We start from the raw sequence: 109,335 nt of genomic DNA, 5'->3' as shown, positions 1-109,335 counted from the left end.
TCCCCACCGGACCGGACGGCACACCGCTGCGCAACGGCCTGCAGGGGCCGGAGTACATGCGGCGCCAGCGGATCCGGGTCAAACGCGCCGGGGTCGTCGTCCTGGACCACAGCCCGGTCACCGAGCTGCTCACCGCCGACGACGGCGCGGTCGCGGGCGCTGCCGGGTACCGGCGGCAGGCCGGTCGGCCGTTCGAGGTGCGCGCGGGCGCGGTGGTCGTCGCCACGGGCGGGTGCGCGTTCCTGAGCAAGGCGTTCGGGTGCGACGTGAACACCGGCGACGGGGCGTTGCTCGCGGTGGAGGCCGGCGCCGAGCTGTCCGGCATGGAGTTCTCCAACGCCTACGGCATCGCCCCGGAGCACACGTCCGTCACGAAGACCGCGTTCTACAACTACGCCACCTTCTACCGCGCCGACGGCGAGGTGCTGGAGGGCGCGGGCAGCCAGCGCGGGCGATCGGTGATCGCGAGGACCCTGTTGTCGGAGAAGGTGTTCTGCAAGCTGGACCTGGCCGACGACGCGGCGCGCAGGGCGATGCGGCTGGCGCAGCCCAACTTCTTCCTCACGTTCGACCGGCTGGGCGTCGACCCGTTCACCGAGCCGTTCGCCGTGACGCTGCTGGCCGAGGGCACCGTGCGCGGCACCGGTGGCATCCGGATCGTCGACGACGGCTGCGCCACCACCGTTCCCGGTCTGTACGCCGCCGGTGACGCCGCCACGCGCGAGCTGATCTGCGGCGGGTTCACCGGCGGTGGCAGCCACAACGCCGCGTGGGCCATCTCGTCCGGCTCGTGGGCCGGCCGGTCCGCCGCCCGGTTCGCGCTCGCGCTCGGCCGCGGCACCCGGCGGGTCACCGCGGCCGGTGGCGCGGGCCTGCGCCCGACCGGCCGTTCCGCGGAGGTCGACGTCGAGGAGGTGGTCCGTGCGGTGCAGGCCGAGGTCCTGCCCTACGACAAGAACTACCTGCGCCACGGCGACGTGCTGCGGGCGGCGCTGGGAGAGCTCGACGAGACCTGGCGGTCGGTGCGGTCGGGCCTGCGGGCCGAGGGTGCCGCGGTCGTGCGGGCCCGGCAGGCGGCGGCGATGGTGGCGCACGCGCGGTGGATGTACACCTCCGCCCTGCTGCGGGAGGAGAGCCGCGGCATGGCCAGGCGGCTCGACCGCCCCGGCCTCGACCCCGCCCAGCACCACCGGATCACCTCCGGCGGCCTGGACGAGGTGTGGGCCCGCCCGCAGGAGGTGGCGGCGTGATCGAGCTGGTGTCGGCGGCGCAGTGCATCACCTGCGACAAGTGCATCGAGGTGTGCCCCACCAACGTGTTCGACCGGGGTGCGGACGGGCTGCCGGTGGTCAGCAGGCAGTCCGACTGCCAGACGTGCTTCCAGTGCGAGGCCAACTGCCCGGCGGACGCGCTGTTCGTGGCACCGCAGACCCACCCGCTGCCACCGGGGTCGCCCGCGCACGACGAGGACCACCTGCGCCGGACCGGGCTGCTCGGCAGCTACCGCAGGGAGATCGGGTGGGGCCGCGGCCGCACGCCGGGCGCGGCGCGCGCCGTCGGCCCCGCCCTGTCCCCCTCCGCCCCGCCGCTGATCTCGTGAGCGGCACCGCGTCGGTCGTGCTCGGCACGGTGCTGCGGTGCGGGCCGATCGCCCGCAGCACCATCGCCCGCACGTCCGGTCTGAGCCCGGCCGCGGTGACCCGTGCCTGCGCGGCCCTGACCGAGCTCGGGCTGCTCGCCGAGGTGCCGCAGGCCGTGCCGTACCGGGGCATCGGACGGCCGCACGTACCGGTCGACGTCGACACGAGCCGGCACGTCGTGGCCGGCGTCCACGTCGCGCACCTGTTCAGCACGATCACGCTGGTCGACCTGCGCGGCCGGGTGCTCGTGCGGCGGACGATCCCGCACACCGCGGCGGACGACCCGCACGAGGTGCTGACGACGGCCGCCGACGAGCTGCTGCGGCTGCACGCCGACCGGTTCCCCGGCCACATCCCGATCGGTCTCGGCGTGGCAGCGGGCGGCTGGGTCGACCCGACCGGCGGTGTGGTCGTCCGGCACGCCTCGCTGGGCTGGCGCGACGTCGAGGTCGCCGCGCTGCTCACCGCGAGGACCGGGTTGCCGGTGCGGGTCGACAGCCACGCCAGGGCGCTGGCACGGGCCGAGCAGCTCTTCGGTGCCGCCCGCGGCCGCGAGTCGTTGCTGCACCTGTTCGTCGGCAACGTCGTCGACGCGGCGATCGTGACCGCCGGCACCACCCACCGCGGGCCGCGGTCGGCCGCAGGGGACGTGGCGCACCTGGCGCTGGGCGACCCCGGCGTCCGGTGCGGGTGCGGCAAGCGCGGGTGCCTGGAGGCCACCGTGTCCGACCGCGCCTGGGCCGAGCGGGCCCGCCTGGCCGGGGTGGTGCGGCGGCCGTCGATCTTCGACCTGGTCGACGACGCCGTGGCCGGGTCACCCGCGGCGCGGGCGGACCTCGTCGAGCGGGCCCGCGTGGTCGGGAGGGCGGCGGCCGTGCTGTTCGACTTCCTCGACCCGGAGGTCCTGGTCGTCACCGAGATCGGCACGAACCGGCTGCCCGACTGCGCCGCCGCGCTGCGCGAGGAGGTCGCGGCCATGTCGCGCGCGTCCGCGGACGCGGTGCTGGCGAGCAGCTTCGGCGAGGACGTGCTGGCGGTCGCGGCGGGTGCCGTGCAGCTGGACGCCCTCTACGCCGACCCCTTGAACATCCGAAACCCAGTCTGGCAGGGAGTCTGAAGTTGTCCGCACGCGAACTCCACCTCAACGCGTTCTTGATGGGCGTCGGCCACCACGAGGCCGCCTGGCGGCACCCGCGCACCGACCCGCGGGCGCTGGGCGACGTCACGCACTTCCAGCACCTCGCGCGCACCGCCGAGCGCGGCACGTTCGACTCGGTGTTCCTCGCCGACGGCGTGCAGATCTGGGGCGACGTCACGCACACCGCCGCCGGTCACTTCGAACCGCTCACCCTGCTCACCGCGCTGGCGCAGGCGACCGACCACATCGGACTGATCGCCACCGCGTCCACCGGGTTCAGCGAGCCCTACAACCTCGCGCGGCTGTTCTCCTCGCTCGACCACATCAGCGGCGGCCGGGCCGGCTGGAACATCGTCACGACCGCCCAGGACCGATCGGCGCAGAACTTCAACCGCGAGGTCAACACCGAGCACGCCGAACGCTACGAGCGCGCAGCGGAGTTCCTGGACGTGACCACCGCCCTGTGGGACTCCTGGGAGGACGACGCGGTCGTCGCCGACCCCGGTTCCGGCGTCTACGCCGACGAGGCGAAGGTGCACGAGGTCGGCCACCGCGGTGCGCAGCCCGCAGGGGCGTCCGCTGCTGGTGCAGGCCGGGTCCAGCGAGGACGGCAGGGCGTTCGCGGCGGCCTGGGCGGAGGCGGTGTTCACCGCCCAGCAGACGCACGAGGACGCCACCGCGTTCTACGCCGACCTCAAGCGCCGGGTGGTCGCGGCCGGTCGACCGGCGGACGGCGTGAAGGTGCTGCCCGGCATCGTCCCCGTGCTCGGCGGCACCGAGGCCGAGGCGCGGCGCCTGGCCGCGGAGCTCGACGAGCTGATCATCCCCGAACGGGCGGTGCGGCAGCTGACCGACATGATCGGCGTCGACCTCACCGGCCACCCGCTCGACGCGCCGCTGCCCGCGTTGCCGCCGGTCAGCCGCATCAACGGGGCCAAGAGCCGGTTCGAGCTGGTCCGCGACCTGGCCGAGCGGGAACGGCTGACGCTGCGGCAGCTGCTCGGCCGGCTCGGCGGCGGCCGCGGCCACCAGGTCGTCGCGGGCACGCCCGAGCAGATCGCCGACCACGTCGAGCTGTGGTTCACCACGGGGGCCGCCGACGGGTTCAACGTGATGGCGCCCCTGCTGCCGTCGGGGCTGGAGGAGTTCGTCGACCACGTCGTGCCGCTGCTGCGGGCGCGCGGCCTGTTCCGCACCGAGTACACCGGCCGGACGCTGCGCGAGCACTACGGGCTGGCCAGGCCGGTCAGCCGGTACGCCGCCGGGACGGAGGTCGTCGCCGAGGTCGGGTGAGCGCCGACGGACGCGCGGCGGTCACGTTCGCCGTGCGTCCAGCCGGGCGCCGATGTCGGCGAGCCGTTGGTCCAGCGGCACCCGGTGGGCGGCGTCGAGGCGTTCGAGCACGGCGATCAGCGGTGGGCACCCGGCCAGGTCCCGGCTTCCCAGCTCCGCCGCGTCGACCACGTGGGGGAACCGGGCGAGCGCGGGGTGGTCCTTCGTCAGCCGTTCACCACCGGTCCTGGGCAGGAACGCCTGCGTCATCGGGTCGTCGAGCCGGTCGAGCACGACCAGCGTGTCCTCGCCGCGCCCCTCGGCGGTCAGGAGCTCCAGCTCCCGCGCCAGTCCCGGCGTGAGCTCCGCCGCCCACACGACCACCTGGGCGGTGACGGTGATCAGCGTCGACACGGTGTCGAACCACGTCTCGTGCGGCAGGTAGAGCCGGACCGGCGCGGTGAACTGGCCCCAGTCCTGGTGGTCCAGCTCCAGCTCACCGGCGGTCGTGCTGGCCACGAGGACGAGCGGCACGGAGGCGGCCAGCTCGGTCAGCGCGGGTGTGGCGCCGCCGCCGAGGCTGATCACCTGGACGTGGTCCGCCGGGTCGTCGGGGCCGGCCAGGAGCGTCGAGGTCCCGGAGCGTTCGGTGAGCTCGAAGTTGCGCAGCAGCAGGACGAACGGCTCTCCGGTGCACAACCAGCTCCGCACCGTGCCGACGGACCTGCGGTGCACGGCCCCGGCCTGGCGGACCAGCTCGCGCAGGTGGTTGCGCGGTGCGCCGGCCCGCAGCCAGGACGCGAACCCGCGCGGGGTGGACCGGCGCCGCCGGTCCCAGTACCGCTGGCGTTCGAGGTGGCCCAGCTCGAACTCGGGCTCGCCCACGTGGAACCGGTCGAGCACCCCGGCGGCGTGCCGTGCCCGGACACGCCACAGGTCCACGTCCTCCGACGCACCCGGCGGGTCGGCCGCGAACTCGGCCGCGATCAGGTCGAGCAGCCGGCGTGCGGGCTCCTCGTCCCCGAGCTGGAGCCGCAGCAGGGCCTCGTTGCCCAGTCCCTGCGCCCGCCACCCGCGCAGGCCGGGGTCGGCGCTGCCGCGGCACCGGGTGCCCAGCTCACGCCACAGGGCGGCGACCTCCTCGACCCCCGCCCGGCCGGACGTGACGTGCCGGCCGCTCAGGTGCGCGAGGGTGGACAACGCCCGGCACACCGCGTCCTCCACCTGGACGTCCCCGGCTGCGCGAACCCCGTCCACGACCTCGCGCAGCACCCCGATCGCCAGCGCGGCCGACTCCCGGTCGACCGCCCGCACCGCGCACGTGTCGGTCAGCGCCATGACCGTGCGCACCGCCGTGTCACCGGCGGGTGCACGTCCCACGTGCCGCGCCAGCCAGCCCAGCAACAGGAACGCGTCGGGGGCACGCCCCCGGTCGAAGAGCTCGACCGCCGTCTCGAACGTCAGGAACGCGAAGGTGTGCGGATCGCCGTGGGTCGACACGACGTCGAAGTACCAGCGCCGGAACTGCTCGTCACCGGCCCTCCCGGCGTCCCGCCGCAGCTCGTCCCAGCCGGCGAGCGTGTCCGCCACGACCCGTGGCACGGTGAACTCGTCCTCATCCACCGGCACTCCCGGCGCTCGCCAGGAACGCGGCGGTGGCACGGGGGTCGCGCAGCACGTGCAGCGTCGCGCCGGGCGCGTGCTCGTTGACCGCCTCCAGCAGCAACGGCCGGCTCCGGCGCCGCCAGAACCACAGCCACACCCAGAAGTCGGCCCGTTCGCGCGACCGCAGCAACGCCCGCCAGGCACAGCGCCAGAACGGGAAGTCGAGCAGCACCACCGTGTCGGCCCGCCGCAACCGCACGGCGAGCACGTCGTGCGGACCCAGGTCGCCGTCCATGACCCACCGGTCCGCCTCGGCGAGCTCGCCCTGCACGATCGCCCACAGGTCGTGCGTCATCGGTTCGAGCTTCGGACCCCAGAAGTGCTTGTCCAGCTCGACGACGGGCAGTCCAGTGGCCTTGCCCAGTGCGACCGCCAGCGTCGACTTCCCCGCTGCACCGCGGCCCAGGAGCACCACGCGTTCCATTGCCGCCATGTTGCCAGTGGATCACAGACGGGCCGTCAGCGTGCGAACTTCGCGACAGCCTCCGGGGTCACCGGGGTGAAGAAGTTGACGAGGTTGCCGTCGGGGTCGCGGAACAGCAGCGCGCGGTTGCCCCAGGGCATCGTGGTGGGCTCGGTGACGAACTCGTCCACGACCCCGGTCAGGTTCCGGTGCACGGCGTCCACGTCGTCGACCAGGAACTCGATGATGACGCTGCGGTTGTCGGCGGGCCGCGCGGAACCGGGCGCGAACAGCGGCACGGTGCGGGTGCTGCCGATCGCGAGGGTCGCGCGACCGGTCCTGATCTCGGCGAAGTCCTCGGTGGCCCAGTCGGCGCGGATGCCGGTGGCGCGTTCGTAGAACCCGGCGAGGCGGGCGACGTCGGCGGTGATGACGCGGATCGAGACGAGGTCCATGAGCTTTCTCCCTTTGTTCGTCGGTACCTGTGCCCGCACGCTAAAGCGGATACCGGGCAGAACCCGCCCGGTATTTCCTGGAGACTTGTGCCATGACCCGGCCCACCGCCCGAGTGCTCACGCTGCTGGAGCTCCTGCAGTCCGGCGGCGTGCGGACCGTGGCCGAGCTCGCCGACCGGCTCGGCGTCAACGAGCGCACTGTGCGGCGCTACGTCGACCACCTCCTCGACCTGGACGTCCCGGTCGAGTCGGTGCGCGGCCGCTACGGCGGCTACCGGCTGGCCCCCGGCTACCGCATGCCGCCGCTGATGCTGACCGACGACGAGGCCCTGGCCGTGCTGCTCGGCCTGGTCGCGGGCCGCCGGACGGGCCTGACGACGGCGGCGGGCACGGCCGGTGAGACGGCGGCCGTGAAGATCCGCCGAGTGCTCCCGGACCACCTCGGCCGCCGGCTCGACGCCGTGCTCGGCTCCCTCGCGTTCACCGCTCCCGGCGCGGAGGCCACCGTCCCGGAGGGCGCCGTGCTGCTGACCCTCGCGGACGCGGTGGCGCACCGGCGGCCGGTGTCGATCCGGTACACCGGCGCCGACGGGCGGCGCAGCGAGCGCACCCTGCACCCGTACGGGCTGGTCAACCACGCGGGCCGGTGGTACGTGCGGGCCGCGGACCCTGCGCTCGGTGAGGGCCGCACGTTCCGGCTGGACCGCATCGGCGGCGCGCGGACGTTGCCCGGCACGTTCGCCGTGCCCGAGGGGCTCGACGCGGCGGAGCAGGTGGTGACGGGACTCGCCACGGCACCGCACCGGTACGAGGTGGCGTTGCGGGTGCGGGGCGACGAGGAGCAGGTCCGCGCGCGGCTCCCGGCCGGGGTGGCGGTGGTGGAGCCGGAGCCGGACGGCGGGGAGTGGGTGCGGGTCGGGCTGCGGGTGGAACGGCTCGACTGGCTGCCCGGTGTGCTGGCGGCGCTGGACCTGCCGTTCGTTGTCGACCGGCCGGACGAGCTGCGCGGGCTGGTCGCGGAGTTGGCTGAGCGACTGGCGCGGTCGGCGCGGCGGCGGCCGGAGGATTAGCCGCGCGCGGTCGGCACGCCGGAAGCCGGAGCGCTGGTCGCGCCAACTCAACGACTGACGCGGTCGGCACGCTGGAAGCCGGAGCGCTGGTCGCGCCGGCTCAGTGAAACCGGACGCTCTGAGCCGTCCGCAGCACCTACTCTGTCCGCGTGCTCCTCACCAGCGCCCGTCTCACGCTCCGGCCGTTCCGCCCCGAGGACGCACCCGCCCTCGCCGCTTACCGGTCAGACCCGGACGTCGCCCGCTACCAGGGCTGGGACGCCCCGTTCCCGCTCGACGCCGCCACCCGCATGATCGCCGAGATGACCGACCCCGCCGCACCCGGCTGGTTCCAGTACGCCCTCGACCGCGACGGCACCGTCATCGGCGACGTCGGCGTGAACACGCACGACAACCTCATGCAGGCCGAGATCGGCTACACCCTCGCTCCCGCCCACCAGGGCCGCGGTTACGCCACCGAGGCCGTGCACCGGATGCTGGAGCACCTGTTCACCGACCGCGGCCTGCACCGCGTGTCCGCCGAGACCGACGCGCGCAACGAGCCGTCGGTGAAGGTGTTGCTGCGGCTGGGTTTCCGGCAGGAGGGCCACCGCGTCGAGCACACCTGGACCGGTGGCGAGTGGACGGACGACCTGCTGTTCGGGTTGCTGGCGCGCGACTTCCGGCCGTCCGGCACGACGCCCTGACGCGGGTGAGGCACCAGGGCGGCGCCGGGTGCCCGTCCGATCGGTGACCGAGCGGAACGAGCACCCGGCGGAGCGGTCAGGCCTCCCGGGACTGGTCCACGGCCACCGCGTCGAGCACCTCGTCGAACGACCCGTACAGCTGGTCCGGCACGGCGTGCAGCGCGTGGACCGTGTCCTCGTCGGCGTTGTTGCGCGAGGCGTGGTCGACCAGCTGGCCCTTGTCGGCCGGGTAGGTGGCGTCCGCCAGCACCGTGCGCAACCGGTCGACCGTGGTCGTGTCGCTCATCGCTCTCCTCCGCATCGGGGTGTGGTGGCCCCCGGCTACCCGTGACCGCCTGGGACTAACCCGCCGGGTGGAGGCCGTGCCCGAACGGGAACAGCGGGTCGTCGTACCCCGCCACGTCCTCCGGGTGCCGCCGGACCTGCTCCATCGACCGCGGCAGGTCGAACGGCAGCCGTCCCCGCGGCGGGATCGCGCCCGTCAGCGCGTCGGCCAGGGCCTCATCGGTGGAGCCGTAGCTGACGACCAGGGTGGAGGCGATCGGCAGCAGCGGGGTGAGCACCGCGGCGCGGTCCAGGGTCACGTCCACGACCAGCGGGCACGCGGCGGCGATGCGGGCCAGGCGTGCGGGCAGGCCCGGTGGGAACTCCAGCGAACCCTGGTGGAACCACGACTCCAGGAACAGGTCCGAGCGCGGGTCGAACGGCGCCATGAGCCGCACGAGCGCCAGGTCGGCCTCCTGCGGGGTGGCGACGACGGTGCCCAGGCGGGCGGCGGCCTCGGGTGAGACGTTCTCCACGTAGAGCTTCAGGCCGGGCCGCAGGGGCAGGGCCGCCGCCGAGGAACCGTTCTGCAACACGGTGACCGAACGGGCCTGCGCGGCGTGGCCCTCGTCGCGGAAGTCCTGCCGTCCCACCACCTCGGCCGCGCGGTCCTCGTCCACGAACGGGTCGTCGAAGAGGCCGAGCCGGAACTTCGCGGTGAGCAGGCGGCGGGCGGACTCGTCGATACGGGCCTGCGTCACGCGGCCCTGGGCCACCAGGTCGAGCAGCACGTCCACGCACTCCTCGCCGCCGAACTGGTCGGCGCCCGCGTGGAGGATCAGCTCCATCCTGCCGTGCGCGTCGAGGTGCTCGACGCCCCAGGCGCGGGCCGGGAGGACCTTGTCGCCGACGTGGTTGTCCATCACCAGCTCCCAGTCGGTGAGGACCACGCCGTCGAAGCCGAGGTCGCCGCGCAGCATGCCGGTGACCACCTGGCGGTTGTAGCCGAAGCCGACCGCCTCGATCGGCTCGCCGTCGACCTCCAGGCCCACCGGCATGCCGTAGTAGGGCATCACCGCCGCCGTGCCCGCCTCGACCACCGCGCGGAACGGGGCCAGGTGGTCGGCGAAGCGGCCACCGGGGTAGACCTGCTCGCGGCCGTACGGGAAGTGCGCGTCCTCGCCGTCCTTCTGCGGGCCGCCACCGGGGAAGTGCTTGCTGGTGCAGGCGACCGACCCGGCTCCCAGGGACGGCCCCTGGAAACCGCGCACGTACGCCACCGCGAGCTCGGCGGTCAGCGCCGAGGACTGGCCGAAAGTGCCGGCCTGCCGCGCCCAGCGGGGTTCGGTGGCGAGGTCGATCGCCGGGTGCAGGGCGCAGCGGATGCCCACCGCGACGTACTCCTGGCGGGCGATGTCCGCGAACCGCTCCACGAGCGCCGGGTCGCCGAGCGCGGCCAGGCCCAGCGACTCGGGCCACTGCGAGAACGCCTTGGCGGTGAAGGAGACGCCGGCGTTCTCCAGGAACGCGTGCCGCGGGTCGGTGGAGATGGTCACCGGGATGCCGTGCGGGGTGCTCTCCGCGATCAGCTGGAGGTTGTTGTGCCAGCGCGCGGCCATGCGCGCGTCGTGCAGCGCGTGAACGTTGAAGTGCGACAGGTGTTTCTGCGTGACCACGACGCTGGTGGGCGACTTGCTGATGGCGCCGGGCGCCTCCTTCACCGTGCCGTCCTCACCCGCCTCGATGACGGTGTGGAACAGCAGACCGGCCTTCTCCTCCAGCGACAGCCGCGCCAGCAGGTCCTCGACCCGGTCGGCCACGGGCAGGCGCGGGTCCTCGTAGGGGTCCATGACGCCGTTGCCGTTGAGGTCGCGGTACTCGACGCCGTCCTCGGATGTCAGCCGAACAGGCCGCATGTCAGAAACCTCCATCACATTCGGCTCGCGCCGAACTCCTCGACACCGATCACCGGGCGCAGCGCGCGTTCGACGGCAGGGGTCGAGAACGCGCGGCGGACCACGTCACGGCACAGGACGTTGCCGATGGCACCCATGACCATCGCCTGGTCCAGGGACAGGTAGCGCCGTGCGACGGTGCCCGACCGCACGGCGACGGCGTCGAAGAAACCGCCGCGGCCGTAGGCGCGCAGGTCCCGTTCGATGCCCAGCAGGTTGGTGTACGCCTCGTCGCGCTCGTGCATCATCGCCAGGAACGCCGCGTGCGGGGTGACCACGCCGTCGCCGTAGGACGGGGTGGGCGCGGTGGCCGGGCGGCACGTGCCGAAGCCGGCGTCGTAGTTCGTCATCTCCTGGTCGGAGAAGTAGCCGTTGGCGCCGTTGCCCGGTTCGTTGCCGGGTCCCATGCCGAGCGCGTCCACGCCGTACTCGCGGTAACCACCGGCCGGGTTGCTCGACGGGCTGAAGCCCCAGAAGCCGTACTTCGCCTCCAGCAGGCCGTGTTCGCGTTGCGCCCGCACGTGCAGCGCGTGGTTGCGGCCCCACGACCGCGGCGCCCACCTGGCCTCGGGCACGAACACGTCCGGCATCAGCTCCTCGAACATCGAGCCGCCCCAGCCGGGCACGATCCGCATGCCGCGGTAGGTGTAGGCGCCTTCGAAGACCTCGATGCCGTAGTAGGTGCGGTTCTCCCCCACCGGCTGCATCTCGTGCCACGACCAGTCGCACGACGCCGGGAACGTCCGCCACATCGCGAAGTACTGCTTCGCCGGCACCTGGCCGGTGATGATGCCGAGGTAGCTGGTGATCCGCGTTTCGGACACGGTGGTGTCGTAGTGGTGGGTGGTCAGCCACACGGGGTCGCCGCCGATGTGCGTGCCCTGGTACACGCCGCCGGGCCGGTCGTGGTCGAACGGGAAGAACCCGCCGTGGATCAGGCCGCCTGGCCGCACCGCGGGGTGCGCGGGGTCGTCACCGGGGTTGTAGAAGGAGTCCCAGCGCATCCGGGCGAAGATCCGGCGTGCGAGGCCCGCCGCCGCGCGGTCGGCCCCGGCCACCACGAGCAGGGCGGCGCCGAGCCAGCCGTTGTCGACGCTGGAGCAGAACGGGTGCACGACGGCGCCGGTGCCGGGCCAGGCGCGCAACGCCTCCCCGGTCTCCTCGTCGTACCAGTTGAAGTACATGCCGCTGGGGACGTGGTGCTCCATCCGGTCCAGGGTGGTGAGCGTGCGGACCAGCCGGGCGGACGCCTCGTCCTTCGAGATGAACCCGAGCTCCCTGGCCACGACGGTCGACCACAGGTAGCCGCCGATGTTGGTCGGCGAGGTGTAGCCGGACCGGTCTGCCGGGGCGAGCGACTCGGGGATGTTGTCGGCGGGCAGGCCGGTGCTCGCCGGGGTCATGGCGACCAGGCTGCGCCACGTGTCGCGGGCCCAGCCGCGAACGCGTTCCCGGTCGAACCCGCGGGCGGCGGACGCGGCCCCGGGCACCACGAGTGCCGCTGTCGTTCCCAGCAGGACGGTTCGGCGGGTGATCCTTGCAGTCATGTGAGACCTCGTCACTTGATGCCGGTGGTCGCGATGCCTTCGATGAAACGCCGCTGGAAGACCAGGAACACGGCCAGCACCGGCACGACGACGATGGTGGCCCCGGCCAGCAGCAGGCCGTACTGGATGGAGTTCTGGCCGGTCGAGTAGAGGGCGAGCGCGACCGGGAGCGTGTACTCGCTCTCCTGCTGCGCCACGACGAGCGGCCACAGGAAGTTGTTCCAGCTGCCCAGGAACGTGAGGATGCCGAGCGTGGCGAGCGCGGGCCCGCACAGCGGCAGCACGATCCTGGCGAAGATCCGCAGCTCGCCCGCACCGTCGACCCGGCCGGCGTCGAGCAGTTCGCTCGGCAGGCCGGCGATGAACTGGCGCATCAGGAAGACGCCGAACGGCGAGACGAGGAACGGCAGGATCAACGCGGGCAACGAGTTCGCCAGCCCGGCGTTGACGACCAGGACGTACAGCGGCACGAACGTGACCACGCCCGGGATCATCAGCGTCGCCATCACGACCAGGAACAGCGTCCGCCTGCCGCGGAACTCCAGCTTGGCGAGCGCGTAGCCGACCATCGAGCAGAACAGCAGGTTCCCGGCCGTCACGGCCACCGCGACGATCGTGGAGTTGAGGAAGTACGTGCCGAACTGCAGCCGGGAGAACAGCTGCGTGTAGTTGTCCAGCGACGCCGTGCCGGGCCACCACGTCGGCGGGTTCGCCCGGATCTCGCCCTCGCCCTTGAAGCTGCCCAGCACCATCCACGCGAACGGCGCGACGACGGCGGCGAACGCGACCGTCAGCGGGACGTAGAGCCACCAGCGGTTCCTCATGCTCAGCCCCTCTCCCGCAGCAGCCGGAACTGCAGGGCGGTGACGACGGCGATGACGACGAAGATCAGGTAGCTCATCGCGGAGGCGTAGCCGTAGTTGCCGAACCCGAACTGCCGGTAGGTGTACATCGACGCGGAGATCGTCGAGTTGAGCGGGCCGCCGTTGGTCATGACGTAGGGCTCCTCGAAGAACTGCAGGTAGCCGATCGCCGTGGTGACCGACACGAACAGGATCGTCGGGCGCAGCAGCGGCAGCGTGATGTGCCGGAACCGCTTGAGCGACCCCGCGCCGTCGATGGACGCCGCCTCGTGCAGCGACGCGGGCACCGCCTGCAACCCGGCCAGGAAGATGATCATCGCGGTGCCGAAGTTGCGCCACGCGGCCATCAGGATCAACGCGGGCATCGACCAGTCCGGGTCGCCGAGCCAGTTCGGCCCGTCGATCCCGAACCAGCCGAGCACGGTGTTGACCAGGCCGAACTCGTCCTGCAGCAGGAACCGCCACACCACCGCGACCGCGACGATCGAGGTGATCACCGGGGTGTAGAAGCCCAGCCGGAAGAACGCGCGGAACCGGGTGATGCCCTTGTCCAGCACCACGGCGGCCAGCAGCGCGATGCCCAGCGTGAGCGGCACGCCGACGAGCACGAAGTACGCGGTGTTCGCGGCGGCCGTGCGGAACAGCGGGTCCGCGAACGCCCGCACGTAGTTCTCGAGCCCGACGAACTCCACCGCGAACGGCGTGCGCAGGTCGCGGTTGCGGGTGTCGGTGAGGCTCATGAACAGCGACTGGAGCACCGGCCAGGCCGTGAACACGAGGAACAGCACGCAGAACGGGACGACCAGGCCCCACGCCGCCCGCTCGACCCCGCGGCGGCGGGCCGCGGCGGGCGAGCTCACCTGCCGGTGCCGATGGAGTCGGCCGCCGACTGGGCCGCCTTCAGCGCGCCGGCCGGGTCGGCACCGGAGCGGGCCACCTTCTCGACCTCGGTGTCGAGCGCGGTGATCACCTGCTCCCAGGTGGCGAAGGTGGGCGGCGACTGGGCGGTGTCGAGCTGCTTGCCGAACGTCGCGAGCTTGGTGTCGGCGGTGAGCGCCGGGTCCTGCCACGCGCTCTTCACCGACGGCAGGTCCGTGGACTGCCGGTACCACTTGACCTGCGTCTTGGCGTCGGCGAGCCAGCTCACGAACTTCCAGGCCGAGTCGCGGTTCTTCGTCTCCTTGAACACCACGAAGTTGGAGCCGCCGACGAAGCTCGACGAGGTCTTCTTGACCGGCATCGGCATGACGTCGTACTTGTCCTTGAAACCCTCACCGCCGAGCTTCTCGACCGCGGACATCATCCAGGGACCGGAGATGAACATCGGCACGCGGCCGCTGACGAAGTCGGGTTCGGTCGTGGGCTGCGCGGGTGCTTCCCCGTCCGCGATGCCCTCGGAGAAGTAGGAGCCGTAGTACTCCAGCGTCTCCTTCAGCTCCGGGCTGTCGAAGTTGTAGGCAGCACCGTCGTCCTTGGTCAGCTGCGCGCCGTTGGACCAGGCGAAGGGCAGCAGCGACTGCCACGAACCGGTTCCGCCCGCCTGCAGGCCGATCCCGAACTTGGCGCCCGCCTTGGCCTGCATGGCCTTGGCCATCTCCTTGAGGCCGGCCCAGTCCTTCGGCGGCGTCTCGAAGCCCGCGGTCTTGGCGAGGTCCTTGCGGTAGTAGACGAGCCGCGTCTCGACGTACCAGGGGATGCCGTAGGAGGTGCCGCCGACCTCGGTGGTGCGCTGCGCGCCGTCGAAGAACGCGCCCTTGTCGATCGACGACGGGGTCGGGTCGAGCGCGCCCATGCCCGCGAACTCCCCCATCCACGTCGAGCCGACCATGGCCGCGTCGGGCGCCTGGCCCGCGGTGATCGCCGAGGTGAACTTGTTGTGCGCGGCGTCCCACGGGATCGCGGTGACCTGGACGTCCACACCGGGGTTGGCCTTCTCGAACTCCTCCGCGAGGGCAGGCAGCTTCTCCCCCTCGGCGCCCATGGCCCAGACGGTGACGGTGCCCGTGGCGGGTCCCTGGGAGATGTCGCCTCCCTGCTGGCCACCGGCCCGGTCGTCACCGCGCCCGCACGCGGCGAGCACCAGCACCAGGGCGGACAGGCCCGCGAGCGACTTGGCGGTCTTGCGCACCATTGGTTTCCCGCTTCCTCTCTGAAGTGGACGGTGTGATCAGGGGCAGCCGCACGACGAGCGCACGACCAGCTGCGTCGGCAACGTCTGCGCGTTCTTCCGCACCGGCTCCCCGCTCACCAGGTCGTGCAGGCGGCTCGCGGCCAGCGCGCCGAGCGCGTGGACGGGCTGGCGGACGGTGGTGAGCCCCGGCCGCACGTACCGCGAGGTCATGACGTCGTCCCAGCCGACCACCGCGATGTCACCGGGCACGTCCTTCCCGGCGTCCTGCAACGTGGTCATGACGCTCAACGCGAGCTCGTCGTTGGCACACATCAGCGCGTCCACGTCGTGCTCGCCGCGCAGGAGGTCCCGCGCGAACGCGGCACCGTCGGCCTCGCGCAACCCGACCCCGACCGGCTCGGCGGCCGTGCGCCCGCGGTCTTCGTGGGCGGCCACGAACCCCGCGTACCGGTCGCGGATGTCGGGCCCGCTGTCCGGGTCGCCGACGAACAACGCCCGGTGCCGCCCGTGGTCGAGCACGTGCCCGGCCAGCTCCCGCGCGCTCTCCAGGTTCTCCGCCGCGACCGCCTCGACCCCGTCCAGCGGCTCACCGGCGATGACGACGACGGGTTTCCTGGCGTGCAGCAACCGCACCACGTCCCGCGAGATCGCCGCCGCCCCGAACACCGCGATGGCGTCGACCCTGGTGGCGAGCTGCCGCACCGCCGCGGCCAAGTCCGTCCGGCTGTCGGTGAGCACCAGCACGACCGACTGCGCGAGCTCGGCGGCCCGCGCCTCGAACCCCATCAGCAGCTCGGCGTAGTAGGGACCGGACAGCTCCGGCAGCACCAGCCCGTGCGCCTCGTGGTGCCGCACCGCCAGGCTCCGCGCCGCCCCGAGCGGCACGTACCCCAGCTCCTCGACGGCGGTGAGCACCTTCTGCCGGGTCGTCTCGGCCACGACGGTGGCCCCCTGCAACACCCGCGAGACGGTGGCGATGCTGACCCCGGCACGCTCGGCGACCGAGTAGATCGTCGCGCCCGCGGGCTTGGCCTCCTGGGAGGCGTGGTGCTGCTTCGCCATCGTGCTGCCTGCCACCTCGTCGTCGCTGACGGTTCTATGTAAGCGCTTACATGTCACTATTTGTGATGTAAGCGCTTACATAGGCTTGATGGGGCAAATATAGGCACGTGTTGCGGCGGGACACAAGACCGACGACTGCCGACCAGCTCGCCACGACACCAGAAAAGCGCTGCTCAGGCGCGTGTCGGAAAGTTTCGAGGATTGTCGGTCAGCTGCCCGCCGGGCCAAGGTGCGCGACCGATTGCTGTCCAGGACAGATCCGCCCCGCAACCTGGACAGTGTTCAGCCACTGGTGTTTGGATGATTACACACCGTGCTTACAACGTTGTATCCCGGCAGATTGGACCGAGACGTTGACCTCCAGGATCGTCGCCTCCGCCTTGGCCGCCCTGCTGCTCGGCAGCGTGCCCGCCGCGGCCTCGTCCACGGCCGCCGCGCCCGACTTCGCGACGGCGGAGGCCGGCAACCCCTTCGTGGACGGGTGGTACGCCGACCCCGACACCGCGTTCTACGAGAACAGGTACTGGGTCTTCCCCACCTCGTCGCGCCCCTACGACGAGCAGACCTACCTCGACGCCTTCTCCTCGACCGACCTGGTCACCTGGACCAAGCACCCGAACGTCCTGACCACCGCGTCCGTCTCCTGGGCCCGCCGCGCCGTCTGGGCACCGGCCCCCGTGCAACGCAACGGCAAGTACTACCTGTACTTCGGCGCCAACGACATCCAGTCCGACTCCGAGCTCGGCGGCATCGGCGTCGCGGTCGCCGACCGGCCGGAGGGCCCGTACCGGGACGCGATCGGCAAGCCGTTGATCGCGCAGTTCGTGAACGGCGCGCAACCCATCGACCAGGACGTCTTCATCGACACCGACGGCCAGGCATACCTGTACTACGGCGGCTGGGGTCACGCGAACGTCGTGAAGCTCAACGCGGACATGACGAGCCTCGGCACGTTCGCCGACGGCAGCACCTACAGGGAGATCACCCCGGCGAACTTCACCGAGGGGTCGCAGATGTTCAAGCGCGGCGGCAAGTACTACTTCATGTGGTCCGAGGACGGCTGGACCGGCCCGAACTACGCCGTGGCCTACGCGATCTCCGACTCCCCCACCGGCCCGTTCACCAAGGTCGGCCGCGTGCTTAGCCAGGACCCAGCGGTGGCACGGGGTTCCGGCCACAACGGCGTGATCAACGTGCCGGGCACCGACATCTGGTACATCACCTACCACCGCCGCCCGTTGAGCAAGTCCGGCGCCAACGACCGCCAGCTCGCCTACGACCGCATGACCTTCAACCCCGACGGCACCATCCAGCCGGTCACCATGCGGGTCAAGGACAACTTCGCCGACGACAACGCGATCGGCTGGACCACCCACGGCGGCACCTGGGCAGCCCGCGCCGGCCGCTACGAGGCCGGCTCGTCGTTCGGCGGGAAGTCGTTGCTGGACACCAACTTCACGAACTTCGTCCAGGACGTCGACGTCATCCCCCGCTCGGCCGCGGGTGACAGCGGCGTCGTGTTCCGCGTGACGCAGGCGGCCACCGGCACCGACAGCTACCGCGGCTACTACGCGGGGATCACCGGCAACGGCCGGGTCGTGCTGGGCAAGGCGGACAACAGCTGGACGCAGCTGGCGTCCGCGCCGGCGACCGTGCGGCCGAACGCGGCGCACCGGCTGCGGGTGGAGGCGGTCGGGTCGTCGATCAAGGTGTACGTCGGGGACCTGACGACGCCGAAGATCTCGGTGACCGACACGAGCTACGCCAGCGGGGCCAACGGGGTGCGCGTGTTCAACACGGGTGCGGCGTTCGACAACTTCGCGGTTGCGCACCGCTGAGCCACAGGTTGTTACCATCCGGATGTTGACGACATCCAGGAGTGGTGAATGGCGACTCGGCACCTGTACGTGGTGCGGCACGGCGCGGCGGACCCGTTCGGCGAGCTGACGGAGGTCGGGGAACGCCAGGCGCACCTGCTCGGTGAGCGCCTGGCGGAGTCGCCGATCACGGCGGTGTGGCACTCCCCTCTGCCCAGAGCCGTGCGCACCGCCCGGATCCTCGGCACGCACCTGCCGGGGGCGACGGTGGCCGAGGCACCGGAGCTGGTCGACCACGTGCCGCACGTGCCGGAGGACGTCCCACCGGCGTGGGCGGGGTTCTTCGACGGCTACGACGCCGCGGAGGCCGCGGCAGGCGCACGGTTGGCGGAGGCCTTGACCGCGCGGTTCGCCGGGCCGGCCGCTGCCGAGTCGCACGAGGTGCTGGTGACGCACGCCTACCAGGTGGCGTGGCTGGTGCGTGACGCCCTCGGGGCGCCGCCGGCCCGGTGGCTGGGGATGAGCTGCGGGAACGCGGCGTTGACGGTGGTCGAGCACCGGCACGGGAGTCCGCCGGCTTTGGTGGTCTACAACGACATGGGGCACCTGCCGGCAGAGCTGCGGTGGACGGGGTTCGGGCCGGGGCTGCGGCCGTGAGGTGAGGAGGCCGGATCGCCCGGCTGCGGCCGTGCGGTGAGGAGGCCGGGTCACCCGGCTGCGGCCGTGCGGTGAGGGAGCCGGGTCACCCGGCTGCGGCCGTGCGGTGAGGGAGCCGGGTCACCCGGCTGCGGCCGTGCGGTGAGGGAGCCGGGTCACCCGGTGGTGCCCTTATCGGCGCAGCACCGCCTGCGCGGCGACCAGCCGCTCGACCTCGCCGCCGCCCCCGGCTCCTCCGACGACCTCGTCCGCCCACCCGAGCAACCGCTCCAGGCGCGAATCCGCCTCTCCCGTCACCACTTCGGGCCGCCCGAGCACGACCTCACCACTCGTCCCGTCCAGCGTGACCACCACACCGGCGGCGAGGGTCAGCTCCCCTGCCCCGACAACGGCCGGCTTCCCCATCGACCGCGCCACCACCGCCGCATGACTCGCCGGCCCACCGCGCGCAGTCACCACGCCGGCCGCCACGGCCAGCCCGCGGATGTCGTCCGGTGATGTCTCCGGCCGCACCAGCACGACGGGACCAGCCGCGGCCGAACGCACCGCGTCGTCGGAGGTCAGCGCCACCCGCCCGGTCGCGACCCCGGGACACACGCCCACGCCTCGCGCCACCACCTCCGTTCCCGCGGCGATCCGCGGCACGCGCACGTGCCGCAGGTGCGAGGGCGACACCCGCAGCAGGGCCTCGGCGCGGGTGATCAGGCCTTCGTCGGCGAGGTCGGTGGCGGTGCGAACGGCGGCGGCCCCGGTGAACCGTCCCGGCCGCACCTGCAGCAGCCACAGCTGGCCGGACTCGAAGGTGAACTCGACGTAGCAGGCGTCGCGGTGGTGCCGCTCGATTCGGTGCAGCGCGTCGTGGAGGTCTTGCCGCACAGGGGGTTCCAGCGCGGTCAGCGGCAGGGTCAGTGACCGGCCGGAGACGACGGCCTCGCCGTGGTGTCCGAAGAGGACCTCGCCGAACGGCGTGCGCGCGCCGGTGCTCGGGTCGCGGCTGAAGGCGACGCCGGCGCCGCTGTGGTCGTCGCGGGTGCCGAACACCATCTGCTGCACCACGACGGCCGTGCCGAGGTCGTGCGGGATGCCGTGCAACGTGCGGTAGGTGCGGGCACGGGGTGTGTTCCACGAGGCGAACACGGACTCGACCGCGTCGTCCAGGGAGGTCGGGTCCACGTCGAGGATCGTGTCCATCATGCCGGGCATCGACACCGCAGCGCCGGAGCGGACCGAGACCGCGGACATCCCCACCACGGCCGCCGCGAGCTCGGCACCGAGTCCGGGTGGAAGCCTGCCGTCGCGCAGGAACGCGCGGCACGCGTCCGTGGTCACGACGACCGCGGCGGGGACGGGCAGGCCGAGGCGGTGCAGCAGGGCCAGGCCGTGCGCCTTGCCGCCCACCACCTCCGGCGGCTCGTGCAGGTCCGCGGAGACCGTCCTCACCCAGCCCATCGCTGGATCCCCATGGTCGCGAGGAGGTCCTCGTGCAGTTCGGCCCACACGGTGTGGAACGAGTCGATCGTGTCGGTGAGGTGGTCCCGCTCGCCCGCTTCCGCGCGGGCCAGGGCGGTGCCGAGGCGGGTCTCGTAGCGGCCGAACCGGGGCAGCGCGGCGGCCAGAGCGGCGATCACGACGAGCGCGCGGTCGTGGAAGTCGCGGAACAGGCCCACGACGCGGTCGTCGTAGGCAGCGTCCGTGTGGTCGTTGATGGTCGTGGCGCCGTCGACCGGGCGGATCTGCCACGCCGTGCAGAGGTCGAGCAGCTCGGGGTTGAGGACGAGGAACTCCTCGAACGCGGCCTTCAGCTCGGTACGGGTGTCGGCCCCGTCCAGCTCGGCGGCGGTCTGCTCGGCGTCGGCGGCCTTGCCGTCCCCCGTCAGCGACCAGCCGCCGAAGTCGCGGTGGTGGGTGACGAGGCCGGCAACGGCGAGGTCGATCAGGTCGGACTCCACTTCGGACGGTGACAGCCCGGTGAACGCGGCCACCCGCGTCACGTTCGTGGCACCGGTGCAGCGCAGGGCGTGCAGCACCAACGGGTTCACGACGTCGCCTCCCGCCTGCGCGCACCGGCCGCGTGACTGGCGCCCAGCCCCTGAGCGCGGGCCACGACCACGCCGTCGCGCACCCGGACCGCCGCCTCCGTGTCGTCGCCGGCGTTCCCGAGCCCGAGCGCGGACGGCACCGCCGCGTCCTCGTCGAGCACCAGCCGTACGTGCCGCCACACGTCGGGCGCGAACACCCGCCGCAGGCAGCCGACGAGGTCGGTGAGCCGCAGCCGCACGAGGCGGCCGGTCTCTTCCTGGTCGCCGGTCACCACGACCAGCACGACCTGTTCGCCGGGCCGCACCGACCGCAGCGCCTCCTCAGCCGCGCCGAGCCGGCCGGCGCCGAGCACCGCGACCAGGCCGTCGGTCAGGTCGACCGGGCCTCCGCCGATCAGGTCGACTAGACCCTCCGGCGCGGTCCAGGCGTCGGCGCAGGTCCGCGCCGGGGCGACGTAGGGCAGGTGCGGTGGCGCCCAGGTGTCCGCGAGGTCGACCTGCGCCAGGTGCCGGCACGCGTGCGCCACGTCGAACGGGTCGCCGAAGCCCGGCGCCGACTCGGCCCGGTGCGCCGCGCCGTCGAGCAACGTCAGCACCACCTGCGCCAGCCGCACCTGTCGCGCGGGACCACCGCGTTCCAGCGCCGTCGCCAGCAGGACCGCCTCCAGCGCCGCGACCTGGGCGAGCACCGGTCCGTGCCGGTCGTCGAGCACACCGTCCAGCGACCTGAGCTGCATCCGCCCGCCCGCGGCCGAGTCGCCCACCAGCGGCAACCGCTCCAGCCACACCCGCGCGAACACGCCCAGCGCGTCGACCGCCGACGACGGCGACACCTCGGCCGGCATCCCGCCCGCGGCACCGGCCAGCTCGATCAGCACGGCGAGGTACAGCGCGCGCTTGCCGGGGAAGTTGGAGTACACCGCGCCACGGGTCAGCTCCGCCCGCTCCGCGATGCGGTCCACCTTGGCCCCGGCGTAGCCGTGCTCGGTGAACTCCTCCTTCGCCGCCGCCAGCACGGACGCCCGCGTGCGCGCCTGTTGCTGTGCCCTCGTCAGCCGCACCATCGGCCACTCCCCGCTACGGTTCAGATGTTGTGAACATCCAGATTACCGCAACGTCCGAATCAGTTCAGGACCGCCGCCCCGGCGGCACATGCTTGAGGGTGGGTCCCGCCGTGGCGCCGCCCGCGACACGAATGGCGGAGCACAATTCATGATCGTCGGCACGCGCACGGGTCCTGATCAAGAACCACACGCGCCGGAGTTTTCGAAAAGAGTTTCGAAACTTCGCCGATTCACGCGTCGGCACAGCGAGTCGGAAGCACTCGCACAAGAGTGAATCCCATGTAGTCGAACATGTCGTTCACCTGGTCGTTCGACAACGATTCGACACGGGTCTTGACAGCTTCAACGGTCCTCCCCGGACCGCACCAAGGCCTGTGAGCAGCGCGAACGCGACCCTTGATCCGTCGAACGGATTCGGTTAATACTGCTCGCAGTTCGGCGTCGGGCGGGGTGGTTTTGGCGCAATCCGCATCGCCCGCACCGGACAGATCAGCAACTGAACCCATTCCACCCGCGAAGCTGCGGGTGCAAACTCAGAAAGCGCCGAATATGACGCTGACAGCGAAGTCAGTCGCACGGGTGACCCTCGTGTCCAGCCTTGTCGCCGCCACCGTCGGTGCCGCGATCATCGCGGCGTCGCCCGCCAGTGGGGCCGCGTCCACACTGGCCGCGGCGGCCCAGCAGAGCGGCCGGTACTTCGGCACCGCGGTGGCCGCGAACAAGCTCGGCGACTCGACCTACGTGGGGATTCTGAACCGCGAGTTCGACATGGTCACCGCCGAGAACGAGATGAAGATGGACGCGACCGAGCCGAACCAGAACCAGTTCAGCTACGGCAACGCGGACCGGATCGTCAACCAGGCCCGCAACCAGGGCAAGCGGGTGCGCGGGCACGCGCTGGCCTGGCACATGCAGCAGCCCGGCTGGATGCAGAACATGTCCGGCACCGCCCTGCGCAACGCGATGCTCAACCACGTCACGCAGGTTGCCACCTACTACCGGGGCAAGATCTACGCCTGGGACGTGGTGAACGAGGCGTTCGCCGACGGCAACAGCGGCGGGCGTCGCGACTCGAACCTCCAGCGCACCGGCAACGACTGGATCGAGGCCGCGTTCCGCGCGGCCCGTGCGGCGGACCCGAACGCGAAGCTCTGCTACAACGACTACAACACCGACAACTGGTCGCACGCCAAGACCCAGGGCGTCTACCGGATGGTGCAGGACTTCAAGTCCCGCGGCGTCCCGATCGACTGCGTCGGCTTCCAGGCGCACTTCAACAGCGGCAACCCGGTTCCGTCGAACTACCACACCACGCTGCAGAACTTCGCGGCGCTGGGCGTGGACGTCCAGATCACCGAACTGGACATCGAGGGCTCCGGCAGCTCGCAGGCCCAGCAGTACCAGGGTGTCACGCAGGCCTGTCTCTCCGTGGCCCGCTGCACCGGCATCACGGTGTGGGGCATCCGCGACACCGACTCGTGGCGCGCCTCGGGCACCCCGTTGCTGTTCGACGGCAGCGGCAACAAGAAGGCCGCGTACAACTCGGTCCTCAGCGTCCTGAACAGCGGCACGGGCGGCACCGACCCCACGACCACCACCACGACGACGACCACGACGTCCAACCCCGGCGGCGGGGGCTGCACGGCGACGTACTCCGAGGGTGAGAAGTGGGGCGACCGCTTCAACGGCAACGTCACGGTGTCGGGCACTGACAACTGGATCGTGACGGTGACCGTGAGCTCGCCACAGCGGATCATCGCCACCTGGAACACCAGTGCCTCGTGGGACTCCGCGAACGTGATGACCGCGCGCCCCAACGGCAGCGGCAACACGTTCGGCTTCACCATCATGCACGGCGGCAACTGGAACTGGCCCAGCATCTCCTGCCGGGTCGCCTGATCACACCAGCGGAGGGCCCCGGTGACCACCGGGGCCCTTCCCCGTCCGCGCTACGCCACTCCGCCGCCACCCGGACTGGACGGAGCAAAGCCATGCACTCCACCGATTCCCGCACGTTCAGAGCAGCCGCGGCCATGGCCGCCGCGGTGCTCGTCACGACAACGGCCGCCGTGGCCGGGTCGCAGTCCGCGGCAGCCGCCGCCGGGTGCAGGGCCGACTACAGGGTCGGGTCCCAATGGCAGGGAGGCTTCACCGCCGAGGTCGTCGTCACGAACCTCGGTGACGCGGTCACCGGCTGGCGGCTCGCGTGGACGTTCCCCGGTGACGAGCGGATCACGCAGTCGTGGAACGGGTCGCACACCCAGTCCGGCGCGAACGTGACCGCCGTCAACGCGGCCTGGAACGGTGGCATCGCCACCGGCGCGACCGTCTCGCTCGGGTTCAACGCCACCGCCAGTGCGCGCGCGGCGACCCCGGCGGTGTTCACCCTCAACGGCACCGCGTGCACCGGCACCACCGACCCCACCACGACGACCACCACGACCACGACCACGACGAGCACGGACCCCCAGCCGGGTCGGCCCGCGATCGAGAACAACTTCCCCGTCACCCGCGAGGGCGCGTACGGCGACAACCGCTTCACGGTGTTCCGCCCGGCGAACCCGCAGGCGGCCGACCGGCCACTGCCCGTGCTGGCGTTCGGCAACGGCGCCTGCGCGCACACGAACAACAGCGAGGTCACCCGCATCCTGACGTTCGTCGCGTCGAAGGGCTTCGTGGTCGTGGACACCGGCTCGGTCGACGGCTCGCCCAACGGCGTGCCGAGCGGGTCGCCGATCCCCTCCCTGCTGACGGACGCGATCACCTGGGCCGAACGGGAGCAGAACCGCTCCGGCGCCGCCCTGCGCCAGCGCCTCGACCTGACCAGGGTCGCCACCGCGGGCCACTCGTGCGGCGGGCTGGAGGCACTGGTCGCCGCGCAGGACCGCCGGGTGTCCGCCGTGATCGCGTTGAACAGCGGTTTCTTCGCCGACGGCGCCTTCGGCTACCCGCGCTCCGAGCTCGGCAAGCTGCACACGCCGGCGCTGTTCATGGACGGCGGCTCCTCCGACATCGCCTACGCCAACAACCAGGCCAACTACGACCTGGCCACGGTGCCGTCCGTGCTGGCGCGGCACCCGCAGGCCGGGCACGTCGGGTTCATCACCGGCAGCCAGCTGACCGACGGCATGACGACGGTCGTGCAGTTCCTCGACATGGTGCTCAACGGCAACCAGACCGCCCGCAACTACGTCCTCAGCCCGTCCGGCCTGGCCGCCAAGGCGCCGTGGGTGGTGGTCAAGAAGAACTTCTGACCCGGTTCCAGACCCCGGCAGTTCCAGACCCCGGCAGGGCGGGGGCCGCCGCAACGCCGTGACGGCGCAGGGGCGCAGGGCGCACCCGCACGGCGTTGCGGCGTCGGGCTGCGCGGGTCACCGGCCGGTTCCGGGCACTGCCACGAGGTGCTGCCGCGGACATCCGCGGCAGCCACCCGTGGCCCTACCGGTCACCTGACCGTCAGCCCACCCGCTTCAGCACCACCAGCGACCGCGCCGCCAGGACGAGCTGGCCGGTCGCGGGGATCGGCTTCTCCCGCTCGCCGACCTCACCGGTCGCGGTGTCCACCACGACCACCCACTCCGGGCCGTAGGTGGGCTCGGGCAGCGTCACCTCGATGTCCTCGTGGTGGGCGTTGAACCCGATGAGGAACGAGTCGTCGACCACCCTCATCCCGCTCTGGTCGAGGTCGGGGATGCCTTCGCCGTTGAGGAAGACGACGATGCACTTGCCGAAGTCGTCCTCCCAGTTCTGCTCGGTCATCTCCTCACCGGAGGGGGTGAACCACGCGATGTCGCGCAGCTCCTCGCCCTTGCGGATCGGCCGGCCGACGAAGAACCGCTTGCGCCGGAACACCGGGTGGGCCTTGCGGAACGCGGTCAGCGCCGAGGTGAAGTCGACCAGCTCGGCGTTCGCGTCGGCCAACGTCCAGTCCACCCACGAGATGGCGTTGTCCTGGCAGTAGACGTTGTTGTTGCCGTCCTGCGTGCGGCCGAACTCGTCGCCGTGCAGGATCATCGGCACGCCCTGCGACAACAGCAGCGTCGCCATCATGTTCCGCCGCTGCCGGGCGCGCAGCGTGAGGACGCCCTCGTCGTCGGTCGGTCCTTCGGCGCCGCAGTTCCACGAGCGGTTGTGGCTCTCGCCGTCGTTGTTGTCCTCGCCGTTGGCGTCGTTGTGCTTCTCGTTGTACGACACCAGGTCGTTGAGGGTGAAGCCGTCGTGGGCGGTGACGAAGTTGATCGACGCGTAGGGCCGGCGGCCGTCGTTCTGGTAGAGGTCGGAGGAGCCGGTGATGCGCGAGGCGAACTCGCCCAGCGTCGCCGGCTCACCGCGCCAGAAGTCCCGGACGGTGTCGCGGAACTTGCCGTTCCACTCCGTCCACAGCGGCGGGAAGTTGCCCACCTGGTACCCACCGGGACCGACGTCCCACGGCTCGGCGATCAGCTTGACCTGCGACACCACCGGGTCCTGCTGCACGACCTCGAAGAACGTCGCCAGCCGGTCCACGTCGTAGAACTCCCGCGCCAGCGTCGCCGCCAGGTCGAACCGGAAGCCGTCGACGTGCATCTCGGTGACCCAGTACCGCAGCGAGTCCATGATCAGCTGCAACGTGTGCGGCGTCCGCACGTTCAGCGAGTTGCCGGTGCCCGTGTAGTCCATGTAGTACTGCGGGTCGTCCTCGACGAGCCGGTAGTACGCCTCGTTGTCGATGCCCTTCATCGACAGGGTCGGCCCGAGGTGGTTGCCCTCGGCGGTGTGGTTGTAGACCACGTCGAGGATGACCTCGATGCCCGCCTGGTGCAGGGTGCGGACCATGCCCTTGAACTCCTGCACCTGGTCGCCGGAGCCGGCGAGGGAGGCGTAGGCGTCGTGCGGCGCGAAGAAGCCGATCGTGTTGTAACCCCAGTAGTTGGTGAGGCCCTTGTCGGCGAGGGTGTGGTCGCTGATGAACTGGTGCACCGGCATCAGCTCGACCGCGGTCACACCCAGCCTGGTCAGGTGGTCGATCATCACCGGGTGCGCGAGACCCGCGTACGTTCCGCGCATCCGCTCCGGGATCTCCGGGTGGTCGATCGTGAGGCCGCGGACGTGCGCCTCGTACACGACGCTCTCGTTGTAGGGCGTCCTCGGCAGCCGGTCCTCCGCCCAGTCGAAGAACGGGTTGACCACCACGGACTTCGGCACGAACGGCGCCGAGTCGTCGTCGTTGCGCTCGTCCGGCGCGCCGAACCGGTAGCTGTAGAGGGACTCGTCCCACCGCAGCCCGTCGCTGATCGCCTTCGCGTACGGGTCGATGAGCAGCTTGGTGGGGTTGCAGCGAAGGCCCCGCTCCGGGTCGTACGGCCCGTGCACGCGGTACCCGTACCGCTGTCCCGGTCCGACGCCGTGCAGGTAACCGTGGTGGACGAAACCGCTCACCTCGGGCAGGTGAACCCGCGTCTCGGTGCCGTCGTCGTCGAACAGGCAGAGCTCGACGCGGTCTGCCACCTCCGAGAACAACGCGAAGTTGGTACCGACGCCGTCATAGGTGGCGCCGAGCGGGTAGGACGTTCCAGGCCAGGCTTTCACGCGCGAGGTATGCCCAGGATCACCCGATCTAACTCTTTCGAGTGCAGGTTGTGCTCGCGATCACCGGGTAACCGGCTCTCATGGCAACACATGATCTGGGCGCGGGCGACGACCAGGCGTCCTACACGCCCCCGCACGACACCGGCTCACCCGACTCGGTCGAAACCGATCCCGCGGCCCTGAACAGCGCGGAGGACCTCGACGAGGACCGCCTCAAGCTGGACCCGCTCGAAGCGGGGATGGACCCGCCGGAGCGGTGGACGGCCGCCGACAAGTACGGCACGACGCCGTACGAGCAGGCCCACCCGCGTCCGCTGGACGACCGGCTGGCAGAGGAACAGCCCGACGTGCCGGTCGTGCCGAGCGAGCTGGACGAGGAGTCGCAGACCGAGGCCGCGGGGCGGGGCCAGCTCGCCGACGAGCCCGGTGGCTCGGTGGCGAGCACGGCACGGACGCCCGACGAGCCGATCTGATCCCGCAGCGGCCGCGCCCGCCGGACGCAACCGTCCGGCGGGCGCCGTTCTGCGCCGAAGCCCGCGTCACCGGTTGAGACGTCCGAACAGGACCTCGACGACGCCGCTCGGCTACCCGGTCACCCCGGCGATCAGCTGCGCCGTCATCCCCCCGCGGTGGAACAGGAACGCGTGGGCACCGGGTACCACCACCGCCCGCCCGTCCGGTGCCGCGGCGGCGAGCCGTTCGACCCAGTGCACCGGCGACAACGCGTCGTGCTCACCGCGCACCACCAGCACCGGGCAACCCACCCGCGCGACGACCTCTTCCGGCCGGTCCCGCTGGGCCGAGCGGACGAAGCGCGCGATCTCCACCGGACCGGCGCGCAGGTAGTCGGGCACCGTCCCGCGCACCACCGAGGGCGGCTCGTGCGGCAGGGTGCGCAGGAACCCGCTGACCAGGCCGCCCAGGCCGCGTTGTTCCGGTGGGAAGGTGGGGCCGAGCAGCACCAGCGACCGCACCAGCTCCGGCCGGGCCGCCGCGGCGTGCAGTGCGGCCTGGGCACCGGTGGAGTGCCCTGCCAGCACCACCGGAGCCGCGACCACCTCCTCGACCCAGTCGCACACCGCCCGCGCGACCGCGCCGATCCCGGCCGGGCACACCCGCGCCGCGCGGTGGCCGAAGCCCGGCACGTCGAGCAGGTGCGCCCTGGTGAAGGCACCGCAGCCGGCGAGGGTGTCGGCTAGGTAGCCGAGTGCGCCGAGGCCGGGCACCAGCACGACGTCGGGCCGGTCGCCGACGCGGTGCCCCGCCGTCAGGCTGCGGAACTCCCGGTCCCCGACCCGGTCCCACCGTTCCCGCACGTGCCGCGGGCGGTCCGGCATGGCTGGCTCCCTCCGCCGTGGTCCACACCGGAACTACCGCTCCCCCGATCGGCGAAACGTGACGCACGGCGGAGATCCGCGTGATTGGACGTCCGGTGCGCGGGAACACCTGCGGTTCCGACGTTCGATCATCGTGAGGTGACCGCCCATGGCAGCAGACCAGTACACCCGGCAGGACCCGAGGGAGCAGTACCCGCGTCCCGGCCGGCAGGAGGGCCAGGAGCAGGAGCACCCCGGCACCGGCAGCCGGATGGGTCCAGAGCCCGACCACGGCGAGCACACCTACCGGGGCAGCGACCGGCTGCGCGACACCAAGGCCGTGATCACCGGCGGCGACTCCGGCATCGGCCGCGCCACCGCGATCGCGTTCGCCCGCGAGGGTGCTGACGTGCTGCTCTGCTACCTGGAGGAGGAGCAGGCCGACGCCGAGCGCACCGCCGAGCTCGTGCGCGAAGCTGGCCGGCAGGCCGTGCTGGTCCCCGGTGACCTGCGCACCGAGGAGGCGTGCCGGGAGGTCGCCCGGCGCGCGGAGGAGGAGTTCGGGCGGATCGACGTCCTGGTCAACAACGCGGCCTACCAGATGGCGCAGGACGAGGGGCTGCTCGGCATCAGCAGCGACCAGTTCGACCGCGTGTTCAAGACGAACGTCTACGCGATGTTCTGGCTGACCAAGGCCGCCGTGCCGCTGATGCGACCGGGTGCGGCGATCATCAACACGTCGTCGATCCAGGCGTTCCAGCCCTCGCCCGAGCTGATGGACTACGCCGCCACCAAGGGCGCGATCGTCAACTTCACCAAGGCGCTCTCCGCCGACCTGGTCGACAAGGGCATCCGGGTCAACTCCGTGGCCCCCGGTCCGGTGTGGACACCGCTGATCCCCGCGACCATGCCGGCCGAGAAGGTCGACGACTTCGGCGCGCAGACACCGCTGGGCCGGGCCGCGCAACCGGCCGAGCTGGCACCGGTCTACGTCTTCTTCGCCTCGCAGGAGTCCAGCTACATCACCGGCGAGGTCCTCGGCGTCACCGGTGGCCAGCTGCTCACCTGACGAGGTGACAACGCGCTGTTTGCCCGCGACCCCGCCGGGTAACCGTGCCGCGTGCGCACCACCGACCGCATCCGCACCACGAGCCTGCCGGCGGTGCCACGCCGGCGGGCTGCGGGCGGGCAACCGCCGGGCTCCCCACCTCCCCCGGACGCGCACGCGACTGACCTCGGGCACGTCCGGAGACGCCGCACGACCCACCACGGCGAGGGAGGAACGACCGCATGCGCATCAGCCGCAAGCCCACGGGTGCCAAGTTCTTCGAGCTGTTCACCGAGATCGGCGCGAACATCGGCAGGAGCGTGGAGCTGCTGGGCGAGTTCGTGCGGGCGCCCGCCGACCGGCGGCAGGAGCTGGCGGAGCGCATGCACGCGCTGGAGAACGCCGGTGACGACGCCACGCACGCGATCATCGAGCACCTGGACCGGTCGTTCGTCACGCCGTTCGACCGGGAGGACATCTACCGGCTCGCGGCCAGGCTGGACGACGTCGTCGACCACATGGACGCCGCGGTCGACCTGGCGACCCTCTACCGCGTGGGTGAGCTGCCCGACGGCGTGAACGCGCAGGTGGACCTGCTGTGCCGGGCCGCCCAGCTGACCGCGGCGGCCATGCCCCGGCTGGCAGAGCCGCAGGAGCTGACCGCCTACTGGGTGGACGTGAACCAGGTCGAGAACGAGGCCGACCAGGTCTACCGGCGGCTGTTGTCGGAGCTGTTCAACGGGCAGCGCGACGCCCTGGAGGTCATGAAGCTCAAGGAGGTCGTGGACGAGCTGGAGGCAGCGGCCGACGCGTTCGAGCACGTGGCGAACGCCGTGCACTCGATCGCGGTCAAGGAGGCCTGATGCTCACCGCGGGCCTGGTGCTCGTGGTGGTGCTGGCACTGGCCTTCGACTTCACCAACGGCTTCCACGACGCCGCCAACGCCATCGCCACCGCGGTCTCCACCCGTGCGCTCACCCTGCGCGCCGCACTCGCGCTCGCGGCGGTGATGAACCTGGTCGGCGCGCTGCTGGGCACCGGCGTCGCGGTCACCATCGCCTCCGGTCTCATCGACACCCCGGTCGGCGACGACGCGCTGCACGTGGTCACCGCCGCCCTGGTCGGCGCCATCGCCTGGAACCTGGTCACCTGGTACTTCGGGCTGCCGTCGTCCTCGTCGCACGCGCTGGTGGGCGGCCTGGTCGGTGCCGCGCTGGCCTCCGCGACCACGGTGCACTGGGCGGGCGTGGTGGAGAAGGTCGTGATCCCGATGGTGGTCTCGCCCGTCGTCGGCCTGCTGCTCGGCTACCTGGTGATGACGGTGATCATGTGGGCGTTCCGCAACGCGAACGCGCACCGCGCGGGCCGGCTGATGCGCCGCGCCCAGGTGTTCTCCGCGGCGAGCCTCGCGCTGGGCCACGGCCTGCAGGACGCCCAGAAGAGCATGGGCGTGATCGTCCTGGCGCTGGTCGTCAGCGGCAACCAGGCCGGCTACTCGGTGCCGTTCTGGGTGATCGGGGCCTGCGCGCTGGCCCTGTCGGCCGGGACGTACGCCGGTGGTCTGCGGATCATGCGCACCCTCGGGCGGCGCATCTTCCACCTCACGCCGCCGCACGGCTTCGCCGCCGAGCTGTCCGCCTCCTCGGTGCTGTACCTGACCGCGTTCGTCTTCCACGCCCCGATCTCCACCACGCACGTCATCACCTCGGCGGTGATGGGCGTCGGCGCCACCACCCGCCGGTCCGCGGTGCGCTGGTCGGTGGCGGCGGACATCGCGAAGGGCTGGGTGCTGACGCTGCCCGCGTCCGCTACCGTCGCCGCCGGTGCCTACGGGCTCGTGGCGCTGCTCTGAGCTCCTGCCCGCGGCGGCGGCGGAGCGCTCGAAAGTTCTTCGAAGTTTTTTCGTTATTGCCGGGCGCCGGGGACATCTCCTGGTCAGAGGACCCTGGACCGGCAAGTGAGGTGGGCATGGCGGTGGCCGAGGAACCCGGCGTCGCGACGGTGGTGGCCGCACGCGACGGCGACCAGCGCGCGCTGGACGACCTGGTGAGCGGATACCTGCCCCTCGTCTACAACATCGTGGGGCACGCGCTCGGCGGTCACGCCGACACCGACGACGTGGTCCAGGAGACCATGCTGCGCGCGGTGCACGGGCTGTCCTCGCTGCGCGACCCGGCCGGGTTCCGGTCGTGGCTCGTCGTGATCGCGATGAACCAGATCCGGCTGCGGCACCGCGAAAACCAGCGGGTCCCGGTCACCGGACCGGTCCTGGAGGACGTCGCCGACCCCGGCGCTGACTTCGTCGACCTCACGATCATGCGGTTGCAGCTGTCCGGGCAGCGGCGCGAGGTCGTCGCGGCCACCCGCTGGCTCAGCGCCGACGAACGCGAACTGCTGTCGCTGTGGTGGCTGGAGGCGGCCGGCCGGCTGACCCGCACCGAGGTCGCCGACGCGCTGGAGCTGACGCCGCAGCACACCGCCGTGCGGGTGCAGCGGGTCAAGGCGCAGCTCGACGCCGCGCGGATCGTCGTGCGGACGCTGGAGCGCACGCCGCGCTGCCCCGAGCTGGCCGAGGTCGTCGCCGACTGGGACGGTGACCCCAGCCCGTTGTGGCGCAAGCGGATCGTCCGGCACAGCCGCGGCTGCCCCCGGTGTGAGCGGTGCGGGTACGACCTGGCCGCGGTCGAGGGACTGATCGCCCGGCTGCCGCTGGTGCCGCTGCCCGCCGCGTTCGGGTTCGGGCTCGACCAGTCGGCGCTCGTCGGGACGCAGGTGAGCATCTCCCCCGTCACCACGGCGCCCGCCGCCACCACGACGTCCACGGCGGCGACCGGCAAGTTCGGGGTGTTCCTGCAGGGCGCGCTGGTCAAACCGATCGCCGCCGCGGCGGCCGCCGTGCTGGCCGCGGGCATCGTGGTCGCCGTGCTGCCCTCGAAGGAGGAACCGGTCACCCGCGCGGTGTCCGCGACCACCTCCCAGAGCGCGCCCACGACCACACCGCCGGCCATCACCACCACTCCGTCACCAGCGCCGTCCACGGCGCCGCCGTCCTCGACGACGGTGGCCGCACCGCCCGTGCCCGCCGCGGCGCCGAAACCCGTTGCGGCGTCGGCGAAGAAGGGCGTCAGCACGTGGAACTTCTCCGGCGTCGGCAAGGCGCTCACCGACGTGCGCGCCGGGTGGTACTACAACTGGGCCGTGCACCCGGACGGCATCGCCACGCCGCCGAACGTCGAGTTCGTGCCGATGATCTGGGGCGCGAAGTTCACCGACGACGCCACGATCGCCCGCGCGAAGGCCAACGGGAAGGTGCTGCTCGGGTTCAACGAGCCGGACTTCCCCGATCAGGCCAACATGACGCCGGAGCAGGCGCTCGACCTGTGGCCGAAGCTCGCCGCCACCGGGTTGCGGCTCGGCAGCCCCGCCGTCGCGCACAGCGGTGACAAGCCGGGCGGCTGGCTCGACCGGTTCATGACCGGTGCGGCCCAGCGCGGCCTGCGGGTCGACTTCATCACCGTGCACTGGTACGGGTCGGACTTCAGCGCGGCGGCCGTGCAGCACCTGAAGAACTACCTCGACGCGGTGCACGCGCGGTACGGCAAACCGGTGTGGCTCACCGAGTACTCGCTCATCGACTTCTCCGGCGGCACACCCCGCTACCCGACCCAGGCGCAGCTCGCGGCGTTCGCCCGCGGTTCCAGCGCGATGATGGAGGGCCTGCCGCACGTCGAGCGGTACGCGTGGTTCGCGCTGCCCGCCGACAAGCCCGGCACCGGCCTCTACGCCCCCGGCGGCACCCCGAACCAGGCCGGCGAGGCCTACCGCGACGCGGGCTGAGCTCCCGCTCGCGTCCGTTCGTCCCGTTCCACCCCTGTGTCAGTCCACCCTGCCCGAAAGGACTTCCGATGACCCACGCCCCCACCCCGTCACGGCTGCGGAGGCGCGTCCTGATCGCGGTCCTCGCCGTGGCCGGTGTCGCGGCGTCCGCGGTGACCGCGAACGCGATGTTCTTCTCACCGCCCAAGCCACCGCCGGCCGCGGTCGCGCCGACCACGACCACGACGCCCGCCGCGCAGACCCGCACCGCGAAGGCCGTTCCCGGGACTCCCGCTCCCGCTTCCGCACCGGCGACCACCCCGGCCACCACTCCGCCCACCACCGAGGCCGTCGCTCCCCTGCCGCCGCAGGCGCCGATCCCGCCGAACGCGGTGCGCGTGGCGGAGTTCGTGGCCGAGTGCCCGTTCACCCACCGGCTGCCGGACGACCCGATCGTCTTCCCGAACCTGCCCGGTGTCTCGCACATGCACAGCTTCTTCGGCAACGTCTCCACCAACGCCCGCTCGGACGTGACGAGCCTGGGCGGCGCGACGAGCACGTGCAGCCCCAAGACCGACCTGTCGTCGTACTGGGTGCCCACCCTGCTGGTCGACGGCCAGCCCGTCGAGCCGACCGGCACCACGTTCTACTACCTCGGCGAGGGCGTGCGCGACGACGTGATCGCCCGCACCCAGCCGTTGCCGCGGGGCCTGCGGATCGTCGCGGGCAACGCCAAGGCCACCGCGCCGGACGGCAGCACGCGGTCGCGCTGGTCGTGCCTGCACGCCGGCCATGTCGGCGCCTCGAAGGACTTCGTGAACTGCCCGGCCGGCACGATGATCGAGTCCTACCTGGACTTCCCGCAGTGCTGGAACGGCAAGGACCTCGACTCCGCCGACCACAAGAGCCACATGTCCTACCCGGTCGCGGGCGACTGCCCGGCCACACACCCCGTGCCCGTGCCGAAGCTGCGCCAGGTGCTGCGCTACCCGGCCAACGGCGACCCGGCGCGGTTCAGGCTGTCGTCCGGTCCCGGCTACACGATGCACGGCGACTTCTTCAACGTGTGGCCCGAGGCCGAGATGGCGCAGCGCGTGCGCGACTGCATCAACCGGATCGTCAAGTGCGGACCGGACGGCCGCCCGTAGTGCGGGTCCTGCACGTCGCGGTGGTCCTGCTGGCGGCGGTCCTGCCGACGGGGTGTGGTGCGGTGGCCGAGGCACCACCGGCCGCTGTCCCGTCGCCTGCCGTCTCGTCGCCTGCCGTCTCGTCGCCAGCCGGGCCGACCGCGACGGACCTGGCGTTCGTGGACCTCGTGATCCCGCAGAACGAGTCGGCGCTGGCCGCCTTGGCGCTGGTCGCCGGCCGTCCCGGCTCCGCGCTGCGTCCGGTGGCCGAGCAGCTCGGTGCCGGTTATCGAGCTGAGCTGGTCCAGGCCAGGGAGGTGCTCGCGCGGGCGGGCCGGTCGGAGTCCGGTGAGCACGCGGGCCACGACATGCCCGGCATGATCACGCCCGCCGAGCTGGCCGCGGCCGGCGGCGCGCGGGACGCCGACTTCGACGGGCAGCTGCGGACGTTGCTGCGCACCCAGTGCGAGGAGGCGCGGACCGTCGCCCGTGCGGAGCTGTCGGCCGGGACGAGCAGGCAGGCACTCGACCTGGGTGCGCGGATCGAGCGCAGCAGGGCGGAGTTCCTGGTGCTGCTGGGGTCGTGACCGGCTCACCGCGACGGTCATCGGGGCGGTGGTCGAGAATCGTCGCGTGTCTCCTGCGAACGACCTCGACCTCCCCCGGCTGCTGGCCACCGGCAGCACCGGCCCCGCACCCACCGAACTGGTGGTCCCGGCCCTGCTGCTGCGCGCCCCCACCGCGACGTGGTCGGAGCTCGTCCACATCTACGTGCCGCACGGCCCGACGGTCGCGTTCAGCGGCCGTGACCTCCGTTCACCCGGCATCGCGAAGGCCACCGAGGTGGCCCGTGCGGCGGGGTTCGCGACGGTGGTGCGCTCGCCGGGCGGGCGGATGGTCGCCTACGACGCCGGTGCCGTCGTGATCGACCACCTCGACCGCACCACCGGAATCCGGCACGCCGGCAGCGCCACGTTCGCCGCCAACGCCGAGAGCCACGTGCGGGTGCTGCGCGGGCTCGGTGACGTCGACGCCCGCGTCGGCGAGGTCGACGGCGAGTACTGCCCCGGCGAGTACAGCATCAACGTGGCGGGCACCGCCAAGGTCGTGGGCTCGGCCCAGCGGGTCACCGCGACCGGGTCGCTGTTCAGCACCGTCGTCCAGGTCGCCGTGTCGGACGAGGTCCGCGCCGTGCTCACCGCGGTGTCGCAGGCGCTGGGCTACGGACTGCGGGAGAGCTCGATCGCCGGGCTGGCCGACTACGCGCCGGGGCTGTCCTCGGCGGAGGTCGCGGCGGCGTTCGCGGCGGACTACCGCGACCGGCTCGGGTTGGCCGACGGGCAGGTCCCCGCCGCGGTCGCCGCCCACGCGGCCGGGGTGGTGCCGGAGGGAGCGGGACCGTTCCACGTGGACGACTGGACCCGCGCGCACCCGGTGCCCAGCACCTGACGCCCGATGCCGGTATCCGGGACCGATCCGCTCCGGCAACCCCGCCGCTGCCGTCAGCAGCAGCACGGCGAAGCTCAGCGCGTAGCCGTTGACCGTCCACTCCAGCTCGGTGACCGACGCGCCGAGGTCCGTTCTGACCGCCGTCAGCGCGGTCGTCACGAGCACCCACGTGCGGGTGGCCGCTGTCCTTCCCCCTCTGGCTCCGGCCGGTGTCACCCGACGCCGGCACTTCGGGGGTGTGGACCCGTGGAGGCGGTGAAAGGAATCGGAAGGGTTCAGCCCAGTGCGGTGCCCTGCGGTTGCGGGCACTGGCCGCCAGGCGTGGTCAGCAGCTCGAAGTGCCACATCTCGTTGGCGAACGCCTGGCAGAGCCCGTGGTCCGCGCCGTGCTGGACCAACCAGTCCGCGGCGGCGGTCGGCCCGATGTCGATGGCGTGCCCGGTCACGTGCTTCGACTTCTCCGGCGGGTGCACGAGCTTGCGGGCCTCCTCCGCGCTGCGGTACCGCGCGGTGGCCTCGTCCAGCAGCCGCTGCTGGTACCGCTTGCTGCGCCAGCCCGACGTCACCTTCAGCTCCACCCCGCGCGCCGCGGCGTCCACGGCCGCCGCCCGCACCGCCGCGAGCAGTGCGGGGTCGAGGTTGGCGATGGCGGGGTGGTCGTCGTCCTGCAACGAGATGCTCTCGTTCTCCGGGATGCTGCCGTCACCGTCCACCCGGGAGCTGCCACCTCCCGAGTGGACGGTGCCGGCCTCCGGCGGTGTCGCACAGGCCGTCACCACGAGCACGAGCACCACCGCGCAGGCGGTGCGAAGTCCGTTGCCGCCCGCGTGTCCCCGCATCACCACTGGTTCATCTCCTCGTCGTCGCGCGCCGGGTGTGTCCGACGTGCTCGACGATGCCGCGCCGATGTGATCGGCCGTCGCGCGGAATGTGCTCGTTCTGCAACGACCTGTCGACGGGGTGCCCGTGAGGACCGCTCGTCCGGGAACAGCGGACCGCGCCGGGTGGCCGGTCAGGTCACGCAGTTGCCGCGTTCCAGCTCCTTCGCGCGCCGGGCCACCTCACCCGACCACGCGAGCTGCGGCCGGCGAACCGCCGCTGCTGTACCACCGGCTCGTCCGGTCTCACTCGACGTCGTCACCGCCGAGGCCCATGCCCTTGTTCCCGCGACCGTCCTCGTCTGGTACGTCCTCGGGGGTGTCGCTCGGCGGCCGCCGCGACACCTCGGCCTCCGTCTCGGTCAGGGGTGTGCCGCTCGCTTCCTCCGCAGCGCCCCGCTGCACCGTCTCCTCGTCCCGGTCCGGTCCGGTCACGGCACTCTCCTCCTGGAGGTCGGCTTCCGTCCGTGCGGCATACCCGCCAGCGGCGTGGTGAACCGGCGAACGCGGTGCGGATCGCGCGAACGCAGATCCGCACCGCGCTACCGGACCCGCGCGGTTGCTGGCTGTTGAACAACACTGCCGAACACAGCCCGACCACACGCGCGGTGCCGCCGCGTCCGGCGCACCGGGCCCGGCGGACCGGGAGTTCCCTGCCGGGTCCGGTGCTACGCCTGGTTCCACAGAGGACTGGGGGTTTTCGTGATCACGATTTGGCAGCGCTCTCGCGGTCGGCCACGGCGGTGCTGCGCGGCTGCGGCCCGGTGTTCCGCGACGCCCATGCCCCCGTGCTCCGCCGCACGCGTGTGGGCAGCGGCTGCCCGCTCGTGCGCACGCGCGGAGCTGATCAGACTCTCCCGCAACCGCTGTCGTGCCTGCGCCGCGTGCAGGCGCGCCTCGGCCGGCGCGGCCATGGCCGTGCTGACGTCACCCGAGCTCGACGCCCTGCCGGCCCGCGTCTTGAGCCGGGCCCGGCGCGACTCCAGCGCACGGATGCGCCGTTCCACTCCGTGCACCCGTACCGCACCCGTGTACCGGCGGCCGTTCCGGGTAACCACCCGCATGGCCACCGACACCGCAGGCCCGCCGGGTGAGGGCCACCTCGGACTCCCCGCCGAGCGCGAACCGGACCTGGCTGCGCACCTGACCAGGATCGCCCGTGCGCTCCAGCAGCAGCACGGCGAGCAGGAGACGATGGACGCGATCGTCCACGCCGCGGCCGGGACCATTCCGGGTGCCGAGCACGCGGGCATCATGACCGTGCTCGGCCGCAGGGAGATCCGGACCGTCGCCACGACCGGTGACCTGCCGTGCGAGGTCGACCAGGCGCAGCTCGCGTCCGGTGAGGGTCCCTGCCTGACCGCCCTGTACGACGAGAAGATCGTCTCCGTCCCCGACGTCGCCGGTGACGACCGGTGGCCCGTGTTCACCGGGAAGGCCGCGGACCTGGAGGTCGGCAGCATGCTGTCGTTCCAGCTGTTCGTGCAGGACGAGGACCTCGGCGCGCTCAACCTGTACTCCGCGCGGACGGGTGCGTTCGACGACGAGTCGTGGCACGTCGGCAGCCTGTTCGCCGGGCACGCTGCGATCGCGCTCGCCTCCGCCCAGGAACGCAGCCAGCTGAGCGCGGCGGTGGCGACCCGCGACCTGATCGGCCAGGCCAAGGGCATCCTGATGGAACGCCACCAGATCACCGCCGACCAGGCGTTCGCGGTGCTCACCCGCGCGAGCCAGCACACCAACCTCAAGCTGCGCGACATCGCCGAGCAGCTCACCAGGACCCGCCGCCTGCCCACCTGACTTGATCCAGGTCGCACACCACCCCGGGCAAGATGACGGGGTGAGTGCCCCGCGTCGAGGCCGGCCCACCGGTCCCACCGGACCGGTCATCGGCCGTGCGCTGCAGCTGCTCGACGCGTTCGACGCCGAGCATCGCGAGCTGACGTTGAGCGACCTCGCGCGGCGGGCCGGGTTGCCGTTGTCGACCGCGCACCGGCTGATGCAGGAGCTGTGCGCGTGGGGTGCCGCCGAGCGGGGTGCGGACGGGCTCTACCGGATCGGGCTGCGGCTGTGGGAGCTCGGCTCGCTCGCGCCGCGCGGTCCGGGGTTGCGGGAGACCGCGTTGCCGTTCCTGGAGGACCTGTCCCAGGTCACGAGGGAGAACGTGCAGCTCGCCGTCCGGGAGGGCACCGAGGTCGTGTTCGTCGAGCGGATCGCGGGGTCGGTCGCCGTGCCGGTGCTGACCCGCGTGGGCGACCGGTTCGCGCTCACCGCCACCGGTGTCGGCCTGGTGCTGCTCGCGCACGCGCCGGTCGAGGTGCAGGAGGACGTGCTGAGCGGTCCGATCGACCGCTACACCGCCAGGACCGTCACCGATCCGGCCCAGCTGCGGCGGATGCTCGCCGCCGTCCGGTCGAACGGCTTCTCGGTCAGCGACCGGCAGGTGACCATGGACGCCCTCTCGGTCGGCGCGCCGGTCCACGATGAGCACGGCGAGGTCGTCGCCGCCGTGTCGCTGGTGGTGCGGCACGGCACCATGACGCCGCACGCGCTGGCGCCGCTCGTGCGCACCAGCGCTCAGGCGATCTCCCGAGCGCTCTGCGGCTAACGGCGTCAGGGCTTCCATTTTCCGGAAACGGCGCTTCGCCGCGTGCGGTGGTCTCCGCCACGCTGTGCTCTCCCACCACGGAGCAACACCGGCGAAGGAGCCCGAATGACCGGCTTTCCGCGCGACCAGTGGTACGTCGCCGCGTACGGGTCCGAGATCGAGCACGACCTGTTCAGCCGCACCGTCTGCGGTGAGCCGATCCTGTTCTGGCGCACCCGTGGCGGTGCGGTGACGGCGATGCCGGACCGGTGCGTGCACCGGCGGTTCCCGCTGTCGCAGGCGCCGTCGCGGCTCGTCGACGACCAGGTGGTGTGCGGCTACCACGGGTTCACCTACGACGCGGGCGGCCGGTGCGTCGCCGTGCCGGGGCAGACCCGCATCCCGCGCACGGCCCGGCTGCTGCCCTACCCCGTGGTGGAGCAGGACTCGTTCGTGTGGGTGTTCATCGGCGACCCGGAGAAGGCCGACGCGGCGCGCATCCCGCGGGCGCCGTGGCTCGTCGCGCCGGACTACACGACGGTGTGCGGCATGGAGCCGTTGCAGGCCAGGTACTCGCTGCTCGTGGACAACCTGCTGGACCTCTCGCACGAGACCTACCTGCACGGCGGTTACATCGGCACACCGGAGGTCGCGTCCACCCCGATCACGACCGAGGTCGACGAGGACGCGGGCATCATCTACGTCTCGCGGCACATGGACGACGCGGAGTGCCCGCCGTTCTACTCGAAGTCGACGGGCCTGGAGGGCCGGATCGCGCGCTGGCAGGACATCGAGTACACGCCGCCGTGCCTGTACAAGCTGCACAGCCGCATCGCGCCGGTCGGGTCCACGCCGAACCCCGACGGCACCGACCCGGACGCGTTCCACGTCGAGGTCGTGTACGCGATCACGCCGGAGACCGAGACCTCGACGCACGACTTCTGGGCCGTGGCACGGGACTTCGCGCTCGGCGACGAGGAGGTCTCGGCGTTCCTCGCGGAGAGCAACCGCACCGTCGTGCTGCAGGACGTCGTGGCGCTGAACGTGCTGGAGCAGGTCATCGCGTCCGAACCGGAGGGCTACCAGGAGCTGTCGATCAACATCGACACCGGCGGGCTGGCCGCGCGGCGGATGCTCGGGCGCCTGTGCGAGCCGGCGTGAACGCGCTCACCGGCGAGCGGGTCAACCGCGTCCACTGGGTGCCCGGCACCGACCGGCTCCGCGCGACCTGCCACTGCGCGGCGGAACGCGAGTTCGAGGGCCCGGTCGAGCTGTGGGACTGGCTGCTCGCCCACCCTGCGGGGCACACGCCGTGAAACTGCTGCTGGAACGCAAGGAACCGGTCGCCGACGGGGTGGTGCTGCTGACGTTGCGGCACCCCGCGGGTGACCCGCTGCCGCGGTGGACGCCGGGCGCGCACGTCGACCTGGTGCTCGCCGACGGGGTGGTGCACCAGTACTCGCTGTGCGGCGACCCGGCCGACACCGCGGTCCTCCAGGTGGCCGTCCTGCTCGAACCGGGCGGCCGCGGCGGCTCGCGGCACGTGCACGAGGTGCTCACCGCCGGGCAGGAGGTCGAGGTGCACGGGCCGCGCAACCACTTCGAGCTCGTCGAGGCGAAGCGGCACCTGTTCATCGCGGGCGGCATCGGCATCACGCCGATCCTGCCGATGATCGCCGCGGTGACGGCGGCGGGAGGTGACTGGCGGCTCGTCTACGGCGGCCGGACGCGGTCCTCCATGGCGTTCCGCGCGCAGCTGGAGCACCTGCCCGCGGTGGAGCTGCGCCCCGAGGACGAGCACGGCCTGCTGGACCTGGCCGCGCTGCTGGGCGAACCCGAGGAGGGCACGGCCGTGTACTGCTGCGGCCCGGAAGGCCTGCTGGCCGCGGTCGAGCAGCACTGCGCGCGGTGGCCGGAGGGCACCCTCCACGTCGAACGGTTCGCGCCGAAGCCCGGCGCCGGCGAGGGACCGCGGCAGGACTTCGAGGTCGAGCTGGCGCAGACCGGGACCACGGTGCGGGTGCCGGCGGGACAGTCCGTGCTCGACGCCGTCGAACGGGCCGGGGTGTCCGTGCTGTCGTCCTGCCGGGAGGGCACCTGCGGCACGTGCGAGACGGGCGTGCTCGACGGCGTGCCGGACCACCGGGACTCCGTCCTCACCGCGGCCGAACAGGACTGCGGCGACGTGATGATGATCTGCGTGTCCCGGTCCCGCTCACCGCGGCTGGTGCTGGACCTCTGACCGGCGGCGCGGCTCAGGCCGGTGGTGCCAGCACGACGGCCGAGTTGTGCCCGCCCATGCCCAGCGACGACTTGATCGTGATGCCGTCCGCGACCGGTGTGGGCCCGTTGAGCAGCCGCGGGTGTCCCGGTGCGACGACCGGTGGCGCGGGGACGACCCCGCGGTCGTAGGCCATGGCCGTCACCGCGACCTCCACGGCGGACGCGGCGCCCTGGCAGTGGCCGGTCAGCGGCTTCACCGAGTAGATGCCGGTGTCCGGTCCGAACAGCTGTTCCAGCACGGCGGCCTCGGCGGCGTCGCACTGGGCCGTGCCGGGACCGTGGGCGTTGAGGTAGCGCACGTCGGCGGCGCTCACGCCGGCGTTGTCGAGCGCGTCGGTGAAGCAGGTGGTGATCTGGTCGAGCCGCGGGTCGATCGAGGTCACGTGGTAGGCGTCGTGCGACATCGCGCCGCCGAGCGTCATCGCGTACGGGTTGGACGCGCGGCGCGACAGGACGAACGCCACGGACGCCTCGCCCATCACGAAGCCGCGGCTGCCCTGCTGGAACGGCCGGCACGCGTCGAGCGGCTCGGCGTCCACGATGGCCACTCCCAGGCGGACGAAGTGGGCCACGTTCTCCGGGGTGAGGGACAGGTCCGTCGCCACGAACACGACGTCGTCGACGATTCCGGCGTCCAGCCAGGCCTTGGCGGTGATGAGCCCGGCGTTGCCGGACGCGCACATCGCCGAGACGTTCATGGCCGGACCGTGGAAACCGTATTCCTGCATGAACATCGACATCGGGGTGGACGGCATCAACGCCAGGTAGTCGTGCACCGGCAGATCGCCTCCGCGCGTGACGTAGAACTCGCGCCACAGGTCGACCTCGCCGAGCACGACGGCGTGCAGCAGACCGACCCGGCGGCCCGGCTGCCAGCCGCGCGCACCGGCGTCCTCGACCGCCTCCCTGGCCGCGGCCCGCATGGCCTGGGTGAACCGGCTCGGTCCGTCGGCCGGGTCGCCGCCCTCGCCCACGCACGCCGCCCAGACGGTGTCGCCGGGGAAACGGGCCAGCTCAGGCACCACGACGGCGGCCGGTCTCCCGCTCACCAGACCGTCCCAGAGCGACTGGCGGCCCCAGCCGTACGCGCTGACGACGCCGATTCCGCAGACACCCACACCACGCGCGACCATATCCCGCTCCCCCACACCGAGGGCCGACACCTCACACCAGCATAAACGGGTCGGTCGGCTCGCGAACACATCAATCGGCAGTCTACAATGGACTGTTGACGGGACCCCTGGCCGCCCGTCGCTCCCGGCGACCGGATATAACGGCTCACCGTGTTCACGCCAGACGGGTGCGGCTCTGGCACGGTGTGTAGTAGGACTTCACGATGGCCACGCCACCGCGAGTCCGGGGGACGATCGGATCTGGGAGCGACGACGTGAGCGGCCTGACCGGCGACGCCGAGTTCGACCACGAGCTGCTGGCCGACCTCGCGCTCTCGGTCGGTGCCGCCGTGGCGTGGTGGCTGGACCTGGGCACCGACCGGTTCGGCTGGACGGCGGGCCTCGACTCGGTGCTCGGCCTGCCCGGTGCGGACGCCGACGCCGTGCGCGCCCGGCTGACCGAGCTCGTCGCGCCGCTGACCGTGGCGGCGCGGGCGGCCTCGGCGTGGCAGGAGTTCGAGCTGGAGCAGCCGCTGGAGACCCCCGGCGGCCGGCGCTGGCTGCTGTTCCACGCCCGCGTCTCGGCCCGCGGTGGTGAGCGGGCGCTGGTCGGCGTCGCCGCGGACGTGACCCGGCGGCACGCCCAGCAGCAGGAGCTGGCCGACCTCGCCGACCGCTACCGGCTGCTGGTGGACCTGTCGCCGGACGCGATCGTGGTGCACGAGGCCGGTGTGCTCGTGTACGCGAACCCGACAGCGGTCCGGTTCGTGCGGGCGCAGTCCGAGGGCGACCTGCTCGGGCGGCCGATCACCGACTTCGTCCACCCGGACTCGCAGTCCGACATGCTGCGGCGGATCGAGAAGCTGACCGTGCCGGGCGCGACCAGCGACCCCGCGGACGCCGTGCTGCTGCGGCGCGGCGGCGGCACCCTGGACGTCGAGTCGGTGTCGGTGCGCACGACCTGGGAGGGCCGGCCGGCGTTCCAGGTGATCATGCGGGACGTCACCGAGCAGAAGGCGGCCGCCGCGGCGCTGACCTACCAGGCCGCGCTCGTCGCGCACGTCAGCGACGCGTTGATCGCCACCACCGCGGACGGCGTCGTGACCAGCTGGAACCCCAGCGCCGAGCACGTCTACGGGCACCGCGCGGCCGACGCGATCGGGCAGCCCATCGGCGCCGTGGTCGGCGCCGCGCTGTACCCGGCCGCCGTGCTGGAGGCGGGTGGCGTGGTCCAAGCGGAGCACCACCGCTCCGACGGCGAGGCGCTGGCGGTGCGGGTGTCCGTGGCGCGGATGGCCGACGGCTACGTGCTGATCTGCGCTGACGAGACCGCGCGCCGCCGGGCCGAGCGCCACTTCACGGCCGTGGTCGCCGCGATCGAGGAGGGCGTGTTGGTGGTCGGCCCGACCGGCCTGGTCGAGTCGGTCAACCCGGCGGCCGAACGGATTCTCGGCGTGCGCGCGCAGGACGCCATCGGTCAGGCGGCGTCGCTGACCGAGCTGCACGACGAGGCGGGCCGTCCGGTGCCGGTGGACCAGTTCCCGTCCGCGATCACCAGGGCGACGGGCCGCTCGCAGCACGGCCGCATCCTGCGCGCGCTGCGGCCGGACGGCACCCGCGTCTGGCTGTCGCTGAGCGCCCGCGCGCTCAACCAGGACGGCCGGCTGCCGTCGGCGACGGTCGTGTCGTTCACCGACATCACCGAGCGCCGCCTGATGGACAGCAGGCTGGAGCACGAGGCGACGCACGACGCGCTGACCGGCCTGTGCAACCGCACGGTGACGATCAACCGGCTCAGCCCGGCCGCGCGGGCGCACCGCTCGGGGCTCACCGCGGTGCTGTTCATCGACCTGGACAAGTTCAAGGTCATCAACGACTCGCTGGGCCACAGCGCAGGCGACGAGGTGCTGCGGGTCGTCGGCACGCGGCTGAGCCGCAGCTCCCGCCGGGGTGACGTGGTGGGCAGGCTCGGCGGCGACGAGTTCACCGTCATCGCCTACGGCGTGACCGGCCCCGAGGAGGCGCACGCACTGGCCGGCCACGTGCGCGCCGAGCTCAACCGGCCGATCACCGTGCAGGGCCGGCAGCTGCACGTCGACGCGAGCGTGGGCATCGTGCTGGCCGACCCGAGCGACGCCCGCGACGGCGCCGACCTGCTGCGCGACGCCGACCTCGCCATGTACCGGGCGAAGACCGACGGCCGCGGCCGCATCGCGTTCTTCGACGTGGAGCTGCGCGACCGCATCCAGCGCCGGCTGCAGCTGGAGCAGGACCTGCGCCGCGCGCCGCTGAGCGACCAGCTGTGGCTCGCCTACCAGCCGATCATCGACGTCGCCACGGGCCGCCGCACGGCCGTGGAGGGCCTGCTGCGCTGGACGCACCCCCGCTACGGCCTCATCTCCCCCGGCGAGTTCATCACGCTCGCCGAGGAGAGCGACCTGATCAACATCATCGGCGCGCACATGCTGCACACCGCGACCCGCGAGCTCGCCGTGCTGGCCCCGCACCTGCAGCTGACCGTGAACCTGTCGGCCCGCCAGCTCGACGACCCGTGGCTCGTCTCGGCCATCCGGCACGCCACCCACGAGGCGGGCCTGCCCCCGGAGTCGCTCTGCCTGGAGATCACCGAGAGCGCCCTGATGCGCGATCCCGCACTGGCCGCCCGCACCCTGTCGGCGCTGCGCGACCTGGGCGTGCGGCTCGCGATCGACGACTTCGGCACCGGCTACTCCTCGCTCGCCCAGCTGCTCACCCTGCCGCTGGACACGCTCAAGATCGACCGGTCGTTCACGTCGGGCCTGGGCCGGTCCGCGGAGGCCGAGGCGATCGTCACGAGCATCATCGCCATGGCCCACGCGGTCGACCTGAGCGTCATCGCGGAAGGGGTGGAGCAGGCCGAGCAGCTCGACGTGCTGCGGGAGCTGGGCTGCGACCAGGCGCAGGGGTTCCTGCTGGGCCGGCCGGTGCCGCTGGCCGACCTGTGAGCCGCGGCCGGAGCCGTCCGGCCGCGACCCGCCCCGCAGCGGCTACCCGAGCCGCCACTGCTGGTTCGGCTGTCCCGAGCACGACCACAGCACCAGCAGCGTCCCGTTGGCCGTGGCCCGTCCGGAGGCGTCCAGGCACAGGTTCGACGCCGCGTTGGTGATGGTCCCGTCGGCGTTGACGTTCCACTGCTGGTTCGCGCCGCCGGAGCAGTCCCAGGTCACGACCTTCGTGCCGTTGGTGGTGCCCCAGCCGTAGGCGTCGAGGCACTTGGAGCCGTACCCGACCAGCTGCTTGCCCGCGGTGTACGTCCAGCCCTGGTTGGCGCCGCCGTGGCAGTCCCACAGCTGTGCCTGGGCGCCGTTCGCCGTACTGGACCCCGGCACGTCCGCGCACCGGCCCGAGGGCACGCCCACCAGCCGCTTGCCCGCGGCCACGGGGTCGCCGATGGCGCCCGGCACGGCCCGCAGCGCGGCGTACCAGGTGGCGGCCATCTTGTCGTAGCCGGTCGCGGTCGGGTGGACGCCGTCGATCAGGTCGCCGGTGGTGAGGGCGGCGTGCATGTCCACGAGGTGCACCTTCTTGCCCGCGTTCACCTTGCTCTGCACCATGCCGGGGATCGTGGCGTTGAACGAGCGCGCCGCCGCCTCCTGCGACTGGTTGGCCAGCGGGATGATCGTCGCGACGAACACGTCGGCGTTCGGCACGGTCGCGGTGATCCGGTCGACCAGCGCCGACAGGCGGCCGGGTGCGCCGGCGACGTTGTAGTTCTGGAGCACGTCGTTGGTGCCGATGTGCAGCAGCACGGTGCGCGGGGTCGTGTTGCGCAGCCAGCCGGTGATGTTCGCGTCGATCTGGTCGATGCGCCAGCCGGGGTGCCCCTGGTGGTCGTGGTCGCCCAGCGAGGCGGGGCCGTTGAACTGCGAGCCGACGAAGTCCACCCGGTACCCACCGCCGCCGAACCGCTGCCAGAGCCCGATCCGGTAGCCGCCGGGCACCTGGGTGCCCTCGGTGATCGAGTCGCCCAGCGGCATCACCCGCGTGCCGCCGTTGGACTCGGCGACCGCCGGTGTGGCGGGCAGCAGCGCGGCGGCGACCACCGCGGCAGCCGCCCAGACGGCCTGCCAGGACTTCCTCGGCATCGCGTTCTCCCCTCGCAGCACAACGTTAAGTGAGCGTTAACATTGCAGAGCCGCGCCGGGTCACGTCAAGAACGCGGGCCTGTCACCATCGAATCGATTCGACATCCTCGACGCGGCGCTGTGAGCGCTCACATCATCCGGCGACCCGGTACCGGCCCAGCACCATCTGGGCCAGCTCGTCGGCGACCTCGTCCAGCGTCGCGTCGACCCACCCGACGACCCAGTCGTGCATGAGCCCGTTGACGGCGCCGATGATGGCCGCGGCCGTGGTGCGGTGGTTGCCGGGCGGGATCTCGCCGCGCGCGACGGCCTCCCCCGCCAGCCGGTCGATCAGCTCCACCCACAGCGCGCGCCGTTCGAGCCGCTGGCGGTCCATCCGCGGGCTGACGCCGACCACCTCGACGTAGGCGATGCGGGCGTGCCGCAGGTCGGCGCACGCGCCCTTCACGTAGGCGCGCACGGCCAGCGGCAGGAACTCGGCCGTGCTCAGGTGCAGCAACCGCGGGAGGGCCTCGGCGACCGCGCCCGCCGCCACGTCGTTGACGTGCAGGTGCAGGTCGGCGAGCAGGTCCTCCAGGGTGCGGAACTCCTCGTAGAACTGGCGGCTGGACAGCCCCGCCGCCTTGCACAGGTCACCGAGCCGGGTGCCCCGGTAACCGGGCCCCGCGCCGAACATCTCCAGACCGGCCTGCCGGAACCGCTCGCGCCGCTCTTCCCGTCGCTGCGCCGCGTCCTTGCCGCCGTAGCGCCCCTCCGCCGGGGTGATCCTGCCTGCCACGGCACCTCCGTCGACTGGCCCGCGGCGGTTGCGCCCCGCGGGTCTTGTGGTCGGCGTCACTCCGACCCTACTATCCAGTAGCAAGATCTGAACTCGGCCGATTTCAGATCTTCCCACGGGGTGAGTTCCCCTCCGAGACCCTGCGAACCTCGTCCCGGCCGCGGAGCCCGCCCGCGTTCCCGCCCCTCCCGGGGCACCGACTTCACTCGGAGAAGCGATGACCGCCAGTTCCGACCCTGCACGGAAAGCCCTTTCCGGGAGCGCTCTCACGCGCCGCGTCACCCGCGTCGCCGCCGCGGTGACCGTTCTCGCCGCCTGCGTCACCACGCCGGCCGCCGCCGCGGGCGCTGCACCCGACCTGCGCGAGGTGATGTTCGTCGGCAACAACTGGGACGGCACCGCCGACGTCGTCAAGTCCACCGGCGACTTCGCGAGGATCGGTCGCCTCAACGTGATCCCCGACAAGACCCAGCGGCTCACCGAGATCTACCTCAACCCGATCAAGCTCGCGTTCTTCCTCGGCATCCGGCAGGGACCGGGCGAGGGCCACGACCAGTTCGTGGACGACATGTACGCCACGCCCGACGGCACGGCCATGGTCGTCTCCCGCCCGAGCTTCGCCGACGTCGTCTCGATCGAGCTCGCCACCGGCCGGGTCAGGTGGCGGTTCCCGGTGTCGGGCTTCCGCTCCGACCACATGGCCGTCTCCCCCGACGGCACCAGGGTCGCGGTGTCGGCGTCGACCTCCAACACCGTGCACGTGCTGGACATCGACACCGGCCGCCAGCTCGGCTCGTTCCGCACCGGCGACAAGCCGCACGAGAACGTCTTCACCAACGGTGGCCGCTACCTCTGGAACATGTCGATCGGCGAGGTCAACAACGACTTCGACGCCCCGGACCAGGACTGGCTGAAGGGCGACCGGCACATCACCGTGGTCGACACGACCACGTTCCAGACCGTCAAGACGATCGACATGCGCGCCCGGCTCGACGCGTTCGGCCGCGGCGACCTGTCGAACTCGGTGCGGCCCGCGGTGTTCAGCCCGGACCAGCAGAAGCTGTACTTCCAGGTGTCGTTCTTCAACGGCTTCGTGGAGTACGACGTGGCCACCGACCGGGTCACCCGCGTGAAGACGCTGCCGAAGAACCCGAACACGAGCGACGACCGCAAGACGTTCGTCAACGACTCGCGCCACCACGGCCTGTCCATGAGCCCCGACGGCAGCAAGCTCTGCGTCGCCGGGACGATGGACGACTACGCCGCGGTGGTCGACCGCGCGACGCTCGACCAGGGCCCGCTCGTCACCGCCGCCAAGCCCTACTGGGCCACGGTCAGCGGGGACGGCCGCGCGTGCGTGATCTCCGAGAGCGGCTCCGACCAGATCACCGCGATCGACTTCGCCTCCGGGCAGAAGATCGTCTCGGTGCCGGTCGGCGACCACCCGCAGCGCGTCCGCATCGCCCGCATCACCGCCGGGTGGACGGGTCCGACCCGCTGACGACGCGGCCGGGACGCGCGTTCCGGTCCGGCGTGCTGCTCGCCGCCTTCAGTTGGGCGAGCAGCGCCAGCGCGGCCTGCGACGACGACCCGGCCGGTGCGGTGGCGACCACGAGGTTCGGCCCGCTGCCGTTGCCCAGCGTCTGCTGGGTGGCGGTGAGCGGGCGGTGCAGCGGGTCGCGCCGCGGGACTGGCGCTCGCGCCTGTCCCCCGCGCTCACCGAGGTGCCGCGGATCACCGGCAGGCCCGGTGCGCCGGTGATCTCGCTGCACGGTCTGGGCGACCTGTTCGTGCCGTTCTCGATGGAGCAGGACTACCGCGCGGACGTCGCCCGCAACGGCCAGTCGCGGTGGCTGGTGCAGCGGGCGATCCGGACCGTGGACCACTGCGAGTTCTCGCCGGCCGAGGTCGGCACGGCGTGGGACGACCTCGTGGCGTGGGCAGGCCGGGGCACGCGACCGGCCGGTGACGCGGTGGGTGACCGCGGCACCGTCGCCGCCGCCGCGTTCGGCTGCCGGTTCACCGACCGCGCCGCCCACACCGGTCCCGGCACCCGCCGGTTGTTCCCGGCCTGCACCTGACCGCTCTCACCACCCGTCCAGCGAGGTGTAGAGCATCCCGCCCGCGATGGCCGTGAACACCCCGGCCATTGCGAGCTCGCCCACGAGTCCCCAGCCGCCGGGCCAGCCGTACGCCAGTGCGTGGGTCGTCGCGGACACGGGCACGAAGCTCAGGAAGTTCCAGGCGAACGTGCGGAACGCCAGCATGAACAGTCCGTCCCACCACCCGAGGAACAACCCCCACAGCAGCACACCCAGGCCGAGGAAGCCCAGGTGCAGCCACCAGCGCAGGGTCGAGCCGGACGCGGGCAGGAACCAGGTCGCCGCGCCCGTCACCTGCACGCCGACCACCTCGCCGCGCCACAGCCGCAGCTCGGCCGCGTCGCCCTCGCGGGCCTTGGAGTAGAAGTCGGACGGCACGTCGCGGGCCCGCCGGGAACCGTCGGCCCGCTGCCAGGTGACCTCGAAGTGGGTGGTGGTCGTGGTGGTCGAGTGACCGTTGGCGTCGGTTTGGGTCGACGTCGTGGTGTAAGTGCGCCGGTCGGCGATCGAACCCCGCTCGGTCTCAAAGCACCCGCCCGCGCCCTGTTCGCACGCCGCGACGTCGCGGAACTCGCGCGTCTGCCGGTAGGGCTCCGCACCACCGATGAGCGCCACGACCAGGACGCCCAGACCACACGCCGTGACGAGCCACCGGACCGGGGAGCGGCCGGGCAACGAGACCTGCGGCCGGCTGCGGCTCCACCAACGCACCTTCACGGCATTCGATGGTAGTGCGACCGGCGGTGCCGGCGAATGGACAATTCAGTGACAGAAAAGGGTTTCCGCCACTGGTCCACTTCCGTCAGCGCAACTCCTGCCGCGCCCACTCGGCGAAACTCGTGAGCGGCAGCCCCAGCTCCCGGGCGAACTCGGGACGGCCCACCATCGGGGTCTCGTTCAACCGGTCGTGACCGGCCCCCATCTCCGGCATCCCGGCGGCGAACGCCTGCTCCTGCGTCAGGTCCGGCGCGGCCAGCTCCCGGCCGAGCACCTCCGAGAGGACCGCGGCGATCTCGGTCATCGACAGGTGGTCGCTCGCGAGCTCCAGCTCCACCCGGTCGAACCGCTGCGGGTCCGCGACGGCCGCGGTCACCGCCGTGCCGATGTCCCGCACGGCGACCAGCGACAGCCGGGTCGCGGGCTTGACCATGCTGACCAGGCCGCCCTCGACGCCGCGCGGGAACAGGAACGCCGACGACGGCAGGAAGTTCTCCATGAAGAAGCCGGGCTTGAGCAGCGTCCAGCGCTCGAACCCGGCCGCGCGCAACCGGTCCTGGACGGCGGCCTTGGTGGTCATCGCCGCGGCCCTGATCGGGTAGCGCTCGTCGACGACCTCCCGGTCCGCACCGTCCACCGTGGTCTGGATGAACTGCCGGACGCCCTGCTCCCGTGCGACCTCCATCAGGGTGACCGCCTGCGCGAGCTCGCCCGCGAAGTCGAACCCCTGCTCGGTCAGCGCGGCCATCTGCACGGAGAACACCGCGCGGACGCCCTTGGCGGCACGGGACAGCGACTCGCGGTCGTCCAGGTCGCCGGCCACGAGCTCGACCCCCAGTGCCTTGGCGCGATCGGCGTCCGGGTCGCGGACGAGCGCGCGCACCGGAACACCCGCCGCGGTCAACGCACGGACGGCGGCGCCGCCCTGCTTGCCGGTGGCTCCTGTCACCAGAACTGGTGCGGACATGACACTCCTCAACAGCGAGAACGTAAACGGCGGGGTCCGCCGTTTATCGCTCGGCTACGATATGGCGGCCCCCGCCGTTTACGCAAGCACGAGGTTCCCATGGTCGAGAACCAGCGCGCCGACGCCCGGCGCAACCACGAGCGGATCCTCGCCGTGGCCGAGCGAGAGGTCGCCGCCCACGGCGCGAGCGCGTCGCTGGAGCAGATCGCCCGCGTCGCCGGCGTCGGTTCGGCGACCGTGCGCCGCCACTTCCCCACCCGCCAGGCGCTGCTGGAAGCCGTGTCGTGGCACCGGGTCCAGGCACTGTGCGACCGCGCCCGCGAGCTGACGGGGACCGGTGACAGCAGGGACGCGCTGCTCGCGTGGCTGACCGAGGTGGTGGCGTACTGCGTCACCGCACGCGGACTCGCCACGGCACTGGCCTACGAGGGCGACCCGGTGCACGGCAACTCGTGCGCGGGAGCCCTGGAGGAGGCGGCGGAACCGTTGCTGCGCAAGGCGATCGAGGACGGCGCGGTTGCGCGGGACGTCACGGTCGTCGAGCTGGTGACGTTGGTCGTGGGGATCGCGATGGCCACCGAGGGGCACCAGGACCCGGCCGCCGCGGCGCACCGGTTGTTCGCGCTCGCCGTGGCGGGGATCGGCCCCTCCCGCTGAGCGGGGGTGGTCCCAGCAGGTGAGCGTTCACCCGGAACGATCGGGAGGCGAGGTAGCGTCCGTCGCTGTGCCCCCGGTACCGCCATCGGGGTGCGTTCGCCGAGCAGTGAGGAGACGAGCCGTGCGCCGTCGTATGCGTGGCACCGCCGTTGCCGCGATCGCGTTGACCAGCCTGATGGTGGTGAGCGCCTGCGCGAAGGACTCCGGGGGCGGCGGCACCGCGTCGACGTCCACCGGCGCGGCCTGCGAGCTCGCCACCCCGCCCACCGCACCCCCCGCGGCGAGCACCAGCGCGAAGAACAGCGAGAAGGTCGACGGCAGCGCGCTCAAGATCGGCCTGGCCTACGACATCGGCGGCCGCGGCGACGCGTCGTTCAACGACCTCGCCGCCCTCGGCTTCGACCAGGCGATCAAGGACCTCGGGGTGAAGAAGGAGAACACCCGCGAGCTCTCCGCCGCGCCCAACGAGGACGAGACCGCCAAGCAGACCCGCCTGCGCCAGCTCGCGAGCGAGGGCTTCAACCCGATCGTCGGCGTCGGCTTCGCCTACACCGAGTCGCTGAAGGTCGTGGCCCCGGAGTTCCCGAACGTCCGCTTCGGCCTGGTCGACTCGGCCGTCGAGGGCGCCCCCAACGTCACGCCGCTCGTGTTCGCCGAGCAGGAGGGCGCGTTCCTGGCCGGCGTCGTGGCCGCGTACCAGAGCAAGAACTGCCACGTGGGCTTCGTCGGCGGTGTCGACATCCCGCTGATCCAGAAGTTCGAGGCCGGCTACGCCCAGGGCGCGCGCACCGCGGCCCCGAAGGTCAAGCTGGACAAGAAGTACATCACCCCGGCCGGCGACTTCACCGGCTTCCAGGACCCGCCGAAGGGCCAGGAGGTCGCGAAGGGCCTGATCGACAAGGGCGCCGACGTCCTGTACCCCGCCGCGGGCGCCTCCGGCATCGGTGTCTTCGCCGCGGTGAAGCAGGCGGGTGTCCTCGCCGTCGGCTGCGACGCCGACCAGTACAACCAGCCCGCGCTGGCCGCCAACCGGGACGTGATCGTCGCGTCCAGCCTCAAGCGCGTGGACGTGGCGGTGTACGACTTCTACCGCGCCGCCGCGAAGAACGACCTCGCGTCGCTGCCGAAGGTCTTCGACCTCAAGGTCGACGGCATGGGCTACGCGACGTCGGGCGGGAAGGTCGACGAGAAGCTCAAGGGCGTCCTGGAGGCGTACAAGGCGCAGATCGTCGAGGGCAAGATCAAGGTGGCGCAGCAGCCCTGACCGCGGCGCACCCGTTCCCGGGGCACACGTCACCTGACCGGTGCCCCGATGGGAGGGTGCCCGATGGGCACTTCGGCGGCGATCAGGTGATCCCCGAGTCGCCGCCGGAGTGGAATCGCATTCCCGGTCAGATGTTTTCCACCCGACCCGCTGAGCTGTTGGGGCGGACGTCCCGCGCACGCGGGTGACGGGGAGTGCCCTGCCGCGCCGGTCTCCCTAGCGTCTGCGGTCTGTTCCCGGACCGGGAACATCCCACCGCAGAAGGGATCCGCCCGTGCGAAGACGATTGCCGGCAACGCTGCTCGCGGCCGTGCTCGCCGGAAGCGCGCTCACCGCCACCACCGCGGTCGCCCAGCCGCTCGCCTCCACCCTCACGAAGACCGTCCAGGGCGTGTCCGACCCCGCGGCGCACGGCGACACCGCGACCTGGGTCGTGTCCTACGCCGGCGGTGCGGACGGTGCCGCCACCATCACCGACCCGATCGGAGCCGGCCAGGCCCTCGTGCCCGGTTCGCTGCGCGTTCCCCCCGGCTGGACCGGCACCGAGGGCAACCCGGTCACCGCCACGAACCCGAACGTGCGCAACGGTGGCACCGCTCTCTCCAGCCTGCTCACGCCACCGGTGCAGGCGAGCGCCAACGCCACCGGCGGCGACGGTTTCACGCCGATCCTGCACCGCACGCCGGACGGACGGCTGCAGTCGTGGAACGTCTACCACCACCTGGCGCCCGCCAACCCGAAGCTCGTGTGCACCGACCTCACCACCAACTCGCCCTGCCCCGGCGGTCCGTGGCCGCGGCCGCTCAACACGGCGCCCGGCCCGTTCGGCACGGGTGCGACCGGTGACATCGGCAGCCCGCTGGAACCGCAGTACGTCCGCGACGAGGCGAACCCGGCGCGGGTCTACTACTCGGCCACGACCGCGACCTCGATCGGCGTCGGCTGCCTCGACCTCGCGGCACCCGGCAACTGCGGGTACTGGCCGCTCGCGGCGCGGTCCGCACAGGTCTTCGAGATGGCCGGGCTCGTGCAGGTCGGCGGGAACCTCTACGGCGTCGCGACGTCCGGTCAGGTGGTGTGCTGGACGGTCGCCACGCAGAGCGCGTGCGCCGGTCAGCCCTACGCGCCGGTCGTGCCGCCGAGCAACAGCGGCGGCTACTACCTGGGCGCGCTGACCGTCGCCGCGGGCAAGGTGTTCGCGTCGTCGTCACAGCCCGCAGGCACCGTTCCCGTGCTCGGCTGCTTCGACCCCGCCACCACCACCGCGTGCACGGGCTGGGCGACCGCGAAACCGGTCGGTTCCTCCGGCAACTACACCTACAACGCCTACACCGCTTACAGCTCAACGGGTGCGGAGGTCGGCGCGTGTTCCAGCACGACCGGGGTGAACACCACGGTCTGCTACGCCGTCGACGGGTCGCCGCTGGCCGCTCCGGCCGGTCCGACCGGGCTGGAGAACGGCGTGATCGTGTTCAACCCGGAGGTGATCCGCACCGGCAACCGGGTGCGCAGCTACCTCGGCATCTGGCGCGGCCCGTACCTCGGCGCGACGGTCTGCCACGACTGGAGCACCGGCACGTCGTGCGCCGGGATGCTGGCGCGCATCCCGCACCCGACGGTCAACGGCGGTGACACGAGGGACTACGGGTACGCCTACGACACCCCCACCGGCTGCCTGATCGGGCTGGGCGACGCGGGTGTGCTGTTCTCGATGGATCCTGACACGGGGGCGTCGCCCTGCGTTCGCAGCGGCGCCTCCGTGTCGCTCACCCCGGCGCAGTTCTACTGCGACGGCAAAGCGCACCCGGTCGCGTACACCAGGGCACGCCTGGCGGGCGTGACCCCGGCGAACGTGAACTTCGCGGCGTCCAGCGCGAAGGTCGTCGACCAGGACGGCAACCCGGTCGCCACACCGGGTTTCGCACCGGACGGCACCGTGGACCTGAGCGGCGTGACGGCCACGTCGGTCACGGTCACGGCCTCGCTCGTGCTGAACAACGCGGCGGACTTCGGTGGCGGCAACCAGCCGGCGCTGGTCGTGGAGTTCACCGGTGACGCACCGCAGGTGTGCTTCCGCACCACGATCGCCGCGGAGTGCACCGTCACGTCGGTCGCCAACACGGCCGGCGGCACCGACGCGACCGGCTCGTTCTCGTCCAACACCGTGACCCGGCAGATCGCGCCCGGCCCGGCGTGCCTGCCGAACGTGGTGGTGAACAAGGAGATCTGCGGTTCGCACACGCTGGCGCACTGCACGGCGGGCGGTTCGGGACCGTGGCTGAAGGAGGCACCCGTGGGCGTGCTCGGGCTGTTGAACGCGACGGCCTACTGGCGCATCACCGTGACCAACGACGGCCCGATCCCGATCACGGACGCGTACGTGGTGGACGACGTGGAACCGTCCTGCCAGACCGGACCGTTCACGTTGCAGCCGGGTCAGTCGAAGCAGGTCCACTGCTCGACGTACGCGCTGCTGTCGCTGTTCCCCTTGACCAACAAGGCGAAGGCGAAGTACACGCCGGTGAACGGCACGCGGCTGTACAGCGACTGGTCCTCGGCGAAGGCCTGCTCGCTGCTCTGCCTGCTGAGCTGAGGTGGCCGCGGATCGCGGTGCCGAACACCTCCCCGGCTGACGTCCGGGTGCCGGAAATGCCTGTGAGGCAGGCATTTCCGGCACCACCCGTTCACCGGGCTACGACTGCGCCACCGCCGAGAAGACGATCGAGTGCCACCCGGTGGCACCGTCGGGGACCGGGGCGGCGCGGTCGTTGGTCTGCGTGTACCCGGTGCGGTCGGTGGCCCGGCATTCGACGGTGTGGCCGCCCTCCGGCAGGTCGAGCTCGATCCGCCACATCCGCCACGTGTCGATGTTGACCTCGGTGGCGAGGGTCGCCTGCTGCCACGGTCCCCCGTCGACGCGGACCTCGACCTTGTCGATGCCGGTGTGCTGGGCCCAGGCCACCCCCGCCGCGACGAACCGGCCGGGCGGGACCCGTTCGAACGGCTTGGGACGGTCCACCCGCGACATCGGCTTCACCGGCGCCTTCTTGGCCCACCCGCGTTGCGCCCAGTACGGGTCGAACGCGTCGAACGTCGTGAGCTCGGCGTCGACCAGCCACTTCGTCGCGGAGACGTACCCGTAGAGACCGGGCACGACCATCCGGACGGGGAACCCGCGCTCGACCGGCAGCGGTTCGCCGTTCATCCCGATCGCCAGCAACGCACCGCTGCCCGGCGCCATGATCGACGCGACCGGCGTGCCGCAGGTCCAGCCGTCCACGCTGCGGGTCGCCAGCTGGTCAGCGCCGGGCCGGACCCCCGCCTCGCGCAACAGGTCCGGCAGTGACACACCGATGAAGTTCGACGTCGAGATGTACGGGCCGCCGACCTCGTTCGAGACGCACACCAGGGTGATCGTCTTCTCGACCAGCGGGCGGCGCAGCAGGTCGTCGTAGGTGAGGACCATCTCGTTGTCCACCATGCCGTGCAGGCGCAGCCGCCAGTCCTCCGCGCGCAGCTTCGGCACGGTGAGAGCGGTGTCCACGCGGTAGAACTCGTCGTTGGGCGTGATGAACGTCGGCGTGCCCTCGCGGGCGAAGTCGGCGTTGAACGGGATCTCCGGCGCCTTCACCCCCGGCTGCAACCGGATCGCGCGCCGCGACGACTCCACGTCGACCCGCCCGATGAGGAACTGCCCTGCGGACGCGGCGATGCCCGCGCCCACCGCCACACCGGCCGTGGAGAGCAGGAACCGGCGCCGGTCCGGCGTGGCCGCGGGCTGCGCGGGAGCCGGGTCCGGGGTGCTCGCAGGCGTCGCGTCCGGTGCCCCCGTCCCAGCAGCGGACGTCGCCCCCGCCCCGGCCGCACGCGAGTACAGCCAGCGGAACGCCACCGCCCCGACGACGAGGCTGATCACCGGCGCGAGCACGGACAGCGGTGTCGTCGTCGGCCGGGCCACCACGGCGGCGAGGCCCAGCAGGCCGAGCAGCACGGCGATCCCCACGCCGGGCCACGGGCTGCGCCGCGACAGCAGGCCCGCCACCACGCCGATGACGGCCAGGACGACCGCCATGCCGGCCAGCAGCACCAGCTTGTCGTTCTCGCCGAACGTGCGGATGGCGAAGTCCTTGACCGGGTGCGGCGTCAGGTCGATGGCGGTGTTGCCGACCGCGAGGAACGGCGAGGCCAGCGGGTTCACGAGCGCGGCCACGAGGTGTCCGGCGGCCAGCGCCGCCACCACGGAGACCAGTCCGATCAGGACGGTTCGGGTTGCCTTCACACGGGTGGTTCGCAGCGGGCAGCCGTGCGGCTTGGTCTGTCACCCGATGGGCCCCGTGCGCCCCGCCCCGCGGTGGGCGAGGCGGGGCGCACGGGCGCGGCGCCGTCCCGAACCGGCTGAACCGCATCTGGCGGATCCGCGCACCCGACGTCCGCACGACGGGCCCGCCGCGGTTCGCCTCCGGGGCCCGTGTCAGCACATCGTGTGACCGGCTGTTGACACTCCGGTAATCTGGGAGCGCTCCCAGACCTGCGAGAGGAGTCTTCATGCGAAGGGCCGTTCGTTCTTTCGCCGCTGCCGCCCTGCTGGTCGCAAGCACGGTCGTTGCGACAGCGGGACCGGCACAGGCCGATGTGACGATCTGCGACCAATACGGGTCGACCACCATCCAGGGCCGTTACGTGGTCCAGAACAACCGGTGGGGCACGTCCGCGCAGCAGTGCATCAACGTCACGTCGTCCGGTTTCCAGATCACCTCCCAGCAAGGCTCCAGCCCGACCAACGGGGCGCCGGTGTCGTACCCGTCGGTGTTCCTCGGGTGCCACTACACCAACTGCTCCCCCGGTTCGACGCTGCCGATGCAGGTCAGCCGCATCCGCAGTGCCACGTCGTCGATCGACTACCGGTTCGCCGGCGGCACGTACAACGCCTCGTACGACATCTGGCTCGACCCCACGCCGAAGACCAACGGCGTGAACCAGATGGAGATCATGATCTGGTTCAACCGCCAGGGCTCGATCCAGCCCATCGGCAGCGCCGTCGGCACGACGAACATCGGCGGCCGGAGCTGGCAGGTGTGGCGCGGCAGCAACGGGTCGAACAACGTGATCTCGTACGTCGCCCCGTCGGCGATCAGCTCGTGGTCGTTCAACGTCATGGACTTCATCAACGACGTGCGCAACCGCGGTGCGATCACCAGCTCCTGGTACCTGACCAGCATCCAGGCCGGGTTCGAACCGTGGAACGGCGGTGTCGGCCTCGCGGTCGGCAACTTCTCCGCCTCGGTCAGCGGCTGAGCCGGCCACCGCTGCGCGCGGCGGCTACTCGCAGCCGACCGCGCGCAGCGCGGCCAGCACCAGCGCACGGGTGGCGGTGACGACCTCGGCCACGCCGACCTGCTCGCGCGGGCCGTGGGCGAGGCGCACGTCGCCCGGCCCGTACTGCAGCGTCGGGATGCCCGCCGCGGCGTAGAGCCGCAGGTCGCTGCCGTACGGGGCACCGCGTTCCGCGGGGCGGGCGCTGCCGGTCACGTCCGCGTGCGCGGCGCCCACCAGGGCGGCCAGCGGGTGGCCCGCCGCCAACCGGCCGCTGGCGAACTGACCGCCGGGCCACGTGACGGTGGCCGGGTGGGAGCGCAGCCACGGGTCCGCGGCGCAGGCCTCCGCCACGCACTGCTCCAGCTCGGCGCGCGCCAGCGCCGGGTCCTCGCCGAGGCGGACGCCCAGCCGCCCCTCCGCCACCAGCAGGTCGGGCACGCTGCTCGCCCAGTCGCCCGCCCGCACCGTGCCGACGGACAACGGGTACGGGACCGGGTACTCGGCCATCAGCGGGTCGGCGTCCTCGTTGCGCCGGGCCTCCAGCCGCGCCAGCGCGTGGTGGATCGGCAGGTAGGCGTCGATGGCGCTCATCCCGGCGTAACGGGTGCTGCCGTGCGTGGCCTTGCCCGGTACCTCGACGCGGAACGTGAGCGCACCGGCGTTCGCGGTCATCAGCACGCCGCCGGTCGGTTCGGTGATGACGCAGGCGTCGCCGGTGTGGCCGCGCCGCAACGTGCCGAACGCCCCGAGCCCGCCGTCCTCCTCGCTGACGACGAAGTGCGCAGCCAGCGTTCCCCGCAGCCGCGCCCCCGACGACCGGATCGCCGCCAGCGCGGCGAGGACCACGACGAGACCGGCCTTCATGTCGCACGCACCGCGCCCGTGCACCACGTCGCCCGCGACGCGCGGCTGGAACGGGTCGCCCTCCCACTGGGCCAGGTCGCCGGGAGGGACGACGTCGACATGGCCCTGCAGCACGAGCGTCGGCCCGTCCCCGCACGGCCGGGTGGTGGCGGCGAGGCCCCACGCCTCGTCGCGCGGGGCCTCGCCGCCGGGGAACAGCGGGTCGGATCTCAGCTCCGCCAGGTCCATCGACCACAGGTCGACGTCGAGGTCCAGGTGTTCCAGCCGGCGCGCCAGCAGGTGCTGCAGCTCGGACTCCGCCGCGCTGCCGGTGATGCTCGGCACCGCGAGCAGCTCCACCAGCGTCCGGCCGATCGCCGTCTCGTCCACGGCGGCCAGTGCGGCCGCTTCCACGTTGCTCAGGTTCACGAGCCGTGACAGTAGGTTCGATCTTGGCGCGCAAACAATCGTCATCTTCGCCGAACTGGCCCCGGTTCTTTGCAATCTTCCGGCCCCGTTGCCGGATCATTGCGCAATGGACACCATCGACGAGGCGATCATCCGCTGCGTGGTGCGCAACGCCCGCGCCACCTACGCCCAGATCGGCAAGGAGGCGGGCCTGTCCCCGTCCGCCGCGAAGCGCCGCCTCGACCGGCTGGTGGACTCCGGTGCCATCCGCGGCTTCACCGCGCTCGTCGACCCGCAGGCCCTGGCCTGGCACACCGAGGCGTACGTCGAGGTGTACTGCACCGGCAACCCGACCCCGGCCGAGCTGCTGCGCGCGCTGGACGGCATCCCCGAGGTCGTCGAGGCCTGCACGGTCTCCGGCGCGGCGGACGCGCTCCTCTACCTGCTGGCGCGGGACATCCCGCACCTGGAGCAGGCCATCCAGCGGGTGCGCGCCACCGCTCCGGTGGACCGGACGGAGAGCACGATCGTGCTCTCCAGGCTGCTCAGCCGGCCGCGGTTGTGACTCCGTCCCGCGGCCGGCCGGCAGTGCTGACCCGATCAGCCAACGGGTTTCGCGGCATCGCGGTCGGCGGCGTCGACGTCGACCAGAGCCAGCAGCTCCTGCACGTCACCGTCGCGGAAGACCCGGCGCTGCCGGTCCGCACCGCACCCCCGCTCCTCCAGCAGCCGCAGACCCCGTTGCACGACGGGCAGGTCACCGTTCGCCTCGAAGATCGGCGTCAGGTCCCGCACCAGCGCGGCGAGCTGGTCGCGCACCGGAACCAGCTCGCCGGACAGCACGTCCGTCGTGCTGCCGTCGTAACCGTCCTTGGCCGCGCGCCAGCACGCCTGCTGCAACGTCTCCAGCGGCACCGGTTCGGCGGTCACCCCGCGGCCGACGTCCACCACGGCCCTGGCCACCAGCGCGCGGACGAGCGCCGCGAACAGTGCCGCGTCGTCCACGCTCACGGCGACGTCGGCGACGCGCACCTCGACCGTCGGCAGGTCGGTGGCGGGGCGGACGTCCCAGTAGACCATCGCCCGGTCCAGTGCCGTGCCCGCCTCGATCACCGCCTCGCACGCGTCCTCGTAGTCCTGCAACGCGGGGAAGAACGGCGGCGGGCCGGAGACCGGCCACCGCGACCACACGGTGGTGCGCCAGCTCGCGAACCCGGTGTCCTCGCCGCCGGAGAACGGCGAGTTCGCGGTGAGCGCGGCCAGCACCGGCAGGTAGGGCCGCACGTGGTTGCACACCTGCACGGCGGTTTCCTTGTCCGGCACGGCGACGTGCACGTGGCAGCCGCAGATCAGCTGCTGCTCGGCCAGCACCCCGAACTGCTCGGCGATCCGGAGGTAGCGCGCGCTGTCGGTGATCTCTCCCGTGCCGTCACCCAGCGGTGGCGCGCCGACGGACACGGCCCGGCACCCGGCCGCCCGTGCGGCGGCGGCGACCTTGCGGCGTGTCTCCAGCAGCTCGTCGCGCGCTTGTTCCACGTCGCGGCAGACAGAGGTGTTGATCTCGACCTGCGCGCCGGTCAGCTCGTGCTCCAGCTCCAGGCCGTGCTGCTCGCGTGCGATCGCGACGACCTCTTCTGCCCGGTTCACCGGCACACCGGTCTCCGGGTCGACGAGCAGGAACTCCTCCTCCACACCGACTGTCGGACTCCACATCCGCTCCGATGGCGGCTTCTCCACTGGCTCACCCGTCCCGCGCTCGTGAAACGGCCGCGCGGCAGACCCGCAGCGACCAGCGGCCGAATACCCTCCCGGGCCATCGCGAAAACCGCCGGATGACCCCCGTTCGGTGCAACCGGTCACGCCAAGTCAGCCCGCCATCCCCTCCCCTGCTGCTGACAGCATCTGCAAGTACCGCCAACCCATGATCAAATCGCCGCTGACCACCACCAACCGGTTCGCCGTCCGCTGAACCAGTCCTGAGGCAGCCGGGCGGGCGGAGGGCGAACCTGGCTAGTGAGGGGTGCCGCCCAACGCGCCGGTTACGGCTTGCACGAGCAGTTGCGGGCGTGAACCAGCCGCCACGAGGTCCGGTGCGTCGTCGGGCAGCCGGTTCACCTCGTGCACCAGCGCCAGGAACACCTGCCGGCACCAGTCGGCACCGGTGGCGGTGATGTCGCCTGCCGCGCGCAGCCGGGCGAAGACCTGTTCGAGGCCAGCCGCGACCTCCGGGCTCAGGCCGTCCCGGCAGCCGTCCGACTGGCCCATCAGCTCCATCGCGAACCGGTGGCTCACCTTGAGCTCGAAGAGGATCTCGGTGAGCCGCAGGAACACCACGAGCGGCGCGGCGGTGTCCATCCTGGACTGGTCGAGCGCGCTGAGGTAGCGCTGGTTGAGCTGGTCGGTCAGCGCGTCGAGCAACACCTGGCGGGAGGCGAACCGGCGGTGGACGGTGGCGCGCGTGAGCCCCGCGGCCTCACCGATGCGTTCCAGCGACGCCGCCGGGTCGGCGGCCAGGACCTCCGCGGCCGCCGCGAGGATCCGCGCGGTGTTGTTCTCCGCGTCGGCCCGCAGTCGTCGCGCCCCCGTGGACGTGCTCATGTGCCTGCCCCTCTCGTCACCGCAAACGATACGACACTGTCGCAGTTGTTGCGCTAAGTGCGACAGGTGTGTATCACTTGAAAGGGATCACCACAGAGAGGACCCACGTCATGGACCTGCAGCTCGAAGGCAAGCGCGTGCTCGTCACCGGCGCGAGCAAGGGCATCGGGCTCGCCGTCGTGCGCGCCTTCATCGCCGAAGGGGCGTCCGTCGTGGCAACGGCCCGGCGCGAGACCCCGGACCTCGCCGCCACCGGCGCCGTGTTCGTCCCCGCCGACCTGTCCACCCCGGACGGCCCTGTCCGGCTCGTCGAGGCCGTGCTCGCCCGCGACCCGCGGCTCGACGTGCTCGTCAACAACGCCGGCGGCGGCGACCGGGCGGAGGGCATGTTCGAGGACCCGTTCAGCGGCGACGACGACGCCTGGGCGACTGTGTTCGCGTTGAACCTCAACGCGGCCGTGCGCGCGACGCGGGCCGCACTGCCCGCACTCGCGAAGTCGCGCGGCGCGGTCGTGAACATCAGCTCCAGCAGCGCCCGCGACCCGCACACCGCACCGCTGCCCTACGCCGCGGCCAAGGCGGCGCTCAACGCGTTCACCCGCGGTCTGGCCGAGGCAACGGGCCGGATGGGCGTGCGGATCAACGCCGTGACGCCCGGCGCCACCCGCACCGACCTGCTGGTCGGCGACGACGGGTACGCGGCCGGGATCGCCGAGCACCTCGGCGTCGAGCGCGACGCGTTCTTCCAGGGCCTGCCCGAACAGCTGGGCATGGTCACCGGCGACCTGATCGACCCGAGCGAGATCGCCCGCGCGGTCGTGCTGCTGTCGTCGCCGACCATGCCGAGCGCCGTCGGGTCGAACTGGGCCGTCCACGGCGGGCAGCTGAAGACCGCCTGACACCCGCCCCGGCCAGTTGCCTTTCTAGAAAGCTATATTGAAAGGCAACTAGTCGAGGAGGACATGTGGAGACGGACCTGGTGGGCGGGGTGGTGGCGTGGTGGCAGCGCCACGCCCCGGAGCTGCCGGCGCAGACGATCGAGCTCACCAAGCGGGTGGCACGGCTGCACGCGCTCACGGACCGCGTCACGGTCGCCGTGCTGAGCCGGTTCGACCTGAGCCGGGCCGAGTACGACGTGCTCGGCACGCTCCTGACGGCGGACCGCCCGACGCTGAAGCCGTCGGAGCTGTCGGCACGGCTGCTGCTCACGACCGGCGGGCTGAGCAACGTGCTGCGGTCGCTGGAACGGCGCGGGCTCACCGTTCCGGCCTCGGACGCGACAGACGGCCGCAGCAAGCGCATCGCGTTGACCCGGCAGGGCACCGAACTGGCCGAGGAGGTCGTCCGCGCGGTCGTCGCCGCCCAGCACGAGCTGGTCGGCAAGGCGGACCCCGCGGACGTGCGGGCCGCCGTGGCCGCGCTCACGGCCCTGCTCGCGGCGACGGAGGCGTGACATGTCCCGGTTCACGATCACCAACGTCCACCCGTTCACCGCGGCGCACACCTTCGGCCCGCTCGGTTCGGTGACCGTCGACAACGGCGTGATCACCGGAAGCACCGGTGGTGGCGAGCTCGTCGACGGACGGGGCGGCTACCTGCTGCCCGGCCTGATCGACACGCACGTCCACATCGGACACGCCGACGAGCTCACCACCGCGCTGCACTGGGGCGTCACCACCGCGCTCGACATGGGGTCGAAGCTGTGGGACGACCTGAGGTCGTTGCGCGACACCGAGTCCGACACCCGAGCCGACGTCCGCGGCGTCTCCCACCCGGCGTGCGCCGTGCGCGGCACCGCCGTGCGCAAGATGGGTTTCCCGGCCTCCACCGCGGTGCGGGGTCCCTTCGACGCCGCCCGCTGGGTGGCTGAACGCCTGCGGCAGGACCCGGACTACCTGAAGGTCGTGCTGGAGGAGCGGCTGCTGCCGTTCCAGCCAAGGCCGCTCAGCCAGGACACCGTCACCGCCCTCGTCGCGGAGGCCCACCGCGCCGGGAAGAAGGTGGTCGTCCACGCCGCCTCACCGCAGGCCTACGCCACCGCGCTCGCCGCCGGGGCCGACGTCATCACGCACGCCCCCGTCAGCGCCGCGCTCCCCGCCGACCTGGCCGGCCGGATCGCCGCCGCGGGAACGGCCGTGTCCCCCACGATGGTCATGATGCGAACGGCTCTGGAGAACCTCTGCGTGCCGTTCAAGCCGAAGTCGCTGCACTTCGGCCAGACCGTCGCCTCGACCACCGCCCTGCACACCGCCGGGGTGCCGATCGTCCTCGGCACGGACGCGAACGCCGACCCGAGCTCGCCCGCCAGGGTCGCCCACGGCAGCGCGGTCCACGAGGAGCTCGCCCTGCTGGTGTCCGCCGGGCTCACCCCGGCCGACGCGCTCGCGGCCGCGACCTCCCGGGCCGCGACCACGTTCGGCCTGCACGACCGCGGGGTCATCGCCGCGGGCAAACGCGCGGACCTCCTGCTGGTCGCCCGCGATCCCACGCGGGACATCAGCGCCACCCGCGAGATCGCCGGGGTGTGGAAGCGCGGGGTCGCCGTACCGCGCTGACCCCTACTCCCGCCCCTCCTGCGCGCGGCGCTCCCGGAAGGCGATCATGTTCATCCGGTTGCCGCACCGCACGCTGCAGAACCGCTTGAGCCCGTTGCGCGACAGGTCGAGCAGCAGACCGGCGCAGTCGTCGGCCGCGCAGATCCGCAGCCGGTCCACCTCGTCCATCCGGATCACGTCGATGAGGGCGAGCGCGGCCTCCACGCGGATCCGTTCCGCGAGCGGCGAGCCGGGTTCGGTGGCGTGCATGTGCCAGTCCTGCGTGTCGTGCCGCACGAGGTGAGGCAGCGCCTTGGCGTCGCGCAGCATCTTGTTGACGACCTCGACGGCGTCGTCACGGCTGAGCGTCCACGCGTGCCGCAGCTGCGCCCGCGCCTCCTGCACCTCCCGCAGCTCGGCCTCGTCGCGGTCGATGCGGCCGGTGAACCCGACGCGGGTCACCAGCTCCGAGAGCTGCTCGACCGTGGCCAGTTCGTCGGCACCGCTGCGGGACGCCGACGGGTCGGTGTTGCACAGGTCCACGACGAAGGCGAGCGACACCTCCGTGTCAGGGGCAAAACGCAAATTGACTCCTTACCCGAAGCGGCTTAGCGTCAGGGGCATCGGCCAGGTTAGGCCATGACAACGCTCGGAAGCCGGGAGGCGCGCATGGGAGTCCCGTCGAAGTCCACGGGTCTGATCGCGGCAGCGGTCTCGTTCCTCTCCTTCGGCACCTCCGGGGCGTTCGTCAAACCGCTGCTGGACAACGGCTGGTCGCCGACCGCGGCGGTCACGGCCCGCGCGCTCACCGCCGGGCTGGTGCTGCTGCCGTTCGTGCTGCTCTCGCTGCGCGGCCGGTGGTCGTCGCTGGTGCGCGCCCGGTGGTCCGTGGTGGGCATGGGCGTGCTCGGCGTGGCGGTCACGCAGGTGCTGTACTTCGCGGCGATCCAGCGCATCCCGGTGGCGACGGCGCTGCTGATCGAGTTCCTCGCGCCGATCATCCTCGTCGGGTTCACCTGGGCGGCCAGCCGCCGCACACCCGCACCCGTCGTCCTCGTCGGCTCGGTGCTCGCCGTCGGCGGCCTGGTGCTCGTGATCGGGCCCGGCGCACTCCAGGCGGTGGACCCGGTCGGCGTCGCCGCTGCTTTCGGCGCGGCCATCGGCTGCTCGGTGTACTTCGTGATCGCCGCACGCCCCAACGAGGGGCTGCCGCCGGTCGCACTGGCCGGTGCGGGCCTGCTGCTCGCCGTGCCGGTGCTGGCACTGGTCGGCGCCACCGGTCTGCTGCCGTTCACGGCGACGTTCGGCGACCTGCCGCTGTTCGGCACGAGCACGCCGTGGTGGGCGCCGCTGCTCGTCGTCGCGGTCGTCGGCACCGCACTGGCCTACGCGAGCGGCATCACGGCGTCCGGCATCCTCGGCTCGCGGCTGGCGTCGTTCATCGCGCTGCTGGAGGTCGTGTCGGCGTCGGTGTTCGCCTGGCTGCTGCTCGGCCAGGGCCTGTCCCCGCTGCAGCTCGCCGGTGGCGCGCTGATCCTCGCCGGGATCGCTGCGGTCCGCGCGGAACGGGAGCGGGTGGAGCCGGTCGCGGTGCCCGCGGTCGGTGCCGCGACCCCCTAGAACGGCGGATCGGTGCGCAGGCGGCCGTGCACGTGCATGTCGTGCCAGCCGTCCGCGTGCCGGGCGGCTCCGCGTTCCGTTCCCTCGACGGCGAACCCCAGCTTCGCGGCCACCCGGCACGACGCGGAGTTGGCCGTCGAGTGCTGCAGCACCAGCCGGTGCAGGCCGAGCACGTCGAACGACCACCGCGCCACCGCCCGCGTCGCGCGCACCGCGACCCCGGCACCGCGCGCTTCGGGCACCACCCAGTACGACAGGTGCGCCGACGCGACACCCAGCGAGATCATGCGCAAGCCGACCTGCCCGACCGGTCGGTCGTCGGCCCGGCCGGCCACCGCCCAGCTGCCGTCGGTCTCGGCCTCCCACCGCCGCGCCCACTCCCCGACCCACGCGCGGGCCTCGGCGAGCCCGTCCATCCGCCGCACGTGCCACCGCTGGACGTCCGGGCAGTCGAACGCCCTCTTCACGACGTCGGCGTCAGCGGCCAGCCACGGGCGCAGCACCAGGCCGTCGTCGACGTCGAGGTGCCGTTGAGCGAGGGCGCGCAGGGAGCCCGCGGACCGGGCGGGACCGACCAGGGAAGGCACGCGGCCATCCTCGCACCGACGCACCGGCGCAGCAGCCCGATCCGGCCCGGCGGATTCACGACCGCCCACTTCCGCGAATTGGACAGGAATCGGCCAGTGAATTGACGAAATCAGCACCGGAACCGGCAGATTGCGGCAATTTCCGACGGTCCGGTTGACCTCGCTGTTCGGCACCCGGTACCGATGGGACGACAGCTCAGCGAAACCGAGTCGGGAGAACCGTGAGAAGAATTCAACGAATAGTCGCAGCGGTGCTGCTGGTCGGGGGAACCCTCGCCGGAACCGCCGCACCAGCCGCAGCGGGCGGTGGCGTCGACATCAACGGGTGGTGCGTGACCACCTTCCAGAACCCGTGGCACGCGGAACTCGTCCATTTCCACGTGTTCGGCTGGGCCTGCCAGTACGGCCAGGACCCGGGCGGCCGTCAATCCGTCGACATGAACGCGGCGTGCCGCCGCACTTACGGGTCGAACAGCACGGCGGGCTACACGAGCTACAACAACCCGTATTCCTGGTACTGCACGTGACGCGCCGGTCCGGTGGCGCGGAACACGCCACCGGACCGCCGGGATCACCGCCAGCCGAGCTCCGGCGCCACGTGCAGCAGGATGTTCTCCACCACGTGCGCGCTGTAGTCCACGCCCAGCTGGTTCGGCACGGTCAGCAGCAGCGTGTCGGCCTCGGCGATGGCCTCGTCCTCGGCCAGCTGCTTCGCGAGCACGTCCGGCTCGGCGGCGTACGAGCGGCCGAAGATGGCCTTGTTCGGGCCGTCGATGAAGCCGATCTGGTCGCGGCTCTCGCCGTCGTCACCGAAGTACATGTGGTCGAGGTCGGTGGTGAGCGCGAAGATGCTGCGCGACACCGAGACGCGGGGTTCGCGGTCCCAGCCGGCCTCGGTCCACGCCTTGCGGAACGCGCGGATCTGGTCGGCCTGCTGCACGTGGAACGGTGCGCCGCCCTCGTCGAACTTCAGGGTCGAGCTCATCAGGTTCATGCCCTGCTCGGCCGCCCACACCGCGGTGCCGTTCGAGCCGGCGCCCCACCAGATGCGGTCGCGCAGGCCCGGCGAGTGCGGTTCCAGGCGCAGCAGGCCGGGCGGGTTCGGGAACATCGGGCGCGGGTTGGGGCGTGCGAAGCCCTCGCCCTCCAGCACCTTGAGGAACACCTCGGCGTGCTTGCGGGCCATGTCGGCCTCGGTCTCGCCCTCGGCGGGCTGGTAGCCGAAGTACCGCCAGCCGTCCACGACCTGCTCGGGCGATCCGCGGGAGATGCCGAGCTGCAGCCTGCCGCCGGAGATCAGGTCGGCGGCGCCCGCGTCCTCCACCATGTACATGGGGTTCTCGTAGCGCATGTCGATCACGCCGGTGCCGATCTCGATGCGCTCGGTCTTGGCGCCGATCGCCGCGAGCAGCGGGAACGGCGACGCGAGCTGCTGCGCGAAGTGGTGCACGCGGAAGTAGGCGCCGTCGGCACCCAGCTCCTCGGCCGCCACCGCGAGGTCGATCGACTGCAGCAGCGTGTCCGCCGCGGACCTCGTCTGCGAGTGCGGGCTGTCCGACCAGTGCCCGAACGACAGAAAACCGATCTTCTTCATGTCCTGCCCAACACTTCCGTCCGGTAGCCGGTGCACGGCGGGCTTCCGCCTGTGCCACGGGAACGTGCACCGGCGCGCGGGCATTCCCCGTGCGGCGCGATGGTGCCCGATCTCACCGCCGCACCGGCAGCGGGACCGTGTCGCCGCGGGGCACCACCCGCACGTCCAGGCCGGTGCCGCGCCGGGCGATCTCCGCGGTGAAGTCGGACAGCGGCGACTTCATCACCCCGTACTCCTCGTAGTGCACGGGGACGGTGGTGCGCGGCGAGAGCAGCTCCACCAGGTCGGCGCCCTGCTCGCCGTCCATGGTGAGCAGCACGCCGAGGACCTTGGTGCCGCCCAGGTGCACGACCGCCAGGTCGATGTCGGCGAAGCGGTCGCGGATCTGCCGCAGTGACGGGTGCACGAGCGTGTCGCCGCTGAGGTACACGCGGAACGGCCGCCCACCGGCCTCCTGGTACTCCAGCATGGTGCCCATGACCGGCGGCAGCAGGTGGCCCACCGCTCCCAGCGCGTGCCGGCCGGGCAACGAGGTGATGGTCAGCCGCGCCGTGCCGCGGGTCAGCGTCGTCGTCTCCCACGTGCGCAACGGCTGCGCCTCGCGAAAACCTCGCCGTGCCAGGCGTTTCGCCGCGTGCGGTGTGGTGAGCACCGGCAGGTCGCGGGCCAGCTCCCGGCTCGCCACCCGGTCGAAGTGGTCGCCGTGCAGGTGCGACAGCACCACGGCGTCCAGCTCGGGCAGGTCGGCGATCTCGACGGCCGGATCGGTGAGCCGGCGCGACACCACGCCCTGCCCGATGTGCGTCCACTGTCCCTTGTGGAGGAAGTTGGGGTCGGTCAGCAGCGTGAACGGCCCCAGCCGCAGCACCGTCGTGGCGTTGCCGATGAAGTGCAGCGAGCCGGTCACCGGTCAGCCCCGGTCCGGGTCGTCGCTCACCGAGTAGTCGGAGAGACCGACGTTCCCGGTCGGGTTCGGCTCCGGGTGCGCCGACCCGGAGCCGCTGCGGCCCGGCACGGTCTCCGCCTCGTCCACCACGTCCGCCCCCGCCTCCTGCAACGAGGTCCGGCTGGCGTTGTCGTAGTCCTGCTCCGCGTTGTCACGCCGTTCAGTGGTCATACCGCTCGGCTACCCGGTCCCGGCGCGGATGAACGTGCGTCAGGGGCTGTGCCGGATCGCCACCAGCGCGATGTCGTCGGTCGCCGGCTGGTCACCGACCATCGTCGCCATCACCTGGATGCACAGCTCTTCCGGCTCCAGCGGTGTCACGACGCCGCGCAGCCGCTCCAGACCGTCGTCGAGGTCCTGGTCGCGCCGCTCGACGAGCCCGTCGGTGTAGAGCACGACCAGCGACCCCGGCGCCAGCTCCACCTCGGCGGCGCGGCGGCCGGAGCTGCCCAGGTCGAAGCCGACCGGCGGTCCCACCGGGACGTCGGCGAAGCAGGCCTCCGCACCCGGCTGCGCGATCACCGGGGGCAGGTGGCCGGCCACGGCGAGGCTCATGTGGTGCGTCGCCGTGTCGATGACGGCGTAGGCGACGGTGGCCATGGTCTCGTGCTCGAAGTGGCTCGCCTTCCGGTCGAGCTTGGCCAGCACGACCGCGGGATCGGCGTACTCCAGCGCGTAGGCGCGCAACGCGCTGCGCAACCGTCCCATCACGACGGCCGCCTTCAGGCCGTTGCCGACGACGTCGCCGATCACCACGCCCATCCGCCCGCCGGGCAGGTCGAACACGTCGTACCAGTCGCCGCCGACGCCGCTCTCCGCGCCCGGGACGTACCGTGCGGCCAGCTCCCAGCCCTCGGTGCTCGGCAGCCGAGCCGGGAGAAGGCTTTCCTGCAGCAGTGTCGCGGCGGCGCGTTCGGACCGGAAGCGGTTCACGTAGACGGCCACGGCGAGGCGGTCGGCGATCAGCTGCAGGGCGTCGACCTCCTCCTCCGAGAAGGTGTCGGCGGTGGTGCGGCCGACGTGCACGACGCCGGTCAGCTCGCCCTCGGCGATCATCGCGACGCCGAGCATGACCTGCAGGCCGTGCTCCCACAGCAGCGGGTTGACCACAGTGGACGGGTCGACGTGCTCGATCTGCAGCGGCAGCCGGGACTGGGCGACGCGACCGGCGAAACCCCTGCCGACCGCAACGCGCGCGCCCTGGAAGACCTCCTCGTCCAGACCGGAGCTCGCCCGCGCCACCAGCTGGGTGCCGCTGCGGTCCACGAGCAGCACGGTGGTGGTGTCGGCCGAGAGCAGCTCGCGGGTGCGGTCCAGCAGGACGTGCAGGACCTTGTCGAGGTCGAGCTCCTTGAGCGCTCCGTCGGTGATGGCGTCGAGGACGCGCATCCGCAACGACGTCCTGTCCTCCGCCATCCCACCTCCGTCTCGCAGTGCGACGGACAGTTTCCCACGTCTGGCGGAGTCGTGCGGCGAGCCGACCCGGTCTGATCATCGCAAACCGGTTCAAAATCAACTACCACCAGGTTTAGCCGCTGATCACACTCTCCTTCGCAGCACGTGCAAGCGCTCCCGCCAACCGGCGCGTCCTGGTCTGCACCGCGGGGCTGAGGTCGTGGTGCGCGGTGAGGACGACCTCGGTGGCGCCGGCTTCGACGTAGCGGCGCAGCCCCTCTGCGACGGTGTCCTCGTCGCCGAGCAGTGCCAGCTCCTCCGGTCGTTCGGTGCCGTTCAGCTCGAGAACGCGGCGGTAGGAGGCGAACTGCGGGTAGAACGACAGGCCGTCGGCCATGGTGCGGAGGTCCCGCCGGTCGGTGGTGACGGCGGCGGGGACGAGCGCCACGACGCGGGGAGCCGGCCTGCCCGCCGCTGCCGCGGCGGCGGTGACGGCGGGCACGATGTGCTCGGCGAGCACCTTGGGCCCCGCGAGGTACGGCACGGTCCCGTCGGCCAGCTCGCCGGTGACGCGCAGGGCCTGCGGTGCCATGGCGGCCACGAGCAACGGGGTCCGCGTCGCACCGGGGACGTGGGTCGGCAGCAGCGACCGCGCGGTGAGCAGCTCGCCCTCGTGCTGGGTGGGTTCGCCGCGCAGCAACGGGCCGAGTGCGGTCAGGAACTCGCGCAGCCGGGTCACCGGCCGTTCCCACGGCAACCCGAACGCCTGCTCGACGATCGGCGGCGCGCCCAGTGCGACCGCGAGGTGGAAGCGGCCGCGGGTGGCCGCCTGCGCGGTCTGGGCCTGGCTGCCCACCAGCAGCGGGTGCCGTGCGAACACCGGCACCGCGGAGACCCCGACGTCGATGCCCGGCACCTGCACGCCCACCAGCCCGGCCAGGCCGATGGCGTCGTAGTCGAGCCGCTGCCCCAGCCACACCGAGTCGGCGCCGAACCCGGCGGCCTCACGAGCCTCGTCCACGGCGGCCGCCACCAGGTCGTCCCCGCCCGTACCGGCCAACGTGACCCCGTACCGCAACGCTTGTGAAGTGATCGACATGCACCCATGTCACCCCCGGCGGCGGCCCGTGGCGCGCGATGCCCGTCAACCCGACCGGCGATGCCTGCGGGGCATCACCCTGGCCAGCAGCTTCCCGGTTCCGGGGCAGTGCTCCCTCGTCACGGCGAGGAACGCGGCCAGCGGCGGTGACCCGTCGGTGGAGCGGAACGCCATGGTGAGGTCGGGCAGCCGCAGCACCGGGTCGACCTCCACGACGACGGTCTCCGGCCGGGCCAGGCGCCGCGCGCTCGACGGCAGCAGCCCCACCCCCAGCCCGCAGGCGGCCAGGCCGATGACGGTGTGCACGTCCCGCGTCGCGGTGACCCCGCAGGAGGCGCCGAGCAGCGGTGCCAGCACCCGCGCCGCGGCGGGTTCGTCGGCGGCCGACGACGCGATGAGCGGCTGACCGCGCAGCTGCTCTGCGGAGACGGCGGGCAGCCCGGCGAACGGGTGGCCCCGGTGGCACACCAGCACGAGGTGGTCGCCGGCGACCGGCACGGAGGTCAGCAGCTCGGCGCCGTCCCCGGCCGGCGCACCGCGGCAGAACGCCAGGTCGACCTCACCCGCGCGCAACGCAGCCGCGCCCTGCGCCGTCGACAGCTCACGGCACTCCAGGCCCACTCCGGGGTGCACCGACCGGAACCGCGCCAGCAGCGAGGGCAGCAGCTCGACCAGCGCCTCCCCCACGAACCCGAGCCGCAGCGACCCGGTCTGGCCGCGGGCAGCCCGCCGCGCCTCGGTCGCCCCGGCCTCGACCTGCTCCAGCACCTGCCGGGCGTGCACGACGTAGACCTCGCCCGCGGCGGTCGGCACCACGCCGCGGGCGGTCCGTTCGAACAAAGCCGTGCCGAGCTCGCGTTCGACCGCGCCCACCTGCCGCGACAGCGAGGGCTGGGTCATCCCGAGCGCGTGCGCCGCGCGCCGGAAGTGGCGGTGCTCGGCGACCGCCACGACGTACCGCAGTTGTCGCAACTCCACACCGTCCAGCCAACCACCTCGATGCCCACGGGGCATCGGCTACGGGTAGTAGCCCTCCACCGGCACCTTCGCCTCGTCGTAGAGGTGCGGGCCGTCGTTCGGCACGGCGGCGAACCCGCCCGTCGTCTTCAGCCCGTTGAGCTGCTCTGTGGACAGCGCGAACACGACGTTCCCGATGCCCGAGCGGGCCAGCGCCCCCGCGCACATCCCGCACGGCTCGCAGGAGGTGTACATCGTGGTCCCGGCCGCCGTGTCCGCGTCGAGCGACCGCGCGGCCCACCTGGCCAGCTTGAGCTCGGGGTGCGCGGTGATGTCGTCGTCGGTCAGGCAGGTGTTGCGCTCCTCGGCGAGCACCGACCCGTCCGGGCCGACCAGCAGCGACCCGAACGGCGGGTTGCCGCCCGCCCGTGCCTCGGCCGCCAGTGCGAGCGCCCGCCGCAGATGCTCCTCGTTCACCGGAACTCCTTCCGTACCGCTGCCAGTGCGTGCCACGCGGCCTCGGGCCGCCGCGTCTCCTCGGGGTCGCCGATGAACGGGTCGAGGACCACCGCGTGCGCGCCGTCGGCCCGCAGCCTTTCCAGGTCCGCGACGACCTGCTCGACGGTGCCCTCCCCCAGCCGCCGTTCCGCCGGCGGGTCGTCGGTCAGCCGGAGCAGGACCCGCGGCGCCAGACCGGGCACCGGCCGGTCCTGCTCGGCAGCCGTCTTCTTCAACCGCGCCAACGACTCCTGCCACCCGTCCGGTGTCTGCCGCAGCGGGTGCCACGCGTCACCGAGCCGGACCACGCGGCGCAACGCCCCGTCGCTGTGCCCGCCCACCCAGATCGGGATGTGCCCCGCGCGGTAGCCGTCGTCCTCCCACGCCGTGCGCACGGCCGTGATCAGCTCGTCGGTGAGCTCGCCCCTGCGCCCGAACTCGACGCCCAGCGCCGCGAACTCCTGGCGCGCCCAGCCGATCCCGACGCCGAGCACGAGCCGCCCGCCGCTGAGGTCGGCGAGGTTCGCCGCCATCCGCGCGACCAGCAGCGGGTGCCGGTAGGGCGCGATGAGCACGGTCGTGCCGAGGGTGATCCGCTCGGTCACCCCGGCGAGCCAGGACAGGGTGGTGAACGGCTCGTAGAACGGCGCCGGGTACTGCTCGGCCACGTCCGGCGTCACCGCCACGTGGTCGGACACCATGAGCAGGTCGAAGCCCAGGCCCTCCACCGTCCGCGCCCAGTCGCGCAGCACGGCCGGGCTGGTGCCGGGGCCGAAGTTGGGGACGTTCACGCCGATCAACACGTGATCAAGGCTAGGCCGTCGGACCGAGTCCGCTGAAGGGGATCTTCACGGCATCTGCGCGGTCCGGCCGTGGATTTCCCGCTACATTCGCCGGATGACCGAGACGCTCGACGCGACCGACTGGGCGATCCTCGCCGAGCTGCAGCGCGACGGCCGCGTGCCGATCACCGAGCTCGGGCGCCGCGTCAGCCTCAGCGCCTCGGCCACGACCGAACGCGTGAAGCGGCTGGAGGGCGCCGGGGTCATCACCGGCTACCGGGCCACCGTCGACCTCGCCAGCACGGGCTACGGCGTGCTGGCCGTGGTGCGCCTGAAGTACCCCGGCAACCGGCACCAGCCGCTGCACCGGTTCCTCGCCGAGCGGCCGGAGGTGCTGGAGTGCCTGCGCACCACCGGCGAGGACTGCTACACCCTCAAGGTCGCCGCCACGTCGATGCCGCACCTGGAGCGGGTGGTCGACGAGCTGATGGCGTTCGGCAGCACCACCACCAGCATCGTCTACAGCCAGACCATGACCTACCGCGGTGTGAGCGCGCCACCCGCGGTGCCGTGACGAGTCCCGTTGCGGCACAACGGGAGCGGTCGGGTGTCAGAAGTGGTCGGTGCTCGTCAGCTCATGCTCGAAGGCGTCGGCGCGGGCGACCAGGAGGGTCAGCGGCCGGCCGAACTCCTCCTGCACGCTGAGGTGCTCCAGCGGGATCGTGTGCTTGAGCAGCGCCACCCCGTCCACCACGGCCGCGCCGCCGACGTCCACCCCGCCGGCCAGCTCGAGCAGCCGCCGCAGGTCGATCTCGTCCGCGCGGCCGACGGCGGAGGAGATCTCCAGCCACTGCGCGCCGTCGAGGTCGGGCAGGTGGTGCACCGTGACCTGCTGGGACCGGCCGTCCTCGGTGTCGAGGCGGAACCGCAGCCACGCGTCCTGCTCCTCCAGCACCTCGTAGCGCAGCCGCACGTAGCTGACGACCTCGGCCCACGACGTCATGTCCCCGAACCCCTCACACCTCGCTGATCCACCGACCGCCACCGTAGTGCCCGCGGAGGGCGGTCGTTGCGGATATGCGCGGATCTTCATCCCGCATGTCGCCGCGGCCGGGCCGCCGGTCCGGTGTTCGTGGATCATCGGTGGTGTACCCGTGCCGGGAAAGGGGTGGAAGGTGACCGAGTCCGTCCTCCAGCTGCTGCGCGACCGCAAGCGGCAAGGGAGCACACCGGGCAACCGCGCGGACGACGCACGCCTCGTGCTGCTGATCGAGGGCGGGAGCTCGCGCGGCGCGTACTCGAGCGGCATGACCGTCGCGATCGAACAGCTCGGGCTGCTGCCGGCGTTCGACGCGGTCTACGGCAGCTCGGCGGGCTCGTTGAACGGTGCGTGGCTGTTGTGCGGGCGTGCCGACAGCAGCAAACACGCCTGGTGGGACCCCGCGGTCATGCGGACGACCATCAACCCGATGCGCGCGCTGCGCCGGTTGCCCGTCGTGGACACCCAGCACCTCGTGCACACCATCTACACCCAGGTCGTGCCGATGGGCTTCCAGGACATCCTGGACAACCCCGTCGAGTTCCACCCGATGACCACCGACGCCCTCACCGGCGAGTCCACCGACCTGCACGAGCGGATCCACGACGTGCCGAGCCTGCAGGCCGCGCTGCGGGCCTCGACCGCGATGCCGCTGCTGGCCGGCCCGCCGGTGGTGATCGACGGCCGTCCGTACGTCGACGCCGGCATGAGCGAGATGGTCCCGGTGCGCACCGCGCTGGCCCAGAAGGCCACGCACCTGGTCGTCCTGCGCACGGTCCGCTCCGACGAGGTGCCGATGCCGCCGACCCGCAGCGAACGGCTGGTGCTGCGGCGCTGGTTCGCCCGCCACGCACCGGGTGTCGTCGAGACCTTCCTGCGCCGCAAGGACGACCGGCTCGTCGAGGAGGCCGTGCTCGCCTCCCACCCCGCGTGCCTGCAGATCCGCCCGCCGCTCGGCAGCCTGCGCGTCGGCCGCACCGAACGCCGCCCCGCCGTGCTCCGCGCCGTCGTCGACATCGGCACCCGTGCCGCGGCCGACGCACTGGCAGCGAGCGTCCTGGAGTCGCACTGACGCAGCGTCGCCGACCTGGCACGGCACGCAGCACTTCTGCGGACGGGAGTGCGCTCGGTGACCGGCCGATGGCCCTCTGTCCGCAGTGGACATTCGTTGCCCATGTGACACCGGAGGTTTCCTTGCACATATAGGTGAAGAATGTTTGCATTCGGCCCATGGACATGGGGACCTCCACTCTGATCACCGCGTACCTCGTCGCGTGCGTCGGCTCCGCACTCGGTCTCCTGTCCGCCGAACGCGCACGGACGGCGACCGGAGCGTCACGCAACGGGTGGCTGGCGATCGCCGCGGTGTCCATCGGCGGGCTCGGGATCTGGGGCATGCACTTCACCGCGATGCTCGGCACCTGGATGGGCGCGAAGGTCGCCTACGACATCCCCATCACCCTGGCGAGCATGGTGGTCGCCATCGTGGTCGTCGCCCTCGGCCTGCTCGTGGTCCGCCGCGGCGACAACACCCGGCTCTGGCCGTTCCTGGCGGGCGGCCTGATCACCGGCCTCGGCGTGGCCGGCATGCACTACACCGGCATGGCGGGCATCGTGATCGGCGCCGACGTCACCTACCACCCCGGCCTGGTGGTGCTCTCCGTCGTGATCGCCGTCGTGGCCGCGACAGCCGCCCTCTGGGCCACCGCCAACGTCCGCGGCTGGCTCGCCGTCGCCGGCGCCGCGCTGGTGATGGGCGTGGCGGTCACCGGCATGCACTACACCGGCATGCACGTCATGCTCACCCCGAACGCCCCGCTGGTCGTCGACAACTCGCCGGAGCTGATCACATCCCTGATCATCGGCGGTGCCGGTGTCAGCGTGGTCATCATCTTCCTGCTGGCCCTCACGTCCTCCGGTGACGAGGGCGGCGAGGACGCCGAGCTGCTCGACCGCGTGATGCGGCGCAACGAGTCGCACCAGTTCGGGCGCACCGACTCCGTGTCCTGACGTTCTTGCACGCCAAAAGGCGCGCACCTCGTGTTGAGTGCGCGCCCCTTGGTTCTCGCGGCTTCGTCAGTCCTTCTTGAAGGCGTCCTTGACCTTCTCCGCCGCCTGGCCGAGGTTGCCCTTCGCCTGGTCGACCTTGCCCTCGGTCTCCAGGCCGGGGTCGTCGGTCACGTCGCCGACGCCTTCCTTGACCTTGCCCTTGAGCTCGTCGGCCTTGTGGTCGATCTTGTCGTCGGTGCCCATGTGGTCCTCCCCGACAGCTGGGTTCCCTGCGTTGTCGTGACACCGGGGTGCCCACTGGGACGAACCTCAACCATCGCGGTGGTCACTCGGTCGCACTCCCAGCACCCGCTTGAACGCCACGCTCAACGCGAACGCGTCCGAATACCCCACCTTCCGCGCAACGGCACCCACGGTCTCCCCACCGCCCCGCAACAGGTCCGCCGCCAACGTGATCCGCCACCGCGTGAGGTAGCCCATCGGCGGCTCCCCGACGGAGGCGCTGAACCGCCGCGCGAACGCCGCCCGCGACACGCCCAGCTCCGCCGCCAGCGCCGCCACGGTCCACGACCGGGCCGGCGTGGCGTGCATCAACCGCAGCGCGTCGCCCACCACCGGCTCGTCCAGAGCACGGCACCACGCGGGAGGGTTCGCGGCCGGGTCGGCGAACCAGGTGCGCAGGGCGGACACGAGCAGCAGGTCCAGCATTCGGTCGAGCACCAGGTGATGGCCGGGGCGTCCGTCGGCGATCTCGGCGGCCATCGCCTCCGCGACAGCCGGCGGCGATCCGAAGGGCACCACGAGAACCGGCGGCAACGCGTGCAGCAGGCGTTCGCTCAGCTGACCCCGGCGTTCGAACGCGCCGCTGAGCAGCACGGCGGCGCTGTTGTCAGGGGTTCCGCAGGTGGCCGGTTCCGGGCCAGGTGGGCAGTAGTCGGCGGCGGTCACGTCGTGCGTCGGCGTGGCGGACGGTGTGGAGGCGACGGTGTGGGGCACGTCGCCGCGGACCAGGGCCACGGCGCCCGGTTCGAGCAGCACCGCGTCGGCGCCGTCGGGCACGATCCACGCCTCACCGCGCAGCACGACGGCCAGCGTCAGCGGGGCGCCGCTCGACATCCGCAGCGCCCACGGCGGGGTCAGGGCCGCCTGCCGGAACACAGCGCCACGCGCTCGCACGTCCGCCAGCAGCTGCGAGACGACATCCACGAGCCCCACCGTAGACGATCGAACATCCAGAAGAGTGCCAGAGCCATGGATCGTCTCACCGGACCGAGGTTGGCTGAGCCCATGACTGATCAAGTTCTCGTCACCGGTGCGACCGGCAAGACGGGCAGGCGCGTGGTGCGGCGGTTGCGGGCCCAGGGGATGCGGGTCCGCGCGGCGTCACGGCGCGGGGAGCACGTGTTCGACTGGACCGACCAGCAGACGTGGGACGCGGCGTTCGACGGGGTGAGCGCCGTCTACGTCGTGCAGGTCGACGGGACCAGGCTCGTGCGCCCGTTCGTGCGACGGGCGCAGGAGCTCGGTGTGCGCAGGGTCGTGCTGGCGTCCGGTCGCGGCATCGACGACCCGGACTACGCGACGGACAGCGGCGGGGTCCTCGACGGGTTGCTGGACAGCGAGGACGCGGTGCGCACCAGCGGTCTGGAGTGGACGATCACCCGGCCGGGCTGGTTCGCGCAGAACTTCAGCGAGGGGTTCTTCTCGGCCGCGGTCGAGGCCGGTGAGCTGCGGCTGCCCGCAGGTGAGGGTGCGGCGAGCTTCGTCGACGCCGAGGACATCGCCGCCGTGGTCGGCGCCGCGCTCACCGAGGACGGGCACGACGGGCAGGTCTACGAGCTGTCCGGGCCCGCGGTCGTGACGCTCGCCGAGGCGGTGGCCACGATCTCCGCTCACGCCGGTCGCGAGATCCGTTACGTGCCGTTGGACGTCGACGACCACATCGCCGAGCTCACCGCGCAGGGCTTCGCACCCGAGGACGCGCGGGCGTTCGCGGACATGGTCGAGCCGCTGCGCAACGGCACCGACGCGTACCTCTCCGACGGCGTGCAGCGGGCGCTCGGGCGGCCTGCGCGGACCTTCGCGGAGTTCGCCGCCGCGACCGAGTGGTGAGCGACGGCTGCGACACCGCAGGACCCTACGGCGGCAGGTAGCGGGCTGACGCCGGTCAGACGCGGGTGCCGGTGGCCGGAGGCTCGTCCCGGACCCGCTCCGGTGCGCTGCGCGGTGTCCACCGCAGGTGCACGGTGCGCTCCGGCGGGTCCGCCCGCAGCAGCGACAGCCGCGGGCGGACCGCGTCGGTGCGCGCCGACGGTGGTTTCCGGCTGCCGGCCTGGAACTGCACCGGCCAGTCGACGCGGTGGTCCTGCTCTGCGGCCGCGTGCAGCGTCCAGTGCGGGTCGTACAGGTGGGTGCGGCCGAGTGCGCACAGGTCGGCGCGACCGGCCAGCAGGATGGAGTTCACGTCGTCGTGGGACGCGATGGCGCCGACGGCGATGACGGCCGTGCCGGTGGCGGCGGCGGCCTCGTGGCGGATCCGGTCGGCGAGCGGGGTCTGGTAGGAGCGGCCGTACGCCGGGCGTTCGTCCGCGGTGACCTGGCCGGAGGAGACGTCGATCGCGTCCGCGCCGTGGGCGATGAAGGCGCGGGCGATCTCGACGGCGTCGTGTTCGGTGATGCCGCCGTCGGCCCAGTCGGTGGCGGAGATGCGCACGATCATCGGGCGCCCGGCCGGCCACACCGCGCGGACGGCGTCGAAGACCTCCAGCGGGTACCGCAACCGGTTCGCGAGCGAGCCGCCGTAGGCGTCGGTGCGCCGGTTCGCGAGCGGCGACAGGAACGACGACAGCAGGTAGCCGTGCGCGCAGTGCAGTTCGAGCAGGTCGAAACCCGCTTCGGCACCGCGCAGGGCGGCCTCGGTGAACGACTGGGTGAGCTCGTCCAGGTCGGCGCGGGTGAGCTCGCGCGGAACGGGTGAGGCGGGACCGTACGGCAGCGGCGAGGGCCCGACCGTCTCCCAGCCGCCCTCCGGCAACGGGTCGTCCATGCCCTCCCACATCAGCCGGGTCGAGCCCTTGCGGCCGGAATGGCCGAGCTGCAACCCGATGCGCGCGGTGCTGCGCGAGTGCACGAACGACACGATGCGCGCCCACGAGTCGCGTTGCTCGTCATTCCACAGACCGGTGCAGCCCGGCGTGATGCGGCCCTGCGGCGACACGCACACCATCTCGGTCATCACCAGGCCAGCGCCGCCCATCGCCTTGGAGCCCAGGTGCACGAGGTGGAAGTCGCCGGGCACGCCGTCGACAGCCGAGTACATGTCCATCGGTGAGACGACGACCCGGTTCTTCAGCTCCAGCCCGCCCAGCCGGAACGGCTGGAACATCGCCGGCGCGGTGGCCGGGAGGCCCTGGGCGGCGGCGAACGCGGCGTCCACGCGGTCGGCGAACTCCGGGTCGCGGGTGCGGAGGTTGTCGTGGGTGATGCGGCGCGAGCGGGTCAGCAGGTTGAAGCAGAACCGGGTCGGCTCCTGGCCGGTGTACATGCCGATGTTCTCGAACCACTCCAGCGACGCCTGCGCGGCGCGTTGGGTGGACTCCACGACGGGACGGCGTTCGGCCTCGTACGCGGCCAGCGCGGTCCCGACGTCCGGGTGCTCGTGCAGACAGGCGGCCAGCGCGAGGGAGTCCTCCATCGCGAGCTTGGTGCCGGAGCCGATCGAGAAGTGGGCGGTGTGCGCGGCGTCGCCGACGAGGACGAGGTTGCCGTCGTGCCAGCGCTCGTTGCGCACGGTCGCGAAGCTGAGCCACTTGGAGTTGTTGGCGAACACCTCGTGGCCGCCCAGCTCCTCGGCGAACAGCTCGCGGATCCGGTCGACGGCGCGGTCGTCGGACGCACCCGGCGCGAACTGCTCGCCGGTGTCGAACCCGGCGCGGCGCCAGACGTCCTCGTGCATCTCGACGATGAACGTGGAACCGCTGTCGGAGTAGGGATAGCCGTGCACCTGCATGGTGCCCCACTCGGTGTCCCTGATGAAGAACTGGAACGCCTCGAAGACGCGGTCGGTGCCGAGCCACATGTACCTGTTGCGCCGGTGGTCCACAGTGGAGCCGAAGACGTCCCCGGCGGTCTGGCGCACCAGCGAGTTCACCCCGTCCGCGCCGACGACCAGGTCGTGGTCCGCGCGCAGGAGCCGGACGTCGGGCGCGGGCGCCGAGAAGTGCACGGCCACCCCCAGGTCGTGGCACCGCCGCTGGAGCAGGCCGAGCAGCTCCTTGCGGCTCATCGCCGCGAACCCCTGACCTCCCACCGTGTGGCTCTCGCCCCGGTAGTGGATGTCGATGTCCGTCCAGCGCGCGAACCGGCTGGCCATCGCGCCGGCGAACTCCGGGTCGGCGTTCTCGATCCCGCCGAGCGTCTCGTCGGAGAACACCACGCCGAAGCCGAACGTGACGCCGGCCGCGTCGCGTTCCCACACGGTGACGTCGTGGGCGGGGTCGAGCTGCTTCATCAGCGCGGCGAAGTACAGCCCGCCGGGCCCACCACCGATGACAGCGATCCTCACGCCGGCACCTCCTGCTCGACGATCCTGCGGAGCGCGAACCGCTGGAGCTTGCCGCTCGCGTTGCGGGGCAACGAGGTGCGGAACCGGACCTCGCGCGGGTACTTGTACGGCGCGATCGTCCGCTTGACGTGGTCCTGGATCTCACGGGCCTTCGCCGCACCGGCCTCGACGCCCTCGCGCAGCACCACGAACGCACACACGATCGAGCCGCGTTCCTCGTCGGGCTTGGCGACGACGGCGGACTCCAGCACGTCCGGGTGGGTGTCGATGGCCTCCTCCACCTCGGGGCCGCCGATGTTGTAGCCGGAGGAGACGATCATGTGGTCGCTGCGGGCGTGGTAGTGGAAGTAGCCGTCCTCGTCGCGGTGGAAGACGTCGCCGGTGACGTTCCAGCCATCCACCACGTAGTCCTCCTGCCGCGGGTCGTCGAGGTAACGGCAGCCGACCGGGCCGATGACGCCCAGCCGGCCGGGTTCGCCGGGGCCGAGCTCCTCGCCGTCGAGTCCCAGGACGGTGGCGCGGTAGCCGGGCACGGGTCTGCCGGTGGAACCGGGGCGGATGTCGTCCCCGGCCGCGGAGATGAAGATGTGCAACAGCTCCGTGGCGCCGATGCCGTCGATCACGCGCAGCCCCAGCCGGTCCTGAAGCCGCTGCCAGGTCTCCAGCGGGATGTGCTCACCGGCCGACACCGCCACCCGCAGGCCCGCGAGCTTCTGCTCGGCGCCGTCGCGCAGGATCGCCTTGTACGCGGTCGGTGCCGTCGCGAGCACCGTGACGCCGTGCTCCGCGACGAGGTCCGCGACCTGCGGCGGTGTCGCGGTCTCGGTCAGCAGGGCGCAGGCACCGGCGCGCAACGGGAACACGACGAGCATGCCCAGGCCGAAGGTGAACGCGAACGGCGCCGTGCACGCCACGAGGTCGTCCGGCACCAGCCGCAGCACGTGCCGGCCGAAGGTGTTGTCGATGGAGAGCACGTCGCGGTGGAAGTGCGCGGTGATCTTGGGTGAGCCGGTGCTGCCCGAGGTCGGCGCCAGCAGGGCCACGTCGTCGGCGGCGGTGTCCACGGCGGTGAACTCCCCCGGCTTGCGCTCGGCGCGGGCCGCGAGGTCGTCGTGGGTCACCACGGTCAGCCCCGGCAGGGCCCGCACGTCCGCGGCGAACCGGGGATCGGTCAGCGCGATCGACGGACGCGTCCGCTCGACGACCGGCGTGAGCTCACGGGTGCGCAACGCGGCCATGGTGGTGACCACGACACCGCCCGCCTTGAGCACCCCGAGCCACGCGGCCACCGTCCACGGGTTGTTCGGCGACCGCAGCAGGACCCGTTGCCCGGCAACGAGGTCCAGGTCGTCGACGAGCACGTGGGCGACCTGGTTCGCACGGGTCCGCAGCTCGCCGTAGGACCACACCTCGCCCGCCGGGGTGCGCAGCGCCGGGCGGCCGGGCCCGAACCGCGCGGCGGCGACGTCGACCAGCTCCGCGGCGGCGTTGAGCCGGTCGGGGTAGGCCAGCTCGGGCGTCGTGAACTCGATGGTCGGCCACAGCGCCGGCGGCGGGAGGTGATCGCGGGCGAAGGTGTCCATGGCGGGTCCTTCCGGCGGCGGCGGGGTCAAGCGGCGCGGATCATGCCCTCCTGGGCGACGGTGGCGAGGTGCCTGCGGTCGCGGGTGAAGAAGCGGCCGGAGCCCAGGCCGCGGCCGTCGTCGGCGGCGACGGCCTCCTGGACGTAGAGCAGCCAGTCGTCGACCGGGCCGGTGCGGTGGAACCACATGGCGTGGTCGAGGCTCGCGGTGACCAGTCCCGGCCGGGCCCACGGCAGGTCGAGCACCCGCAGGACGGGCTCCAGGATGGTGTAGTCGCACATGTAGGCCAGTGCGGCGACATCGCGCTGGGCGTCGGTGAGCCCCTCGACCGGGCGCAGCGGGTCGAACGGCTTGAGCCACACGGCCTGGTGCGGCACCCGGTCGCCCTCGACGGCGAGGTAGACGGGGCCGGGCACGTGCCGCATGTCGAAGCTGCGGCCGACCGACCAGTAGTGCTTCGACTCCTCGGTCATGGTGCCGCCGGCGCGGTCCGCGAGGTAGGCCGCCGAGCTGGGCAGCTCCTCGGGGCCGGGCAGGTCGTCGGTGAGCCCGGCCGTGAACGTGCCGCCCGTCTCCCCCGCGGCGAAGTTCGCGAGGCACGCGTAGAGCGGCTTGCCGTTCTGGTAGCCGCGGACCTGCCGGGTGCTGTAGCCCCGGCCGTCGCGCAGCAGCTCCACCTCGTAGCGCACCTCGGCACCGATGTCGGCCGGGCGCAGGAAGTAGCTGTGCATCGAGTGCAGCACCTTGCCGTCGGTCACCGACCGCACGGCCGCGGCCACCGCCGCCGCCACCAGGTCGCCGCCGTAGGCCTTGGGCCACGGGCAGGGCTGCGTGACGGCGGTGAACGCCAGGTCGAAGTGCTCCGGCTCGGCCCGCTCCAGCGTGATCGCCGAGGTGAAGAACGCGGAGGTGCCCGCGGTCATCGGGTCAGCCAGTCGCGCAGGTCCTCGTCGGGCACGTCGTCGAGGTTGACGACGATGTTCTCCGGGGTCCGCGTCGTCATCCACGTCAGCGGGGTGTTGCGGGAGAGGTTGCACTCGATGTGCGGCATGAACGGCGGCACGAAGACCCAGTCGCCCTCCTCCATGTCGACGTAGTCCTCGAACCTGTCGCCGAAGTAGATCCGCGCCCGGCCCGACAGCACGTACCCGCCGGTCTCGGCCTCGCCGTGGTGGTGGGTGACCGAGCGGTAGCCAGGCTCGTTGGTGACCTTGCCGAACCACAGCCGGGTGGCCGGGGTGTGCTGGATGCTCACGCCGGAGATGCGGATCGCGCCGCCGGAGTTCGCGGTGTCCGGGTTCTCGCTGCCGCCCCGCGTCACCACCGGCGCGACCAGGCCGCTGGGCAGTCGGTACGTCGAGTTGTCGCCTTCGAGCTGGTACCTGCTCAGGTCGGGCTCCATATATCGCATTCTTCACCGCCGTCAGATATTGTCAATACGCATGAGGCCTCTAGCGGTGAACCCCGCCAAGCTCCCCCGGCCGAGCGGCTACTCCCACGGAACCCTGGCGGGCACGACGCTGCACCTGGGTGGGCAGACGGCCACCGACGCCGGGATGAAGATCGTGCCGGGCGGCATCGTCGCGCAGTTCCGCCAGGCGTTCGGCAACGTGCTGACCACCCTCCGCGCCGCGGGCGGCGTGCCGGAGGACCTGGTCAGCATCACGATCTACCTCACCGACGTCCCCGACTACCAGGCCAACGGCAAGGAGATCGGCGCGGTGTGGCGCGAGCTCGCCGGCCCGGTCTACCCCGCCATGGCCGGCATCGGCTGCACCGCGCTGTGGCAACCGGAGGCCATGATCGAGATCCTCGGTGTCGCGGTGATCCCCGAAGACCGCCTGGTCACGCCGATTCAGAAATAGCGTTTCCATGATCAGCGAAATGGAGGCGCGATAGTGAAGCTCGCATCAGTGACCGTGGACGGTGTCCGCAGGGCCGGTCTCGTCGACGAGACCGAGCGGTCGATCACGCTGCTGGCCACCGCGGTCGACGACGTCGTGCGCGGGGCACCACCGGGTGAGCGCGGGGAGGTCTTGCCGCTGTCCGAGGTGCGGCTGGAGTCGCCGCTGCACCGCTTCAACCGCGACGTCCTGTGCACCGGCTGGAACTACCTCGACCACTTCCTGGAGTCGCGGGGCAGGCGGGAGGGGCAGGACCCGGTCGCGGTGCCCGAGCGGCCGACGTTCTTCACCAAGGGCCCGGACACGGTGATCGGCCCCACCGACCCGATCGCCTACGACCCGGCGTTGTCGGTGCAGTGGGACTACGAGGCCGAGATCGCGCTGGTCATCGGCCGCGACGGCCGGAACATCCCGGAGGAGAAGGCCCTCGACCACGTCTTCGGCTTCCTCGTCGCCAACGACGTCTCCCAGCGCGACCTGCAACGCGCGCACGGCGGCCAGTGGCTCAAGGGCAAGAGCATCGACCGCACGATGCCTCTCGGCCCGTGGGTGACGACGACCGACTCCGTGGACCTCACGGCCATGCAGGTGCAGTGCGAGGTCAACGGGCAGCTGCTGCAGAACGCCTCCAGCGCGCAGATGGCGTTCTCGTTCGCGCGGATCATCGCCGAGCTGAGTCGCGGCATGACCCTGCGCGCAGGGGACGTGGTCCTCACCGGCACCCCCAGCGGCATCGGCAGCGCCCGTGACCCGCAGCTCTTCCTGTGCGACGGCGACCTGGTGGTGACACGTGCGAGCGGTCTCGGCGAGCTGCGCAACACTGTCACCCTCACGGATCTCAGCCGGGAAGGAGAGGGCGCTGAACCTCGCGGTGAACAGTGACGCGGACGTGGCACCCGCCGGTCGTGACCGGCTCGGCCCGCTCATCGTCACGATCTTCGGCCTCTACGCGCGCGGCGAGGACAACTGGCTGTCCGTCGCGTCGGTCGTGCAGCTCATGGCGGACCTCGGCGTGGAGGGCCAGGCCGCGCGGTCGTCGATCTCCCGGCTGAAGCGCCGCGGCGTGGTCCGCAGCGACCGCCGCGACGGCGCCGCCGGCTACGCCTTGGCCGAACCGACCCTGGAGGCGCTCGCCGAGGGCGACGCCCGGATCTTCGAACGCAGGCGCGCCACCACCGACGACGGCTGGCTGGTGGTGGTGTTCTCCGTGCCGGAGTCCGAACGCGACAAGCGCCACGCGCTGCGCACCAGCCTGACCCAGCTGGGTTTCGGCACCGCCTCGCCGGGCGTGTGGGTGGCGCCGGGCAACCTCGCCGTGGAGACCCGCAGGACCCTGGAGCGCCGTGGCCTGTCCGAGTACGTGGACATCTTCGCGGGCCGGCACTTCGCGTTCGGCGACCTGCGCTCGAAGGTGCGGTCGTGGTGGGACCTCGACGAGCTGGCCGACCTGTACGCCGACTTCGTGCGGCGCCACCGGCCCGTGCTCGACACACCGCCGGCCGGAGCCCTGGGGGCGTTCCGGACCTACGTGCCGATGCTGACCCAGTGGCGCCGCCTGCCCTACAGCGATCCCGGCCTTCCCCTGGCCCTGTTGCCGCCGGGGTGGAACGGCGTGACCGCGGAGGCGTTGTTCGAGCAGCTGAACACCACGCTGAGCGCACCGGCGCGGGAGCACGCACTGGCCGTGCTCCACGCGCGCGGCTGATGTCCGCTCCGGTGCTGCTCCTCAGCGGCGGTTCTGGTCGTCGCGCTCGACGTCGACGCGTTCCTTGCGCACCTCACCGCTGACCTGCCGCTGCTCGGTGACGGCGTCCTTCTCCAGCCGCACCCGCTCCACGGCCTCGGCGCGCTTCTGCACCACCGGCTCCTCGCGGTGCAGCGTCACCTCGGCCGCCTCCTCCTCGAACGCGTCCTTCACGGGGCCGTCCACCGGCTCCCGCACCACGCGCACCTCCTCGTGCGACACGGGCACGGTGACGTTGCGCTGCTCGGTGACGACGTGCTTGACCAGCCGCACCCGTCCCGCCTCGACCTGCCGCTTGCCGACCTCGAGGTGCTCCTCGGACCGCGTGACGGACATGCCGTCGCCCTCGCGGCCGCTCCTCGTGCGGCTGTCGTTCGTGCCGCTGTCCCTCATGCCGCTGTCGCGCGTGCCGCGGGTCTCGTGGCTGAGCCGGTCGTGCTCCCCGGTCTTGGCGCTCGGGATCATGCCGTAGTACCGGTAGAGCTCCTCCTGCTGGGCGTCGGACATCTTGTCACCGTCGACGTCGATCTTCGGCGCCTCCTTGACCAGTTCCTTGTCCACCGGCACCGTGATCGCGCCCGCGCTGACCCGCGCCTGCTGGATCGGCACGAAGCTCTCGCGCAGCCCGAACAGTCCGGTGTGGACCTGGGCCCAGGTCGGCTGGCCGTCCTCGTCGTCGAGCCACAACTGCTTCACCGAGCCGATCCGCTCGCCCTTGTTGTCGATGACGTCGCAGTCGTACAGGGCCTCGAGCTGGGTCCGATCGATCATCGTTCTTCCTCTCGCGTCGCTGGCGTCTCTGTGATCGCGAGGTACCCCGCCACCGGTGGCAGGTCCCGGGATACCGCCCATCCAGTGACACCTCTTCCCCCGAAGGTGGTTCACGTTGCCGGAGCGTGACGACGTGCAGACGGGCGGGTCAGCGGGTACCCCCGCTGCCATGACGACCTACACGCACACCGCCGAAGCCGACATCCCCGCCGACACCCTGTTCAGCTTCCTCGCCGACCCCACGAACCTCCCCCGCTACTTCCCGCAGATGACCGCGGCGGAGCCCGAGGGCGGCGAGCAGGTCCACGTCGAGGCCGAGGTGCACGGCCACCACGTCGAGGGCGAGGCGTGGGTGCGGCCCGACACCGAGCAGCGGCGGCTGGAATGGGGTGCCGAGGGCCCCGACGACTACCACGGCGAGCTGCACGTCGAGGAGGTCGCGCCGGGGAGGTCGCGCATCACCGTCAGCCTGCACAGCGTGCGGGAGGCGAAGGGCGACGAGGTGCAGCGCGGGCTCGAGGAGACCGTTGCCGTGCTCACCCAGACCGCGGCCGCCGATGACCGCTCGACCGGCTGACGGCCCGGCCCGGGTAACCCCTCCGAACGCCACGACCGCACCGGCGCCAGGCACCGCACCACCGAGAACTCGCCCCTGGCACCATCTCCGGGTGCTCACCGACGCCGAGTCCCGATCGATCGTCCTGCGCAGGTACTGGCAGCACCTCATCGAGTTCGCGCTGCTGGTGGTGGCCGGCCTGCTGGGCATGGTGCTCGGCCTGCTGCTGGCGATGGCGCTCATCAAGCTCGGCGCACCCGGAGAGGTGTTCTTCGTGCTGCCGACGGGCGTGCTCGTGACGGTGTCGCTGCTGGGCGTGCTGTGGGTGGAGATCTGGTACCCGCACCGGCACGGCGGCGCAACCCCGGCCATGCGGTGGCTGGGGTTGCGGATCACAACGCTGCGCGGCGGGCAGCCGTCGCTGCGGGACTACCTGGTGCGGTGGGTGCTGATGGCCGTGGACGGGATGTTCTTCGGCCTGGTCGGGGCGGTGCTGATCGCCGTGACGCCGCGGCACCAGCGGCTCGGCGACGTGGTGGCCGGGACCGTGGTGGTGCGGGCGGTCACCTGAGCAGGCCGGTGCGCCAGGCCCAGATCGCGATCTCGGTGCGGTTGCGGGCGCCGAGCTTGGCCTGCACGTTGGTGAGGTGCGACTTCACCGTCGACAGCGAGACGCTGAGGCGGTCGGCGATCTCGGCGTTGGTCCAGCCGCGGGCCACGGCGAGCACCACGTCGAGTTCGCGGCCGGTCAGCGGGGTCGGAGGTTGCTCGCGGCCGCCGGTGCCGGTGAAGTGGGCGAGCAGCCGGACCGTCACGGCGGGCGAGACCAGGGCCTCTCCCCTGACGGCCGCGTGCACGGCTTCCACCAGCAGCCGAGGGCGGGCGTCCTTCAGCAGGAAGCCGCAGGCACCGGCGAGCAGGGCGGCGTGGACGTTCTCGTCGAGGTCGTAGGTCGTGACCACCAGGACGCGCAACGGGTCCTCGACGCCGGGACCGGCCAGCAGCTCGGTCGCCCGCAGGCCGTCGAGCTTGGGCATGCGGATGTCCATCAGCGTCACGTCCGGGCGCAGCTGCCGGGCCATCCGCACGGCCGCCTCGCCGTCGGCGGCCTCGCTGATCACCTTGATGCCCGGTTCGGCGTCGAGGACCAGCCGGAAACCGGTGCGCACCAACGTCTGGTCGTCGGCGATGAGCACGCGGATGGTCATCAGACCCCCCTCGGCAGGGTGTCGAACGCGAGCGGCACCCGTGCGGTGACCACCCAGCGGTCACTCCCCCGTGGACCCGCGACCAGCTCCCCGCCCAGCGCGGCCACCCGTTCTCCCATCCCGAGCACACCGTGCCCGCCGTCCGCTGCTTCCCCGGTCACGCCGTTGTTCTCGACCTCCAGCACCAGCTCGTCCCCGTCGGACCTGGCCGTGACGCGCACCTCGGTGGCGGTCGCGTGCCGGCGCGCGTTCGTCAGCGCCTCCAGCAACACCCGGTGCAGCGCCACGGAAACCTGTGCCGGCACGAGCAGCGCCTCCACGTCGGTGGCCACGTGCACCGCCGCGTCCGTGCCCGCCGCCGCCCGCACCACGTCGCCCAGCACGAGGCTCGGCGACGGCAGCGGATCGTCGCTGCGCAGCACGCCGACCAGGCCGCGGGTGGCGGTCAGCGCTTCGGCGGCGGCGTGCTCGATCTCGTCGAACACCTCGACGGGATGCTGGGCCAGCGCCTGAGCGGCGCGGGTGCGCACCACGATCCCGGTCACGTGGTGCGCGACGAGGTCGTGCAGGTCCCGCGCGAGCTGCAGGCGGTCCTCGGTGCGGATGCGCTCCAGCTCCCGCCGGTGCCGGGCGTCCGCGTCCCGCAGGATCAGGCCGAGCGCGAGCGCCGCTCCCCACGCCAGCGCGGCGGCCACCGGGAACAGCGCCGCCGGGTAGTCCAGGCCGTAGCGCACGCTCGGTGCGAGCACCACTGTGGCACCGGCGACGACGGCGAGCGCGGCGGCCCGCCACACCGGCAGCCGCCGGCACCCCGCCGCCGCGACCAGCAGCACCGCCAGCACCTCGGTCACCACCGGTTGCAGCGGAGCCCGCGGTGCCAGGCCCGCGACCGCGGTGCCGAGCAGCGACAGCCCCACCACCGCGCCCGCGAGCAGCTCGACCCTGCGCGGGAACCGGCGCCGCAGCACGGCGAGGACGGCCGTGGCCGAGCCCGCGTACGGCAGCACCACCGTGAGCAGCGACCCGGTGATCCCACGCGGAACGGCGTCCGCCTGCACCACCAGCACCGCGTCCACGGCCTGCGCCGCGAGCAGCGCGCCGACCTCCGCCACGAACACGCTCCGCCGTGCCGTCGGTACGCCTGCGGTCATACCGGCATTCTGGCCCCGTCGCCCGGCGGTGATCCCGCTACCCCGCCCGCTTGACCGCGTCGACGTAGGCGTTGGACGCCGGCAGGTAGCTCGCCACCACCGCCGCCGCTGCCGCCAGCGCACCCCCGTAGGCCGGCAGCGTCGTGCCCTCGCCGAACAGCACGGCCGCCACCTGGAACACGGTGAAGACGGTCAGCACGACCCTGGCCCAGTTGCGCCCCGACCTGACCTTGAACGCGAGCCACAGCTGCACCAGCGCGATCACCAGCGCGATGCTCGCGAACACGACCTGGGTGGCGGTGGCGGTGCTCTGCAGCTGGTCCTCGCCGAGGGACGGCTGCGCGGCCCGCAGCGCCTCGACGAGCTCGTCGTGCGTGCCCACCAACATGCCCACGGCCGCGACAGCGGAGACGCTGGACACGAGGAACCCCGCGAACGCCGCGGTGATGGTGCCCGGCGGCGTGGTCCTGCCCGTTGCAGTAGTCATGATCACGACCGTAGGACGTGGCGGAAAGCATTGCAGCACAACGGGTTCGGATCTAGTACTTTCGGACGGGGCACCGGTTGCGGGCCTCCGGCGGCAGCCTGAGCATGGCGGGTCGGGATAACGCGGCGGCATGGGTGAACGGCAGTGGGCGGCGGGACCACGGCCGCAGAGACTGACGGGGATCCGAACCCGATCCCGAGAGGTTTCCCATGGCTGTGCGCATCCGGCGGCTCGCGTCGCCGGTCACCCTGCTGTTGTGCGGCCTGACCGTGTGCCCGGCGACCGCCGCGGCGCAGGACGACACGATCGGCACGGACGGCTACGTCCACGTCGCTCCCAACGGCACCGTGCTCGGCGTCGACCCGTACTACCCGACCGACGGCAACGGCGGGTACGACGTGGCGCACTACGACGTCACCCTGACCTACGACCCGGCGATCCGCTTCCTCGCCGCCAGGACCACCGTGCGGGCGGTCGCGACGCAGCGGCTCAGCCGGTTCAACCTCGACCTGCGCGGCCTGACCGTGAGCGGGGTGCAGGTGAACGGCGTCGCGGCGGCGTTCAGCCGGACCGGGGAGCACGAGCTGGTCGTGACGCCGAAGGAGGTGCTCACCGAGGGCGCCGAGTTCACCGTCACCGTCGTCTACTGCGGACGCCCGCAGGCCGAGCTCACCCCGCGCGGCTGGACCGGGTGGCGGACCTCGGTGACCGGTGGCGCGTTCGCGGCCGGTGCGCCGCATTCGGCCACGACGTGGTTCCCGGTCAACGACACCACCGCGGACAAGGCCACGTTCCGCGTCACCGCGACCGTTCCCGGCGGGTGGACCGCGGTGTCCAACGGCGTGCGCGAGTCGGTTTCCGGGTCCACCGTCACGTGGGCGGAGAACACCCCGATCGCCCCGTCCGCCACGATGATCGGCATCGACCGGTACACCGTGCGGGAGTCGGTCGCCGGGCGGACACCGGTCCTCGACGCCTTCGCGCCCGGTGCGAACGCGACGGAGCCGGCGGCGAAGCTGCCCGCGGTGGTGGAGTTCCTGACCACCTACCTGGGTCCGTTCCCGTACGCGTCGACCGGTGGGCTGTACGTGCCGGACCGGCTGGGGTACGCGCACCCGGCGCAGGGCCGCGCGGTGTTCGGGGCGGGTGCCGACGAGTCCGCGCTCGTGCGGGCCGTCGCGGCGCAGTGGTGGGGCAACAAGCTCGCCATCAAGATGTGGAAGGACCAGCCGCTGCCGGAGTCGTTCGCGCGCTACCTCGGGTGGCTGTGGGACGAGCAGCGGCACGGTGTCGACGTCGAGCAGCGCTACCGGGCCGCGGTCGACCGGGCGGGTGCGGCGTTCTGGGCGCGCAAGCTGTCCGATCCGGGCAGGGGCCGCGAGTTCTCGGTGTCGGACAAGGGCGTGCTGATGGTGCACGCGCTGCGCAAGCACATCGGTGACGAGAAGTTCTTCGCCGTGCTGCGGGAGTTCCCGGAGATCAACGACAACTGGAACCAGGGCTGGCACGACTGGGAGCTCTACACGGCGGCGGTGGCCGACATGGACCTGGAGCCGTTCTTCGCGGCCTGGGTCGACGGCACGACCGCGCCCACCGGCTTCCCGGGCTGACCACACGACCCCGGCCCGGGGAACCGTGAGCCGGCCGGATCCCCGAGACCGGCCGGCTCACACCTGGCGTCAGGCCAGGTAGCGCGAGTAGACGGGCGAGGCGTGGCACTCGGCCCGGTAGGCCGCCGCGGCGTCGGCGAGCACCGGGCGCGCGTGCTCGGCCACGACGCCTTCCCGGTGCCACAGCAGCAGGAACCGCCGTTCCAACGCGTCGTCGGCGAGCAGCCGCACCGCCACCTGCTGGTGCCCCTCGCAAATGGCCTGCGACAACCCGACCGCGCCGGTGCGGACCGCGGCGACGGTCGTCGAGTAGTTCTCCGCGACGTGCCGGACCCTGGGCGTGAACCCGGCGGCCCGGCAGGTGGCGCGGAAGTACTCGTGGAACCGCGCCGAGTCCGGTGGCGGCAGCACCCACTCCTCCTGCGCCAGCTGGTCGAGCCGCACGACCTTGTGGCGTGCCAGCGGGTGGTCCTCCGGCAGCACCACCATCGTCGGGTCCAGCGCGATCACCGCGGTGTCCACGCAGGCAGGCACCGCCGCCTCGAACCCCGGGTAGTCCTTGACCACGCCGATCTCCAGCCGCCGCTGGGCCACCAGGTCCACCACGAGGTCGCGGCACTCGCTGTCGAGCAGCGACGCGCCCTCGCCGCGGGGCAGCCGGGCCGCGGCGATCGCCGGCAGGTGGGCGAGGATCGGGGAACACGCCCCGCCCACCCGCACCCGCGACGAACCGGGGCCGGTGCGCGACTCGATGTCGTGCACCAGCCCCTCCATCAGCGGCAGGACGGCGGCGATCCGGCTGATCAGCAGCTCACCGGTCGGGGTCGGGGTCACCGCCGTCGCGCGGCCGCGGTCGAACAGGCGTTGTCCCAGCGCGTTCTCCAGCCGCTTGAGCTTGCCGCTCACCGCGGGCTGGCTGATGCCGAGCACCACCGCCGCCTCGGACAGGCTGCCGGTCTGACCGATCGCCCGCACGAGCCGGAGGTGGTGGACGTCGAGCTCCATGCCGTCACACCCCGTCCACACCTCTACGTGTTTCTTCCGTTCCCTGATCCCCTGCTGGTTACGGTGGTACTTGCAGATGCCGGGTCAGCCGGGGGTGGTGACGCGGGGGCCGGGCGGTCGCAGGATGCCGGCGGTCCTCCCGATCGCAGCGTAGAGCGCGAACGCCACCACGACGGAGTTGATCGTCGGAATGCCCACGGGCACGAACGCGCCCACCGCCGCACCGACCGCCCAGCACACCAGGGAGGCGGGCACCCAGTCCGGCGGGGCCGGTGGCAGCTCGCCGACCGCGCCCCACTCGGCCAGCTCGCGCCGCCACGTGCGGACCACGAAGTACTCGGCGATCACGATGCCCGCGACCGGTGGCGTGATGATCCCGATCCACGTCAGGAACGTGGTGAAGTGGTCGAGGATGCCCAGCGCGGACAGCAGGGTGCCCAGCGCGCCCAGCGCCAGCGTGGCCCTCGTGCGGGTGAGCGTGCGGCCCAGCAGCACGTCCGCGGTGTTGACCAGGCCGAGCGAGGCCGAGTACAGGTTCCAGTCGTTGATCTTCATGATCGCGGTGACCAGGATGAGCGTGCCGAGGACACCGGAGGTCGAGGTGACGGCGGCGACCACGTCGGCGCTGCGGGCGGCGTGCGCGAGCAGCACCCCGGTCAGGCCGATGAGGTACTCCCCCAGCGTCACGCTGATCAGCGTCTGCTTGACGACGTCGCTCACGCGCCGGTTGAACCGGGTCATGTCCGGCGTCATCACCGCGCCCATGATGAACGCGCCCGCGACCAGGGTCGTGCCCTGGGCGACGGACAGCGCCGGGCCCGGCGGCGGCATGGCGACCAGGTCGGCGAGGTCGTGGCGGCGCAGCTCCTGCGTGATCGCGTACCCGGCGAGCAGCAGGAACGCCGGCACCGTCAGGTACGCGGTCCAGGCCATGGTGTGGAAGCCGGCGACGACGATGCCGGTCACCACGATCCCGCCGAACACCGCCCACACCCACACCGGCGGGCCGCCCATCAACGAGTGCAGGCCGTGGGCGAACACGTCGTTCTGCACGCCGAACCACCCGGCGAGGCTCAGCGTGACGAGCAGACCGACCAGGCCGGAGCCGCGGCCGCCGAACCCGGCCCAGCGGGCGAGCACGGACGTGGAGACGCCCTCCCGCATGCCGGCCACGCCCATCAGCACGGTCACGACCTCCAGCATCACCGCGCCGAGCGTGATGGCCAGCACGGCGTCCTGGAACGTCATGCCGAAGCCCAGGACCGCGCCGAGCAGGAACTGGTGGAACGAGGAGACCTGCCCGAACCGCTGCACCGCCACGGAAACCCAGGAGCAGCGCGCCGAGTCGGGCAGCCGGCGCAGCGAGTAGTCGTCGTGCACGGGGTCAGCTCTCCTCGTCGTCGGACTGCAGCAGCACGAAGCCCTGGTTCGGGTGCGGCTGCCAGGTCAGCTCGCGGGCGTAGAGCAGCTCGAGGAACTTGACCCGCTGGTGGTAGGCGAACACCGAGCTCTCGGTCCCGGTGATGGCGGGCGTGTCGACGAACAGGGGCAGCTCGGCCAGGAAGTACCGCACGGCGCTGCGCAGCTGGACCTCCGTGGGCACCTCGCCGTCGGGCAGCTTGCGGTCGAGCACCCAGCGGGTGGCGTCCAGGCAGTGGCCGGCGAACTCCTCGTCGTGGTCGAACAGGTCGTGGCCGTTCGTCAGCAGCCGCAGGTAGCACGGGTTCTCGGCCAGGGTCGTGCCGTCGAGCACGTGGTCCTCCGGGCGGGCGACACCGACGTCCCACAGCGCGCGGCACACCTTGTTGACCACGTACTGGCCCTGGCGGCGTGCCTTCGTCCTGGCGCGTGCGGGGTCGTAGCCCAGTGCCTCCAGGGTGAAGGCCGCCGCGTGGTCGGGGATGAAGAAGTGGAAGCGCTCGAACTCGGCGATCGCCCAGCGGGCCAGCGCGGTGATGCGCTCGACCGAGAAGTAGCTGTTGAACGGGCTGACGCCGACGCACACGTGCCGGCCGCTTCGCAACGGCCGCGCGCAGTGCTCGGTCAGCGGGGTTGTCAGCAACACCGTTGGCTCCGAGGAATTTCACAGGGGTGCAGGGAAACCGGAAAGTCCGGATTCCGACCACTATGCGGAGCAGTCCACCCGGCAGGTAATGCCGAACGGTCATGCCGCAGCCTTATGCGCTGTCCAGGATTGAGCTGAACGGTCTGGTGACAGGGCGCCGCGGACCGAGCGTAATGAGGTGCATGGAACTCCAGGTCCGGCATTTGCGCGTGCTGCTCGCCATCGCACGCGCGGGCAGCCTCAACCGGGCGGCGGGCGAGCTCCGCCTCCCGCAGCCCGCCGTCAGCCACCAGCTGCGGCGCATCGAACAACTCGTCGGCGACCGGTTGTTCGACCGCGACCCGCGCGGGGTGCGACCGACCCGCATCGGCGCGCTCGTGCTGGCCCGCGCGGAGGCGATCATCCCCGCGTTCGACGAGCTGGACCGCGACTTCCGCGCCCACCAGCAGGCCGCCACGGGTGTCAGGGTGGGCTGGAACGACAGCGCGCTGGCACCGGACGTGTTCCGCTGCGTGCTCGACCTGATGCCCGGTCACGAGCTGACGACCAGGGCGGACATGTCGCACAGCCGGCTGGTGCAGCAGGTGGTGAACCGGTGCGTGGACCTGGCGCTGGTGCTGGTCTGCGGGCCGCGGACGCTGGCGGTGCCCGGTGCGGTGCGAGTCGCGCGGGTCGTGACCGAGCCGTCGTTCGTGGCGCTGCCGTCGTGGCACCGGCTCACCGGCGCGGCCGCGGTCGACCTCGCGGACCTCGCCGACGAGCGGTGGATCGTGTCGAGCTGCGGCGACGGCTGCCGGATCGTGTTCAGGGAGATGTGCCTGGCGCACGGGTTCACCCCGCGCATCGCGCACGACGTGGACACGCTGCGGTTCCGCCTGGTCGCCGGCGGGCACGGGGTGTGCCTGGTCCAGCCGACCACGCCGGAAACGCCGGGAATGGTGCTGCGGCCGTTGACGGGAACGCCGATGACGGTGCAGCACCTGCTGTTGTGGCGCACCGACCACCCGTTGGCCGCGCAATTCGAGGAAGTGCACGCCGCCGCGGTGAGCTCCTACCGGAAACTCGCCCGCGACAACGCGGTCTACCGCGCGTGGCTGGAGGCGGATAACGGCACGGCATAGCCGAGCGGCAGTGGGCGCGGTGGCACGGCGTGGACACACTCGGTGGACCGCCGCAATTGCGCCGAGGAGCCGGAAAGGGACTTCTGCCATGCTGCCGCTGATCACCCGCGACGAGCTCAGGAATGGCATCGACACGGGCACGCTCGTCGTGGTCGACACCATGCCCGTGGCGTACTACGAAAGGGAGCACCTGCCGGGTGCGGTGAACATCCCCGGCTATCCCTACGACGACGCGGCGGCGTTCACCGACCGGCACGCCCCCGACGTGCTGCCCGACAAGTCCGCGGACATCGTCGTCTACTGCGCCAACGCCCCGTGCCGCAACAGCGACTTCGTCGGCGCCCGGCTGGCCCAGCTCGGGTACGCCCACGTGCGCAAGTACCGCGGCGGCATCGAGGACTGGGTCGGTGCCGGCCTGCCGACGTCCACTTCGGACACCTCCAGCGCCTGAGCGCTCCCGAGACGTTCCGCCGCCTCACCCTGCCACACCCGAGGAGTTCACCCATGTCCCTGCTCACCCGGCTGCGCCACGTCGGCGTCGCCCTCGTCGCGGTCGCCGCCACCCTGCTGGTGGCCGCACCCGCCTCCGCGGCCCCGTCGGTCACGGCCGACGGGAACGTCGTCAAGGTCACCTCCGCCAACCACGCCGAGATCCTGGAGATCTCCCGGACCAAGCTGGTCGTCCTCGACTTCGGGGCCACCTGGTGCGGTCCGTGCCGGCAGATGAAGCCGGTCATCGAACGGCTCGCCGCCGAGTACGACGGCCGGTTCCTGCTCGGTGAGGTCGACGTCGACGTCAGCCGCGACCTGTCCTCCAAGTACCGCATCCAGTACCTGCCCACGCTCGTCCCGATGCGCAACGCGGCGGAGCTCCCCGGCTCGCGCAACGTCGGGTACCGCGGCGAGGCCGCGCTGCGGTCGTGGATCGACGCCCAGCTCGCCAAGGGCTGACGCGGCCGGCCGGCGCCCTCGTGCCAGGGCGCCGGCCGTTCGCCCACCCGGCCACCGCGGCGCCCCTGCCGCCGCGTTTCCCTGCGAAAGGAGCCGGCCGTGCTCCCGTACCGCGCGCTGCTCGCGCTGTCCGTGATCGTCCTGCTCGGCTGCCTGACCGAGGTGCTGCCCGCCGGGTTGCTGCTGGGCATGTCCGCCGACTTCGGCGTGCCGCCCTCGACCACCGGTCACCTGGTCACCGGCTACGCCCTCACCACCGCGCTGGCCGCGGTGCCGCTGACCGCGCTCACCTCCCGGTTGCGGCGCAAGCCCGTGCTGCTCGGGCTCGTGTTCGGCTTCGGCCTGACCAACCTCGTCATCGCCGTCTCCCCCTGGTACGGCCTCGTCCTGGCGATGCGGATCGCCTCCGGCGCGATCACCGGCGTGATGTGGGGGCTGGTCGCGGTGTACGCGATGCGGCTCGCGCCACCGCACCTGTCCGGGCGCGCACTCGCGGTCGCCATGGCCGGTACCCCGCTGGGCTTCGCCGTCGGCGTGCCGGCGGGCACCGTGCTGGGTGAGCTGGTGGGGTGGCGGTGGGCGTTCGTGCTGATGGGCGTGATCGCCGTGCCGTTGCTCGGGTGGGTGTCGGCGGCGGTGCCCCCGGTGGCGCCCGAACCGGTGCGGGTCAGCATCCCCGCCGCGTTGCGCGTGCCCGGCATGGTCCCGGTCGTGCTGATGGTGCTCACGTTCTCGTTGGCGCACAACATGTTCTACACGTACCTGGGTCCCGCGCTGGAGCAGGTGGGCAGGGAGTGGTTGCTCAGCACGGCATTGCTGGTGTTCGGTCTCGCCGCGGTCATGGGCCTCCTGGCCGTGGGCAGTGCGCTGGACCGGTTCCCGCGCGGGGTGCTGGTGGCGTGCCCGGCCGCGGCGGCGGTGGCCATCGCGCTGGTGCCGCTCGCCGACGGCTCCGCGCCCCTGCTGCTCGCGATGGCGTTGTGGGGCTTCGCATTCGGAGGTGCGCCGACCGCGTTCCAGGCGGTCACGGCACTGGTCGCGGGCCGCACGGCGGACTCGGCGCAGTCGCTGACGATCGCCTCCTGGAACGCGGCCGTGGCGGGCGGTGCGACCGTCGGCGGCCTCGTCCTCGACACCGAACCGGCCGCACTGGGCGCGGCTGCCGCCGCCGTGATGGTGCTGCCGCTGCTGGTGGCGCTGCGGACCCCGGTGGCGAACCGGGTTCCGCAGCACACCGGGTGATGCCACCCGCCGGTCCGCGCACATCGGGCTGACCGGCGTGAAGGCCCGCAACTGCTCGTCGCCGCCGAACACGATCAGGCGCCGACCCGGAGCAGCACGCGGGCCGGGCCCCGGTCCGGCTCAGTGGTCGGACAGACCGGCCACGATCGACGTGGAGGCCGCCCGGCGGGCCGGCAGCACCGCCGCGAGCACACCCGCGACGCCGACCGCGAGGAACAACGCCACCAGCTGCCCGAACGGCACGGACACGACCATCCGCAGCTCGTCGTCCCGCGACAGCGCCACCACGAGCAGCACCGCGGCCGTGCCCCCGACGAGGGCGCCCAGCACGGCACCGGCGAGGGCGATGAGGCTCGACTCGACCAGCAGCACCTTGCGCAGCTCCGCGCGGGTGAACCCCAGCGCGCGCAGCAGGGCCGACTCCCAGCGCCGTTCCAGCACCGACAGCGTCATGGTGCTCGCGATGCCGAGCAACGCCGTCAGCACCGCCAGCCCGATCATCGCCCAGACGAACGCCAGCAGCCGGTCGACCTGCGCGGTGAAGCCGGCCCTGACGTCGGCGAAGCTCACGACCTGCGCGGTCGGCACGGACTGGGTCGCCGCGGCCAGCACGGCCCTGCCGTCGGTGCCGGGTGCCGTCTTGACCGCGATCGTGTCCACGCCGGTACCGGGCCAGGCGGCACGGTCGGTGTAGGCGTCGGCGCCGCCAGCCGGTTTCACCACCGCGACCACGCGCAGGACTCGGGAGGTCCCCTCGACGGTGCCGGTGACCTCGCTGCCGACGTCCGCGCCGATCCTCCGGGCCGTCTCCTCGGTGAGCACGATCCCGTTGCCGCGCATCGAGCCCAGGTCGCCGCGGACGACCTCGGGGCGGATCAGCGTGCCGAGCGCTTCCGGGGTCACGGCGGTCATGTTGGCCCACCGGCCGGTCTCCCCCGGCCCGAAGGTGAACGGGAGCCAGGTCTGGCCGCCGGCCGCCTCGACACCGGGTGCGGTGCTGATCCGCTCCAGCAACGCCGACGGCAGCGGGCGGTCGCTCACGGCGCTGCGGACCTCGTAGTCGGCGGGGAACCGCTCGGCCAATTCGGTGTCCCTGGTCTTCTGCACGCTGGTCGCGACCACGGTCAGCATCGTCACGACCGCCACGCCGACCAGCAGCGCGGCCGTGGTGGCCGCGGTGCGGCGCGGGTTGCGGGTGGCGTTGGCCGTCGCCAGCGCGGCCGGGACGCCGAACAGCGACCGCGGCAGGGCGCCCAGCACCCGCAGCACCGGCCCGATGATCAGCGGGCCCGCGGTCACGACCGCGGCGAGCAGGGCGATGCCGGCGGCGACCGCGAGGACCATGGCGAGCTTCGGCCCCGAGGCCTGGGTCAGCGCCAGCCCGGCGCACAGCGCGGCGAGGACCGCCAGCACGACCGCCACGACGGTGCGGGCCCGGCCGGTGCGCGCGACCTCCTCGCGGCTGTCGGCCTGGGTGCGCAGCACCTCCATCGGGGAGATCCGGGTCGCGCGCCGGGCCGGCGCCAGCGCAGCCACCAGCGTGACGCCGAGCCCGACGGCGAACGCCCCGGCGACCGCCGCACCACCGACCGGCAGCCGCACCGGCGACGACCCGAGCACCGCCTGCAGTGCCGCCGCCAGGCCGATCCCGGCTGCGAGGCCGAGCACCGAGGCGACCAGCCCGAGCACGGCGGACTCCAGCAGCACCGAGCGGAAGACCTGGCCGCGGCCGGCACCGATGCTGCGCAGCAGGCCGAGCTCACGGGTGCGCTGGGCGACGAGGATCGTGAACGTGTTCATGACGACCATCGCCGCCACCACGAGCGCGACCACCGCGAAGAGGCTCATCGCCAGCGCCACCTCGTCGTTGCCGCCGCTGCGGTCGAGCAGCCGTTCGGTGTAGGCGGCGCCGCTGGAGACGGTGAACTCCTCGCCCAGCGCGGCCCGCAGCCGCTCGACGAGCTCGCCCTGGCCGGCTCCGGCCGAGCGCACCACGACCAGGGCGTCGTAGGGCGGTCGCGCCGGGTCGACGAACGGCGTGACGTCGGGCAGCAGGACTTGGGCGCTGCCGGGGCGTTCGGCGGTGCCGCTGTCGTAGACACCGCTCACGGTGAACCGCACCGGCGCCGAGTCGGTGCCGAGCAGCGTGACCTCGGCTCCGACCGCGAGGCCGCGGTCGCGGGCGGTCTGCTCGCTGACCGCGACCTGCCCGGCGCCGGGGAGCGCGCCCCGCACGACCTCCTGCGGCCGCAGTGCCGGGTCGGTGGCGAGAGGCACGAGGCCGGCCTCGTCCGCACGGCCGGACGCGCCGACGATCGGCACGGGCACCGTGCGCCGCAGTTCGGCGGAGGCGACACCGTCGACGGCGCGCACGGCGGCGACGTCCGGCAACGCGCGCTCGACCGGTTCCACGACGGCGTCGACACCGCGGGCCGAACGGGCGAACTCGTCGCTCATCTCCGCCCGCAGCGCGTCGGCCAGCACCGCCGTGCCCGACACGAACGCGACGCCGACGACGATCGCGAGCGACGACAGCACCAGCCGCGCGAACCGGGCGCGCAGCCCGGCCAGGGTGGTCCGCAGCATCACGCCCCCAGCCTGGAGAGCACGCCCAGCACGGATTCCGGTGTCGGGTCGTGGATCTCGCCCGCGACCCGGCCGTCGGCCAGCAGCACCACGCGGCCGCCGTAGGACGCGGCGACCGGGTCGTGCGTCACCATCACCACGGTCTGCCCCAGCTCCCGCACCGAGGTGCGCAGGAACTCCAGCACGCCGGCGCCGGTGCGGGAGTCGAGGTTGCCGGTCGGTTCGTCGGCGAACACCACGTCCGGCTTGCCCACCAGCGCCCGCGCGCAGGCCACGCGTTGCTGCTGGCCGCCGGAGAGCTCGGCGGGCTTGTGCCGCAGCCGGTCGCCCAGGCCGAGCGTGTCCACGACCGCCGCGAACCACTCGCGGTCCACCTCGCGACCGGCCAGCCGCAGCGCGAGCAGGATGTTGTCGCGCGCGGACAGCGTCGGAAGCAGGTTGAACGACTGGAACACGAACCCGACCCGGTCGCGCCGCAACCGGGTCAACCCGTTGTCGGACAACGCCGTCAGCTCGGCATCTCCGATGTGGACGGTGCCGGCGTCGGCCCGGTCCAGGCCGGCCAGGCAGTGCAGCAGCGTGGACTTGCCCGACCCGGACGGGCCCATGATCGCGGTCAGCTCGCCGGCGCGGAACGCGACGCTCACGCCGTCGAGTGCGCGCACCGCCGCCGGACCGCTGCCGTAGGTCTTCACCAGTTCGTGTGACGACACCGCCCCGCGGACCTCCGCTCGGGACACTGGGGACGTTGGAGACACCGTCATCGCACCTGCTTCGTCTTCGCCGGGATTTGTGCGGCCAGACGACGGCGGCACCGCGACCGGTTCTCCAGGGCCTGATTTGTGACGCAGACCACACCAGCGTGAGAACCTGTTCCGCGATCCCGACGTCTTGCGGAGTGTGAGAGCAATCCGGGGTGAGCCCGCCGTCCTCGACGAGGAACACCTCGTGCGCCGAGTCGCACGGGGTGACCGCCGTGCGTTCGAGGAGCTCTACCGCCGCACCGCGCCGTGGCTCACGGTCCGGCTGCGCCGGCGGTGCTCCGACGACCAGATCGTCGCCGAGGTGCTGCAGGAGACCTACCTGGCGGTCTGGCGGGCCGCCGACGCTTTCGCCGGTGCCGCCACCGGGGGCAGCGCGGTCGGCTGGCTGTGGACCATCGCGGCCCGGCGGCTGGTCGACGCCTTCCGCCGTCGCGCCCACCACGCCCAGCCGCCCACCGCCGCCGCGGTCGAGCCGGTCGTGCGCGCCGCGGAGGACGAGGCGCTCGACGGGGTGGTCGGCGACGAGGTCGGCGACGCGCTGCGCACCCTGGCGCCGGAGCTGCGGCAGGTGCTGCAGGCGATGGTGCTCGACGGGCTGTCGGTGCGCGAGACCTCGGTGCTGCTCGGGCTGCCGGAGGGCACCGTCAAGACCCGCGCGAGGCGGGCGAGGATCGCTATGCGGGAGGCACTGTCATGACCGCCCACCACCCCGCGGAGCAGCTGCTGCGCCGGTACGCCCGCGGTGCCCAGGACCTCCCCGCCGACCAGCTGTGGGCGGTCGAGTCGCACCTGGAGACCTGCGCGCCGTGCCGCGGGCGCCTCGCTCCCGACCCCGTGGCCGACGCGGCGTGGGCCCAGCTGGCCCCGCTGCTCGACCACACCCCGCAGATGCCGCGCGCGCGGATGTGGCGCCGCCGCCTCACCACGTGGACCTCCCCCGTCGCCGGTCCGTGGCTCGCGATGATCATGCTGGTCACGCTCGCCTCGGTCCTGCTCGACCAGCTCGGGGCGGCCTCACCGGACGACATCTCGCTGGTGCTGCTCATCGCCCCCGTTCTGCCCGTGCTGGGCGTGGCGGCGGCGTGGGGGCGTGCTCTCGACCCGGCCTACGAGCTCGTCGCCGCCACGCCGCGCGCCGGTCTGCCGCTGGTGCTCAGGCGCACCGCGGGCGTGCTCGTGGTCGTCCTGCCCGGCCTGGCCGTCGCCGGGTGGCTCACCGGCGCCTCGCCGGCCCAGTGGCTGCTGCCGTGCCTCGCCTTCACGACCGGCACGCTCGCCCTGGGCGGGCTGATCGGCGTCACCCGCGCCGCCACCGCCCTGGTGGTGCTGTGGGCCGCCGTGATCGCCGCACCGACCGTGGCGCTCAGCCGCACCCCCGTCCTCGACCCCGCCGTCACCCCGGTCTGGGTCGCCGTGCTCGCACTCGGACTGCTCCTGATCACCCTGCGCAGGACCGCTTTCACGCGCCTGGAGGCCCACCGATGACCGCACCCACCACCTACGCCTGGGAGATCGAGGCGCGCGACCTCGTGGTCAAGGTCGGCCGCCGCCGCACCGCCGTCGACGGCGTCACGCTCACCATGGGCCGCGGCGTCCACGGCCTGCTCGGCCCCAACGGCGCAGGCAAGACCACCCTCATCCGCGCACTGGCCACCGTGCTGCGCCCCGCCTCCGGCACGCTGTCCCTGCTCGGCGACCCCGACCTGCGCTCGCTGCGGCGGCGCATCGGCTACCTGCCGCAGGAGTTCGGCCACTACCGCCGGTTCACCGTCCGCGAGTTCGTCGAGTACATGGCGTGGCTCAAGGAGGTGCCCGGCCCCGAGATCCCGGCGGCCGTGCAGCGCGCCGTCGAGCGGGCCGGGCTCGCCGACCGCGCCGACGACCGCCTCAAGACGCTGTCCGGCGGCATGGTCCGCCGCGCCGGCATCGCGCAGGCCATCGTCAACGACCCGGAGGTCCTGCTGCTCGACGAACCCACCGCGGGACTCGACCCGGCCCAGCGCCTGCGGTTCCGCGACCTGCTCACCGAGCTGGGCACCGACGCGTGCGTCGTCGTGTCCACCCACCTGGTCGAGGACGTCGCCGCCGCGTGCACCGACGTCGTGCTGCTCGCCGAGGGCAGGCTCGTGTTCCAGGGCACGCCGGCGCAGCTCGCGGCGGCGGGGACAGCCGGACACGCCGGGGACAGCCCGATCGAACGCGGCTACAGCGCATTGCTCGCCTCGCCGCGGCAGCGTGGGACGTGGTGACGCCCTCACCCCGGCGGTGGCGGCGGTGAGGGCCCTGCGCCTGGAGCTCCGGCGCTCCCTCGCCCCCTGGGCCGGCCTGCTGCTCGTCGCCGGCGCGGTGGCCGTCCTCTACAGCCTCAGCGCCCCGTGGTGGAAGGGCCGCGAGGCGTGGGACGCGCAGTGGCACACCGCCGCCGAGTGGCTGCGGTTCCTGCTGGTCTTCCTGTGGCCGCTGACCGTGGGAGCGGGTGCCGTCGCGGGCCTGCGCGACCACCGCGAGGGCACCCGGGACCTCCTCGCCACCACCGCCCGCCCCACCTGGCACCGCGGCGCGGCCACCGCCGGTGCCCTCGCGATCTGCCTGGCGCTCGGCTACCTGGCGGTCTTCGCACTCGGCGCGGCCCAGGCCGTGTGGCACGGCGGGATCTTCCACCTCGCCTGGCTGCCGACCACCGCCGTCGGCGCGCTGGCCGTCGTCGCGGGCGGATGGCTGGGCATGGGCCTCGCCCGCGTGTTCCCGTCCGTCCTCACACCGCCGCTGCTCGCCGTGAGCGCGATGGTGGCGCTGGTGTTCCTCACCATCTCGCAGGACCCGGGAACACAACCGGAGCAGGTCCTGCCGAACCAGGTCGTGCTGCTGTCACCGGCGCTGTGGGCGGTGCGCAACGTCTACGCCACCGTCTCCGGCGCGGTCCACCTCGGTCAGGCGATCTGGCTGACGGGGCTGGCGCTGACCGGCTTCTGGCTGCTCGTCGCCCCGTCCGCGCGGCTGCGGGTGGCGGCGCTCGTACCCGTCGTCGTCGGGGCGGCGGTCGCGTTGCCGGTGCTGCCCGCCCGCACCTTCGTGCGCAACGAGGCCGTGTCCGCACTGGTGTGCCGCGGGCCCGCGTGCGTGGCGCGGCTCGACCAGTCCTCTTTGGACGAGCTCGCACCGGCGGCCGAGGAAGCCCTGCGCCTGCTGCGGAAACTCCCCGACCCGCCCACGTCCGTGCGCGACGCCGCACAGCCGAGCCGGTCGCTGCACACCGTCCCGCGCACCCCGGACGTCGTGCTGATCCACCTGACCGGCGGCGCGTTCGAGTACTTCGAACCCGCTGACTGGCGCACCGAGCTGGTGGCCGGCGCGGGTACCCCCACCTGCTTCACCGACCTCGACAGCGACCGCGCCACCGTCCGCGAGACGGCGGCCAGGACCGCCACCGCGGCCTGGTTCACCGGCCGGCTCACCGACCTGCACAACTACCGCTTCCTGCGCGAAGCCGCCGCCGAACCCGCCCGCCAGGCCTGGGACCTGCTCCGCGCCCTCCCGCCGGAGCAGCAGCTGCGTCAGGTGAGCGCGGCCCGCGCGGTCGGGCTGTCGTGCCGAGGCGACCAGCTCACCGCGCTCACCGGCGGGGTGCTGTGAGAGCCCTCCTGCTCTACGCGCGCAGCCGGCAGGTGCCCGCGTCCGCACTGGCAGCGGTGGTGTGCTGCCTGCTCGTCCGGGTCGTGACCCCGTCTGCGCCCGACCCGAGGTGGCCCGCGCTGGCCATCACCGCCGCCGTCTGCGCCCTGGCCACCGGCCTGTCCGGCCAGGACGCGGACCTCGACCGGACGGCGGCCTGGCCGTGGCCGCTGTACCGGCTGGGCCACGTCGCCGCGATCACCGTCGTGGCCGTGGTGCTCGTCGCCGGCACCGCGCCGCTGCCGTTCGTGCTGCGCGGGTGCGTCGGCATGGCGGGACTTGCCGCGCTGGGCGCCGCGTTCTTCGGCGGGCACCTGGCCTGGCCGCTGCCGTGCGCGGCGTTCGCCGTCACGTTCTTCACCGACAGCTGGTTGGTCGCGCCGCCGGACTCGGTCCAGGCCGGTGTGGTGATGGTGGCATTCGGTGTTGCCGGAACTGCTGTCTACGTTTTATTTCAGCCTGCACTGAACTTATAGTGAGCTAAGACATCCTTGGGCCCCGCCAGAACATGAATGGCGGTTTCTTTTCCGTTCCGCCGGGTATGTACGATTTCGTGACGGACCTGACTGTCGACTCAGCGGACCTGCTCGCCGAGGGATACACCGCCGAGTTCCCCGACTCGGACGCGGACGAACCGATCCTGCGCGACGCCAGCGGGCGCGAAGTGCTGACGTGGCGGGAGAACTACCCGTTCACCGAGCGGATGTCGCGCCCGGAGTACGAACGGGTCAAGCGGCTGCTGCAGATCGAGCTGCTGAAGCTGCAGCACTGGGTGACCGAGACCGGGCAACGGCTCGTGATCCTCTTCGAGGGCCGTGACGCCGCCGGCAAGGGCGGCACCATCAAGCGCTTCAGCGAACACCTCGACCCCCGCGGCCTGCGCACCGTGGCACTCGGCAAGCCGAGTGAGCGCGAGCGCGGCGAGTGGTACTTCCAGCGCTACGTCCGCGAGCTGCCGACCGCGGGCGAGATCGTGCTGTTCGACCGGTCCTGGTACAACCGGGCCGTCGTCGAGCACGTCATGGGTTACTGCACGAAGGACGAGTACGACCTGTTCATGAAGCAGGCGCCGGAGTTCGAGCGGATGCTCGTCGAGGACGGCGTGCTGCTGGTGAAGCTGTGGTTCTCGGTGTCGCGCAACGAACAGCGCACCCGGTTCGTGATCCGGCAGATCGACCCGGTGCGGCAGTGGAAGCTCAGCCCCAACGACATCAAGTCGCTGGACCGCTGGGACGACTACACCGAGGCCAAGGTCGCGATGTTCCGGTCCACGGACACCGAGATCGCGCCGTGGACCGTGGTGAAGAGCAACGACAAGAAGCGCGCGCGGATCGAGGCGATGCGCAGCGTGCTGGCGCGGTTCGACTACGCCGACAAGGACGTCGAGGCCGTCGGGACGCCCGACGTCCGGGTCGTCGGCGCCGCGGCGACGTTGCTGGAGGAGGGCGAGGACGACACGGCGTTGAGCCCGACGCCGATCGCGCCGAGCGCCGAACCGGGGCCGGGGCTGCACCCGTGACCGGGAGCCGGGGAGCCTGGCACCGCTCCCCGGCCTCCGGTGTCCGTCAACGGGTCAGCGACACGCGGGTGAAGTCCACCGGCACGTCCAGCGCCACGTTGATGTAGTTGGTGAACACGTTCAGCGCCACGTGCGCCACCGTCTCCACGATCTCCTCCTGGCTCAGCCCGGCGTCACGCGCGGCCTGCACGTCGGAGTCCGCGATCTGGCCGCGCTTGTCGACCAGGGTCACGGCCAGGGCGAGCACGGCGGCGGCGCGCGGGTCGTCGGACTGGCCGCTCTGCGCGCTGGTCATCTCGGCGGTGGTGGCGCCGGCCTTCTTGCCGAGCATCGTGTGCGCCGAGAGGCAGTAGTCGCAGCGGTTGCGGTCGGCGACGGCCACGGCGACCATCTCGCCGAGCTTGGCGCCGAGCACGCCGTCGCCCAGTGCGCCGAACTGGGCCCACATGCTCCGCAGTGCGGCCGGGGAGTTGGCGACCGCGCGGAACATGTTCGGCACCAGGCCGAAGGCGCCCTTGATCTGTGCCAGGGTCTCGGCGCGCTCGTCGGTGATCTGGTCGGGATTGGTGAGCTCGATGCGGGACATGGTTCTCTCCTTGATGTTGTGGAACGGGATCAGGTGCAGGTGCCGTCGACGGAGCAGACGGCGGGTGGAGTGGTGCCGTCCACGGCGGGTGGGACGGCGCCGTCGAGCAGGCGCGTCACGGCCGAGGCAAGCGACATGTCGTCGACCTGGCCGAGCTGGTGGCCGCGCAGCACGCCGTCGCGGTCGATGAGCACGGTGGTGGGCGTGCCCCGCATGCGGTAGCGGCTGAACGTGACCGGCGCCGGGTGGTCGCCGCTCGCCGCGTCGACGCCGACCGGGAACGGGATGCGGTACTCGTGCAGGAACGCCTTGAGGCTCACCGGGGTCATCGCGCCGTGGTGCTCGAACACGGTGTGCAGGCCGATGACGGCGAGGTCGTCGCCGAAGGTCTTCGCCAGGCGCACGGCCTGCGGCAGCGCGTGGCTCACGCAGCCGGGGCAGAGCATCTGGAACGCCTCCAGCACGACCACGCGGCCGCGCAGGCCGGCCAGGTCGAGCG

General features: G+C 72.3%; 112 protein-coding genes and 1 pseudogene (2 of these 113 cut by a window edge). 57 read left to right on the top strand and 56 right to left on the bottom strand.

What is annotated here, in order from left to right; genetic code table 11:
- From ACZ7CF_RS06935 to ACZ7CF_RS06915, 5 genes and pseudogenes are all read left to right on the top strand, one after another.
- Positions 1 to 1,250 carry the 3' portion of an FAD-dependent oxidoreductase gene (locus ACZ7CF_RS06935; protein WP_470369085.1) on the top strand. 307 nt of this gene lie to the left of the window's left edge, so only the last 1,250 of its 1,557 coding nucleotides appear in the window; its start codon lies off the left edge, out of view; its stop codon occupies positions 1,248 to 1,250.
- On the top strand, positions 1,247 to 1,600 hold the full coding sequence (locus ACZ7CF_RS06930) for a 4Fe-4S dicluster domain-containing protein (protein WP_470369084.1): 354 nt from the start codon (positions 1,247 to 1,249) through the stop codon (positions 1,598 to 1,600). Before ACZ7CF_RS06935 ends, ACZ7CF_RS06930 begins: the two co-directional genes overlap by 4 nt.
- Entirely contained in the window at positions 1,597 to 2,757 is a 1,161-nt protein-coding gene (locus ACZ7CF_RS06925; protein WP_458432484.1) for an ROK family protein, read from the top strand. Before ACZ7CF_RS06930 ends, ACZ7CF_RS06925 begins: the two co-directional genes overlap by 4 nt.
- A 38-nt stretch (positions 2,758 to 2,795) precedes the next feature.
- Positions 2,796 to 3,191: pseudogene (locus ACZ7CF_RS06920) on the top strand (LLM class flavin-dependent oxidoreductase); the annotation flags it as partial.
- 142 nt (positions 3,192 to 3,333) lie between these two features.
- Positions 3,334 to 4,071 (top strand): LLM class flavin-dependent oxidoreductase, encoded by a 738-nt coding sequence (locus tag ACZ7CF_RS06915; protein WP_470369083.1) that lies wholly within the window; start codon positions 3,334 to 3,336, stop codon positions 4,069 to 4,071.
- Between the two features lie 21 nt (positions 4,072 to 4,092).
- Here ACZ7CF_RS06915 and ACZ7CF_RS06910 read toward each other — a convergent pair whose 3' ends face one another.
- Genes ACZ7CF_RS06910 through ACZ7CF_RS06900 form a run of 3 tightly spaced genes read right to left on the bottom strand, consistent with a single transcriptional unit; the run spans position 4,093 to position 6,573 of the window.
- Positions 4,093 to 5,673 (bottom strand): hypothetical protein, encoded by a 1,581-nt coding sequence (locus ACZ7CF_RS06910; protein ID WP_470369082.1) that lies wholly within the window; start codon positions 5,671 to 5,673, stop codon positions 4,093 to 4,095.
- A complete protein-coding gene (locus ACZ7CF_RS06905) occupies positions 5,666 to 6,139 on the bottom strand; it encodes a P-loop NTPase family protein (protein ID WP_470369081.1) in 474 nt (157 codons plus the stop codon). The genes ACZ7CF_RS06910 and ACZ7CF_RS06905 overlap by 8 nt, the downstream gene beginning before the upstream one ends.
- Positions 6,140 to 6,174: 35 nt before the next feature.
- The gene (locus ACZ7CF_RS06900; protein ID WP_458432489.1) at positions 6,175 to 6,573 is read right to left on the bottom strand and encodes a VOC family protein; all 399 of its coding nucleotides are present in this window, start codon (positions 6,571 to 6,573) and stop codon (positions 6,175 to 6,177) included.
- A 92-nt stretch (positions 6,574 to 6,665) separates the two neighbouring features.
- Between ACZ7CF_RS06900 and ACZ7CF_RS06895 the strand changes: the two genes are divergently transcribed.
- Positions 6,666 to 7,643 (top strand): helix-turn-helix transcriptional regulator, encoded by a 978-nt coding sequence (locus tag ACZ7CF_RS06895; RefSeq protein WP_470369080.1) that lies wholly within the window; start codon positions 6,666 to 6,668, stop codon positions 7,641 to 7,643.
- 149 nt (positions 7,644 to 7,792) lie between these two features.
- Complete coding sequence (locus ACZ7CF_RS06890) at positions 7,793 to 8,329, top strand: GNAT family N-acetyltransferase (RefSeq protein ID WP_458432491.1); 537 nt, start codon at positions 7,793 to 7,795, stop codon at positions 8,327 to 8,329.
- A 76-nt stretch (positions 8,330 to 8,405) separates the two neighbouring features.
- Here the strand turns inward: ACZ7CF_RS06890 and ACZ7CF_RS06885 are convergent, their stop codons facing one another.
- From ACZ7CF_RS06885 to ACZ7CF_RS06855, 7 genes are read right to left on the bottom strand one after another with little or no spacing between them, the layout of a single operon-like run.
- A complete protein-coding gene (locus ACZ7CF_RS06885) occupies positions 8,406 to 8,615 on the bottom strand; it encodes a DUF2795 domain-containing protein (RefSeq protein WP_360384040.1) in 210 nt (69 codons plus the stop codon).
- A gap of 55 nt (positions 8,616 to 8,670) precedes the next feature.
- Complete coding sequence (locus tag ACZ7CF_RS06880) at positions 8,671 to 10,509, bottom strand: glycoside hydrolase family 3 protein (RefSeq protein ID WP_360384043.1); 1,839 nt, start codon at positions 10,507 to 10,509, stop codon at positions 8,671 to 8,673.
- A gap of 14 nt (positions 10,510 to 10,523) precedes the next feature.
- A complete protein-coding gene (locus tag ACZ7CF_RS06875) occupies positions 10,524 to 12,095 on the bottom strand; it encodes a glucoamylase family protein (RefSeq protein WP_470369079.1) in 1,572 nt (523 codons plus the stop codon).
- An 11-nt stretch (positions 12,096 to 12,106) separates the two neighbouring features.
- The gene (locus tag ACZ7CF_RS06870; RefSeq protein ID WP_360384049.1) at positions 12,107 to 12,919 is read right to left on the bottom strand and encodes a carbohydrate ABC transporter permease; all 813 of its coding nucleotides are present in this window, start codon (positions 12,917 to 12,919) and stop codon (positions 12,107 to 12,109) included.
- A 2-nt stretch (positions 12,920 to 12,921) separates the two neighbouring features.
- Positions 12,922 to 13,818 (bottom strand): carbohydrate ABC transporter permease, encoded by an 897-nt coding sequence (locus ACZ7CF_RS06865; RefSeq protein ID WP_360384052.1) that lies wholly within the window; start codon positions 13,816 to 13,818, stop codon positions 12,922 to 12,924.
- Positions 13,815 to 15,089 carry a sugar ABC transporter substrate-binding protein gene (locus ACZ7CF_RS06860; RefSeq protein WP_360384055.1) on the bottom strand — a complete coding sequence of 425 codons (1,275 nt, stop codon included), beginning with the start codon at positions 15,087 to 15,089 and terminating at the stop codon, positions 13,815 to 13,817. Before ACZ7CF_RS06860 ends, ACZ7CF_RS06865 begins: the two co-directional genes overlap by 4 nt.
- A 36-nt stretch (positions 15,090 to 15,125) precedes the next feature.
- Entirely contained in the window at positions 15,126 to 16,208 is a 1,083-nt protein-coding gene (locus tag ACZ7CF_RS06855) for a LacI family DNA-binding transcriptional regulator (protein ID WP_470369078.1), read from the bottom strand.
- Between the two features lie 296 nt (positions 16,209 to 16,504).
- On the opposite strand from ACZ7CF_RS06855, the gene ACZ7CF_RS06850 reads away from it, so the two are divergent.
- A complete protein-coding gene (locus ACZ7CF_RS06850; RefSeq protein WP_470369077.1) occupies positions 16,505 to 17,989 on the top strand; it encodes a family 43 glycosylhydrolase in 1,485 nt (494 codons plus the stop codon).
- Between the two features lie 48 nt (positions 17,990 to 18,037).
- On the top strand, positions 18,038 to 18,625 hold the full coding sequence (locus tag ACZ7CF_RS06845) for a histidine phosphatase family protein (protein ID WP_360384063.1): 588 nt from the start codon (positions 18,038 to 18,040) through the stop codon (positions 18,623 to 18,625).
- Positions 18,626 to 18,796: 171 nt separating this feature from the next.
- On the opposite strand, the gene ACZ7CF_RS06840 is transcribed toward ACZ7CF_RS06845, so the two are convergent.
- The 3 genes from ACZ7CF_RS06840 to ACZ7CF_RS06830 are packed head-to-tail and all read right to left on the bottom strand — an operon-like array spanning position 18,797 to position 21,728.
- Entirely contained in the window at positions 18,797 to 20,074 is a 1,278-nt protein-coding gene (locus tag ACZ7CF_RS06840; RefSeq protein ID WP_360384066.1) for a PEP/pyruvate-binding domain-containing protein, read from the bottom strand.
- Positions 20,062 to 20,664, bottom strand: a complete 603-nt coding sequence (locus tag ACZ7CF_RS06835) for a transcriptional regulator (RefSeq protein WP_360384068.1) — start codon at positions 20,662 to 20,664, stop codon at positions 20,062 to 20,064. Before ACZ7CF_RS06835 ends, ACZ7CF_RS06840 begins: the two co-directional genes overlap by 13 nt.
- Positions 20,661 to 21,728 carry a TetR/AcrR family transcriptional regulator gene (locus ACZ7CF_RS06830; protein ID WP_360384070.1) on the bottom strand — a complete coding sequence of 356 codons (1,068 nt, stop codon included), beginning with the start codon at positions 21,726 to 21,728 and terminating at the stop codon, positions 20,661 to 20,663. The genes ACZ7CF_RS06835 and ACZ7CF_RS06830 overlap by 4 nt, the downstream gene beginning before the upstream one ends.
- Positions 21,729 to 22,277: 549 nt before the next feature.
- Between ACZ7CF_RS06830 and ACZ7CF_RS06825 the strand changes: the two genes are divergently transcribed.
- Together ACZ7CF_RS06825 and ACZ7CF_RS06820 are read left to right on the top strand one after the other, a co-directional pair.
- Positions 22,278 to 23,627 carry a glycoside hydrolase family 10 protein gene (locus ACZ7CF_RS06825; RefSeq protein ID WP_458432503.1) on the top strand — a complete coding sequence of 450 codons (1,350 nt, stop codon included), beginning with the start codon at positions 22,278 to 22,280 and terminating at the stop codon, positions 23,625 to 23,627.
- A gap of 92 nt (positions 23,628 to 23,719) precedes the next feature.
- Positions 23,720 to 24,982, top strand: coding sequence for a cellulose binding domain-containing protein (locus ACZ7CF_RS06820; protein WP_470369076.1), 1,263 nt, complete (start codon positions 23,720 to 23,722; stop codon positions 24,980 to 24,982).
- Positions 24,983 to 25,184: 202 nt separating this feature from the next.
- Here ACZ7CF_RS06820 and glgX read toward each other — a convergent pair whose 3' ends face one another.
- Positions 25,185 to 27,296 (bottom strand): glycogen debranching protein GlgX, encoded by a 2,112-nt coding sequence (gene glgX, locus ACZ7CF_RS06815; RefSeq protein ID WP_360384078.1) that lies wholly within the window; start codon positions 27,294 to 27,296, stop codon positions 25,185 to 25,187.
- Between the two features lie 80 nt (positions 27,297 to 27,376).
- Between glgX and ACZ7CF_RS06810 the strand changes: the two genes are divergently transcribed.
- Positions 27,377 to 27,769 (top strand): hypothetical protein, encoded by a 393-nt coding sequence (locus tag ACZ7CF_RS06810; protein WP_360384081.1) that lies wholly within the window; start codon positions 27,377 to 27,379, stop codon positions 27,767 to 27,769.
- 111 nt (positions 27,770 to 27,880) lie between these two features.
- Here the strand turns inward: ACZ7CF_RS06810 and ACZ7CF_RS06805 are convergent, their stop codons facing one another.
- On the bottom strand, positions 27,881 to 28,633 hold the full coding sequence (locus ACZ7CF_RS06805) for an alpha/beta fold hydrolase (protein WP_360384084.1): 753 nt from the start codon (positions 28,631 to 28,633) through the stop codon (positions 27,881 to 27,883).
- Between the two features lie 148 nt (positions 28,634 to 28,781).
- On the opposite strand from ACZ7CF_RS06805, the gene ACZ7CF_RS06800 reads away from it, so the two are divergent.
- The 7 genes from ACZ7CF_RS06800 to ACZ7CF_RS06770 all read left to right on the top strand — a co-directional run bounded on the left by ACZ7CF_RS06800 (position 28,782) and on the right by ACZ7CF_RS06770 (position 36,052).
- Positions 28,782 to 29,681 (top strand): SDR family oxidoreductase, encoded by a 900-nt coding sequence (locus ACZ7CF_RS06800; RefSeq protein ID WP_360384087.1) that lies wholly within the window; start codon positions 28,782 to 28,784, stop codon positions 29,679 to 29,681.
- 221 nt (positions 29,682 to 29,902) lie between these two features.
- Positions 29,903 to 30,523, top strand: coding sequence for a DUF47 domain-containing protein (locus tag ACZ7CF_RS06795; protein ID WP_360384090.1), 621 nt, complete (start codon positions 29,903 to 29,905; stop codon positions 30,521 to 30,523).
- A complete protein-coding gene (locus ACZ7CF_RS06790; RefSeq protein WP_458432506.1) occupies positions 30,523 to 31,512 on the top strand; it encodes an inorganic phosphate transporter in 990 nt (329 codons plus the stop codon). Before ACZ7CF_RS06795 ends, ACZ7CF_RS06790 begins: the two co-directional genes overlap by 1 nt.
- 122 nt (positions 31,513 to 31,634) lie before the next feature.
- The gene (locus ACZ7CF_RS06785; protein WP_470369075.1) at positions 31,635 to 33,497 is read left to right on the top strand and encodes a sigma-70 family RNA polymerase sigma factor; all 1,863 of its coding nucleotides are present in this window, start codon (positions 31,635 to 31,637) and stop codon (positions 33,495 to 33,497) included.
- 68 nt (positions 33,498 to 33,565) lie between these two features.
- Positions 33,566 to 34,624 (top strand): DUF1996 domain-containing protein, encoded by a 1,059-nt coding sequence (locus ACZ7CF_RS06780; RefSeq protein WP_470369074.1) that lies wholly within the window; start codon positions 33,566 to 33,568, stop codon positions 34,622 to 34,624.
- Positions 34,600 to 35,190: a DUF305 domain-containing protein gene (locus ACZ7CF_RS06775; protein ID WP_470369073.1), complete on the top strand. Its 591-nt coding sequence runs from the start codon at positions 34,600 to 34,602 to the stop codon at positions 35,188 to 35,190. The genes ACZ7CF_RS06780 and ACZ7CF_RS06775 overlap by 25 nt, the downstream gene beginning before the upstream one ends.
- A 46-nt stretch (positions 35,191 to 35,236) precedes the next feature.
- A complete protein-coding gene (locus ACZ7CF_RS06770) occupies positions 35,237 to 36,052 on the top strand; it encodes a lipoyl protein ligase domain-containing protein (protein ID WP_470369072.1) in 816 nt (271 codons plus the stop codon).
- A 275-nt stretch (positions 36,053 to 36,327) separates the two neighbouring features.
- On the opposite strand, the gene ACZ7CF_RS06765 is transcribed toward ACZ7CF_RS06770, so the two are convergent.
- The 3 genes from ACZ7CF_RS06765 to ACZ7CF_RS06755 form a co-directional block, all read right to left on the bottom strand.
- Positions 36,328 to 36,891 (bottom strand): M15 family metallopeptidase, encoded by a 564-nt coding sequence (locus ACZ7CF_RS06765; RefSeq protein WP_470369335.1) that lies wholly within the window; start codon positions 36,889 to 36,891, stop codon positions 36,328 to 36,330.
- A 285-nt stretch (positions 36,892 to 37,176) separates the two neighbouring features.
- Positions 37,177 to 37,365: a hypothetical protein gene (locus ACZ7CF_RS06760; protein WP_470369071.1), complete on the bottom strand. Its 189-nt coding sequence runs from the start codon at positions 37,363 to 37,365 to the stop codon at positions 37,177 to 37,179.
- Between the two features lie 233 nt (positions 37,366 to 37,598).
- Positions 37,599 to 37,937: a hypothetical protein gene (locus ACZ7CF_RS06755; RefSeq protein ID WP_458432513.1), complete on the bottom strand. Its 339-nt coding sequence runs from the start codon at positions 37,935 to 37,937 to the stop codon at positions 37,599 to 37,601.
- Between the two features lie 55 nt (positions 37,938 to 37,992).
- On the opposite strand from ACZ7CF_RS06755, the gene ACZ7CF_RS06750 reads away from it, so the two are divergent.
- The 5 genes from ACZ7CF_RS06750 (at position 37,993) to ACZ7CF_RS06730 (ending at position 41,759) form a co-directional block, all read left to right on the top strand.
- On the top strand, positions 37,993 to 38,730 hold the full coding sequence (locus tag ACZ7CF_RS06750; protein ID WP_470369070.1) for a GAF and ANTAR domain-containing protein: 738 nt from the start codon (positions 37,993 to 37,995) through the stop codon (positions 38,728 to 38,730).
- Positions 38,731 to 38,770: 40 nt separating this feature from the next.
- Positions 38,771 to 39,538 (top strand): IclR family transcriptional regulator, encoded by a 768-nt coding sequence (locus tag ACZ7CF_RS06745; RefSeq protein WP_458432515.1) that lies wholly within the window; start codon positions 38,771 to 38,773, stop codon positions 39,536 to 39,538.
- A gap of 105 nt (positions 39,539 to 39,643) precedes the next feature.
- Complete coding sequence (locus ACZ7CF_RS06740) at positions 39,644 to 40,678, top strand: aromatic ring-hydroxylating dioxygenase subunit alpha (protein ID WP_360384122.1); 1,035 nt, start codon at positions 39,644 to 39,646, stop codon at positions 40,676 to 40,678.
- Positions 40,675 to 40,833 (top strand): hypothetical protein, encoded by a 159-nt coding sequence (locus ACZ7CF_RS06735; RefSeq protein ID WP_360384125.1) that lies wholly within the window; start codon positions 40,675 to 40,677, stop codon positions 40,831 to 40,833. The genes ACZ7CF_RS06740 and ACZ7CF_RS06735 overlap by 4 nt, the downstream gene beginning before the upstream one ends.
- On the top strand, positions 40,830 to 41,759 hold the full coding sequence (locus tag ACZ7CF_RS06730; RefSeq protein ID WP_470369069.1) for a PDR/VanB family oxidoreductase: 930 nt from the start codon (positions 40,830 to 40,832) through the stop codon (positions 41,757 to 41,759). Before ACZ7CF_RS06735 ends, ACZ7CF_RS06730 begins: the two co-directional genes overlap by 4 nt.
- A gap of 13 nt (positions 41,760 to 41,772) precedes the next feature.
- Here the strand turns inward: ACZ7CF_RS06730 and ACZ7CF_RS06725 are convergent, their stop codons facing one another.
- Entirely contained in the window at positions 41,773 to 42,933 is a 1,161-nt protein-coding gene (locus ACZ7CF_RS06725; RefSeq protein ID WP_458432516.1) for a beta-ketoacyl synthase N-terminal-like domain-containing protein, read from the bottom strand.
- Between the two features lie 203 nt (positions 42,934 to 43,136).
- On the opposite strand from ACZ7CF_RS06725, the gene ACZ7CF_RS06720 reads away from it, so the two are divergent.
- Positions 43,137 to 45,896: a sensor domain-containing protein gene (locus ACZ7CF_RS06720; protein WP_458432517.1), complete on the top strand. Its 2,760-nt coding sequence runs from the start codon at positions 43,137 to 43,139 to the stop codon at positions 45,894 to 45,896.
- Positions 45,897 to 45,938: 42 nt separating this feature from the next.
- Here ACZ7CF_RS06720 and ACZ7CF_RS06715 read toward each other — a convergent pair whose 3' ends face one another.
- Positions 45,939 to 47,036 carry a ricin-type beta-trefoil lectin domain protein gene (locus ACZ7CF_RS06715; protein ID WP_470369068.1) on the bottom strand — a complete coding sequence of 366 codons (1,098 nt, stop codon included), beginning with the start codon at positions 47,034 to 47,036 and terminating at the stop codon, positions 45,939 to 45,941.
- A 133-nt stretch (positions 47,037 to 47,169) separates the two neighbouring features.
- On the bottom strand, positions 47,170 to 47,814 hold the full coding sequence (locus ACZ7CF_RS06710; RefSeq protein WP_360384140.1) for a TetR/AcrR family transcriptional regulator: 645 nt from the start codon (positions 47,812 to 47,814) through the stop codon (positions 47,170 to 47,172).
- A 217-nt stretch (positions 47,815 to 48,031) separates the two neighbouring features.
- On the opposite strand from ACZ7CF_RS06710, the gene ACZ7CF_RS06705 reads away from it, so the two are divergent.
- Positions 48,032 to 49,315 carry a YncE family protein gene (locus tag ACZ7CF_RS06705; protein ID WP_360384143.1) on the top strand — a complete coding sequence of 428 codons (1,284 nt, stop codon included), beginning with the start codon at positions 48,032 to 48,034 and terminating at the stop codon, positions 49,313 to 49,315.
- Here ACZ7CF_RS06705 and ACZ7CF_RS06700 read toward each other — a convergent pair.
- Positions 49,284 to 49,586, bottom strand: a complete 303-nt coding sequence (locus tag ACZ7CF_RS06700) for a hypothetical protein (RefSeq protein WP_360384146.1) — start codon at positions 49,584 to 49,586, stop codon at positions 49,284 to 49,286. The genes ACZ7CF_RS06705 and ACZ7CF_RS06700 overlap by 32 nt on opposite strands.
- Here ACZ7CF_RS06700 and ACZ7CF_RS06695 point away from each other — a divergent pair.
- Complete coding sequence (locus tag ACZ7CF_RS06695) at positions 49,572 to 49,895, top strand: hypothetical protein (RefSeq protein ID WP_470369067.1); 324 nt, start codon at positions 49,572 to 49,574, stop codon at positions 49,893 to 49,895. The genes ACZ7CF_RS06700 and ACZ7CF_RS06695 overlap by 15 nt on opposite strands.
- Before the next feature lie 6 nt (positions 49,896 to 49,901).
- Here the strand turns inward: ACZ7CF_RS06695 and ACZ7CF_RS06690 are convergent, their stop codons facing one another.
- Positions 49,902 to 50,633, bottom strand: a complete 732-nt coding sequence (locus tag ACZ7CF_RS06690; protein ID WP_470369066.1) for a hypothetical protein — start codon at positions 50,631 to 50,633, stop codon at positions 49,902 to 49,904.
- A gap of 85 nt (positions 50,634 to 50,718) precedes the next feature.
- Positions 50,719 to 51,600 carry an NmrA/HSCARG family protein gene (locus tag ACZ7CF_RS06685; protein ID WP_470369065.1) on the bottom strand — a complete coding sequence of 294 codons (882 nt, stop codon included), beginning with the start codon at positions 51,598 to 51,600 and terminating at the stop codon, positions 50,719 to 50,721.
- Positions 51,601 to 51,699: 99 nt separating this feature from the next.
- On the opposite strand from ACZ7CF_RS06685, the gene ACZ7CF_RS06680 reads away from it, so the two are divergent.
- The 3 genes from ACZ7CF_RS06680 to ACZ7CF_RS06670 all read left to right on the top strand — a co-directional run bounded on the left by ACZ7CF_RS06680 (position 51,700) and on the right by ACZ7CF_RS06670 (position 56,114).
- Positions 51,700 to 52,257 carry a TetR/AcrR family transcriptional regulator gene (locus tag ACZ7CF_RS06680; protein WP_470369064.1) on the top strand — a complete coding sequence of 186 codons (558 nt, stop codon included), beginning with the start codon at positions 51,700 to 51,702 and terminating at the stop codon, positions 52,255 to 52,257.
- A gap of 133 nt (positions 52,258 to 52,390) precedes the next feature.
- Entirely contained in the window at positions 52,391 to 53,521 is a 1,131-nt protein-coding gene (locus ACZ7CF_RS06675) for a BMP family lipoprotein (RefSeq protein ID WP_470369334.1), read from the top strand.
- 274 nt (positions 53,522 to 53,795) lie between these two features.
- Positions 53,796 to 56,114: a DUF7617 domain-containing protein gene (locus tag ACZ7CF_RS06670; protein ID WP_470369063.1), complete on the top strand. Its 2,319-nt coding sequence runs from the start codon at positions 53,796 to 53,798 to the stop codon at positions 56,112 to 56,114.
- Between the two features lie 99 nt (positions 56,115 to 56,213).
- Here the strand turns inward: ACZ7CF_RS06670 and ACZ7CF_RS06665 are convergent, their stop codons facing one another.
- Entirely contained in the window at positions 56,214 to 57,800 is a 1,587-nt protein-coding gene (locus ACZ7CF_RS06665; protein ID WP_470369062.1) for a molybdopterin-dependent oxidoreductase, read from the bottom strand.
- 266 nt (positions 57,801 to 58,066) lie between these two features.
- Here ACZ7CF_RS06665 and ACZ7CF_RS06660 point away from each other — a divergent pair, with 266 nt between their 5' ends.
- Complete coding sequence (locus ACZ7CF_RS06660; RefSeq protein ID WP_360384162.1) at positions 58,067 to 58,816, top strand: GH12 family glycosyl hydrolase domain-containing protein; 750 nt, start codon at positions 58,067 to 58,069, stop codon at positions 58,814 to 58,816.
- 24 nt (positions 58,817 to 58,840) lie between these two features.
- Here ACZ7CF_RS06660 and ACZ7CF_RS06655 read toward each other — a convergent pair whose 3' ends face one another.
- Positions 58,841 to 60,109, bottom strand: a complete 1,269-nt coding sequence (locus ACZ7CF_RS06655; protein ID WP_470369061.1) for an ArgE/DapE family deacylase — start codon at positions 60,107 to 60,109, stop codon at positions 58,841 to 58,843.
- A gap of 106 nt (positions 60,110 to 60,215) precedes the next feature.
- Here ACZ7CF_RS06655 and ACZ7CF_RS06650 point away from each other — a divergent pair, with 106 nt between their 5' ends.
- Entirely contained in the window at positions 60,216 to 60,653 is a 438-nt protein-coding gene (locus tag ACZ7CF_RS06650; RefSeq protein WP_360384166.1) for an Lrp/AsnC family transcriptional regulator, read from the top strand.
- A 35-nt stretch (positions 60,654 to 60,688) separates the two neighbouring features.
- On the opposite strand, the gene ACZ7CF_RS06645 is transcribed toward ACZ7CF_RS06650, so the two are convergent.
- Both ACZ7CF_RS06645 and ACZ7CF_RS06640 read right to left on the bottom strand, forming a co-directional pair.
- Entirely contained in the window at positions 60,689 to 61,801 is a 1,113-nt protein-coding gene (locus ACZ7CF_RS06645; protein WP_470369060.1) for a carboxylate-amine ligase, read from the bottom strand.
- Between the two features lie 297 nt (positions 61,802 to 62,098).
- Entirely contained in the window at positions 62,099 to 62,686 is a 588-nt protein-coding gene (locus ACZ7CF_RS06640; RefSeq protein ID WP_470369059.1) for a TetR/AcrR family transcriptional regulator, read from the bottom strand.
- Between the two features lie 110 nt (positions 62,687 to 62,796).
- On the opposite strand from ACZ7CF_RS06640, the gene ACZ7CF_RS06635 reads away from it, so the two are divergent.
- From ACZ7CF_RS06635 to ACZ7CF_RS06625, 3 genes are all read left to right on the top strand, one after another.
- Complete coding sequence (locus ACZ7CF_RS06635) at positions 62,797 to 63,585, top strand: SDR family NAD(P)-dependent oxidoreductase (protein WP_470369058.1); 789 nt, start codon at positions 62,797 to 62,799, stop codon at positions 63,583 to 63,585.
- A 65-nt stretch (positions 63,586 to 63,650) separates the two neighbouring features.
- A complete protein-coding gene (locus ACZ7CF_RS06630; RefSeq protein WP_360384174.1) occupies positions 63,651 to 64,139 on the top strand; it encodes a MarR family winged helix-turn-helix transcriptional regulator in 489 nt (162 codons plus the stop codon).
- 1 nt (position 64,140) lies between these two features.
- Positions 64,141 to 65,241, top strand: a complete 1,101-nt coding sequence (locus ACZ7CF_RS06625; RefSeq protein WP_470369057.1) for an amidohydrolase family protein — start codon at positions 64,141 to 64,143, stop codon at positions 65,239 to 65,241.
- 3 nt (positions 65,242 to 65,244) lie between these two features.
- Here ACZ7CF_RS06625 and ACZ7CF_RS06620 read toward each other — a convergent pair whose 3' ends face one another.
- Positions 65,245 to 65,805, bottom strand: a complete 561-nt coding sequence (locus ACZ7CF_RS06620) for a CGNR zinc finger domain-containing protein (protein ID WP_360384178.1) — start codon at positions 65,803 to 65,805, stop codon at positions 65,245 to 65,247.
- A 54-nt stretch (positions 65,806 to 65,859) separates the two neighbouring features.
- Between ACZ7CF_RS06620 and ACZ7CF_RS06615 the strand changes: the two genes are divergently transcribed.
- Complete coding sequence (locus ACZ7CF_RS06615) at positions 65,860 to 66,840, top strand: EamA family transporter (protein ID WP_470369056.1); 981 nt, start codon at positions 65,860 to 65,862, stop codon at positions 66,838 to 66,840.
- Here ACZ7CF_RS06615 and ACZ7CF_RS06610 read toward each other — a convergent pair.
- A complete protein-coding gene (locus tag ACZ7CF_RS06610) occupies positions 66,837 to 67,427 on the bottom strand; it encodes a GNAT family N-acetyltransferase (protein WP_470369055.1) in 591 nt (196 codons plus the stop codon). The genes ACZ7CF_RS06615 and ACZ7CF_RS06610 overlap by 4 nt on opposite strands.
- A 251-nt stretch (positions 67,428 to 67,678) precedes the next feature.
- Here ACZ7CF_RS06610 and ACZ7CF_RS06605 point away from each other — a divergent pair, with 251 nt between their 5' ends.
- Complete coding sequence (locus ACZ7CF_RS06605; RefSeq protein ID WP_470369054.1) at positions 67,679 to 67,954, top strand: hypothetical protein; 276 nt, start codon at positions 67,679 to 67,681, stop codon at positions 67,952 to 67,954.
- Between the two features lie 44 nt (positions 67,955 to 67,998).
- Here the strand turns inward: ACZ7CF_RS06605 and ACZ7CF_RS06600 are convergent, their stop codons facing one another.
- From ACZ7CF_RS06600 to ACZ7CF_RS06565, 8 genes are all read right to left on the bottom strand, one after another.
- Positions 67,999 to 69,021 (bottom strand): LLM class flavin-dependent oxidoreductase, encoded by a 1,023-nt coding sequence (locus ACZ7CF_RS06600; RefSeq protein ID WP_360384186.1) that lies wholly within the window; start codon positions 69,019 to 69,021, stop codon positions 67,999 to 68,001.
- Between the two features lie 112 nt (positions 69,022 to 69,133).
- A complete protein-coding gene (locus ACZ7CF_RS06595) occupies positions 69,134 to 69,928 on the bottom strand; it encodes an MBL fold metallo-hydrolase (RefSeq protein WP_458432534.1) in 795 nt (264 codons plus the stop codon).
- Between the two features lie 3 nt (positions 69,929 to 69,931).
- A complete protein-coding gene (locus ACZ7CF_RS06590) occupies positions 69,932 to 70,138 on the bottom strand; it encodes a hypothetical protein (protein ID WP_470369053.1) in 207 nt (68 codons plus the stop codon).
- Between the two features lie 39 nt (positions 70,139 to 70,177).
- Positions 70,178 to 71,383, bottom strand: coding sequence for a PP2C family protein-serine/threonine phosphatase (locus ACZ7CF_RS06585; RefSeq protein WP_458432536.1), 1,206 nt, complete (start codon positions 71,381 to 71,383; stop codon positions 70,178 to 70,180).
- A gap of 112 nt (positions 71,384 to 71,495) precedes the next feature.
- The gene (locus ACZ7CF_RS06580; RefSeq protein WP_470369052.1) at positions 71,496 to 72,461 is read right to left on the bottom strand and encodes a TIGR03564 family F420-dependent LLM class oxidoreductase; all 966 of its coding nucleotides are present in this window, start codon (positions 72,459 to 72,461) and stop codon (positions 71,496 to 71,498) included.
- Between the two features lie 45 nt (positions 72,462 to 72,506).
- Positions 72,507 to 73,439 carry a LysR family transcriptional regulator gene (locus ACZ7CF_RS06575; protein ID WP_360384196.1) on the bottom strand — a complete coding sequence of 311 codons (933 nt, stop codon included), beginning with the start codon at positions 73,437 to 73,439 and terminating at the stop codon, positions 72,507 to 72,509.
- A gap of 39 nt (positions 73,440 to 73,478) precedes the next feature.
- A complete protein-coding gene (locus ACZ7CF_RS06570; protein WP_458432539.1) occupies positions 73,479 to 73,895 on the bottom strand; it encodes a nucleoside deaminase in 417 nt (138 codons plus the stop codon).
- Positions 73,892 to 74,719: an LLM class flavin-dependent oxidoreductase gene (locus ACZ7CF_RS06565; protein WP_458432540.1), complete on the bottom strand. Its 828-nt coding sequence runs from the start codon at positions 74,717 to 74,719 to the stop codon at positions 73,892 to 73,894. The genes ACZ7CF_RS06570 and ACZ7CF_RS06565 overlap by 4 nt, the downstream gene beginning before the upstream one ends.
- 94 nt (positions 74,720 to 74,813) lie before the next feature.
- On the opposite strand from ACZ7CF_RS06565, the gene ACZ7CF_RS06560 reads away from it, so the two are divergent.
- Positions 74,814 to 75,272, top strand: coding sequence for an Lrp/AsnC family transcriptional regulator (locus tag ACZ7CF_RS06560; protein WP_458432541.1), 459 nt, complete (start codon positions 74,814 to 74,816; stop codon positions 75,270 to 75,272).
- 36 nt (positions 75,273 to 75,308) lie between these two features.
- On the opposite strand, the gene ACZ7CF_RS06555 is transcribed toward ACZ7CF_RS06560, so the two are convergent.
- Entirely contained in the window at positions 75,309 to 75,701 is a 393-nt protein-coding gene (locus ACZ7CF_RS06555; RefSeq protein ID WP_360384204.1) for a hypothetical protein, read from the bottom strand.
- Between the two features lie 172 nt (positions 75,702 to 75,873).
- Here ACZ7CF_RS06555 and ACZ7CF_RS06550 point away from each other — a divergent pair, with 172 nt between their 5' ends.
- Both ACZ7CF_RS06550 and ACZ7CF_RS06545 read left to right on the top strand, forming a co-directional pair.
- Positions 75,874 to 76,809, top strand: coding sequence for a patatin-like phospholipase family protein (locus ACZ7CF_RS06550; protein WP_360384206.1), 936 nt, complete (start codon positions 75,874 to 75,876; stop codon positions 76,807 to 76,809).
- Between the two features lie 158 nt (positions 76,810 to 76,967).
- Positions 76,968 to 77,747 (top strand): MHYT domain-containing protein, encoded by a 780-nt coding sequence (locus ACZ7CF_RS06545; protein ID WP_470369051.1) that lies wholly within the window; start codon positions 76,968 to 76,970, stop codon positions 77,745 to 77,747.
- 66 nt (positions 77,748 to 77,813) lie between these two features.
- Here the strand turns inward: ACZ7CF_RS06545 and ACZ7CF_RS06540 are convergent, their stop codons facing one another.
- Entirely contained in the window at positions 77,814 to 77,990 is a 177-nt protein-coding gene (locus ACZ7CF_RS06540) for a CsbD family protein (protein WP_360384210.1), read from the bottom strand.
- Between the two features lie 66 nt (positions 77,991 to 78,056).
- Positions 78,057 to 78,953, bottom strand: a complete 897-nt coding sequence (locus ACZ7CF_RS06535; protein WP_470369050.1) for an AraC family transcriptional regulator — start codon at positions 78,951 to 78,953, stop codon at positions 78,057 to 78,059.
- Between the two features lie 81 nt (positions 78,954 to 79,034).
- On the opposite strand from ACZ7CF_RS06535, the gene ACZ7CF_RS06530 reads away from it, so the two are divergent.
- Positions 79,035 to 79,859: an NAD(P)H-binding protein gene (locus ACZ7CF_RS06530; RefSeq protein ID WP_360384216.1), complete on the top strand. Its 825-nt coding sequence runs from the start codon at positions 79,035 to 79,037 to the stop codon at positions 79,857 to 79,859.
- Between the two features lie 55 nt (positions 79,860 to 79,914).
- Here the strand turns inward: ACZ7CF_RS06530 and ACZ7CF_RS06525 are convergent, their stop codons facing one another.
- The 4 genes from ACZ7CF_RS06525 to ACZ7CF_RS06510 are packed head-to-tail and all read right to left on the bottom strand — an operon-like array spanning position 79,915 to position 85,296.
- Positions 79,915 to 82,311 (bottom strand): bifunctional salicylyl-CoA 5-hydroxylase/oxidoreductase, encoded by a 2,397-nt coding sequence (locus ACZ7CF_RS06525; RefSeq protein WP_470369049.1) that lies wholly within the window; start codon positions 82,309 to 82,311, stop codon positions 79,915 to 79,917.
- On the bottom strand, positions 82,308 to 83,894 hold the full coding sequence (locus ACZ7CF_RS06520; RefSeq protein WP_470369048.1) for an AMP-binding protein: 1,587 nt from the start codon (positions 83,892 to 83,894) through the stop codon (positions 82,308 to 82,310). The genes ACZ7CF_RS06525 and ACZ7CF_RS06520 overlap by 4 nt, the downstream gene beginning before the upstream one ends.
- A gap of 26 nt (positions 83,895 to 83,920) precedes the next feature.
- A complete protein-coding gene (locus ACZ7CF_RS06515) occupies positions 83,921 to 84,817 on the bottom strand; it encodes an acyl-CoA thioesterase (RefSeq protein WP_470369047.1) in 897 nt (298 codons plus the stop codon).
- The gene (locus ACZ7CF_RS06510) at positions 84,814 to 85,296 is read right to left on the bottom strand and encodes a cupin domain-containing protein (protein ID WP_360384224.1); all 483 of its coding nucleotides are present in this window, start codon (positions 85,294 to 85,296) and stop codon (positions 84,814 to 84,816) included. Before ACZ7CF_RS06510 ends, ACZ7CF_RS06515 begins: the two co-directional genes overlap by 4 nt.
- Before the next feature lie 40 nt (positions 85,297 to 85,336).
- On the opposite strand from ACZ7CF_RS06510, the gene ACZ7CF_RS06505 reads away from it, so the two are divergent.
- The 3 genes from ACZ7CF_RS06505 to ACZ7CF_RS06495 are packed head-to-tail and all read left to right on the top strand — an operon-like array spanning position 85,337 to position 87,503.
- On the top strand, positions 85,337 to 85,759 hold the full coding sequence (locus tag ACZ7CF_RS06505; protein ID WP_470369046.1) for a RidA family protein: 423 nt from the start codon (positions 85,337 to 85,339) through the stop codon (positions 85,757 to 85,759).
- A gap of 33 nt (positions 85,760 to 85,792) precedes the next feature.
- Positions 85,793 to 86,680 carry a fumarylacetoacetate hydrolase family protein gene (locus ACZ7CF_RS06500; protein ID WP_470369045.1) on the top strand — a complete coding sequence of 296 codons (888 nt, stop codon included), beginning with the start codon at positions 85,793 to 85,795 and terminating at the stop codon, positions 86,678 to 86,680.
- Positions 86,670 to 87,503 carry a PaaX family transcriptional regulator gene (locus ACZ7CF_RS06495; protein ID WP_470369044.1) on the top strand — a complete coding sequence of 278 codons (834 nt, stop codon included), beginning with the start codon at positions 86,670 to 86,672 and terminating at the stop codon, positions 87,501 to 87,503. Before ACZ7CF_RS06500 ends, ACZ7CF_RS06495 begins: the two co-directional genes overlap by 11 nt.
- Before the next feature lie 21 nt (positions 87,504 to 87,524).
- Here ACZ7CF_RS06495 and ACZ7CF_RS06490 read toward each other — a convergent pair whose 3' ends face one another.
- Positions 87,525 to 88,313 carry a PRC and DUF2382 domain-containing protein gene (locus ACZ7CF_RS06490; protein WP_360384232.1) on the bottom strand — a complete coding sequence of 263 codons (789 nt, stop codon included), beginning with the start codon at positions 88,311 to 88,313 and terminating at the stop codon, positions 87,525 to 87,527.
- A 169-nt stretch (positions 88,314 to 88,482) separates the two neighbouring features.
- On the opposite strand from ACZ7CF_RS06490, the gene ACZ7CF_RS06485 reads away from it, so the two are divergent.
- Positions 88,483 to 88,890 (top strand): SRPBCC family protein, encoded by a 408-nt coding sequence (locus tag ACZ7CF_RS06485; protein WP_360384234.1) that lies wholly within the window; start codon positions 88,483 to 88,485, stop codon positions 88,888 to 88,890.
- Positions 88,891 to 88,981: 91 nt separating this feature from the next.
- Complete coding sequence (locus ACZ7CF_RS06480; protein ID WP_360384236.1) at positions 88,982 to 89,440, top strand: RDD family protein; 459 nt, start codon at positions 88,982 to 88,984, stop codon at positions 89,438 to 89,440.
- On the opposite strand, the gene ACZ7CF_RS06475 is transcribed toward ACZ7CF_RS06480, so the two are convergent.
- From ACZ7CF_RS06475 to ACZ7CF_RS06465, 3 genes are read right to left on the bottom strand one after another with little or no spacing between them, the layout of a single operon-like run.
- Positions 89,433 to 90,077: a response regulator transcription factor gene (locus ACZ7CF_RS06475; protein WP_360384238.1), complete on the bottom strand. Its 645-nt coding sequence runs from the start codon at positions 90,075 to 90,077 to the stop codon at positions 89,433 to 89,435. The two genes, ACZ7CF_RS06480 and ACZ7CF_RS06475, sit on opposite strands and share 8 nt — an antisense overlap.
- Positions 90,077 to 91,228, bottom strand: a complete 1,152-nt coding sequence (locus tag ACZ7CF_RS06470; protein ID WP_470369043.1) for a sensor histidine kinase — start codon at positions 91,226 to 91,228, stop codon at positions 90,077 to 90,079. The genes ACZ7CF_RS06475 and ACZ7CF_RS06470 overlap by 1 nt, the downstream gene beginning before the upstream one ends.
- A gap of 37 nt (positions 91,229 to 91,265) precedes the next feature.
- On the bottom strand, positions 91,266 to 91,715 hold the full coding sequence (locus tag ACZ7CF_RS06465; RefSeq protein WP_470369042.1) for a hypothetical protein: 450 nt from the start codon (positions 91,713 to 91,715) through the stop codon (positions 91,266 to 91,268).
- 209 nt (positions 91,716 to 91,924) lie between these two features.
- Between ACZ7CF_RS06465 and ACZ7CF_RS06460 the strand changes: the two genes are divergently transcribed.
- Positions 91,925 to 93,325 carry a M1 family metallopeptidase gene (locus tag ACZ7CF_RS06460; protein WP_470369041.1) on the top strand — a complete coding sequence of 467 codons (1,401 nt, stop codon included), beginning with the start codon at positions 91,925 to 91,927 and terminating at the stop codon, positions 93,323 to 93,325.
- Positions 93,326 to 93,394: 69 nt separating this feature from the next.
- Here ACZ7CF_RS06460 and ACZ7CF_RS06455 read toward each other — a convergent pair whose 3' ends face one another.
- The 3 genes from ACZ7CF_RS06455 to ACZ7CF_RS06445 form a co-directional block, all read right to left on the bottom strand.
- On the bottom strand, positions 93,395 to 94,330 hold the full coding sequence (locus ACZ7CF_RS06455) for a LysR family transcriptional regulator (RefSeq protein ID WP_470369040.1): 936 nt from the start codon (positions 94,328 to 94,330) through the stop codon (positions 93,395 to 93,397).
- An 84-nt stretch (positions 94,331 to 94,414) separates the two neighbouring features.
- Positions 94,415 to 95,710, bottom strand: coding sequence for a purine-cytosine permease family protein (locus ACZ7CF_RS06450; RefSeq protein ID WP_360384248.1), 1,296 nt, complete (start codon positions 95,708 to 95,710; stop codon positions 94,415 to 94,417).
- Positions 95,711 to 95,714: 4 nt separating this feature from the next.
- Complete coding sequence (locus tag ACZ7CF_RS06445) at positions 95,715 to 96,395, bottom strand: tRNA-dependent cyclodipeptide synthase (RefSeq protein WP_360384250.1); 681 nt, start codon at positions 96,393 to 96,395, stop codon at positions 95,715 to 95,717.
- A gap of 182 nt (positions 96,396 to 96,577) precedes the next feature.
- On the opposite strand from ACZ7CF_RS06445, the gene ACZ7CF_RS06440 reads away from it, so the two are divergent.
- The 4 genes from ACZ7CF_RS06440 (at position 96,578) to ACZ7CF_RS06425 (ending at position 99,709) form a co-directional block, all read left to right on the top strand.
- On the top strand, positions 96,578 to 97,516 hold the full coding sequence (locus tag ACZ7CF_RS06440) for a LysR family transcriptional regulator (RefSeq protein WP_360384252.1): 939 nt from the start codon (positions 96,578 to 96,580) through the stop codon (positions 97,514 to 97,516).
- A gap of 88 nt (positions 97,517 to 97,604) precedes the next feature.
- Positions 97,605 to 97,967: a rhodanese-like domain-containing protein gene (locus ACZ7CF_RS06435; protein WP_360384254.1), complete on the top strand. Its 363-nt coding sequence runs from the start codon at positions 97,605 to 97,607 to the stop codon at positions 97,965 to 97,967.
- Positions 97,968 to 98,020: 53 nt separating this feature from the next.
- Entirely contained in the window at positions 98,021 to 98,467 is a 447-nt protein-coding gene (locus tag ACZ7CF_RS06430; RefSeq protein WP_360384256.1) for a thioredoxin family protein, read from the top strand.
- 99 nt (positions 98,468 to 98,566) lie between these two features.
- Positions 98,567 to 99,709, top strand: a complete 1,143-nt coding sequence (locus tag ACZ7CF_RS06425) for an MFS transporter (RefSeq protein ID WP_360384258.1) — start codon at positions 98,567 to 98,569, stop codon at positions 99,707 to 99,709.
- A gap of 120 nt (positions 99,710 to 99,829) precedes the next feature.
- Here the strand turns inward: ACZ7CF_RS06425 and ACZ7CF_RS06420 are convergent, their stop codons facing one another.
- Both ACZ7CF_RS06420 and ACZ7CF_RS06415 read right to left on the bottom strand, forming a co-directional pair.
- Entirely contained in the window at positions 99,830 to 102,295 is a 2,466-nt protein-coding gene (locus tag ACZ7CF_RS06420) for an ABC transporter permease (RefSeq protein WP_470369333.1), read from the bottom strand.
- Entirely contained in the window at positions 102,295 to 103,059 is a 765-nt protein-coding gene (locus ACZ7CF_RS06415) for an ABC transporter ATP-binding protein (protein ID WP_360384260.1), read from the bottom strand. The genes ACZ7CF_RS06420 and ACZ7CF_RS06415 overlap by 1 nt, the downstream gene beginning before the upstream one ends.
- A gap of 145 nt (positions 103,060 to 103,204) precedes the next feature.
- On the opposite strand from ACZ7CF_RS06415, the gene ACZ7CF_RS06410 reads away from it, so the two are divergent.
- From ACZ7CF_RS06410 to ppk2, 6 genes are all read left to right on the top strand, one after another.
- Complete coding sequence (locus tag ACZ7CF_RS06410) at positions 103,205 to 103,756, top strand: RNA polymerase sigma factor (RefSeq protein WP_458434413.1); 552 nt, start codon at positions 103,205 to 103,207, stop codon at positions 103,754 to 103,756.
- Positions 103,753 to 104,544: a zf-HC2 domain-containing protein gene (locus ACZ7CF_RS06405; protein WP_470369039.1), complete on the top strand. Its 792-nt coding sequence runs from the start codon at positions 103,753 to 103,755 to the stop codon at positions 104,542 to 104,544. The genes ACZ7CF_RS06410 and ACZ7CF_RS06405 overlap by 4 nt, the downstream gene beginning before the upstream one ends.
- Complete coding sequence (locus tag ACZ7CF_RS06400; RefSeq protein ID WP_360384264.1) at positions 104,541 to 105,308, top strand: ABC transporter ATP-binding protein; 768 nt, start codon at positions 104,541 to 104,543, stop codon at positions 105,306 to 105,308. Before ACZ7CF_RS06405 ends, ACZ7CF_RS06400 begins: the two co-directional genes overlap by 4 nt.
- A 25-nt stretch (positions 105,309 to 105,333) precedes the next feature.
- Positions 105,334 to 106,692 (top strand): hypothetical protein, encoded by a 1,359-nt coding sequence (locus tag ACZ7CF_RS06395; protein WP_360384266.1) that lies wholly within the window; start codon positions 105,334 to 105,336, stop codon positions 106,690 to 106,692.
- Complete coding sequence (locus ACZ7CF_RS06390; RefSeq protein ID WP_470369038.1) at positions 106,689 to 107,207, top strand: hypothetical protein; 519 nt, start codon at positions 106,689 to 106,691, stop codon at positions 107,205 to 107,207. Before ACZ7CF_RS06395 ends, ACZ7CF_RS06390 begins: the two co-directional genes overlap by 4 nt.
- Before the next feature lie 77 nt (positions 107,208 to 107,284).
- Entirely contained in the window at positions 107,285 to 108,250 is a 966-nt protein-coding gene (gene ppk2, locus ACZ7CF_RS06385) for a polyphosphate kinase 2 (protein WP_458432568.1), read from the top strand.
- Positions 108,251 to 108,296: 46 nt separating this feature from the next.
- Here the strand turns inward: ppk2 and ACZ7CF_RS06380 are convergent, their stop codons facing one another.
- Together ACZ7CF_RS06380 and ACZ7CF_RS06375 are read right to left on the bottom strand one after the other, a co-directional pair.
- Positions 108,297 to 108,836: a carboxymuconolactone decarboxylase family protein gene (locus tag ACZ7CF_RS06380; RefSeq protein WP_470369037.1), complete on the bottom strand. Its 540-nt coding sequence runs from the start codon at positions 108,834 to 108,836 to the stop codon at positions 108,297 to 108,299.
- A gap of 29 nt (positions 108,837 to 108,865) precedes the next feature.
- A protein-coding gene (locus tag ACZ7CF_RS06375; protein WP_458432572.1) for a redoxin domain-containing protein crosses the window boundary here: on the bottom strand, positions 108,866 to 109,335 show its 3' portion. Its footprint extends 85 nt past the window's final position; only the last 470 of its 555 coding nucleotides appear in the window; its start codon lies off the right edge, out of view — the gene reads right to left on this strand; it ends in the stop codon at positions 108,866 to 108,868.

It is taken from the genome of Lentzea sp. NPDC036955 (assembly GCF_055608005.1).
The sequence above is the reverse complement of the archived record's forward strand: the minus strand, read 5'-3'. Positions and strand labels throughout refer to the sequence as shown.

What these genes read in the sequence shown, in the direction of transcription:
- ACZ7CF_RS06795 (WP_360384090.1), top strand. Translation starts at nt 29,903, where the DNA reads ATGCGCATCAGCCGCAAGCCCACGGGTGCCAAGTTCTTCGAGCTGTTC.
- ACZ7CF_RS06555 (WP_360384204.1), bottom strand. Translation starts at nt 75,701, where the DNA reads ATGACGTCGTGGGCCGAGGTCGTCAGCTACGTGCGGCTGCGCTACGAG.
- ACZ7CF_RS06645 (WP_470369060.1), bottom strand. Translation starts at nt 61,801, where the DNA reads ATGTGGAGTCCGACAGTCGGTGTGGAGGAGGAGTTCCTGCTCGTCGAC.
- ACZ7CF_RS06405 (WP_470369039.1), top strand. Translation starts at nt 103,753, where the DNA reads ATGACCGCCCACCACCCCGCGGAGCAGCTGCTGCGCCGGTACGCCCGC.
- ACZ7CF_RS06545 (WP_470369051.1), top strand. Translation starts at nt 76,968, where the DNA reads ATGGACATGGGGACCTCCACTCTGATCACCGCGTACCTCGTCGCGTGC.
- ACZ7CF_RS06725 (WP_458432516.1), bottom strand. Translation starts at nt 42,933, where the DNA reads ATGGTCGCGCGTGGTGTGGGTGTCTGCGGAATCGGCGTCGTCAGCGCG.
- ACZ7CF_RS06810 (WP_360384081.1), top strand. Translation starts at nt 27,377, where the DNA reads ATGGCAACACATGATCTGGGCGCGGGCGACGACCAGGCGTCCTACACG.
- ACZ7CF_RS06750 (WP_470369070.1), top strand. Translation starts at nt 37,993, where the DNA reads ATGGCCACCGACACCGCAGGCCCGCCGGGTGAGGGCCACCTCGGACTC.
- ACZ7CF_RS06800 (WP_360384087.1), top strand. Translation starts at nt 28,782, where the DNA reads ATGGCAGCAGACCAGTACACCCGGCAGGACCCGAGGGAGCAGTACCCG.
- ACZ7CF_RS06720 (WP_458432517.1), top strand. Translation starts at nt 43,137, where the DNA reads ATGGCCACGCCACCGCGAGTCCGGGGGACGATCGGATCTGGGAGCGAC.
- ACZ7CF_RS06780 (WP_470369074.1), top strand. Translation starts at nt 33,566, where the DNA reads ATGACCCACGCCCCCACCCCGTCACGGCTGCGGAGGCGCGTCCTGATC.
- ACZ7CF_RS06885 (WP_360384040.1), bottom strand. Translation starts at nt 8,615, where the DNA reads ATGAGCGACACGACCACGGTCGACCGGTTGCGCACGGTGCTGGCGGAC.
- ACZ7CF_RS06505 (WP_470369046.1), top strand. Translation starts at nt 85,337, where the DNA reads ATGAGGCCTCTAGCGGTGAACCCCGCCAAGCTCCCCCGGCCGAGCGGC.
- ACZ7CF_RS06440 (WP_360384252.1), top strand. Translation starts at nt 96,578, where the DNA reads ATGGAACTCCAGGTCCGGCATTTGCGCGTGCTGCTCGCCATCGCACGC.
- ACZ7CF_RS06900 (WP_458432489.1), bottom strand. Translation starts at nt 6,573, where the DNA reads ATGGACCTCGTCTCGATCCGCGTCATCACCGCCGACGTCGCCCGCCTC.
- ACZ7CF_RS06490 (WP_360384232.1), bottom strand. Translation starts at nt 88,313, where the DNA reads ATGATCGATCGGACCCAGCTCGAGGCCCTGTACGACTGCGACGTCATC.
- ACZ7CF_RS06650 (WP_360384166.1), top strand. Translation starts at nt 60,216, where the DNA reads ATGGACACCATCGACGAGGCGATCATCCGCTGCGTGGTGCGCAACGCC.
- ACZ7CF_RS06820 (WP_470369076.1), top strand. Translation starts at nt 23,720, where the DNA reads ATGCACTCCACCGATTCCCGCACGTTCAGAGCAGCCGCGGCCATGGCC.
- ACZ7CF_RS06415 (WP_360384260.1), bottom strand. Translation starts at nt 103,059, where the DNA reads ATGACGGTGTCTCCAACGTCCCCAGTGTCCCGAGCGGAGGTCCGCGGG.
- ACZ7CF_RS06560 (WP_458432541.1), top strand. Translation starts at nt 74,814, where the DNA reads ATGACCGAGACGCTCGACGCGACCGACTGGGCGATCCTCGCCGAGCTG.
- ACZ7CF_RS06870 (WP_360384049.1), bottom strand. Translation starts at nt 12,919, where the DNA reads ATGAGGAACCGCTGGTGGCTCTACGTCCCGCTGACGGTCGCGTTCGCC.
- ACZ7CF_RS06715 (WP_470369068.1), bottom strand. Translation starts at nt 47,036, where the DNA reads ATGCCGAGGAAGTCCTGGCAGGCCGTCTGGGCGGCTGCCGCGGTGGTC.
- ACZ7CF_RS06475 (WP_360384238.1), bottom strand. Translation starts at nt 90,077, where the DNA reads ATGACCATCCGCGTGCTCATCGCCGACGACCAGACGTTGGTGCGCACC.
- ACZ7CF_RS06430 (WP_360384256.1), top strand. Translation starts at nt 98,021, where the DNA reads ATGTCCCTGCTCACCCGGCTGCGCCACGTCGGCGTCGCCCTCGTCGCG.
- ACZ7CF_RS06675 (WP_470369334.1), top strand. Translation starts at nt 52,391, where the DNA reads ATGCGTGGCACCGCCGTTGCCGCGATCGCGTTGACCAGCCTGATGGTG.
- ACZ7CF_RS06740 (WP_360384122.1), top strand. Translation starts at nt 39,644, where the DNA reads ATGACCGGCTTTCCGCGCGACCAGTGGTACGTCGCCGCGTACGGGTCC.
- ACZ7CF_RS06845 (WP_360384063.1), top strand. Translation starts at nt 18,038, where the DNA reads ATGGCGACTCGGCACCTGTACGTGGTGCGGCACGGCGCGGCGGACCCG.
- ACZ7CF_RS06685 (WP_470369065.1), bottom strand. Translation starts at nt 51,600, where the DNA reads ATGTCCGCACCAGTTCTGGTGACAGGAGCCACCGGCAAGCAGGGCGGC.
- ACZ7CF_RS06875 (WP_470369079.1), bottom strand. Translation starts at nt 12,095, where the DNA reads ATGACTGCAAGGATCACCCGCCGAACCGTCCTGCTGGGAACGACAGCG.
- ACZ7CF_RS06635 (WP_470369058.1), top strand. Translation starts at nt 62,797, where the DNA reads ATGGACCTGCAGCTCGAAGGCAAGCGCGTGCTCGTCACCGGCGCGAGC.
- ACZ7CF_RS06840 (WP_360384066.1), bottom strand. Translation starts at nt 20,074, where the DNA reads ATGGGCTGGGTGAGGACGGTCTCCGCGGACCTGCACGAGCCGCCGGAG.
- ACZ7CF_RS06590 (WP_470369053.1), bottom strand. Translation starts at nt 70,138, where the DNA reads ATGACCACTGAACGGCGTGACAACGCGGAGCAGGACTACGACAACGCC.
- ACZ7CF_RS06465 (WP_470369042.1), bottom strand. Translation starts at nt 91,715, where the DNA reads ATGACTACTGCAACGGGCAGGACCACGCCGCCGGGCACCATCACCGCG.
- ACZ7CF_RS06380 (WP_470369037.1), bottom strand. Translation starts at nt 108,836, where the DNA reads ATGTCCCGCATCGAGCTCACCAATCCCGACCAGATCACCGACGAGCGC.
- ACZ7CF_RS06530 (WP_360384216.1), top strand. Translation starts at nt 79,035, where the DNA reads ATGACTGATCAAGTTCTCGTCACCGGTGCGACCGGCAAGACGGGCAGG.
- ACZ7CF_RS06485 (WP_360384234.1), top strand. Translation starts at nt 88,483, where the DNA reads ATGACGACCTACACGCACACCGCCGAAGCCGACATCCCCGCCGACACC.
- ACZ7CF_RS06470 (WP_470369043.1), bottom strand. Translation starts at nt 91,228, where the DNA reads ATGACCGCAGGCGTACCGACGGCACGGCGGAGCGTGTTCGTGGCGGAG.
- ACZ7CF_RS06625 (WP_470369057.1), top strand. Translation starts at nt 64,141, where the DNA reads ATGTCCCGGTTCACGATCACCAACGTCCACCCGTTCACCGCGGCGCAC.
- ACZ7CF_RS06790 (WP_458432506.1), top strand. Translation starts at nt 30,523, where the DNA reads ATGCTCACCGCGGGCCTGGTGCTCGTGGTGGTGCTGGCACTGGCCTTC.
- ACZ7CF_RS06400 (WP_360384264.1), top strand. Translation starts at nt 104,541, where the DNA reads ATGACCGCACCCACCACCTACGCCTGGGAGATCGAGGCGCGCGACCTC.
- ACZ7CF_RS06895 (WP_470369080.1), top strand. Translation starts at nt 6,666, where the DNA reads ATGACCCGGCCCACCGCCCGAGTGCTCACGCTGCTGGAGCTCCTGCAG.
- ACZ7CF_RS06680 (WP_470369064.1), top strand. Translation starts at nt 51,700, where the DNA reads ATGGTCGAGAACCAGCGCGCCGACGCCCGGCGCAACCACGAGCGGATC.
- ACZ7CF_RS06455 (WP_470369040.1), bottom strand. Translation starts at nt 94,330, where the DNA reads ATGGAGCTCGACGTCCACCACCTCCGGCTCGTGCGGGCGATCGGTCAG.
- ACZ7CF_RS06860 (WP_360384055.1), bottom strand. Translation starts at nt 15,089, where the DNA reads ATGGTGCGCAAGACCGCCAAGTCGCTCGCGGGCCTGTCCGCCCTGGTG.
- ACZ7CF_RS06520 (WP_470369048.1), bottom strand. Translation starts at nt 83,894, where the DNA reads ATGGACACCTTCGCCCGCGATCACCTCCCGCCGCCGGCGCTGTGGCCG.
- ACZ7CF_RS06510 (WP_360384224.1), bottom strand. Translation starts at nt 85,296, where the DNA reads ATGGAGCCCGACCTGAGCAGGTACCAGCTCGAAGGCGACAACTCGACG.
- ACZ7CF_RS06600 (WP_360384186.1), bottom strand. Translation starts at nt 69,021, where the DNA reads ATGAAGAAGATCGGTTTTCTGTCGTTCGGGCACTGGTCGGACAGCCCG.
- ACZ7CF_RS06435 (WP_360384254.1), top strand. Translation starts at nt 97,605, where the DNA reads ATGCTGCCGCTGATCACCCGCGACGAGCTCAGGAATGGCATCGACACG.
- ACZ7CF_RS06640 (WP_470369059.1), bottom strand. Translation starts at nt 62,686, where the DNA reads ATGAGCACGTCCACGGGGGCGCGACGACTGCGGGCCGACGCGGAGAAC.
- ACZ7CF_RS06615 (WP_470369056.1), top strand. Translation starts at nt 65,860, where the DNA reads ATGACAACGCTCGGAAGCCGGGAGGCGCGCATGGGAGTCCCGTCGAAG.
- ACZ7CF_RS06580 (WP_470369052.1), bottom strand. Translation starts at nt 72,461, where the DNA reads ATGTCGATCACTTCACAAGCGTTGCGGTACGGGGTCACGTTGGCCGGT.
- ACZ7CF_RS06585 (WP_458432536.1), bottom strand. Translation starts at nt 71,383, where the DNA reads ATGGCGGAGGACAGGACGTCGTTGCGGATGCGCGTCCTCGACGCCATC.
- ACZ7CF_RS06420 (WP_470369333.1), bottom strand. Translation starts at nt 102,295, where the DNA reads ATGCTGCGGACCACCCTGGCCGGGCTGCGCGCCCGGTTCGCGCGGCTG.
- ACZ7CF_RS06660 (WP_360384162.1), top strand. Translation starts at nt 58,067, where the DNA reads ATGCGAAGGGCCGTTCGTTCTTTCGCCGCTGCCGCCCTGCTGGTCGCA.
- ACZ7CF_RS06905 (WP_470369081.1), bottom strand. Translation starts at nt 6,139, where the DNA reads ATGGAACGCGTGGTGCTCCTGGGCCGCGGTGCAGCGGGGAAGTCGACG.
- ACZ7CF_RS06515 (WP_470369047.1), bottom strand. Translation starts at nt 84,817, where the DNA reads ATGACCGCGGGCACCTCCGCGTTCTTCACCTCGGCGATCACGCTGGAG.
- ACZ7CF_RS06805 (WP_360384084.1), bottom strand. Translation starts at nt 28,633, where the DNA reads ATGCCGGACCGCCCGCGGCACGTGCGGGAACGGTGGGACCGGGTCGGG.
- ACZ7CF_RS06705 (WP_360384143.1), top strand. Translation starts at nt 48,032, where the DNA reads ATGACCGCCAGTTCCGACCCTGCACGGAAAGCCCTTTCCGGGAGCGCT.
- ACZ7CF_RS06830 (WP_360384070.1), bottom strand. Translation starts at nt 21,728, where the DNA reads ATGGTGCGGCTGACGAGGGCACAGCAACAGGCGCGCACGCGGGCGTCC.
- ACZ7CF_RS06765 (WP_470369335.1), bottom strand. Translation starts at nt 36,891, where the DNA reads ATGCGGGGACACGCGGGCGGCAACGGACTTCGCACCGCCTGCGCGGTG.
- ACZ7CF_RS06540 (WP_360384210.1), bottom strand. Translation starts at nt 77,990, where the DNA reads ATGGGCACCGACGACAAGATCGACCACAAGGCCGACGAGCTCAAGGGC.
- ACZ7CF_RS06825 (WP_458432503.1), top strand. Translation starts at nt 22,278, where the DNA reads ATGACGCTGACAGCGAAGTCAGTCGCACGGGTGACCCTCGTGTCCAGC.
- ACZ7CF_RS06460 (WP_470369041.1), top strand. Translation starts at nt 91,925, where the DNA reads ATGGCTGTGCGCATCCGGCGGCTCGCGTCGCCGGTCACCCTGCTGTTG.
- ACZ7CF_RS06880 (WP_360384043.1), bottom strand. Translation starts at nt 10,509, where the DNA reads ATGCGGCCTGTTCGGCTGACATCCGAGGACGGCGTCGAGTACCGCGAC.